This is a genomic window from Oceanisphaera sediminis (genome assembly GCF_039539745.1).
In the GTDB taxonomy this organism is placed as follows: domain Bacteria; phylum Pseudomonadota; class Gammaproteobacteria; order Enterobacterales; family Aeromonadaceae; genus Oceanimonas; species Oceanimonas sediminis.
In genome coordinates this window covers 149996-261310 of record NZ_BAABDS010000010.1, presented here as the reverse complement: position 1 = coordinate 261310, position 111315 = coordinate 149996, and the positions used below count along the sequence as shown (strand labels likewise).

125 protein-coding genes and 5 tRNA genes (1 of these 130 running past the window's edge) are annotated in these 111315 nt (G+C 56.8%); 55 read left to right on the top strand and 75 right to left on the bottom strand.

Going from position 1 to position 111315, the window contains the following annotated elements; translation table 11 throughout:
• Together ABD827_RS05105 and ABD827_RS05100 are read left to right on the top strand one after the other, a co-directional pair.
• Positions 1 to 51, top strand: partial view of a fumarylacetoacetate hydrolase family protein gene (locus ABD827_RS05105; RefSeq protein ID WP_298722729.1) — the 3' portion only. The gene continues 612 nt to the left of window position 1, outside the view; the window shows 51 of its 663 coding nt (coding positions 613–663); its start codon lies beyond the left edge, outside the window; its stop codon occupies positions 49 to 51.
• Between the two features lie 4 nt (positions 52 to 55).
• Positions 56 to 490, top strand: a complete 435-nt coding sequence (locus ABD827_RS05100) for a YcgN family cysteine cluster protein (protein ID WP_344962945.1) — start codon at positions 56 to 58, stop codon at positions 488 to 490.
• A 336-nt stretch (positions 491 to 826) separates the two neighbouring features.
• Here ABD827_RS05100 and dsbB read toward each other — a convergent pair whose 3' ends face one another.
• Positions 827 to 1348, bottom strand: coding sequence for a disulfide bond formation protein DsbB (gene dsbB / locus ABD827_RS05095; RefSeq protein ID WP_344962943.1), 522 nt, complete (start codon positions 1346 to 1348; stop codon positions 827 to 829).
• 122 nt (positions 1349 to 1470) lie between these two features.
• Here dsbB and fadR point away from each other — a divergent pair, with 122 nt between their 5' ends.
• Entirely contained in the window at positions 1471 to 2184 is a 714-nt protein-coding gene (gene fadR, locus ABD827_RS05090) for a fatty acid metabolism transcriptional regulator FadR (RefSeq protein WP_298722720.1), read from the top strand.
• A gap of 59 nt (positions 2185 to 2243) precedes the next feature.
• Here fadR and ABD827_RS05085 read toward each other — a convergent pair whose 3' ends face one another.
• From ABD827_RS05085 to ABD827_RS05075, 3 genes are read right to left on the bottom strand one after another with little or no spacing between them, the layout of a single operon-like run.
• Positions 2244 to 3779, bottom strand: a complete 1536-nt coding sequence (locus ABD827_RS05085) for a SpoVR family protein (RefSeq protein WP_344962941.1) — start codon at positions 3777 to 3779, stop codon at positions 2244 to 2246.
• A 7-nt stretch (positions 3780 to 3786) separates the two neighbouring features.
• Positions 3787 to 5055 carry a YeaH/YhbH family protein gene (locus ABD827_RS05080; protein WP_298722715.1) on the bottom strand — a complete coding sequence of 423 codons (1269 nt, stop codon included), beginning with the start codon at positions 5053 to 5055 and terminating at the stop codon, positions 3787 to 3789.
• Between the two features lie 22 nt (positions 5056 to 5077).
• The gene (locus ABD827_RS05075) at positions 5078 to 7000 is read right to left on the bottom strand and encodes a PrkA family serine protein kinase (RefSeq protein WP_298722713.1); all 1923 of its coding nucleotides are present in this window, start codon (positions 6998 to 7000) and stop codon (positions 5078 to 5080) included.
• A 679-nt stretch (positions 7001 to 7679) separates the two neighbouring features.
• On the opposite strand from ABD827_RS05075, the gene ABD827_RS05070 reads away from it, so the two are divergent.
• From ABD827_RS05070 to ABD827_RS05035, 8 genes are all read left to right on the top strand, one after another.
• A complete protein-coding gene (locus ABD827_RS05070; RefSeq protein WP_298722711.1) occupies positions 7680 to 8273 on the top strand; it encodes an FMN-dependent NADH-azoreductase in 594 nt (197 codons plus the stop codon).
• Between the two features lie 256 nt (positions 8274 to 8529).
• A complete protein-coding gene (locus tag ABD827_RS05065) occupies positions 8530 to 9456 on the top strand; it encodes a LysR substrate-binding domain-containing protein (RefSeq protein WP_344962938.1) in 927 nt (308 codons plus the stop codon).
• 110 nt (positions 9457 to 9566) lie between these two features.
• On the top strand, positions 9567 to 10337 hold the full coding sequence (locus tag ABD827_RS05060) for an ABC transporter substrate-binding protein (protein ID WP_344963013.1): 771 nt from the start codon (positions 9567 to 9569) through the stop codon (positions 10335 to 10337).
• 32 nt (positions 10338 to 10369) lie between these two features.
• Positions 10370 to 11473: an NAD(P)/FAD-dependent oxidoreductase gene (locus tag ABD827_RS05055; protein ID WP_344962936.1), complete on the top strand. Its 1104-nt coding sequence runs from the start codon at positions 10370 to 10372 to the stop codon at positions 11471 to 11473.
• A gap of 3 nt (positions 11474 to 11476) precedes the next feature.
• On the top strand, positions 11477 to 11794 hold the full coding sequence (locus ABD827_RS05050; protein WP_344962934.1) for a (2Fe-2S)-binding protein: 318 nt from the start codon (positions 11477 to 11479) through the stop codon (positions 11792 to 11794).
• The gene (locus tag ABD827_RS05045; protein ID WP_344962932.1) at positions 11781 to 13184 is read left to right on the top strand and encodes an FAD/NAD(P)-dependent oxidoreductase; all 1404 of its coding nucleotides are present in this window, start codon (positions 11781 to 11783) and stop codon (positions 13182 to 13184) included. The genes ABD827_RS05050 and ABD827_RS05045 overlap by 14 nt, the downstream gene beginning before the upstream one ends.
• Positions 13185 to 13301: 117 nt before the next feature.
• Positions 13302 to 14492: a PcfJ domain-containing protein gene (locus tag ABD827_RS05040; RefSeq protein ID WP_344962930.1), complete on the top strand. Its 1191-nt coding sequence runs from the start codon at positions 13302 to 13304 to the stop codon at positions 14490 to 14492.
• Positions 14493 to 14570: 78 nt separating this feature from the next.
• Positions 14571 to 15488 (top strand): metallophosphoesterase, encoded by a 918-nt coding sequence (locus ABD827_RS05035; protein ID WP_344962928.1) that lies wholly within the window; start codon positions 14571 to 14573, stop codon positions 15486 to 15488.
• 359 nt (positions 15489 to 15847) lie between these two features.
• Here ABD827_RS05035 and ABD827_RS05030 read toward each other — a convergent pair.
• From ABD827_RS05030 to ABD827_RS05010, 5 genes are all read right to left on the bottom strand, one after another.
• Positions 15848 to 15924, bottom strand: a tRNA-Val gene (locus ABD827_RS05030).
• A 47-nt stretch (positions 15925 to 15971) separates the two neighbouring features.
• Positions 15972 to 16048: transfer RNA gene (locus tag ABD827_RS05025), tRNA-Val, on the bottom strand.
• 47 nt (positions 16049 to 16095) lie between these two features.
• Positions 16096 to 16172 (bottom strand) — tRNA-Val (locus ABD827_RS05020).
• Between the two features lie 91 nt (positions 16173 to 16263).
• Positions 16264 to 17298, bottom strand: coding sequence for a DUF3080 family protein (locus ABD827_RS05015; RefSeq protein WP_344962926.1), 1035 nt, complete (start codon positions 17296 to 17298; stop codon positions 16264 to 16266).
• Positions 17243 to 18631, bottom strand: a complete 1389-nt coding sequence (locus tag ABD827_RS05010) for an MATE family efflux transporter (protein ID WP_425567965.1) — start codon at positions 18629 to 18631, stop codon at positions 17243 to 17245. Before ABD827_RS05010 ends, ABD827_RS05015 begins: the two co-directional genes overlap by 56 nt.
• Positions 18632 to 18791: 160 nt before the next feature.
• Here ABD827_RS05010 and ABD827_RS05005 point away from each other — a divergent pair, with 160 nt between their 5' ends.
• A complete protein-coding gene (locus ABD827_RS05005) occupies positions 18792 to 19397 on the top strand; it encodes a riboflavin synthase subunit alpha (RefSeq protein ID WP_344962924.1) in 606 nt (201 codons plus the stop codon).
• A gap of 44 nt (positions 19398 to 19441) precedes the next feature.
• Here the strand turns inward: ABD827_RS05005 and ABD827_RS05000 are convergent, their stop codons facing one another.
• The 3 genes from ABD827_RS05000 to ABD827_RS04990 are packed head-to-tail and all read right to left on the bottom strand — an operon-like array spanning position 19442 to position 21291.
• On the bottom strand, positions 19442 to 19645 hold the full coding sequence (locus ABD827_RS05000) for a CPXCG motif-containing cysteine-rich protein (RefSeq protein ID WP_298722677.1): 204 nt from the start codon (positions 19643 to 19645) through the stop codon (positions 19442 to 19444).
• Positions 19646 to 19672: 27 nt separating this feature from the next.
• Entirely contained in the window at positions 19673 to 20419 is a 747-nt protein-coding gene (locus tag ABD827_RS04995; protein WP_344962922.1) for a pteridine reductase, read from the bottom strand.
• Between the two features lie 8 nt (positions 20420 to 20427).
• Positions 20428 to 21291: a fructosamine kinase family protein gene (locus ABD827_RS04990; protein WP_344962920.1), complete on the bottom strand. Its 864-nt coding sequence runs from the start codon at positions 21289 to 21291 to the stop codon at positions 20428 to 20430.
• Between the two features lie 335 nt (positions 21292 to 21626).
• Between ABD827_RS04990 and thrS the strand changes: the two genes are divergently transcribed.
• The 10 genes from thrS (at position 21627) to ABD827_RS04940 (ending at position 30998) form a co-directional block, all read left to right on the top strand.
• Positions 21627 to 23561, top strand: coding sequence for a threonine--tRNA ligase (gene thrS, locus ABD827_RS04985; RefSeq protein ID WP_344962918.1), 1935 nt, complete (start codon positions 21627 to 21629; stop codon positions 23559 to 23561).
• Complete coding sequence (gene infC, locus ABD827_RS04980; protein ID WP_298722689.1) at positions 23558 to 24100, top strand: translation initiation factor IF-3; 543 nt, start codon at positions 23558 to 23560, stop codon at positions 24098 to 24100. The genes thrS and infC overlap by 4 nt, the downstream gene beginning before the upstream one ends.
• Before the next feature lie 75 nt (positions 24101 to 24175).
• Positions 24176 to 24370, top strand: a complete 195-nt coding sequence (rpmI, locus tag ABD827_RS04975) for a 50S ribosomal protein L35 (RefSeq protein WP_298722666.1) — start codon at positions 24176 to 24178, stop codon at positions 24368 to 24370.
• Positions 24371 to 24384: 14 nt separating this feature from the next.
• The gene (gene rplT, locus ABD827_RS04970) at positions 24385 to 24741 is read left to right on the top strand and encodes a 50S ribosomal protein L20 (RefSeq protein WP_071474079.1); all 357 of its coding nucleotides are present in this window, start codon (positions 24385 to 24387) and stop codon (positions 24739 to 24741) included.
• Between the two features lie 155 nt (positions 24742 to 24896).
• Positions 24897 to 25880: a phenylalanine--tRNA ligase subunit alpha gene (pheS, locus tag ABD827_RS04965; RefSeq protein WP_298722662.1), complete on the top strand. Its 984-nt coding sequence runs from the start codon at positions 24897 to 24899 to the stop codon at positions 25878 to 25880.
• A gap of 15 nt (positions 25881 to 25895) precedes the next feature.
• Positions 25896 to 28283 (top strand): phenylalanine--tRNA ligase subunit beta, encoded by a 2388-nt coding sequence (pheT, locus tag ABD827_RS04960; RefSeq protein WP_344962914.1) that lies wholly within the window; start codon positions 25896 to 25898, stop codon positions 28281 to 28283.
• A 1-nt stretch (position 28284) separates the two neighbouring features.
• Entirely contained in the window at positions 28285 to 28590 is a 306-nt protein-coding gene (locus ABD827_RS04955; RefSeq protein ID WP_298722653.1) for an integration host factor subunit alpha, read from the top strand.
• A gap of 120 nt (positions 28591 to 28710) precedes the next feature.
• Positions 28711 to 29427 carry a Sir2 family NAD+-dependent deacetylase gene (cobB, locus tag ABD827_RS04950; protein ID WP_344962912.1) on the top strand — a complete coding sequence of 239 codons (717 nt, stop codon included), beginning with the start codon at positions 28711 to 28713 and terminating at the stop codon, positions 29425 to 29427.
• A 207-nt stretch (positions 29428 to 29634) separates the two neighbouring features.
• Positions 29635 to 30390, top strand: a complete 756-nt coding sequence (locus tag ABD827_RS04945) for a DUF2189 domain-containing protein (protein ID WP_344962910.1) — start codon at positions 29635 to 29637, stop codon at positions 30388 to 30390.
• Positions 30387 to 30998, top strand: coding sequence for a DUF2987 domain-containing protein (locus tag ABD827_RS04940; protein WP_344962908.1), 612 nt, complete (start codon positions 30387 to 30389; stop codon positions 30996 to 30998). The genes ABD827_RS04945 and ABD827_RS04940 overlap by 4 nt, the downstream gene beginning before the upstream one ends.
• 243 nt (positions 30999 to 31241) lie before the next feature.
• Here the strand turns inward: ABD827_RS04940 and ttcA are convergent, their stop codons facing one another.
• The 11 genes from ttcA to ccoN all read right to left on the bottom strand — a co-directional run bounded on the left by ttcA (position 31242) and on the right by ccoN (position 41141).
• Positions 31242 to 32210: a tRNA 2-thiocytidine(32) synthetase TtcA gene (gene ttcA, locus ABD827_RS04935; protein WP_298722643.1), complete on the bottom strand. Its 969-nt coding sequence runs from the start codon at positions 32208 to 32210 to the stop codon at positions 31242 to 31244.
• A 71-nt stretch (positions 32211 to 32281) separates the two neighbouring features.
• The gene (gene uspE, locus ABD827_RS04930) at positions 32282 to 33193 is read right to left on the bottom strand and encodes a universal stress protein UspE (RefSeq protein WP_344962905.1); all 912 of its coding nucleotides are present in this window, start codon (positions 33191 to 33193) and stop codon (positions 32282 to 32284) included.
• Between the two features lie 27 nt (positions 33194 to 33220).
• Positions 33221 to 33967 (bottom strand): fumarate/nitrate reduction transcriptional regulator Fnr, encoded by a 747-nt coding sequence (fnr, locus tag ABD827_RS04925; protein WP_344962903.1) that lies wholly within the window; start codon positions 33965 to 33967, stop codon positions 33221 to 33223.
• Between the two features lie 61 nt (positions 33968 to 34028).
• On the bottom strand, positions 34029 to 34712 hold the full coding sequence (locus tag ABD827_RS04920; RefSeq protein ID WP_344962901.1) for a sulfite exporter TauE/SafE family protein: 684 nt from the start codon (positions 34710 to 34712) through the stop codon (positions 34029 to 34031).
• Complete coding sequence (ccoS, locus tag ABD827_RS04915; protein WP_344963009.1) at positions 34696 to 34932, bottom strand: cbb3-type cytochrome oxidase assembly protein CcoS; 237 nt, start codon at positions 34930 to 34932, stop codon at positions 34696 to 34698. The genes ABD827_RS04920 and ccoS overlap by 17 nt, the downstream gene beginning before the upstream one ends.
• Positions 34933 to 34937: 5 nt before the next feature.
• A complete protein-coding gene (locus tag ABD827_RS04910; protein ID WP_344962900.1) occupies positions 34938 to 37307 on the bottom strand; it encodes a heavy metal translocating P-type ATPase in 2370 nt (789 codons plus the stop codon).
• Positions 37308 to 37309: 2 nt separating this feature from the next.
• Positions 37310 to 37795 (bottom strand): FixH family protein, encoded by a 486-nt coding sequence (locus ABD827_RS04905; protein ID WP_344962898.1) that lies wholly within the window; start codon positions 37793 to 37795, stop codon positions 37310 to 37312.
• A gap of 89 nt (positions 37796 to 37884) precedes the next feature.
• On the bottom strand, positions 37885 to 38859 hold the full coding sequence (gene ccoP, locus ABD827_RS04900) for a cytochrome-c oxidase, cbb3-type subunit III (RefSeq protein WP_298722625.1): 975 nt from the start codon (positions 38857 to 38859) through the stop codon (positions 37885 to 37887).
• Positions 38856 to 39074 (bottom strand): cbb3-type cytochrome oxidase subunit 3, encoded by a 219-nt coding sequence (locus tag ABD827_RS04895; RefSeq protein WP_298722622.1) that lies wholly within the window; start codon positions 39072 to 39074, stop codon positions 38856 to 38858. Before ABD827_RS04895 ends, ccoP begins: the two co-directional genes overlap by 4 nt.
• 12 nt (positions 39075 to 39086) lie before the next feature.
• On the bottom strand, positions 39087 to 39704 hold the full coding sequence (gene ccoO, locus ABD827_RS04890) for a cytochrome-c oxidase, cbb3-type subunit II (protein ID WP_298722619.1): 618 nt from the start codon (positions 39702 to 39704) through the stop codon (positions 39087 to 39089).
• Between the two features lie 12 nt (positions 39705 to 39716).
• Entirely contained in the window at positions 39717 to 41141 is a 1425-nt protein-coding gene (gene ccoN / locus ABD827_RS04885; RefSeq protein WP_298722617.1) for a cytochrome-c oxidase, cbb3-type subunit I, read from the bottom strand.
• A gap of 308 nt (positions 41142 to 41449) precedes the next feature.
• Here ccoN and ABD827_RS04880 point away from each other — a divergent pair, with 308 nt between their 5' ends.
• Entirely contained in the window at positions 41450 to 41920 is a 471-nt protein-coding gene (locus ABD827_RS04880) for a hypothetical protein (RefSeq protein WP_344962896.1), read from the top strand.
• A 9-nt stretch (positions 41921 to 41929) separates the two neighbouring features.
• Here the strand turns inward: ABD827_RS04880 and ABD827_RS04875 are convergent, their stop codons facing one another.
• Positions 41930 to 42712 carry a dienelactone hydrolase family protein gene (locus ABD827_RS04875; RefSeq protein ID WP_344962894.1) on the bottom strand — a complete coding sequence of 261 codons (783 nt, stop codon included), beginning with the start codon at positions 42710 to 42712 and terminating at the stop codon, positions 41930 to 41932.
• Between the two features lie 157 nt (positions 42713 to 42869).
• On the opposite strand from ABD827_RS04875, the gene ABD827_RS04870 reads away from it, so the two are divergent.
• Entirely contained in the window at positions 42870 to 44156 is a 1287-nt protein-coding gene (locus ABD827_RS04870; RefSeq protein WP_344962893.1) for a tyrosine-type recombinase/integrase, read from the top strand.
• 276 nt (positions 44157 to 44432) lie between these two features.
• Here the strand turns inward: ABD827_RS04870 and ABD827_RS04865 are convergent, their stop codons facing one another.
• A complete protein-coding gene (locus ABD827_RS04865) occupies positions 44433 to 44771 on the bottom strand; it encodes a hypothetical protein (RefSeq protein ID WP_344962891.1) in 339 nt (112 codons plus the stop codon).
• A 340-nt stretch (positions 44772 to 45111) separates the two neighbouring features.
• Between ABD827_RS04865 and ABD827_RS04860 the strand changes: the two genes are divergently transcribed.
• On the top strand, positions 45112 to 46035 hold the full coding sequence (locus ABD827_RS04860) for an Abi family protein (protein ID WP_344962890.1): 924 nt from the start codon (positions 45112 to 45114) through the stop codon (positions 46033 to 46035).
• A gap of 680 nt (positions 46036 to 46715) precedes the next feature.
• Here the strand turns inward: ABD827_RS04860 and ABD827_RS04855 are convergent.
• Positions 46716 to 47927, bottom strand: coding sequence for an MFS transporter (locus ABD827_RS04855; RefSeq protein WP_344962888.1), 1212 nt, complete (start codon positions 47925 to 47927; stop codon positions 46716 to 46718).
• A gap of 274 nt (positions 47928 to 48201) precedes the next feature.
• Between ABD827_RS04855 and ABD827_RS04850 the strand changes: the two genes are divergently transcribed.
• On the top strand, positions 48202 to 48675 hold the full coding sequence (locus ABD827_RS04850) for a hypothetical protein (RefSeq protein WP_344962887.1): 474 nt from the start codon (positions 48202 to 48204) through the stop codon (positions 48673 to 48675).
• Positions 48676 to 48682: 7 nt separating this feature from the next.
• Positions 48683 to 49048, top strand: coding sequence for a M48 family metallopeptidase (locus tag ABD827_RS04845; protein ID WP_344962886.1), 366 nt, complete (start codon positions 48683 to 48685; stop codon positions 49046 to 49048).
• Positions 49049 to 49358: 310 nt separating this feature from the next.
• Here the strand turns inward: ABD827_RS04845 and ABD827_RS04840 are convergent, their stop codons facing one another.
• Both ABD827_RS04840 and ABD827_RS04835 read right to left on the bottom strand, forming a co-directional pair.
• Positions 49359 to 49562, bottom strand: a complete 204-nt coding sequence (locus ABD827_RS04840) for a cold-shock protein (protein ID WP_298722597.1) — start codon at positions 49560 to 49562, stop codon at positions 49359 to 49361.
• 166 nt (positions 49563 to 49728) lie between these two features.
• Positions 49729 to 51447: a diguanylate cyclase domain-containing protein gene (locus ABD827_RS04835; protein WP_344962884.1), complete on the bottom strand. Its 1719-nt coding sequence runs from the start codon at positions 51445 to 51447 to the stop codon at positions 49729 to 49731.
• 106 nt (positions 51448 to 51553) lie between these two features.
• Between ABD827_RS04835 and ABD827_RS04830 the strand changes: the two genes are divergently transcribed.
• From ABD827_RS04830 to ABD827_RS04815, 4 genes are all read left to right on the top strand, one after another.
• The gene (locus tag ABD827_RS04830) at positions 51554 to 51841 is read left to right on the top strand and encodes an MTH1187 family thiamine-binding protein (RefSeq protein WP_344962881.1); all 288 of its coding nucleotides are present in this window, start codon (positions 51554 to 51556) and stop codon (positions 51839 to 51841) included.
• Between the two features lie 248 nt (positions 51842 to 52089).
• On the top strand, positions 52090 to 53325 hold the full coding sequence (locus tag ABD827_RS04825) for a DEAD/DEAH box helicase (protein ID WP_344962879.1): 1236 nt from the start codon (positions 52090 to 52092) through the stop codon (positions 53323 to 53325).
• 27 nt (positions 53326 to 53352) lie between these two features.
• Positions 53353 to 54144: a PhnD/SsuA/transferrin family substrate-binding protein gene (locus tag ABD827_RS04820; protein WP_344962877.1), complete on the top strand. Its 792-nt coding sequence runs from the start codon at positions 53353 to 53355 to the stop codon at positions 54142 to 54144.
• 134 nt (positions 54145 to 54278) lie between these two features.
• Positions 54279 to 55226, top strand: a complete 948-nt coding sequence (locus tag ABD827_RS04815) for a class I SAM-dependent methyltransferase (protein ID WP_344962874.1) — start codon at positions 54279 to 54281, stop codon at positions 55224 to 55226.
• An 8-nt stretch (positions 55227 to 55234) separates the two neighbouring features.
• On the opposite strand, the gene ABD827_RS04810 is transcribed toward ABD827_RS04815, so the two are convergent.
• The 3 genes from ABD827_RS04810 to ABD827_RS04800 all read right to left on the bottom strand — a co-directional run bounded on the left by ABD827_RS04810 (position 55235) and on the right by ABD827_RS04800 (position 59671).
• On the bottom strand, positions 55235 to 57316 hold the full coding sequence (locus ABD827_RS04810) for a sensor domain-containing diguanylate cyclase (protein WP_344962872.1): 2082 nt from the start codon (positions 57314 to 57316) through the stop codon (positions 55235 to 55237).
• Between the two features lie 34 nt (positions 57317 to 57350).
• Complete coding sequence (locus tag ABD827_RS04805) at positions 57351 to 57941, bottom strand: biliverdin-producing heme oxygenase (RefSeq protein WP_344962869.1); 591 nt, start codon at positions 57939 to 57941, stop codon at positions 57351 to 57353.
• Positions 57942 to 58114: 173 nt separating this feature from the next.
• The gene (locus ABD827_RS04800) at positions 58115 to 59671 is read right to left on the bottom strand and encodes a methyl-accepting chemotaxis protein (RefSeq protein WP_344962867.1); all 1557 of its coding nucleotides are present in this window, start codon (positions 59669 to 59671) and stop codon (positions 58115 to 58117) included.
• Between the two features lie 344 nt (positions 59672 to 60015).
• Here ABD827_RS04800 and ABD827_RS04795 point away from each other — a divergent pair, with 344 nt between their 5' ends.
• The 3 genes from ABD827_RS04795 (at position 60016) to fabA (ending at position 63539) form a co-directional block, all read left to right on the top strand.
• Positions 60016 to 60747 carry a hypothetical protein gene (locus tag ABD827_RS04795; protein ID WP_298722581.1) on the top strand — a complete coding sequence of 244 codons (732 nt, stop codon included), beginning with the start codon at positions 60016 to 60018 and terminating at the stop codon, positions 60745 to 60747.
• 201 nt (positions 60748 to 60948) lie between these two features.
• Positions 60949 to 62904 (top strand): Lon protease family protein, encoded by a 1956-nt coding sequence (locus ABD827_RS04790; protein ID WP_344962863.1) that lies wholly within the window; start codon positions 60949 to 60951, stop codon positions 62902 to 62904.
• Positions 62905 to 63008: 104 nt separating this feature from the next.
• Positions 63009 to 63539, top strand: coding sequence for a 3-hydroxyacyl-[acyl-carrier-protein] dehydratase FabA (fabA, locus tag ABD827_RS04785; protein WP_344962861.1), 531 nt, complete (start codon positions 63009 to 63011; stop codon positions 63537 to 63539).
• Positions 63540 to 63605: 66 nt separating this feature from the next.
• On the opposite strand, the gene rmf is transcribed toward fabA, so the two are convergent.
• The 15 genes from rmf to ABD827_RS04710 all read right to left on the bottom strand — a co-directional run bounded on the left by rmf (position 63606) and on the right by ABD827_RS04710 (position 80935).
• The gene (rmf, locus tag ABD827_RS04780; protein ID WP_071474110.1) at positions 63606 to 63782 is read right to left on the bottom strand and encodes a ribosome modulation factor; all 177 of its coding nucleotides are present in this window, start codon (positions 63780 to 63782) and stop codon (positions 63606 to 63608) included.
• A 626-nt stretch (positions 63783 to 64408) separates the two neighbouring features.
• Complete coding sequence (gene uup / locus ABD827_RS04775; RefSeq protein ID WP_344962857.1) at positions 64409 to 66322, bottom strand: ATP-binding cassette ATPase Uup; 1914 nt, start codon at positions 66320 to 66322, stop codon at positions 64409 to 64411.
• Positions 66319 to 66552 (bottom strand): glutaredoxin family protein, encoded by a 234-nt coding sequence (locus ABD827_RS04770; RefSeq protein ID WP_298722562.1) that lies wholly within the window; start codon positions 66550 to 66552, stop codon positions 66319 to 66321. Before ABD827_RS04770 ends, uup begins: the two co-directional genes overlap by 4 nt.
• Complete coding sequence (rlmKL, locus tag ABD827_RS04765) at positions 66552 to 68651, bottom strand: bifunctional 23S rRNA (guanine(2069)-N(7))-methyltransferase RlmK/23S rRNA (guanine(2445)-N(2))-methyltransferase RlmL (RefSeq protein ID WP_344962855.1); 2100 nt, start codon at positions 68649 to 68651, stop codon at positions 66552 to 66554. The genes ABD827_RS04770 and rlmKL overlap by 1 nt, the downstream gene beginning before the upstream one ends.
• A gap of 361 nt (positions 68652 to 69012) precedes the next feature.
• Positions 69013 to 69291, bottom strand: coding sequence for a hypothetical protein (locus tag ABD827_RS04760; RefSeq protein ID WP_344962853.1), 279 nt, complete (start codon positions 69289 to 69291; stop codon positions 69013 to 69015).
• Entirely contained in the window at positions 69288 to 69602 is a 315-nt protein-coding gene (locus tag ABD827_RS04755) for a hypothetical protein (protein WP_344962851.1), read from the bottom strand. Before ABD827_RS04755 ends, ABD827_RS04760 begins: the two co-directional genes overlap by 4 nt.
• Positions 69599 to 71332, bottom strand: coding sequence for a phage head spike fiber domain-containing protein (locus ABD827_RS04750; protein WP_344962849.1), 1734 nt, complete (start codon positions 71330 to 71332; stop codon positions 69599 to 69601). Before ABD827_RS04750 ends, ABD827_RS04755 begins: the two co-directional genes overlap by 4 nt.
• Positions 71333 to 71374: 42 nt before the next feature.
• Positions 71375 to 71674, bottom strand: coding sequence for a DUF4376 domain-containing protein (locus ABD827_RS04745; protein WP_344962847.1), 300 nt, complete (start codon positions 71672 to 71674; stop codon positions 71375 to 71377).
• Positions 71649 to 71999: a hypothetical protein gene (locus ABD827_RS04740; RefSeq protein ID WP_344962845.1), complete on the bottom strand. Its 351-nt coding sequence runs from the start codon at positions 71997 to 71999 to the stop codon at positions 71649 to 71651. Before ABD827_RS04740 ends, ABD827_RS04745 begins: the two co-directional genes overlap by 26 nt.
• Before the next feature lie 8 nt (positions 72000 to 72007).
• Positions 72008 to 75577 carry a TipJ family phage tail tip protein gene (locus tag ABD827_RS04735; protein WP_344962843.1) on the bottom strand — a complete coding sequence of 1190 codons (3570 nt, stop codon included), beginning with the start codon at positions 75575 to 75577 and terminating at the stop codon, positions 72008 to 72010.
• Between the two features lie 12 nt (positions 75578 to 75589).
• The gene (locus ABD827_RS04730; RefSeq protein WP_344962841.1) at positions 75590 to 76144 is read right to left on the bottom strand and encodes a tail assembly protein; all 555 of its coding nucleotides are present in this window, start codon (positions 76142 to 76144) and stop codon (positions 75590 to 75592) included.
• The gene (locus ABD827_RS04725) at positions 76081 to 76821 is read right to left on the bottom strand and encodes a C40 family peptidase (protein ID WP_344962839.1); all 741 of its coding nucleotides are present in this window, start codon (positions 76819 to 76821) and stop codon (positions 76081 to 76083) included. The genes ABD827_RS04730 and ABD827_RS04725 overlap by 64 nt, the downstream gene beginning before the upstream one ends.
• 3 nt (positions 76822 to 76824) lie before the next feature.
• Positions 76825 to 77532, bottom strand: a complete 708-nt coding sequence (locus ABD827_RS04720) for a phage minor tail protein L (protein WP_344962837.1) — start codon at positions 77530 to 77532, stop codon at positions 76825 to 76827.
• Positions 77529 to 77855, bottom strand: a complete 327-nt coding sequence (locus ABD827_RS04715; protein WP_344962835.1) for a phage tail protein — start codon at positions 77853 to 77855, stop codon at positions 77529 to 77531. Before ABD827_RS04715 ends, ABD827_RS04720 begins: the two co-directional genes overlap by 4 nt.
• The gene (locus ABD827_RS04710; protein WP_344962833.1) at positions 77855 to 80935 is read right to left on the bottom strand and encodes a hypothetical protein; all 3081 of its coding nucleotides are present in this window, start codon (positions 80933 to 80935) and stop codon (positions 77855 to 77857) included. The genes ABD827_RS04715 and ABD827_RS04710 overlap by 1 nt, the downstream gene beginning before the upstream one ends.
• A 114-nt stretch (positions 80936 to 81049) precedes the next feature.
• Between ABD827_RS04710 and ABD827_RS04705 the strand changes: the two genes are divergently transcribed.
• Together ABD827_RS04705 and ABD827_RS04700 are read left to right on the top strand one after the other, a co-directional pair.
• Positions 81050 to 81397, top strand: a complete 348-nt coding sequence (locus ABD827_RS04705) for a type II toxin-antitoxin system RelE/ParE family toxin (RefSeq protein ID WP_344962831.1) — start codon at positions 81050 to 81052, stop codon at positions 81395 to 81397.
• 11 nt (positions 81398 to 81408) lie between these two features.
• Positions 81409 to 81711: a helix-turn-helix domain-containing protein gene (locus tag ABD827_RS04700; RefSeq protein ID WP_344962829.1), complete on the top strand. Its 303-nt coding sequence runs from the start codon at positions 81409 to 81411 to the stop codon at positions 81709 to 81711.
• A 32-nt stretch (positions 81712 to 81743) separates the two neighbouring features.
• Here ABD827_RS04700 and ABD827_RS04695 read toward each other — a convergent pair whose 3' ends face one another.
• From ABD827_RS04695 to ABD827_RS04560, 28 genes are all read right to left on the bottom strand, one after another.
• The gene (locus ABD827_RS04695) at positions 81744 to 82115 is read right to left on the bottom strand and encodes a DUF1799 domain-containing protein (protein ID WP_344962827.1); all 372 of its coding nucleotides are present in this window, start codon (positions 82113 to 82115) and stop codon (positions 81744 to 81746) included.
• On the bottom strand, positions 82085 to 82426 hold the full coding sequence (locus ABD827_RS04690) for a hypothetical protein (protein WP_344962826.1): 342 nt from the start codon (positions 82424 to 82426) through the stop codon (positions 82085 to 82087). The genes ABD827_RS04695 and ABD827_RS04690 overlap by 31 nt, the downstream gene beginning before the upstream one ends.
• A 9-nt stretch (positions 82427 to 82435) precedes the next feature.
• Positions 82436 to 83368 (bottom strand): phage tail tube protein, encoded by a 933-nt coding sequence (locus ABD827_RS04685; protein WP_344962823.1) that lies wholly within the window; start codon positions 83366 to 83368, stop codon positions 82436 to 82438.
• Positions 83331 to 83492 (bottom strand): hypothetical protein, encoded by a 162-nt coding sequence (locus tag ABD827_RS04680; RefSeq protein ID WP_344962821.1) that lies wholly within the window; start codon positions 83490 to 83492, stop codon positions 83331 to 83333. The genes ABD827_RS04685 and ABD827_RS04680 overlap by 38 nt, the downstream gene beginning before the upstream one ends.
• A 27-nt stretch (positions 83493 to 83519) precedes the next feature.
• Positions 83520 to 83921, bottom strand: coding sequence for a hypothetical protein (locus ABD827_RS04675; protein WP_344962819.1), 402 nt, complete (start codon positions 83919 to 83921; stop codon positions 83520 to 83522).
• Between the two features lie 8 nt (positions 83922 to 83929).
• Positions 83930 to 84508, bottom strand: a complete 579-nt coding sequence (locus ABD827_RS04670) for a phage tail protein (protein ID WP_344962817.1) — start codon at positions 84506 to 84508, stop codon at positions 83930 to 83932.
• Positions 84505 to 84819: a hypothetical protein gene (locus ABD827_RS04665; RefSeq protein ID WP_344962815.1), complete on the bottom strand. Its 315-nt coding sequence runs from the start codon at positions 84817 to 84819 to the stop codon at positions 84505 to 84507. The genes ABD827_RS04670 and ABD827_RS04665 overlap by 4 nt, the downstream gene beginning before the upstream one ends.
• A gap of 39 nt (positions 84820 to 84858) precedes the next feature.
• The gene (locus ABD827_RS04660) at positions 84859 to 85173 is read right to left on the bottom strand and encodes a capsid cement protein (protein WP_344962813.1); all 315 of its coding nucleotides are present in this window, start codon (positions 85171 to 85173) and stop codon (positions 84859 to 84861) included.
• Between the two features lie 58 nt (positions 85174 to 85231).
• A complete protein-coding gene (locus ABD827_RS04655; protein ID WP_344962811.1) occupies positions 85232 to 87304 on the bottom strand; it encodes a ClpP-like prohead protease/major capsid protein fusion protein in 2073 nt (690 codons plus the stop codon).
• Complete coding sequence (locus ABD827_RS04650) at positions 87264 to 88787, bottom strand: phage portal protein (RefSeq protein ID WP_344962809.1); 1524 nt, start codon at positions 88785 to 88787, stop codon at positions 87264 to 87266. The genes ABD827_RS04655 and ABD827_RS04650 overlap by 41 nt, the downstream gene beginning before the upstream one ends.
• Positions 88784 to 88999 carry a hypothetical protein gene (locus tag ABD827_RS04645; RefSeq protein ID WP_344962807.1) on the bottom strand — a complete coding sequence of 72 codons (216 nt, stop codon included), beginning with the start codon at positions 88997 to 88999 and terminating at the stop codon, positions 88784 to 88786. The genes ABD827_RS04650 and ABD827_RS04645 overlap by 4 nt, the downstream gene beginning before the upstream one ends.
• Positions 88996 to 90945, bottom strand: a complete 1950-nt coding sequence (locus tag ABD827_RS04640) for a phage terminase large subunit family protein (RefSeq protein ID WP_344962804.1) — start codon at positions 90943 to 90945, stop codon at positions 88996 to 88998. Before ABD827_RS04640 ends, ABD827_RS04645 begins: the two co-directional genes overlap by 4 nt.
• Positions 90920 to 91462, bottom strand: coding sequence for a terminase small subunit (locus ABD827_RS04635; RefSeq protein WP_344962802.1), 543 nt, complete (start codon positions 91460 to 91462; stop codon positions 90920 to 90922). Before ABD827_RS04635 ends, ABD827_RS04640 begins: the two co-directional genes overlap by 26 nt.
• Positions 91463 to 91533: 71 nt before the next feature.
• Positions 91534 to 92049: a lysis system i-spanin subunit Rz gene (locus tag ABD827_RS04630; protein WP_344962799.1), complete on the bottom strand. Its 516-nt coding sequence runs from the start codon at positions 92047 to 92049 to the stop codon at positions 91534 to 91536.
• Positions 92046 to 92438, bottom strand: coding sequence for a M15 family metallopeptidase (locus ABD827_RS04625; RefSeq protein WP_344962797.1), 393 nt, complete (start codon positions 92436 to 92438; stop codon positions 92046 to 92048). Before ABD827_RS04625 ends, ABD827_RS04630 begins: the two co-directional genes overlap by 4 nt.
• Positions 92438 to 92734: a phage holin family protein gene (locus tag ABD827_RS04620; RefSeq protein WP_344962795.1), complete on the bottom strand. Its 297-nt coding sequence runs from the start codon at positions 92732 to 92734 to the stop codon at positions 92438 to 92440. The genes ABD827_RS04625 and ABD827_RS04620 overlap by 1 nt, the downstream gene beginning before the upstream one ends.
• Positions 92727 to 93065 carry a putative holin gene (locus ABD827_RS04615; RefSeq protein ID WP_344962792.1) on the bottom strand — a complete coding sequence of 113 codons (339 nt, stop codon included), beginning with the start codon at positions 93063 to 93065 and terminating at the stop codon, positions 92727 to 92729. Before ABD827_RS04615 ends, ABD827_RS04620 begins: the two co-directional genes overlap by 8 nt.
• Positions 93066 to 93268: 203 nt before the next feature.
• Positions 93269 to 93916 carry an antitermination protein Q gene (locus tag ABD827_RS04610; protein ID WP_344962790.1) on the bottom strand — a complete coding sequence of 216 codons (648 nt, stop codon included), beginning with the start codon at positions 93914 to 93916 and terminating at the stop codon, positions 93269 to 93271.
• A 35-nt stretch (positions 93917 to 93951) separates the two neighbouring features.
• Positions 93952 to 94302 carry a RusA family crossover junction endodeoxyribonuclease gene (locus ABD827_RS04605; RefSeq protein ID WP_344962788.1) on the bottom strand — a complete coding sequence of 117 codons (351 nt, stop codon included), beginning with the start codon at positions 94300 to 94302 and terminating at the stop codon, positions 93952 to 93954.
• Positions 94299 to 95321, bottom strand: a complete 1023-nt coding sequence (locus ABD827_RS04600) for a DUF968 domain-containing protein (RefSeq protein WP_344962786.1) — start codon at positions 95319 to 95321, stop codon at positions 94299 to 94301. Before ABD827_RS04600 ends, ABD827_RS04605 begins: the two co-directional genes overlap by 4 nt.
• Positions 95314 to 95592, bottom strand: coding sequence for a hypothetical protein (locus tag ABD827_RS04595; RefSeq protein ID WP_344962784.1), 279 nt, complete (start codon positions 95590 to 95592; stop codon positions 95314 to 95316). Before ABD827_RS04595 ends, ABD827_RS04600 begins: the two co-directional genes overlap by 8 nt.
• A 234-nt stretch (positions 95593 to 95826) precedes the next feature.
• Positions 95827 to 96564 (bottom strand): BRO family protein, encoded by a 738-nt coding sequence (locus ABD827_RS04590; RefSeq protein WP_344962782.1) that lies wholly within the window; start codon positions 96562 to 96564, stop codon positions 95827 to 95829.
• Positions 96561 to 96800, bottom strand: coding sequence for a type IV toxin-antitoxin system AbiEi family antitoxin domain-containing protein (locus ABD827_RS04585; protein ID WP_344962779.1), 240 nt, complete (start codon positions 96798 to 96800; stop codon positions 96561 to 96563). The genes ABD827_RS04590 and ABD827_RS04585 overlap by 4 nt, the downstream gene beginning before the upstream one ends.
• Positions 96801 to 96896: 96 nt before the next feature.
• Positions 96897 to 97388: a hypothetical protein gene (locus ABD827_RS04580; RefSeq protein ID WP_344962776.1), complete on the bottom strand. Its 492-nt coding sequence runs from the start codon at positions 97386 to 97388 to the stop codon at positions 96897 to 96899.
• Between the two features lie 11 nt (positions 97389 to 97399).
• Entirely contained in the window at positions 97400 to 98431 is a 1032-nt protein-coding gene (locus tag ABD827_RS04575) for a conserved phage C-terminal domain-containing protein (RefSeq protein ID WP_344962774.1), read from the bottom strand.
• Positions 98428 to 98625, bottom strand: a complete 198-nt coding sequence (locus ABD827_RS04570; RefSeq protein WP_344962772.1) for a hypothetical protein — start codon at positions 98623 to 98625, stop codon at positions 98428 to 98430. Before ABD827_RS04570 ends, ABD827_RS04575 begins: the two co-directional genes overlap by 4 nt.
• 78 nt (positions 98626 to 98703) lie before the next feature.
• Positions 98704 to 99288 (bottom strand): hypothetical protein, encoded by a 585-nt coding sequence (locus ABD827_RS04565; protein ID WP_344962770.1) that lies wholly within the window; start codon positions 99286 to 99288, stop codon positions 98704 to 98706.
• Positions 99289 to 99324: 36 nt separating this feature from the next.
• Positions 99325 to 99543, bottom strand: coding sequence for a Cro/CI family transcriptional regulator (locus ABD827_RS04560; protein ID WP_344962768.1), 219 nt, complete (start codon positions 99541 to 99543; stop codon positions 99325 to 99327).
• A 76-nt stretch (positions 99544 to 99619) separates the two neighbouring features.
• Here ABD827_RS04560 and ABD827_RS04555 point away from each other — a divergent pair, with 76 nt between their 5' ends.
• From ABD827_RS04555 to ABD827_RS04530, 6 genes are all read left to right on the top strand, one after another.
• Positions 99620 to 100243 (top strand): LexA family protein, encoded by a 624-nt coding sequence (locus tag ABD827_RS04555; protein WP_344962766.1) that lies wholly within the window; start codon positions 99620 to 99622, stop codon positions 100241 to 100243.
• Positions 100244 to 100252: 9 nt separating this feature from the next.
• A complete protein-coding gene (locus tag ABD827_RS04550; RefSeq protein WP_344962764.1) occupies positions 100253 to 100999 on the top strand; it encodes a HipA family kinase in 747 nt (248 codons plus the stop codon).
• The gene (locus tag ABD827_RS04545; protein WP_344962762.1) at positions 100996 to 101817 is read left to right on the top strand and encodes a DUF3037 domain-containing protein; all 822 of its coding nucleotides are present in this window, start codon (positions 100996 to 100998) and stop codon (positions 101815 to 101817) included. Before ABD827_RS04550 ends, ABD827_RS04545 begins: the two co-directional genes overlap by 4 nt.
• Before the next feature lie 121 nt (positions 101818 to 101938).
• Positions 101939 to 102571 carry a type VI secretion system-associated protein TagO gene (locus tag ABD827_RS04540; protein WP_344962760.1) on the top strand — a complete coding sequence of 211 codons (633 nt, stop codon included), beginning with the start codon at positions 101939 to 101941 and terminating at the stop codon, positions 102569 to 102571.
• Positions 102572 to 103074: 503 nt separating this feature from the next.
• The gene (locus ABD827_RS04535) at positions 103075 to 103521 is read left to right on the top strand and encodes a tellurite resistance TerB family protein (protein WP_344962758.1); all 447 of its coding nucleotides are present in this window, start codon (positions 103075 to 103077) and stop codon (positions 103519 to 103521) included.
• Positions 103518 to 103676: a hypothetical protein gene (locus ABD827_RS04530; protein ID WP_344962756.1), complete on the top strand. Its 159-nt coding sequence runs from the start codon at positions 103518 to 103520 to the stop codon at positions 103674 to 103676. Before ABD827_RS04535 ends, ABD827_RS04530 begins: the two co-directional genes overlap by 4 nt.
• A 307-nt stretch (positions 103677 to 103983) precedes the next feature.
• On the opposite strand, the gene ABD827_RS04525 is transcribed toward ABD827_RS04530, so the two are convergent.
• Positions 103984 to 104511, bottom strand: a complete 528-nt coding sequence (locus tag ABD827_RS04525; RefSeq protein ID WP_344962754.1) for a hypothetical protein — start codon at positions 104509 to 104511, stop codon at positions 103984 to 103986.
• Positions 104512 to 104880: 369 nt separating this feature from the next.
• Here ABD827_RS04525 and ABD827_RS04520 point away from each other — a divergent pair, with 369 nt between their 5' ends.
• The 13 genes from ABD827_RS04520 (at position 104881) to ABD827_RS04460 (ending at position 111297) form a co-directional block, all read left to right on the top strand.
• Positions 104881 to 106008 (top strand): phage N-6-adenine-methyltransferase, encoded by a 1128-nt coding sequence (locus tag ABD827_RS04520; RefSeq protein WP_344962752.1) that lies wholly within the window; start codon positions 104881 to 104883, stop codon positions 106006 to 106008.
• A gap of 288 nt (positions 106009 to 106296) precedes the next feature.
• Complete coding sequence (locus ABD827_RS04515; protein WP_344962749.1) at positions 106297 to 106467, top strand: hypothetical protein; 171 nt, start codon at positions 106297 to 106299, stop codon at positions 106465 to 106467.
• The gene (locus ABD827_RS04510; protein WP_344962747.1) at positions 106464 to 106841 is read left to right on the top strand and encodes a hypothetical protein; all 378 of its coding nucleotides are present in this window, start codon (positions 106464 to 106466) and stop codon (positions 106839 to 106841) included. Before ABD827_RS04515 ends, ABD827_RS04510 begins: the two co-directional genes overlap by 4 nt.
• 22 nt (positions 106842 to 106863) lie before the next feature.
• On the top strand, positions 106864 to 107031 hold the full coding sequence (locus ABD827_RS04505; protein ID WP_344962745.1) for a hypothetical protein: 168 nt from the start codon (positions 106864 to 106866) through the stop codon (positions 107029 to 107031).
• A gap of 10 nt (positions 107032 to 107041) precedes the next feature.
• Entirely contained in the window at positions 107042 to 107572 is a 531-nt protein-coding gene (ssb, locus tag ABD827_RS04500; protein ID WP_344962743.1) for a single-stranded DNA-binding protein, read from the top strand.
• Positions 107573 to 107580: 8 nt separating this feature from the next.
• Positions 107581 to 107751, top strand: a complete 171-nt coding sequence (locus tag ABD827_RS04495) for a hypothetical protein (RefSeq protein WP_344962741.1) — start codon at positions 107581 to 107583, stop codon at positions 107749 to 107751.
• Entirely contained in the window at positions 107748 to 108185 is a 438-nt protein-coding gene (locus ABD827_RS04490; RefSeq protein ID WP_344962739.1) for a hypothetical protein, read from the top strand. Before ABD827_RS04495 ends, ABD827_RS04490 begins: the two co-directional genes overlap by 4 nt.
• Positions 108182 to 108913: a hypothetical protein gene (locus ABD827_RS04485; RefSeq protein ID WP_344962737.1), complete on the top strand. Its 732-nt coding sequence runs from the start codon at positions 108182 to 108184 to the stop codon at positions 108911 to 108913. The genes ABD827_RS04490 and ABD827_RS04485 overlap by 4 nt, the downstream gene beginning before the upstream one ends.
• Positions 108901 to 109218, top strand: coding sequence for a DUF4406 domain-containing protein (locus ABD827_RS04480; protein ID WP_344962735.1), 318 nt, complete (start codon positions 108901 to 108903; stop codon positions 109216 to 109218). Before ABD827_RS04485 ends, ABD827_RS04480 begins: the two co-directional genes overlap by 13 nt.
• A gap of 80 nt (positions 109219 to 109298) precedes the next feature.
• Positions 109299 to 109613, top strand: coding sequence for a hypothetical protein (locus tag ABD827_RS04475; protein WP_344962733.1), 315 nt, complete (start codon positions 109299 to 109301; stop codon positions 109611 to 109613).
• A 7-nt stretch (positions 109614 to 109620) separates the two neighbouring features.
• Positions 109621 to 110919 (top strand): tyrosine-type recombinase/integrase, encoded by a 1299-nt coding sequence (locus tag ABD827_RS04470; RefSeq protein ID WP_344962731.1) that lies wholly within the window; start codon positions 109621 to 109623, stop codon positions 110917 to 110919.
• 171 nt (positions 110920 to 111090) lie between these two features.
• A tRNA-Met gene (locus tag ABD827_RS04465) sits at positions 111091 to 111167 on the top strand.
• 53 nt (positions 111168 to 111220) lie between these two features.
• A tRNA-Met gene (locus tag ABD827_RS04460) sits at positions 111221 to 111297 on the top strand.
• The last annotated feature ends 18 nt before the right edge of the window (positions 111298 to 111315 follow it).

Genomic DNA, 111315 nt, shown 5'->3' with positions numbered 1-111315 from the left:
GATATGCAACTGGACGGTCAGTACCGATTCAGTGCCAAAGTAGCAGGATAAATTTATGCAGGCCGATTTCTGGTATACCAAGTCTCTGGAGGAGATGTCCGACGGGGAATGGGAAGCCTTGTGCGACGGCTGCGGCAAATGTTGCCTCAACAAGCTGATTGATGAAGACACCGACGAGCTGGTGCATACCAATGTGGCTTGCGAGCTGTTGAACACGCACAGCTGTGCCTGTAGCGATTATGCCAATCGCTTCGCCAAGGTGCCGGATTGTCTGAAGATTACCCGGGACAAACTGGACGATTATTTCTGGCTACCGTCCACCTGTGCCTACCGTTTGCTGGCAGAAGGCCAGTCGTTGCCGTCCTGGCACCCATTGCGCACCGGCTCCAAGAGCGCCATGCACAAGGCCGGCCAGTCGGTACGCGGCAAGGTGGTGCCGGAGTCCAAGGCCGGAAACTGGGAAGACCACATCATTACCTGGGCCAGTTAACAACGAGCTTTAAGCGCTAATACTAATCTATTAAGTATCTGATCATATTGAGGCTTGCGGTACCAGAGGTAACACAGCCGCCTCCCACGACACGCCATAAACCCATCCCTGGGGGCTCGGAAATGCCGTCCTTGGCATTTCACGGTCGTGGGAGGCCGCCTCTGTTGCCTCTTTCGGAGCTCCGAGTTACCTGCAGACGGCGCCGACTGACGACTCTGCAGTATCAAGGAGGATAAAGGGAGCTGCTCAGCCGACCCTCCGCGCCAAGGATGGCGCGGCGGAGCCTACATGGAGGTATTCACGGCGTGTCGGAGGAGCTGACCCTTTATCCGACCTTTACAGAGCAGCCAAATCACGCCTCACGCCGGCTATCCGAATAATGATAAATAACACCGCCAGTGCGGCCAGCAGGGCGAAAATACCCATCAGCCACTGGGGCATGCTCAAGCCCAGCCAGGCCCAGGAAGCATCGGCACAGTCTCCCGTGGGATGAAACAGGGCCGGCCACCAGCGATCCAGCGCCAGCCAGCCCGGAAACTCGGCGAAACTGGAGCACTGGTTGAAGGGAGAAGGGTTGAGTTGATAACCCACATGGACTTTTGCCAGCCAGAATCCCTTGGCTGCCGCCGCCAGCCAGGCCACCAGGGCAACCCCGCTTACCCATCCATTGCGTGGCGCCAGCCAGCCGAGTATGCCTGCCAGTATCACCCCGGCCAGCGCGGCCCTTTGATAGACACACATCACACAGGGATACAGTTCCTGCACATACTGGAAAAACAGCGCCGTCAGCAATAACGCGGTGGCGGTAAAGGTCAGCAGACCCCAGGCAAGTCGGGTGCGTGAAAAAGCGTACAGCATCGATTCCTCATGGCGTTCGGGGTGGGGACGGTTGGCTGGGTTGGGCTTGTGACAAACTGGTCAGCTCTGTTATTATCGACCATTAATCCTGCCTGCCATAACAAATTTAACAGAGTGGTTTCATGGTCATCAAGGCACAAAGCCCAGCTAATTTTGCAGAACAATATATCATAGAATCCATCTGGAACAGTCACTTTCCCCCAGGCTCCATCCTGCCCGCCGAGCGGGAATTATCGGAGTTGATAGGAGTGACTCGCACCACCCTGCGTGAGGTGCTGCAACGGCTGGCGCGCGACGGTTGGCTGACCATACAGCACGGTAAGCCAACCCGGGTAAATAACTTCTGGGAAACGTCGAGTCTCAACATACTGGAAACCCTGGCTCGCCTCGATGAAGACAAGATGCCTGAATTGATTGACCATCTGTTGTCTGCCCGCACACATATCAGCAGCATTTTCATTCGTGGTGCGGTAAAAAATGATCCCGAACGGGTGATGGCCGTCATCGCCGAGCTGGAACAGCTGGCCGATGAGGCAGAGGCCTTTGCCGCCTATGATTATGAACTGCATCATCAGCTGGCCTTTGCTTCCGGCAATCCTATCTATGCCCTGATTCTTAATGGTTTCAAGGGATTGTACTGTCGGGTGGGGCGCCACTATTTTTCACAACCGGCGGCACGCCGGCTGGCGGCGGAATATTATCGCGCGCTTTCCGGGCTAGCAGCCAGCGGCAACCTTGATGAGGTGGCCGAGCTGGTACGGGATTATGGTAAGAATTCGGGTCGGTTGTGGCTGGATATGCGTGAGCATTTACCGGATACCCTGGCACAACACTGATAGGCACGCATCGATAGAGACAGCACCGCTAAAAAACGCCTCCTTTCGGAGGCGTTTTTTTATTCGGTGAGTGGTCGTTCCGGGCAGCGGCCTATGATGCTGGCGCTACCGTCCGCTTCTTCCTGCTCGAGTACCACATTAAAGCCCCACAGACGATGCACGTGTTTCAGCACCTGGTGATGCGAATCTGCCAGTGGAATACGGTTATGCGGTACGTGGCGCAGAGTGAGAGAGCGATCGCCCTTTACTTCCACGTTATGGACCTGAATGTTGGGCTCGAGGTTGGACAGATTATACTGATTTGACAGGGTCTGACGCAGCTGGCGATAGCCCTGTTCATCATGTATGGCCGAAATTTCCAGATAATTACGGGTATCGTCATCGGCCACCGCGAACAGATGGAGATCGCGCATCACCTTGGGTGACAAAAACTGGCTGATAAAGCTCTCGTCCTTGAAGTTCTCCATGGCAAAGTGCAGGGTCTTTACCCACTCGGATCCGGCGATATCCGGAAACCAGGCCCGGTCTTCGTCGGTGGGGTGCTCGCAGATACGGCGCAAGTCCTGAAACATGGCAAAGCCCAGGGCATAGGGGTTGATGCCGGAATAATATTTGCTGTTATAAGACGGCTGATAGATGACGTTGGTATGGTTGTGCAGTACTTCCATGATGAAGCGGTCGGTCACCAGCCCCTCGTCGTACATATGTTGAGTGATGGTGTAGTGCCAGAAGGTCGCCCAGCCTTCGTTCATCACCTGAGTCTGCTTCTGGGGATAGAAATACTGGCTTATCTTGCGCACGATGCGCACGATTTCCCGCTGCCAGGGCTCGAGCAGGGGGGCGTGTTTCTCGATAAAGTACAGAATGTTTTCTTCCGGCTCTTCGGGATAACGGCGTTTCTTTTCCTGCTTGGCATCGTCCATTCGGGGTAGGGTTTTCCACAGCTCGTTGACCTGGGTTTGCAGATAGGCTTCGCGCGCCTTCTGCCGCCGGCGTTCTTCGGCCAGAGACAGTTTCTGTGGCCGTTTGTATCTGTCCACCCCGTAGTTCATCAGTGCATGACAGCTGTCGAGGATGGACTCGACCTCGGCAACACCATATTTCTCTTCGCATTCGGTAATGTAATGTTTCGAGAACAGCAGATAGTCGATAATGGACTCGGCGTCGGTCCAGGTCGTGAACAGGTAGTTGTTCTTGAAGAAAGAGTTATGACCATAGCAGGCATGGGCGATGACCAGAGCCTGCATCGGCATGGTGTTCTCTTCCATCAGATAGGCGATACAAGGGTTGGAGTTGATGACGATTTCATAGGCCAGGCCCATCTGACCACGCTTGTAATGCTGTTCGGTCTGAATGAATTTTTTACCGTAGGACCAGTGATGATAACCAATGGGCATGCCGATGCTGGAGTAGGCGTCCATCATCTGCTCACCGGTGATGATCTCTATCTGGTTGGGATAGGTGCTCAGGCCATAATTCTCGGCAATACGGGCTATTTCCTTGTGATAGTCCTCGAGTAGCTCAAAACTCCAGTCGGGGCCGTCACTGAGCGGATGAATAGTGGTCATTGCTTCAGAGGTGGTTGTTTTAGACATAGTTACCTCATGCCGCTTGTTTCTTGAACAGTTCCCTGAATACGGGATAAATGTCTTCTACCGCACGTATATGCTCCATGGCAAAGTTGGGGAACTGACGGGCGATGGACTCGTATTCGTGCCAGAGTGTCTGGTGTGCCCGGTTGGTGATTTCTATGTAGGCGTAGTAACGCACAAAAGACATGATGTCCTCTTGCAGCAACTGTTTGCATAGCGGAGAGTCATCGGCCCAGTTATCACCATCGGATGCCTGTGCCGCATAGATGTTCCATTGATCCGGAGGATAGCGGGCCGCCATGACTTCTTTCATCAGCTGCAGGGCGCTGGAGACAATGGTGCCCCCGGTTTCCTGAGAGTAGAAAAACTCCTGTTCGTCCACTTCCTTGGCCTGGGTATGGTGGCGAATAAATACCACCTCCACATTTTTATAGGTACGGGTCAGGAACAGATAGAGCAACAGATAAAAGCGTTTGGCCATGTCCTTGGTGGCCTGATCCATGGAGCCCGAGACATCCATCAGGCAAAACATGACCGCCTGAGTCGAAGGAATGGGGCGCTGTACAAAGTTGTTGAAGCGCAGATCGAAGGTGTCGATAAAGGGCACCGCCGCGATGCGCCGTTTAAGCTCGACGATCTGTGCCTCTATATCCTGTATGCGAGCATAGTTTTCGGCTGGATGCTTGCCGAGTTCAAGCAGCTCCTGTTCCAGTTCGGCGACGGTTTTCTTCTTGCCTACCTGCAGCGCCATGCGCCGAGCCAGAGACTGGCGCAGAGATCGTACTATGTTGATGTTGGCCGGCACCCCGTCTGCGGTGTAGCCGGCGCGGAAGGTTTTCATTTCGCTTATCTTGTTGAGCTTGTTTTTTTCCAGGTTCGGCAGCTCGAGACCATCGAACAGCAAGTCCAGATATTCTTCCTTGGAGATCTGGAAGACGAAATCGTCTTCGCCTTCGCCCTGATTACTGGCATCGCCCTGGCCGCTGCCGCCACTACCACCACCGGCAGGGCGATCGACCCGGTCGCCGGTGACAAACTGATCATTGCCCGGGTGCACCTGATCCCGGTGACCGCCCTTGCCCTGATGAAACACCGGCTCGGATATATCCCGGGTAGGAATGGAAACACTTTCCCCCTGATCGATATCCTGAATGCTGCGTTTGAGTACCGCGTCCGACACCGCTTTTTTCAGTTGTTGTTGGTAGCGGCGGATAAAGCGCTGCCGGTTAACAGCGCTTTTGTTGCGGCCATTTAGTCGTCTATCGATAAAATGCGCCATAGTTCCCCCAACGCTTATCTTGTTAAGTTGACTTGCGTACCCGCAGGTACCATTCAGACAGCAGTCGCACCTGTTTGCGGGTATAGCCTTTTTCCATCATCCGGGCGACAAAGTCGTCGTGCTTTTTCTGCTCGTCGGCACTGGTCTTGGAATTGAAGGAAATGACCGGCAGCAACTCTTCGGTGTTGGAGAACATTTTCTTCTCGATAACGGTTCTGAGCTTCTCGTAACTGGTCCAGTTGGGATTTTTACCGGCATTGTTGGCCCGGGCCCGCAGCACGAAGTTGACGATTTCGTTGCGAAAATCCTTGGGGTTGCTGATGCCGGCGGGCTTCTCTATCTTTTCCAGTTCCGCATTAAGCGCCGAACGGTCAAACAGCTGGCCGGTTTCCGGATCCCGGTACTCCTGATCCTGAATCCAGAAGTCGGCGTAAATGACGTAACGGTCGAAGATGTTCTGACCGTATTCGGAGTAGGACTCCAGATAGGCGGTTTGAATCTCCTTGCCGATAAACTCCACGTACTTGGGGATCAGATAACCCTTGATGAACTCCAGGTAACGGTCGTGCACTTCCTGGGGAAACTGTTCCCGCTCTATCTGCTGTTCCAGTACATAGAACAGGTGTACCGGGTTGGCGGCGACTTCGGCGTGGTCGAAGTTGAACACCCGCGACAGTATCTTGAAGGCGAAACGGGTCGAGAGACCGTTCATGCCTTCGTCTACCCCGGCGTAGTCCCGATACTCCTGATACGACTTGGCCTTGGGATCCGTGTCTTTCAGGCTTTCGCCATCATAGACGCGCATCTTGGAATACAGGCTGGAGTTTTCGGGCTCTTTCAGACGTGACAGCACGGTGAACTGACCCAGGGTCTCCAGGGTGCCGGGAGCACACTTGGCGTGAGACAGCTCACTGTTGGCAAGCAGCTTCTGATAGATATCCACCTCTTCGGTGACCCGCAGGCAGTAAGGCACCTTGACGATATACACCCGATCGAGAAAGGCCTCGTTATTTCTGTTGTGTTTGAAGTGCTGCCATTCGGACTCGTTGGAGTGAGCCAGAATAATGCCTTCGAAGGGCAGGGCAGAGAGTCCCTCGGTACCGTTATAGTTACCTTCCTGGGTGGCGGTCAGCAGTGGGTGCAGCACCTTGATGGGCGCCTTGAACATCTCCACGAATTCCATCATGCCCTGGTTGGCCTTACAGAGGGCGCCGGAGTAGGAGTAGGCGTCGGCATCATCCTGGGCATAATGCTCCAGTTTGCGGATGTCGACCTTGCCGACCAGAGATGAAATGTCCTGGTTGTTGTCATCACCCGGCTCGGTTTTGGCGACCGCAATCTGGTCGAGCACCGAAGGATAGACCTTTTCTACCTTGAAGCGGGAGATGTCACCGCCGTATTCATGCAGCCGTTTCACCGCCCAGGGCGACATAATGGGCCGCAGATAGCGGCGTGGAATGCCGTATTCCTGCTCCAGCATGGGGCCGTCTTCTGCGGCATCGAACAGGCAGAAAGGATGGTCGTTGACCGGAGAGCCCTTGAGCCGATAGATAGGCACCTTCTGCATCAGTCCCTTGAGGCACTCGGCCAGCGATGACTTACCGCCGCCCACCGGCCCCAGCAGATACAGTATCTGTTTCTTTTCTTCCAGCCCCTGAGCGGCGTGCTTCAGATAGGAAACAATCTGCTCAATGCTTTCTTCCATGCCGTAAAATTCGGCGAAAGCCGGGTAGCGGGCAATCACCCGGTTAGAGAAGAGCCGGCTGAATCTTGGCACCTGAGCGGTGTCGATCATTTCCGGCTCGCCGATGGCCATTAGCAGGCGCTCGGAGGCCGAAGCGTAACAGGCCTTGTCTTCCCGACACATGTCCAGGAATTCCAGCAGGCCGTATTCCTCTTCTTTTGCCTTCTCGTAGCGCGATTGGTAATGCTCGAATATTCCCATGGTTTATCCCCCATAAATACCGGCTCTGACGTTCACCACATAAGAAAGAGCCTTGCGCACACATATTTCATTCCCTTGATGAAAGGTTAGTCAGTATTTTCTTATTACGCATGTGTAACGTCCAGAAATGTCGAAGATTTTGTGATGCCCACCGTGTTGAACGGGGCCTGGAGCAAGGTCGCTTTTGTCAGAAAATAGAGAGACTTCAATTCATACCCGATTGAATCTATCTGTGAGGCACTTACAAGCTTACCTTTACGTAATCGTCTGACTTGTGTTTGTTTGCTGTGCAATTGCGGGTATTATCATTTTTTACGTTGACTTCACATTTTTGTCCGGTTAGATTGAACACGCATTAAGGCTTGGTTATTTGCTTCACTACAAGTGAGCATCTTGTCAGGTGTTATGTGTAGCTCTGTTTAAGCACGTTTCCGTTTGTTTGACCCTCGCTTGCGAGGGTTTTCTTTTTTCTGAACATCTGTAGCCTCACCCTCATTACGTTTACGTAACTTGTCGCGCGCTCTTTTCTTTCATTCAAAAAAATTGATAGTCTTGTGCGTTAATTTCCGATTTCTCTCCCGTCTCGCCTGCCTTACAGTAACGACACAGCCTGCATGCGCGCTGCGTTGTGATGGCAATTAGCTGATACTTCATGAATTTATTACACGGAAGGGTTCGTATGACGACGACATTGGTACTGAAATCCAGCATTTTGGGTGAATACTCGCAATCATCAAAATTGATTGATTATATGGTTGAACGCATGGGCAACGAGGGTACTCTGTTACGTGATCTGGCCGCAGAGCCGCTGCCGATGCTGGACGGTGCTGGCGCCTCGGCACTGCGTGGCGGAGCCCCCCTGAATGAACAGCAACAGGCAGTGCTGGCGCTGTCGGATCGGTTGGTGGAGGAACTGAAGAGGGCCGATACCCTGGTGATTGCCGCTCCCATGTATAACTTTCATATTCCGGTTCAGCTCAAGGCCTGGATTGACCTTATCTGTCGTGCGGGGGTGACCTTTCGTTATACCGAGCAGGGGCCCCAAGGGCTGCTTACCGGCAAAAAGGCGGTGGTGGTGACCACCAGCGGTGGCAGACATAAAGACAGTCCTCATGATATGGTCACGCCTTATCTGCGCACCGTGCTGGGCTTTATCGGTATCGATGAGGTCGAGTTCGTTTATGCAGAGGCCCAGGGCATGGGAGAAGAAGCGCAGCAAGCCGGTTTGAAGCATGCGCGGAACCAGCTGGACGCCTTGGTAGCAACCGTCTGAGCATGGTCGGAAAGCGGTCGCTTACCAACCGGGCTGTGCGTAATGATTGCTAACCTTGTTGATTAATATCGAAGTTGATTAATATCGAATCGACCAGAAAGGGACTGCCATGGCAGTCCCTTTTTCATACCACCATTAGTTGGCGAAAAGAGGATGTCACCTCGGTTATCTGCCTGTTGTGCGCAGTGTGTTTTGGTTCTGTTGACCGGCTTCAACATGAGCGGGCAGGTGATAGTGACGAAGAGGAAAGGATTCGATGATAAAGTTTCAGCAGCTAAACGCCTTTAAAGCCGTCTATGAGCTTGGCACCATGATGGCGGCATCGGCTCATATTCATGTTACCCAGCCTGCCATCAGCCGGTTGGTGGCAAGCCTTGAGCATCAGCTCGGCTTTGCCCTGTTTCAGCGCATACGGGGTCGACTGGTACCCACCGACAAGGGCACGGCCTTCTATCTGGAGGTGAGCAAGGCATTCTCGGCGCTGGAACATCTAGAGCACAGTGCGCGAGACATTGCCGAGCAGCATCATGGCAGCCTGCACATTACGGCCTTTCCCATGCTGTCCAACAGCTTTTTGCCGGCGATTCTGGGGCGATTGATGCGGGAAACCCCCGGGCTCAAGGCATCGCTGAAGAGCTATCGGTCGGAAGAGGTGCTCAGGCGTACCGAGATCCAGTCTTGTGATCTGGGGTTTGCCGATACGGAGATCACCAGTCCCAGTGTAACGGCCATTCCGGTGTGGGGGGATTGTGTCTGCATTGTGCCTGCCGGCAGCGAACTGGCGGCGATGCCCAGCCTGACGCCGGCGGATTTGTCCGGCATGCCTTTTATCCGCTATGAAAACAGCGATTCGACCCAGCAGGCACTGGATCGGGCGCTTGCGCAGGCCGGTATACACAGTCTGGATGTGGTTGAGGTCTCTTTCGCCTCGGTTGCGGCGTCTCTGGTGGCCGAAGGGCTTGGTGTGGCGGTGGTTGATCCCTTCACCGCCCGGCATGCGCAGCAGTGCGGGTTGAACATCGTCATCCGCGAGTTTCGTCCCTGTATTCCCTATCGGTTCCAGATCCTCTACCCCGCCTTTCGCCCGAACTCCGATCTGGCTCGTGCCTTTGTCGACTCCCTGTTCAGCCAGGCAGAAGCCGTTGGGATCAGCCTGCGTCATGAGAAGAACGGCAGCCTATAACACGGGAACATACCCAGGGCGGCAAACGGCATTGGTGTTCGGTGGCCGGCGCACTATAAGTTGAACTCCGACAAGCGTCTGTTACCGATGACAAGGAGTTCACGATGAAAATGAAGATGATTGCCCTGGCTGCGGCCACCACCATGCTGACCATAGGGCCGGTTGCCGCCAAGGAATGGAAACAGGTACGGATTGCGGTAGAGGGCGCCTATCCTCCTTATAGCTGGACCACCACGGAAGGGGAGCTGAAAGGGTTTGATATCGACATGGCCAACGCCCTTTGCGAACAGATGCAGGTGAAATGCACTCTGGTTACGCAGGAGTGGGACGGCATGATCCCCTCGCTGCTGGCGCGCAAGTTCGATGCCATCGTCGCCTCCATGTCGATTACCGAGGAGCGCAGGCTCAAGGTCGACTTTACCGACAAGTATTATCAGATATCTTCCCGCTTCGTGGCGAAAAAAGGCACCGAGTTCAACTTCGAACCGGACGGTCTGAAAGGAAAGTCGGTCGGTGTACAGGGCTCCAGCACCCATGAAAAATACGTCGCCGATAATTTTGAGGGCGTGGATATCAAGCGTTACGGCTCTCCGGAAAACGCCTTTCTGGATCTGATTTCCGGTCGTGTCGATCTGGTGTTCAACAACATTCCCGCCATCGAAAGCGGTTTGCTGGAGAAGCAAAACGGCGACGACTTCGACTTTACCGGCCCCCTCATTACCGACAAAAAATGGTTCGGCGAGGGGGTGGGCATCGCCGTTCGCAAACGCGATGACGAGTTGCGCGAAAAATTCAATGGCGCCATCAAGGCCATCCGCAGCAAGGGTATCTATCAGCAGATCCAGGACAAGTACTTCGAATTCGATATCTATGGTGGCTGAAATAAGGGCGGCTGAATCAAGGGTGGCTAAGCATGAAAGATAGCCGGGTAGTCGTTATCGGCGGGGGCATGGTGGGCGCGGCGCTGGGCTATGGTCTGGCCCGAGAGGGCATAGAGACGCTGATGCTGGATGAAGGAGACCAGGGGTTGCGTGCGGCCCGGGGTAACTTCGGGCTGCTGTGGGTACAGGGCAAGGGGGCCGACTTTCCGGCCTATGCTCGCTGGACTCTGGAGTCCTGCCGGCTGTGGCCGGACTTTGCCGCCGAGCTGATCGAGCTGACCGGCATCGATGTTCACTTTCGCCAGCGCGGCGGCATTCATTACTGCCTGGATGAGCCGGAGCTGGAAGCCTATCGCCTCGAGCTGGCGCAACAAGCCGCCGTCAGTGGTACAGACTTCGAATATCAGTTTCTCAATGCCCGACAGCTGGCCAGGCTGGAACCCCATATCGACGCCAATATTCCCGGTGCCTGCTACTCGCCCAACGACGGTCATGTTAACCCGCTGTTTCTGCTGCGCGCCCTGCATGCGGGTTTTCTGGCCCGGGGCGGCCATTACCGACCGCGTCATCATGTACTGAGCATAGAGACAGCGCAGGATGGCTTTGTACTGCATACGGATCAGGGCCCGATACGGGCCGAACAGCTGGTGCTGGCGGCGGGGCTCGACAATTGCCGACTGGCGCCCATGGTCGGCTTGTCGCAACCCCTGACTCCCCAGCGTGGCCAGTTGTTGATCACCGAACGTCTGCCCAGGCTGCTGAATTATCCGTCCATCTATCTGCGCCAGACCGGGGAGGGCTCTATCCAGATCGGCGATTCATCCGAGCAGGTGGGTCTGGATGACGGCAATACCCCGGCTGTCATGGCCCAGCTGGCCCGGCGGGCCATTTCGCTGCTGCCCGCCTTGCGCCACCGGCGTATCGTACGCGGCTGGGGGGCGCTCAGGGTGATGAGTCCGGATGGTTATCCGGTGTATGAGCAAAGCCGGACACCGGGCCCCCGGGTTCATGCCTTCAGCTCGCACAGCGGTGTGACCCTGGCGGCGGCACATGCCCTGACGCTGGCGCCGATGCTGCTGGAACCCGCTTTGAGCCCGGAACTGGATGCCTTCACTCCCCAACGATTCAAGGACTAAGTCATGTTCAAGGATGTCAGTCAGCAACCGCGCCCCTTGCTGACCTTTTATGTCGATGAGCAACCCCGGCAGGTTCCCTCCGGCTATACGGTGGCCGCCGCCTTGCTGGCGCTGGGGTACAAGGCCAATCGGGCCAGCCCGGTTTCCGGCAGTCCGCGTGGTCCTTATTGCATGATGGGGGTCTGTTTCGAGTGTCTGGTGGAGATAGACGGTATTCCGAACCGACAGGGGTGTCTGACCGAGGTACGGCCGGAGATGCACATTCGCTTGCCTCTGCAGAAAGAGCAGGGTGTGTGGGAGGAGGGTGATGATGGATGCTGATCTGGCCATTGTGGGGGCCGGACCCGCGGGCATGGCGGCGGCCATCGAGGCGCAACGTCTGGGCCTGACGTCGGTGCTGCTGGATGAACAACCCCGGGTCGGCGGACAGATTTACCGCAACATAGGCCGGCCCTCGCTGGCCGACCCAGGTATTCTGGGGCCCGACTATGATGCGGGTCGCTCCCTGGCCGACGCCTTTGCCGACAGCGGCTGTCGTTATTTGCCGAACACCCAGGTGTGGCAAATCGAGAGTGACGCCCGGGTGTATTACAGTCACCAAGGTCGGGCCGCCTCGCTACAGGCGCGCCAGGTGATGATCGCCAACGGCGCTCAGGAGCGTCCCTTTCCCATTCCCGGATGGACCCTGCCTGGGGTGATGACCGCCGGGGCGGCGCAAATTCTGCTGAAAAGCCCGGGACTGGCCGCCGACGGTGCCGTTTTTGCCGGCTGTGGGCCCTTGCTCTATCTGGTGGTATGGCAATATCTGCAGGCCGGAATCAAGGTAAAGGCGTTGCTGGATACCACGCCGGCCGCCAATTATCGCCGGGCCCTTGGCGCCCTCGACGGCGCCCTGCACGGGGCGGGCTACCTGTGGAAGGGACTGACACTGCTGCGGGACATTCGCGCCGCCGGCATCCCCTTCGTGCGTGGAGTCACCGAGCTTGCCGCCCACGATGAAGACGGGGTGCTGAGCCGGGTGACCTATCGGGCCGGCGGACGGCAACATCAGCTCGATACCGAACAGCTGTTTCTGCATCAGGGAGTGGTACCCAATGTGAACCTGGCCATGGCCAGTGGCTGCGAGCACCACTGGCATGAGCCGCAACTGTGCTGGCAGCCGCTACTGGATGCCTGGGGGCAGAGCTCACAGCCGCATATCCGTATTATCGGCGATGGCGGAGGCATAGGCGGTGCCGTGGCGGCGGCGCTGAAAGGACGGCTGGCGGTACAGCAGTTGGCCCATACTCTGGGACGGCAAACACAGGCCGATCGAGATCATCATGCCCGCAGTTTGCGCCGCCAGCTACGTCGGGAAACGGCCTTTCGCCGATTTATCGACCTGCTCTACAGACCTTCAGATGCCTTGCGCCTGCCCGCACAGGATGAGGTGCTGGGGTGTCGCTGCGAGGAGGTAAGCCTGGGTGACATTCGCCGCGCCGTCAGCCAGGGTTGCATGGGGCCCAATCAGCTGAAGAGTTTTACCCGTTGTGGCATGGGACCCTGCCAGGGGCGTCAGTGCGGGCTGATTGTTTCGGAGCTGATGGCCAGGTTACAGGGGCAGGAAGTCGAGCAAGGGGGCTATTATCGCCTGCGTGCCCCGGTCAAGCCCCTGACCCTGGACGAACTGTCCAGCCTGGATCTGCCTCCGGAACCGGTTTTGCGAGAGTAAATCAGTCACGGCCTTTGTCGATGGTAGTCAATCGGGTATTCTTTATCTGTGCTGGACCATATTTTATCGCCAGCCATGTTCAGGATGAGCGACAGGCTTGATTGACGGAGAAGGCGTATGTGGCTGGACGCAAAGCAGATGGAATATACCCCCGAGGGGCATTTTGTAGTGCAGTTATCCGAACCGATAGCGGCGCATTTTCGCTATCGCTCCTGGGCGCAAGGCCTTGGCTGTGAACGAAGGGAGCAGGGGCGCTGGCAGCCCGAAGACGGTGATTTTGGTATTTCCCTGCTCGATGCCGCGGCCCTGGCCGGTGCCGACAGCCCGCTGGGACGGTTCGTTGGCGACATTCCGGCCCCGGTGCGGGAGGTCGTACAGCCCTACTATTACCAACAGACCCGGTTGCTGCAATGGCTGGCGCGAAGCCGGAATGCCCGTGAGCTGTTTTCGCACTCACCCAATTTGTGCTGGTTGCTGATGGTCGGTAGCGGTGAGGAGGAATGGCCGAACGCCAGGGTGGATGAGTTGCTGAGTCAGCCGCGCCGACAGATCCTCAAGGCCCTGACCGGTAGTGGCAGCAAGGCCATTGTCAAGCTGTTGGGCAGGGTACGGCTGGGCAAGGCCGATCTGAAAGAATACCGTCTGCTTTGCCAGGCGCTGGCCCAGCCAGAACGGTTGCTGCCCCTGACGACATGGGCCGAGATTCCGGTCAACCTCTTGCTGGTGGCCACCGACTTCCCGCAACTGCTCCAGGGCCGCCTGATCAGACCGCTGGTGTTGACGAAGGAGCTGACCCCGGAAGCGATGAGGGCGAGGATCCGTCGGTATGGCCGATGCTGGCAGGATGCGCTCAATGTGGCCCGGCTGCTGGGCATGACCGACGCCCAAATTGCATTGGAGCGTTGCGAAGACCCGCAAGCGCTCAAGGCACTGCACGACCGCTGGACCGATCGCCTGAATCGGCAACGTTTAATTGCGGTGCACGGAAAAGTGGAGTTTCCACCGCCGCCGGTCCCCGGCAATACGCATATTCATCCGATTCTGACGATGGAAGATTTGCAGGAAGAAGGACGGCTGATGCACCACTGCGTGGCCAGTTATGTCCACAACATCATAAAGGGTGAATGCTATATCTACCGGATAATGCAGCCTCAGCGGGCGACCATAGAAGTGGCGTTTCAAAACGGAGAGCCGGTAATACGTCAGGTGGCGTTGGCGCGCAACCAGAAACCGGACGAGCAGACCCGAGCCGCCATTCATCACTGGCTGCACCCGGACGAGCGCGCCCACATGAGATTGATTGGCTGAGATATCGCCGCCGGCATCTTGAGAATGCTTAACTTATGCCAACATACAAGTGTTGTAATAAAACCGAAAAGGACAACCATGTACGATATTGTCGGTGATATTCACGGCCATGCCACCAAGCTGGAAGCCCTGCTCACCAAAATGGGTTATCGGCAAGGTGAATACGGCTGGCGCCATCCCGCACGAAAAGTCATTTTTCTCGGGGACTTTATCGACCGTGGCCCTGAGCAATGCAAAACCGTGGCGATTGCCCGCGCCATGGTGAAGAGCGGCCAGGCGTTGGCGGTGATGGGCAACCATGAATTCAACGCCGTGGCTTATGCCACGCCGGATCAAGACGGGCAGTTCCTGAGACCTCACACCAGGAAAAATTTCGAGCAACATCAACTCTACCTCGAACAGGTAGAAAAGGGCAGCGAGCTGCACCGGGAACACATCGCCTGGTTTAAAAGCCTGCCGTTATATCTGGATTTGCCGGAATTCAGGGTGGTGCATGCCTGTTGGCATCCCGGGCAATTACACAAGATAGCGCCGTATATTGATGAACGGCTGCGGATTCGGGAGCATGCCTGGCCGGTGCTGACCCGACCGGGTGAAGCCGGGTTTGAAGCGCTGGAGACCCTGTTAAAGGGGGTGGAAATTCCCTTGCCCCGGGGGCATGCATTTTTTGACAAGGATCGGAGCCCGCGCCGTCATATCCGTAGCCGATGGTGGAACCGGGAGGCAGTCACCTACCGGGATCTGGCCATGGTGCCGGAAGAGGCTATCGCTCATATACCCCACACACCTGTGCCTGCCGACATATTACCGGGCTACGATGGTCACAAACCGGTCTTTGTAGGGCATTACTGGCTGACCGGCATACCGGCTCCGCTTAACGAGCATATCGCCTGTGTGGACTACAGCGTTGCTGCCGAAGACGGTGGCAAGCTTTGTGCCTATCGCTGGAGTGGGGAGCAGACCCTGAGCGCCGAACGCTTTTGCTGGGTGGAGTGAATGACATGGCAGATTAGCAGTATAAAAAAATTATGCCAACATACATGTTTGACCATAATAAAAAAACTCACTCAACAGCCGCATTATTCCTGCCTTGATAACCAGGTAATACCAATCGGACTAAAGATGGAGTCAATATCCGATAACAATGTGGTGTTTTAAGCACGGTCATACCGGTACAGAATCTTCGTCATGCTGAACTGGATTCAGTATCAGCATGACGGACCCGGTATCTTTCTGCAGAGATATCCTGACAACAGATCAGTTGGTTTTACAGATAGGTATGAATATCGCCGAAAGAGAGGGCAGGGGTCTTAAACGAAAAAAGCGCACTCATTAGAGTGCGCTTTTTCGGAATCTGGTGCGTCCTAGTGGATTCGAACCACCGACCCCTACCATGTCAAGGTAGTGCTCTAACCAGCTGAGCTAAGGACGCAGAGTGTTGATGTTAACGTGTTGTCTCACGATGTAACCACAATGAAGTGGTGCGTCCTAGTGGATTCGAACCACCGACCCCTACCATGTCAAGGTAGTGCTCTAACCAGCTGAGCTAAGGACGCAGAGTGTTGATGTTAACGTGTTGTCTCACGGTGTAGCCACAATGAAGTGGTGCGTCCTAGTGGATTCGAACCACCGACCCCTACCATGTCAAGGTAGTGCTCTAACCAACTGAGCTAAGGACGCATACTGTCTTGAAGCGAGCGGTATACTAGCCAAGGGCCGTGGGCGGGGCAAGCCTTTTTTCTTATTGAACAAGCGGATGAGGAACTATTGCTCAAGTCGGTGAAATATCGCACCGTTCAAGAAAGCGCTGCCATAGCCGGGCGTGCTCCAGGGTCAGGGTTCGATAGCGACGATAGATTTCGCTGTTCAGTCCGTCACCAAACTGGGTGCGATACATCGTCATCTGCGTTTGCCTGCCCGAAGGCGGATCCAGTGTGCTTTGCAGCAAGGGAGCCAGCTGTGCAAACTGTCGGTCAATTTGGCCGAAATAACGCTGAATAACGTCGATATAATAGCGTTGCATGGCATTGCGCAACCGTTCGGCTCGGACTTTGCCGCCTCGCCGGCAGTCAAATTGTTCCAGTTGTCGCAGAAAAGCCAGGCTCTGCTCGAGGTAGTGAGCGGCGCTGTGCAGGGAATAAAACAGTCGACCGAGATAGTCATTGCGATAAAGCCCACTCAGCGCCTGGTTTAACTCCTTTGGGGTCAGCATCATCACGCTGGACTGACCTTTGGCCTGTAACTGCAGCCGCTCGAACAGGCTGAAGGCATTGACCGTTTCCTGGTAGCCATCTTGCTGTTCAAAGGCCAGAGTTCGCAGGCGAGGGGTGAGAGCCGCGCGAATATCCGGCTCCGCCACCATCATGTTCCAGTGATAACCGGGTAACAAGGGTGACTTTTGGGCGGCTATCTGGTGCAGCCAGTCGGTTAATTCCGCATCCTCGGTATTGGCCAGACAACGTTGCAGGCCTTGTTGAAACTGCAGATGATAAAGCAGCTGAACGGCGGCGGTCTGGCTCTTGCCGACCGGGCTGTTGTGTTCACCGACCAGCGTCAGCAAGCCGCACTGGCCCAGCTTGAGGGCGTCAAGCAGCCCGGTGCTGATCCTGGGCTGCTGTTGTTGTAACTCCCGCTGAGGGGGTAACGGCGGCAAGGCCGACGCCTGACTCAAGGTGGGCTCTTCCACCTCCAGTACATGGGCAACCCGCTTCAGATAAGTCTGAAAGTGCTCTTCCAGTTCATTGGCCGGGCTACAGGCCGTCAACCAGAGGCAAGCCAGCGCGATGACGATGTTCGACCCGTACATAAATAACCCGTAGTCTCCATATCAGCATGAGTGCCGCTACCGACAAGCCTATCAGAAAACCAACCCAGAAACCGTGTGGCCCCATCGCCGGCACCAGCCAGTCGGTCAGGCCCAGCACCATGCCCGCCGGCAGGCCGCATAGCCAATAGGCCACAAAAGTTATGTAAAAAATGGTCTGGGTATCCTTGTAGCCACGCAGGGCGGCGGCAGCAATTACCTGGGCCGAGTCGGAAATCTGATAAAAAGAGGCCAGCAACAACAAGCTGGCGGCAAGATCCAGCACGGCAGTGTTGTCGGTATAGAGGGCACCAATCCAGTGGCGGCCCCATACGGTCATCAAGGCAGTCAGTATCGCCACGAGACAACCAAATACGATACCGGCAATGCTGATCATTCTGGCCTGCTCTGCCTTGTTTTCACCCAGGCTATGACCCACGCGGATGGTCATGGCCATTCCCAGACTCAGGGGAATCATGAAAATCATGCTGGAGAAGTTGATGGCAATTTGATGGCCGGCCACCACCTCGGAGCCGAACGGTGCCAACAATAACGCCACCACGGTGAACAGCGTCACTTCGCAAAAAATGGCCATGGCGATGGGAAATCCCAGGCGAAACAGGCGACCAATCCGGGGCCAGTCGGGGGAACTCAAGCGCGTAAAGACGTTAAACGAGTGCAACAGGGGAGAGCGGCGGGTATAGATGACCATGGCCACCAGCATGGCCCAGAATACCAGCGCCGAGGCATAACCACAGCCTACGCCGCCCAGGGCCGGCATGCCCAGTTTGCCGTGAATCAGGATATAATTGGCCGGCACGTTAATCGCCAGGCCGATAAAGCCGATGACCATGGTGGGCAGAGTATGCGACAGCCCCTCGCTGAAGTTACGCAATACCTGATACAGCGCATAGGCGGGCATGCCCCACAGAATGCCGTGCAGGTAACCGGTGGTTTTTTCGGCCAGCAGTGGCTCCACATCCATCCAGTGCAGGGCTTGAGGCGAATAATACAGGGCCAGCATGGCCGGTATTGTTACCAATATGGTCAGCCAGAACCCCTGATGCACGGCCCCGGCGACCTCACCATGACGACGAGCGCCATTTAATTGCGATATAATGGGCGTCAACGCCATGATCACGCCCTGTACCTGCAGGATCAGCGGCAGCCAGAAACTGGTGGCTACCGCCACCGCGGCCAGATCGGTGGCACTGACCTGACCGGCCATCAGGGTATCGACAAAGCTCATCGTCGTTTGCGCGACCTGCGCCACCATGATGGGACCGCACAGTCGTAACAAACGGGGAATTTCGGCAATATAAGGCTTTATGGCCATGGTGTTCTCGCTTGCTGTAAGAGGATTAGGCTGTCGAAAGCGGGGTTCGCCAACCGATAAAGAGTGGAAAGTAGATGGAATATCGACAATGCCTGGGAATATAACCTTGATGAAGGCATATTCCCACTATCTTCAACTGACGATTTAGCTGGAAAAAACCATGTTTACCGGAATAGTACAAGGGCAGGGCACACTGCTTGATATCATAGAAAAACAGGACTTTCGCACCCACCTTGTTCAACTGCCACCGACCATGCTCGCGGGCCTGGAGCTCGGTGCCTCTGTGGCTCACAACGGTTGTTGTCTGACGGCAACCGCCATTGATGGTGACCGCATTGCGTTTGATTTAATGCAGGAAACCCTGCGGGTGACCAATCTGGGTCGGTTAACGGTTGGTGATAGCGTCAACCTGGAACGAGCGGCACGTTTTGGTGACGAGATAGGCGGCCATGCCATGTCCGGCCACATCATGGCACAGAGTGAGCTGTTGGAGCGGCTCGTGACACCAACCAATACCACCTTGTGGTTTGCGCTGCCGGCCTCCCTTGCCAAATACGTTTTTACCAAGGGGTATATCGGCATCGACGGTATCAGCCTGACATTGGGAGAAGTGCGAGCAGACCGCTTTGCGGTGCATTTGATACCGGAAACCCTGGCGCGTACCAATCTGGGCCATATCGAGCCGGGCTGGTTGATTAATATAGAGATTGATCCGCAAACCCAGGCGATTGTGGATACGGTAGAGCGGGTGATGGCAACGCGTTAACATTATTATGCCAACATACAATGCGTTGCATTTACAAAACACGGTCAGAAATACTGCTCATCATCGGCATCAACGCTAAGCTCAACGTTATCGCTTAATTCATTACGTTTAACAACAATGTGCATGGCGTTACAACACGCCATGCAGTCTTCGTAGTAATCCTGATCGCCTTCGGACGCATCAACCACGATGCGAGTATGATGACCACAGTGAGGGCAGAGGATGTTTTGCTCAAAATAGTCTCGCATCGGGTGTTTCCTTATGTCGGTTTCAATTCAGGCTTCGGCTAACCCTCGGCTGGAACGTCCGCCATCGAGGGCGATAATCTGCCCGGTCAGGTAACGCGGTCCCGCCAATAGAAAGGCGACCGTCTCGGCAATTTCGCTCGGCTCACCCAGTCGAGCCATCGGAATGGATGCCAATACTTGCTGTTTCTGTTGCTCGGTCAAGGCATGAGCCGGCCAGATAATGGCCCCGGGTGCGATGCCGTTGACCCGAATCAAGGGAGCCAGCTCTTCCGCCAGTCCCCGAGTCAGAGTGGCGAGGGCATTTTTCGCCATGGTGTATAACAGATGATCTTTCAGCCCTTTTTCTGCATGAATATCCACCATATTAATGATAGAGCCCCGGCTGTCTCTTAATGCCGGTACCAATGCCTGACTCAAAAAGTAAGGGGCGGCCGCATTGGTAGCCGACAAATCCAGCCATTGTGCCGGTGTACCTTCACCGAAAGGGGTGGGATAAAAGCTGGAGGCATTGTTGATCAAACCATCGAGGCGGCCGAAGCAGTTCAAGGCTCGGTCGGCCATGGCGCTCAATTCATCGAGTCGGGTCAAGTCCTGGCATAACAGACAAACGCTGTCTGGGCGTTTACTGTTCAGTTCCTGCATCAGGGCGGTGGCCAGCGCCTCACTACGGTGATAATGCAGCACCAGTCGATATCCCTGCTGATGCAAATGGCGGCTTATTTCGGCACCAATGCGTTTGGCGGCACCGGTGATCAACACCACAGGTTGCGGCATAGCGTCTCCTAACTGGCAATAATACGATACAGGCTCTCTTTGGCCTGAGCGAGATATGGCTCGCCGAAATGATTAACATGGTTAAGCAAATGGTAGAGATTGTAAATATCTCGCCGCTCCCTGTAACCCGCTTCCAGCGGCCAGACTCTATTGTAGCCTTGATAAAAGACCTGAGGGAACTGGCCAAACAGCTCTGTCATGGCAATATCGGTTTCTCGGTCACCAAAATAGCTTGCCGGATCAAACACCACCCCCACGTGATCGCAAAAGGCGACATTGCCCCGCCAGAGATCGCCATGCAGCAGTGAAGCCCGGGGCTGGTGATGGATAAGATGCAACTTGATGCCGCCGATGATTTCTTCAATGGCTCCCAGCCGGATATTTTTCTCTTCCAGCAACTTCAACTGCCAACCGATGCGTTGCTCGGCAAAGAACATGGCCCATTTTTTATGCCAGCTATTGGGTTGTACCGACAAACCGAGAAAGTTGTCTTCATCCCAACCGTACATCGGCTGATGCTGGCTCTGATGCAGCTGAGCCAACTGACGGCCGAACATATACCAGTCTTCTTCCTCCGCATCACCGAAAGACAGGTATTCCAGCACCAGAAAACTGGTGGCGGCGGTGGTACCACTGCAAATAGGCCGAGGAATGGTCACCGTCTGGCTGCGTCGTAAATGGTCCAGGCCGTTCCACTCGCCCCGAAACATATCCACCCGTTCCTTGTCGTTCAGCTTGACGAAATAACTGTGCCGGCCGTCCGAAATCCGGAACGCCTGATGAATATCGCCACCGGAGAGCGGCTTTTTCTCGCAAATGATAAAATCTTTGCCGGTTGCTTCTGCAATCTGATGCGCGATCACCTGCCACATAATACCTCCGCCGGGGCTGGGTTTGCCCACAGTATAGGCCAGGACCCAGGCACCCAAGTCCACCGGGATAAAAATCCAGGCCGAACAGTAAGTGAAGGTCATCACACGGGGCGGGACAGCGTAATAATGGTGCGGTCATGGCAGAAAAAGAGCAATTCTGCTAAGGTCTGTGGCTTTCAACCTGTGCCGCCGGGCTGTGTTCGCATCCCCGGGCGCGCCGGACTGGCAGAGTACGCCAGATGGTTGATGCAGTCGTGAAGCTTTTCATTAAATAGGTTCATTTTCATACACTACATGTGCGCTTTGGTAGGGTGCACCACTGTTAAGGACATTTCATGCCGACAATTACTCTTCCCGATGGCAGCCAACGCCATTTCGAACAAGCCGTTTCCGTACTCGAGGTGGCCCAGGATATCGGCCCCGGCCTGGCCAAGGCCTGTATCGCCGGGCGTATCGACGGTCAGTTGGTAGACGCCTGTGAGCTGATAACCAACGACGCCAAACTGGCCATCATTACCGCCAAGGATCAGGATGGTCTGGATATTCTCCGTCATTCCTGTGCCCACCTGCTGGGTCATGCCATCAAGCAGCTGTGGCCGCAGACCAAGATGGCGATAGGTCCGGTGATCGACAACGGCTTTTATTACGACGTCGACCTCGACCACGTATTGACCGAAGAAGACATCGAGAAGCTCGAAGCCCGCATGCTGCAACTGGCCAAGACCGAGTATGCCGTCATCAAGAAAAAGGTCAGCTGGCAGGAAGCGCGTGACACCTTTGCCGCGCGACATGAACCTTACAAGATTGAAATTCTTGAGCAGAATGTCAGTCAGGACGACAGACCCGGCCTCTATCACCACGACGAATATGTCGACATGTGTCGTGGTCCTCACGTGCCCAACATGCGCTTTTGCCAGCACTTCAAACTGCAGAAGGTCTCCGGTGCCTACTGGCGCGGCGACGCCAAGAACAAGATGCTGCAACGCATCTACGGTACCGCCTGGGCCGACAAGAAGGCACTCAAGGGTTATCTGTTGCAGCTGGAAGAGGCCGCCAAGCGGGATCACCGTAAAATAGGCAAGCAGCTCGATCTCTATCACATGCAGGAAGAAGCGCCGGGCATGGTGTTCTGGCACAACGACGGCTGGACCATCTTCCGCGAGCTGGAACAGTTTGTACGCGACAAGCTGCGTGAATATCAGTACGAAGAAGTGAAGGGTCCCTTCATGATGGATCGGGTGCTGTGGGAAAAATCCGGCCACTGGGACAAGTACGCGGATCATATGTTCACGACCCATTCCGAAAGCCGGGACTATGCCATCAAGCCGATGAACTGCCCGGGTCACGTGCAGATCTTCAATCAGGGCCTGAAGTCCTACCGCGATTTACCGCTACGCATGGCCGAATTTGGCTGCTGCCATCGTAACGAGCCGAGCGGCGCCCTGCACGGCCTGATGCGGGTGCGGGGCTTTACCCAGGACGACGCGCATATCTTCTGTACCGAAGCGCAAATTCAGCAGGAGGTGTCCGCCTGTATTCAGATGGTCTACGACACTTACGAAACCTTCGGTTTCAGCAACATCGCGGTCAAGCTCTCGACCCGTCCCGAACAGCGTATCGGCAGTGACGAAGTCTGGGATCAGGCCGAACTGGCGTTGGAGCAGGCGCTCAAGGCCGCCGGTATCGACTATGATCTGCAACCGGGCGAGGGGGCTTTCTACGGCCCGAAAATCGAATTTACCCTGCATGACTGTCTTAACCGGGCCTGGCAGTGTGGTACCGTTCAGCTCGATTTCGCCCTGCCGGGTCGACTCGGTGCCAGCTATGTGGGCGAAGACAACGAACGTCACGTGCCGGTGATGATTCATCGTGCTATCCTAGGGTCAATCGAGCGCTTTATCGGTATTCTGATTGAAGAGTACGCCGGTCTGTTCCCGACCTGGCTGGCTCCCAATCAGGTAGTGGTGCTCAATATTACCGATAATCAGGCCGATTACGCTCTCAATCTGGCTAACAGCCTGAATAATGTTGGCATTCGGGCCAAAGCGGACTTGAGAAATGAGAAAATAGGCTTTAAAATCCGCGAGCATACCCTGAAGCGGGTACCTTTCATGCTGGTTTGCGGCGACAAAGAAGTCGAAGCCGGCAAAGTAGCGGTTCGTACCCGGAAAGGACAGGATCTCGGCGTATTCAACGTAGAAGAGCTGACCTCGCTGATACAGCAGGAAATCCATACTCGCGGTAAGAAAACAGTGGAGGATAGGTTATAAAAGGCGCTAAAAGAGGGAGCAAACCAGCTCCTCGCAATCGACTGAATGAAGAAATCCGACTGCCAGAAGTTCGATTAGTCGGCCTGGAAGGCGAACCCATGGGTGTGGTCTCCATTGCTGAGGCTCTCGAAACTGCAGCCACTGCAGGTGTAGACCTGGTGGAAATCAGTCCCAATGCCGAGCCGCCCGTCTGCCGCCTGATGGACTACGGCAAGTTCCTCTACGAGAAGAGCAAGGCGACCAAGGAACAAAAGAAAAAGCAGAAACAAATCCAGGTCAAGGAAATCAAATTCCGACCCGGTACCGATGATGGCGACTACCAGGTAAAACTACGCAACCTGGTTCGCTTTTTAGAAGAGGGCAACAAAGCCAAGGTCACGCTGCGTTTTCGCGGTCGTGAAATGGCGCACCAAGAGCTCGGTTTCGATTTGCTCAACCGTATCAAAACGGATCTGGACGAATTGGCCGTGGTCGAGGCCTTTCCCAAGCTGGAAGGGCGTCAGGCCGTCATGGTGCTTGCCCCGAAGAAAAAACAGTAAGGTTTTACAAGTAGCCGGGTAATGGTTATCCGGCTCGCCTTGTCTGTTTGTTGTTATTAACAATGCGGAGTTGTTATGCCGAAGATGAAGTCAAACAAAGGCGCTGCAAAGCGCTTTAAGAAAACAGCGAGTGGCTTTAAGCGCAAGCAAGCCCACCTGCGTCACATCCTCACCAAGAAAAGCACCAAGCGTAAGCGTCAGCTGCGCGGTAAGTGTCTGGTAGCGGCGTCTGACGTTGCCCAGATCAAATCCATGTTGCCGACTGCTTAAGAGGATAGTGAATAATGCCAAGAGTTAAACGTGGTGTGACTGCACGCGCTCGTCACAAGAAAGTACTGAAACAGGCCAAAGGTTATTACGGTGCTCGTTCACGCGTCTATCGCGTAGCGGTACAGGCAGTAACCAAAGCCGGTCAATATGCTTACCGTGACCGTCGTCAGAAAAAACGTCAGTTCCGTCAGCTGTGGATTGCCCGTATCAACGCGGCAAGCCGTCAGAACGGTCTGTCATACAGCCGCTTCATCAATGGCCTGAAAAAAGCCTCTGTTGAAATCGATCGCAAGATCCTGGCTGACATCGCCGTACACGACAAGACCACCTTCACCGCTTTGGTTGCCAAAGCAAAAGAAGCCCTGGTTTAAGTCGCTTAGACGATAAATAAAAAAGGAGGCTCCGGCCTCCTTTTTTGTTGCTCCTTGCCAGGCTCAGAGGTGGCAGGAACGAGACATATCCTTTATTATCAAGACCTTTCAAATTATTCAGTGTCTGCATCAAGCGGGCAAGTAACGAGGAATACATGGATCAGCTGGAAGACGTGATCGTCAAAGCACAGGCGGAGATCCAGGCTGCCGCCAACGCCGCCGAACTGGATGACATCCGGGTACACTATCTGGGTAAAAAGGGCTTCTTTACCGAGCAGTCCAAGGCCCTGGGCAAGCTGTCTGCCGAAGAGCGCCCCGCTGCCGGCCAGATTATCAACCAGGCCAAACAGGCCGTCAGCAACGCCATCAACACCAAGCGTGAAGCGCTGCAGCTGGCCGAGTTGAACCAGAAGCTGGCCAGTGAAACCCTGGACATTACCCTGCCGGGCCGCCGTCAGTCTGCCGGTGGTCTTCATCCGGTCAGCCGCACCATCAAGCGTATCGAGTCATTTTTCGGCGAACTGGGCTTTCAGGTGGCCGAAGGGCCGGAAATCGAAGACGATTTCCACAATTTCGATGCCCTGAACATTCCGGCGCATCATCCGGCCCGCGCCGATCACGACACCTTCTACTTCAACCCCAAGCTGATGCTGCGCACCCAGACTTCCGGCGTGCAAATCCGCACCATGGAACAGCAACAGCCGCCGATCCGCATCATCTCACCGGGTCGCGTCTATCGTAACGATTACGATCAGACCCACACCCCTATGTTCCATCAGGTGGAAGGCTTGCTGGTCGACGAAAACGTCAGCTTTACCCAGCTGAAAGGGGTGCTGCACGATTTTCTGAACAACTTTTTCGAAGAAGACCTGCAAATCCGCTTCCGGCCCTCCTATTTCCCGTTCACCGAGCCCAGCGCCGAAGTGGATGTGATGGGCAAGAACGGCAAATGGCTGGAAGTGCTGGGCTGCGGCATGGTGCATCCCAATGTACTGCGTTCGGTGGGTATCGATCCCGAGCGTTACAGCGGCTTCGCCTTCGGCATGGGGGTCGAGCGTCTCACCATGCTGCGTTATGGCGTGAACGACTTGCGCGCCTTCTTCGAAAATGATCTGCGTTTTCTCAAGCAATTCCGGTAAGCGGCAGGAGCAATAATGAAATTTTCAAAATCATGGCTGGATGAATGGGTCAACACCGGCCTCAACGCCGAGGCTCTTGCCGAGCAAATTACCATGGCCGGGCTGGAAGTGGATGGCATAGAGCCGGTTGCCGGCGACTTCAGCCAGGTAATAGTGGGTGAAGTGGTTGAATGTGGCCAGCACCCGGATGCGGACAAGCTGCGGGTGACCAAAATCAACGTCGGCGGTGACGAGCTGCTCGACATCGTCTGCGGCGCGCCCAACTGTCGCCAGGGCCTGAAAGTGGCGGTGGCGGTGGTCGGTGCCGTGCTGCCCGGTGACTTCAAGATCAAGAAAGCCAAGCTGCGCGGCCAACCGTCGCACGGCATGCTGTGCTCTTACGGCGAGCTGGGCATCGAGCTGGACTCCAGCGGCATCATCGAATTGCCGGCCGACGCCCCTGTGGGTACTCCGGTGCGTGAATATCTGTCCCTGAACGATGTCACCATCGAAGTGGATCTGACCCCCAACCGCGCCGACTGCCTGAGCATGGCCGGTCTGGCTCGGGAAGTGGGCGTACTCAACCGGCAGGATGTGAACTGGCCCGAGATCCCGGCGGTCACCGCCACCATCGATGACCAGGTCAGTATCGAACTGAACGCCCCGGCGGCCTGCCCTCGTTACCTCGGTCGCGTGGTCAAGAATATCGATGTCAAGGCCAGCACCCCCATGTGGATGCAGGAAAAACTGCGCCGCAGCGGCATTCGCAGCATAGATCCGGTGGTAGACATCACCAACTTCGTGCTGCTGGAGTGGGGCCAGCCGATGCATGCCTTCGACCTGGCGACCCTTAACGGTGCCGTTAGCGTACGCATGGCAGAGCAGGACGAAAAACTGACCCTGCTCGACGGCAACACCGTCAGCCTGAACAGCGACACCCTGGTGATTGCCGACCAACAGCAGGCGATTGCCATGGCCGGCATCTTCGGCGGTGAAGCCACCGGCGTGACCGAGACCACTCGCGATGTGCTGCTGGAATGCGCCTTCTTCAGCCCGCTGGCCATTACCGGCCGTGCACGCAGCTATGGCCTGCATACCGACTCATCCCACCGTTTCGAACGTGGCGTCGACTACCGGCTGCAGCACAAGGTCATGGAGCGGGCGACTGCGCTGTTACTGGAAATCTGTGGCGGGGAAGCCGGTCCCGTGGTGGAAGCCGCGGCCGAGTCGGAACTGCCCCGGGCCAATACCGTGACCCTGCGACATGCCAGGCTGAATCGCCTGATTGGTATCGACATCGACGCCGCCCAGGTAACCGACATGCTGGCTCGTCTGGGCCTGGATGTCACCACTACCGCCGATGGCTGGCAGGTGGTGGTACCGAGCTATCGTTTCGACATCGGCATCGAAGAAGATCTGGTGGAAGAAGTGGCCCGCATCTACGGCTACAACAATATTCCCGATGTGGCCCCGGTGGCCGGCCTGACCATGTCTCGCCATCAGGAAGCCAGACTGCCCCTGAACCGACTGAAAGATGCGCTGGTCGACCTGGGTTATCAGGAAGCCATTACCTACAGCTTCGTGGATCCCGCTCAGCAGCAGCATCTGTTCCCGGGCGTCGACACCATGATATTGCCCAACCCCATCGCCGCCGACATGTCCGCCATGCGGGTCTCGCTGTGGACCGGGCTGATCCAGGCGGCGGTTTACAACCAGAACCGTCAGCAATCACGGCTGCGTCTGTTTGAGCAGGGCCTGACCTTTGTGCCGGACCAGCACGCAGAAAACGCCGTGCGTCAGACGCCGGTGCTGGCCGGTCTCTTGCTGGGCCCGGTGGTCGACGAGCACTGGGACATGGCCGGCAAGGGCGTGGACTTCTTCGACCTCAAGGGCGATGTCGAAAGCCTGTTGGCCCTGAGTGCCAATGAGTCTAGCTTCTCCTTTGCCCGTACCGATACCGGTGCCCTGCACCCGGGCCAGTCGGCGGCATTGCTGCAACAGGGCCGTCAGGTCGGTCTGCTCGGCGCCGTGCACCCCAGTCTGCTGCGCAAGCTGGGTCTGAAGTCACAAGCCTATGTATTTGAAGTCGAACTTTCGGCACTCACCGGACGCCGGGTGCCGGAAGCGGTAGAGGTCTCTCGCTTCCCCGCCAACCGCCGTGATTTGGCGCTGGTGGTTGATCAATCGGTAGCCGCCGGCGATATCCTTGATTTAGTTAGGAAAGTTGGCGGAGATCAATTGGTTGGATTAAACTTGTTTGATGTATACCAAGGGCAGGGCATTGCCGACGACAAGAAGAGCCTGGCGCTCAGCTTGGTGTTGCAGGATACCCACAGGACTTTGGAAGAAAAGGAAATTGCCGATACCGTGGCGCGAATTGTCTCGGCACTTTCCGACGAGTTTAGTGCTTCCTTGAGGGATTGATATGGCGTTAACCAAGGCCGACATAGCAGAGCATCTGTTCACCGAACTTGGCATGACCAAGCGTGATGCCAAAGACATGGTGGAGGCGTTTTTCGAAGAGATTCGCGCTGCTCTGGAACAAGGTGAACAGGTCAAGATTTCCGGTTTCGGCAACTTCGAGTTGCGCAACAAGGGTGAGCGTCCCGGACGCAATCCCAAAACCGGAGAAGACATTCCCATATCGGCCCGGCGGGTAGTGACCTTTCGGCCCGGCCAGAAGCTCAAGGCCAGGGTAGAAACCGTACCACAGCTCGACGATTCAGAATAAGAACCAAGCCAGGCCGAGAGCCTGGCTTTTTTGTCTCTGCTGCCGAATTTTAGACTAAGGCCGCATTGGCCGACGGGAGCTTATGCTGTTAGCCTAGGCACAGGATCATCAAGCGAAGGTATGCGGACAGTGCGCAAAGGCAATATCGTTATTCTCACCGGTGCCGGCATCTCGGCCGAGTCGGGCATCAGAACCTTCAGAGCCAGTGACGGCCTGTGGGAAGAACATCACATCGAGGATGTCGCTACTCCCGAAGGCTACCAGCGTGATCCCGAGCTGGTGCATCGTTTTTACAATGCCCGCAGAACGCTGTTGCAGACCGTTAATCCCAATGCCGCTCATTTTGCCCTGGCCAGATTGGAAGCCGAATGGCCGGGACAAGTTACCGTGGTCACCCAGAATATCGATGACCTGCACGAAAGAGCCGGCAGCAACACCGTATTGCACATGCATGGCGAGTTGCTCAAGGCCCGTTGCCCACACTCCAATCAGACCATCGACTGGACGGGGCCGTTACACACCACGGATCTATGCCACTGCTGCCAGTTTCCCGAGCCGCTGCGACCACATGTGGTGTGGTTTGGCGAAATGCCGCTGTTGCTGGATCGCATTTACCATGCCCTGAGCGAGGCCAGTCTGTTTATCGCCATCGGCACCTCCGGCAATGTTTATCCCGCCGCCGGTCTGGTGCATGAAGCGGCGATGCATAACGCCCACACCATAGAGATCAATCTGGAGCCCAGTCAGGTCAACAATCATTTTGACGAGCACCGCTACGGGCCGGCTACCCGGAAAGTGGCCGACTATGTGGACGAACTGCTCGGTGCCCAAAAGTAGCCAGGGTAGATTCTCCCCCGGAGAAGACCTGTTGGGCACCTAACCCGGCCTGATGGGAATGATCACAAAAATCAGCAACATAAAAATCCCGCGTTCAGCGGGATTTTTATGTTTAGCGGATTCCCCATTTTTAATAATGGCTTGGCGCTACTGCCTCGGCCTGCTTACTTCGTTATAATGGCACCACTTCAAGTAAGAGACCGCATTATGAACCAACCACGATTTGCCCGGCTGCAACAATCGCTGGAGCAGGGCTTTACGCTGACTCCCAAGGCTATTTTTCAGGAGGCCTGGCAGCGTATTCAGGGCGCCAAGATGCCGATACTGCTGGCCACCGTCGGTGTGGTCGGCTGCTGGCTGCTGTTGAACCAGTTACTGGTAACGGTAAGCGGCGAGGGCGAAGAAACCTCATGGAGCCTTAGCCTGCTGGGCTTGCTGATTTCGATGATCATGGCGCCGATGAGTGGTGGCCTGGACATGATGGGGGTGCACAGATCCGTAGACAGACCCATACGCCCGAATCAGATCTTCGACTACTTCCGCTATCTGTTGCCCCTGGCCCTGGCCAGTATGATCATGGGTATTATCAGCAGCCTGTTTCTGCCTCTGGGGCAGAGCCTGGGACTGCCGCCCATGCTGTCGATGCTGCCCACGCTGATCCTGAGCGTGGCGCTGATGTTCACCTTTCCGTTGATCCTGGAAAAGGGCCTGAGTCCGGTACAGGCCATTACCACCTCGCTGCGGCTGTTTGCCCGCCAGTGGCTGGTGCTGCTGTCTATCCATTTGATGATGATGTTACTGTTCATGGGCGCGGTATTGACCTTCGGCATCGGTCTGGTCTGGGTTGCTCCTCTGTATATCGTGGTGAAAGGCATTCTCTACCGGGAAGTCTGTGGCGTTGAAGGGTTACCGGATAGCCAGGCTCCTTCTTTTCATACCCCCAAGGATCGTTTTGACGCATGAAGTTCTCTTTTATCATTACCGCGCTGGCCCTGACTGCCACCATTATCACGACGACGGCGCAGGCGACACCGTTGAGCCTCGGTTACAGCGGGTTTTACAAATACATGGCCAAGGTAGAAAAGGCCAAGGTGGAGTACGCCGAGCTCGGTTTTTATCTGAGTCGCGCCGACGGGCAGGGGCTCTGTAACATAGAAACCGGCATGGTTCGGGTGGACGACACCCTCAAGAGTGAGGTTAAGGTACTTCCCCACGGCCAGTTTGTACTGCCCTACGACAAGCAACTGGATCTGGACAAGGCGCTGGTTGAACTCGAAGTCACCGATACCGCACAGTGTGATATCTCCATTCAGATTCAGGCCAACCTGGCCGGCGGCGAGGTGTCCATGGCACAACTGCGCCAGGTAGAAGATGAAATGTATCGTCTGCTGCAGAAGATGGCCGGTTGGCCGGGAAGATACTTTGTGCCGGAACTGCAGGGCATCAAGCTGCATCCGGCCGAGCCGGGGCAACGCCTGAACGGCCTGGAACAGCAACAGTTGAACAAGGCCGAACTGGCTGGCGAGCGCAGCCAGTCCTTGCCGGCAGTGCGGGTCACGCCCTGGTTTTAAACCGTGAGTAGCAGAAGGTGAGGGGGGCTCAGGTCGTTGTAGTGGTCCAACTCACTGGTTACAAAAAGACATGCAGTAGCAGGTTAATCCGGCTTTTACATTATGGCGACATAAGTATCTGCACGCTAAAATATAGCCTCGGTAAAATAAGAGACCTGGCAGGATAAAATCCTGCTCTTACCGTTCAGCATCACCAATAAAAAAGGCGCCGTAGCGCCTTTTTTGTTACTTCATATTACATCGTTATTTCACTTCGATGATATCGAGCCGCTCGCCCGGTGCCGACGCGGTGTCTTCCTCGTCTGCATCGATAAAACGCGGCGCCACCTCCGGCTTGTCGAAACCAATGTCGCCGCCGTCGATCACGCCCGAATCGCTGTTGATGCTCTTGAAGTCGAACTGCTGATGATCCAAAAGATGAGAAGGCACCAGATTCTGCAGCGAACGGAACATGCTTTCGATACGGCCGGGGAAACGTTTGTCCCAATCCTGCAGCATGTTCTTGATGGCCTGGCGTTGCAGATTTTCCTGCGAGCCACACAGATTACAGGGAATGATCGGGAATGCTTTTGCCTCGGCAAAGCGCACCAGATCTTTTTCTTTACAGTAAGCCAACGGGCGGATCACCACATGCTTGCCGTTATCGCTGACCAGCTTGGGCGGCATCGACTTCATGGTGCCGCCATAGAACATGTTCAGCAACAGGGTTTCGAGAATGTCGTCTCGGTGATGGCCAAGCGCAATTTTGGTGGCCCCCAGCTCGGTGGCGGTGCGATACAGAATACCCCGGCGCAGCCGGGAGCACAGCGAGCAGGTGGTTTTGCCTTCCGGCACCTTGTCCATCACGATGGAGTAGGTGTCTTCTTCCACTATTCTGTATTCCACCCCCAGTTCATCCAGGTAGGCGGGCAGCACATGCTCGGGAAAGCCCGGTTGTTTCTGATCCAGGTTCACCGCGATAATGTCGAAATGGATCGGCGCATGGGCTTTCATGTTGAGCAGAATATCGAGCATGGCATAACTGTCCTTGCCACCGGACAGACACACCATGACCCGATCACCGTCTTCAATCATGTTGAAATCGGCAATGGCTTCGCCCACATTTCGGCGCAGTCGCTTGTACAGCTTGTTGAAGTTGTATACCTGCTTGGCAGTTTGAACTGACTCTGTGTGAGCCGCATTGATTGGTTCGGAAGTGGCTTGTTCGGTCATGGTAACCCCGGCAAAAAAACTGGGGCTATTATAGTGACTGGCGCCTCAAGGGCAAGGCACCAGTCGCCAGATCAGGCATCGGGCCGCAGCACCAGTACGTCACAACTGAGTTTGTCGATCACATGCTCGGCGGTATTGCCGAGCAAAGCGGCAGACAGGCCGGTGCGTCCCACCGATCCCAGAATCACCAGGCTGGCGTTAGTCTCGTCGGCACAGTCCGGAATAACCTCTTCTGCCAGTCCTTCTTCCAGGTGCAAGGCACTGGCTTCCAGATCGAAGCGCACCGCATACTCATACAGAGCACGTTCATGGTGTTTCTTCACCGCGGCATTATAAACCTGAGGATCGAAGTCGGGCAGTTCCAGCGCCATGTTGGTCGGGGTTATCGGGTAGGCGTTGACCAGATGCAGGCTTGCCGACAGCAACTCGGCTACTTGCGCACTGACGCCGATAATCTTGTTGTTCAGTGCTTCCTGATCCTTATCGTCGCTACAGCAGTTGACGGCCGCCAGCACATTGCCGCCCATGGGCCAGTCTCGTTCCTTGACCAGCAATACCGGGCAGGGGCACTTGCGCAACAGATGCCAGTCGGTGGGGGTAAAAATAAAGGACTGGATCATGGCGTGCTTGTGGGTGCTCTTCACTACCAGATCGTGCTGGCCATCCTGCACCTGCTGAATAATGGCTTCAAAGGGGCGGCTGTGCCATACCACCTTGATATCAAAATTAATCTTGCTGTCTTCATAGGGAGTAAGCAGGGTTTTCAGCCACTCTTCCCGGCCCTGAACCACTCCCTCACGCATTTCGTCCCGCTCGGTGCTGGACAGCATCGAGGTCATTTCATAGGAAAAGTCGTAGATGGGCAAAAACAGGGTAATGCCGGCCTGCTCCTGCAGGGCGGCAACAGACACGGCGCGATGCAGGGCCGGCTGGTTTTCTGCCACCGGATCCATGACCACCAGAATGTGTTGATACTTGATCATAAAGCGTCCCTTTCATGAAAGTAAGAATCAGGTCGGAGTGGGGGCGCCAGCCAGCAGGGCCAACGCCGGTAGATCCAGAATACGAATATATTTACCGTCCACCTCGATGAGGTTGTTTTTCTGAAAACGGCCAAGCAGACGACTGACGGTTTCGACCGTCAGCCCCAGATAATTACCGATATCGCCCCGGGTCATGGTGAGACGAAACTCACGGGCAGAAAAGCCGCGCTGGGAAAAGCGGCTCGACAGACCATGCAGAAAAGCGGCCAGTCGTTCTTCGGCGGTTTTCTTGGACAGCAGCAGTATCATCTGCTGATCGCCGTTGATTTCGTTGCTCATCAACCGCATGATTTGCTGCCGCAAGCGGGGCAACTTGCCCGACAGGTCGTCCAGCACCTCATAGGGGATTTCGCAGACCATGGAGGTTTCAAGCGCCTGGGCAAAAGAGGGGTGACTGCCGGTATTGATGGCGTCGAAGCCGATAAGATCGCCGGCCAGATGAAAGCCAGTGATCTGCTCATCACCCTGTTCGGTAATGGTATAGGACTTGATGGAGCCGGCACGGATGGCATAAAGCGCCTTCAGCTCTTCCCCGGCCTTGAACAATTCCTGGCTTTTCTGAATCGGCTTCTTGCGTTCTATGATGTTGTCCAGCTCGTCCAGCTCATCGGAATTGAGCCCGAGCGGTATGCACAACTGGCTGATGCTGCAATCCTGGCAGTGGATGGCACAACTGCTCGCGGCAGTTTTAATTGTTTTTGTCTGATTTCCCATAGCTCAATACTTTAGTGGTATCAATACGTAATCATAGCATTAATAATCGGGGCATAATAGTTTAGTAAAACAGCGAAAAAGCCTGATAAAGCGTGAATAAACCATAAGAAATCAACAAGATACCAGAAGCCTGGCGAAAGCCGGGATGATTGAGCCAATGGCGCAACTGGCCGGCCAGGCCGCCTAATGCCAGCAGGGTGGGCAGGGTGCCGATGCCAAACAGCGCCATCACCCGGGCGCCTTCCAGCGCGCCGCCAGCCACCGCACTCCAGGTGAGTGCCGAATAAACCAGACCACAGGGTAGCCAGCCCCAGATCATGCCGAAGGGCAGGGCCGCCAGCGGATGCCTGAATGGCACAAAGCGTCCGGCCAGCGGTTTGAGGTGGCGCCAGAGGCCATTGCCGAGTTTTTCCAGCCGCAACAACACAAACCACCAGCGTGCCAGATACAGGCCAAGCAATATGGTCATCACCCCGGCCAGCACGCGAAGCAATACCAGCCCCTGCTTGCCCAGGCTGACGTCCGCCAGACTGGCGAACACGCCGCCGACCAGGGCGCCGGCCAGGCTGTAACTGACGATGCGCCCGGCGTTGTAGCTAAGCAGGTACAGCCAATTCCAGCGGCGCTGGCTGGCAGGAATGGCCATGGAAAAGGCCGCCGCCACACCGCCGCACATGGCAATGCAATGACCGGCGCCCAACAGACCGATCAACAAGGCCGCCCAGGCATCAAGCTGAGTGGTCATGCGGATCCTTCTGTTGATTCGCGTGCGGTGGTGTTTGTTGATCCTGTGGTTGGTTACCTTGCGCCTGACGATGGGCGGTGTCGTCATCATCAAACAGGATATTGCTGCCATGGCGATCCAGATCTTCAAACTGGTCGCTTTTTACCGACCAGAAAAACACCGCGATAGCGATGGCGACAAACACCATGGCGATGGGGATCATCAGGTACCAGACTTCGATATCGTTCATAAGCGTGACAGTCTCAGTGAATTGGTCATCACAATCAGCGAGCTGGCCGACATGCCGACCATGGCAAACCAGGGCGACACCTGGCCCATGGCCGCCAGCGGCAGCACCACCAGGTTATAACCCAGCGCCCAGCTGAAGTTTTGTTTGATCACTCGCCGGCAGCGAGCGGAAATATGACGGGCAATCAGAATGCGCCGCAGATCGTCCGACAGCAGCAGGGCATCGGCACTGTTTTTGGCGATATCGGTGCCGCCGGCCATGGCAAACGACACATGTGCCCCGGCCAGTACCGGCGCATCATTGATGCCATCACCGACCATCAGGCAGATATCACCGGCCTGGTCGCAGCGGCGCAGATAGGCCAGCTTGTCATCGGGGCTGGCATGTTTGACCAGCTTGTCGACCCCAAGCCGCTTGGCGACCTGCTCAGCCTGACCGGAGCTGTCGCCGGTCAGAATGGTGGTCGCAATGCCGTGCGCCCGGCATTCATCAATCAAGGCACCGGCTTCTTCACGCAGCGGGTCGGTCAGCTCGAAACGTGCCACCAGCCCCTGCTCATTGGCCAGATAGACGCAGAGTTCGGCATCCTGATTCTCCGGTGCCAGCCAGGCACCACTGCCCAAACGCCAGCGAGTACCGTTTATATGGCCACAGATACCGCGGCCGACCCGGTTTTCCCGCTCGGTCACCATCAACGCCTGATCCCGAAATGGAGCAAAGGCTCGGGCAATGGGATGCTCCGACTGGGCTTCCAGCGCGGCGGCCAGCGCCAGCACCTGCGCTTCGTTCAGCTCGGCGAGCAGGGTTACAGAGGTCACGGCGACCTCGCCCCGGGTCAGGGTGCCGGTTTTATCGAACACCATTCGGTTGACCTTGGGCAGAGTATCCAGCACGTGGGAACGGCGCACCAGTACGCCCGAACGACTCAGCCGTGACGTCGCCACGGTCAAGGCGGTGGGGGTTGCCAGCGACAAGGCACAGGGACAGGTCGCCACCAGCACCGACAACATGACCCAGAACGCCTTGTCGGCATCGAGCTGCAGCCAGACCAGATAGGTGGCCAGGGTGACCAGTAGCAGGGCCGCGACAAAATAGCGCGACAGCTGATCGGCAATCAGCGCCACCTTGGGCTTTTCCGCCAGGGCGTCGTCCTGGGCGCGCAGAATTTCCGATACCCGGGCCTCGTCCAGCGAGCGCAATACGCGCAGCCGCAACGGCGACTCCACGTTGGTGGTGCCGGCAAAGACCGTATCGCCCTGATGCCGGGTTACCGGCAGGTGCTCACCGGTCAGCATCGACTCATTCACGCTGGTACTGCCGCCGAGTATTTCGGCATCGGCCGGAATCTGGCTGCCCGGGGCCACCAGCACAATCTGGCCCGGCTGCAGGGTTTTGGCGGCGACTTCCTGCTCGCCGTTTTCGGTTTCTACCCGGGCCAGCATGGGCACCAGCAAGGTGAGGTTGGCGGTGGTTTCCGAGGCCCGGCGTTTGGCGCGTATTTCCAGAAAACGGCCGGTCAGCAACAGAAAGGCGAACATGGACACACATTCGTAATAGACATCACCGGTCTGGGTTACGGTGGCATAGACGGAGGCGACAAAGGCAAATACCATCGCCAGCGACACCGGCAAGTCCATGTTCAGCGCCCGGTTTTTAAGGCCACGCCAGGCATTGCGATAAAAGGGCAGGGCGGAATAGCTCATCACCGGAATCGACAGCCACAGGCTTATCCAGCGAAAGTATTCGACCAAATCGGCGTCGGTGCCCGGAAACAGATCTTCATACAGCGCCAATGCCACCATCATGACCTGCATGCTGGCGATGCCTGCCACGCCCATGCGCAACAGATACGATTTTACTTCCCGGTTGTAGGCCTGCTCCTGCTGATGGGGCTGAAAAGGCCGCGCCTGATAGCCGATATCGGCAAAGGCGGCCAACAACTGGCTCAGGGGCACCTGTTCATCATGCCAGCGCAAGCGGGCCCGCTCTGTGGTGGTATTAACCTGAATCAGCGCCACCCCCGGCACCCGTGCCAGATGGCGTTCTATCAGCCAGGCACAGGCGGCACAACTCAGGCCCGAGATGGAGAGCTGTACTTCTTTGAGATTGTCTTTATTGCTGACGAAGTCTTGCTGTATTTCGGTCAGATCATAATGCTGCAGCTGTTTCAGCTCGTCGGGGACCGCATCGGCTTTGGGGGCGAGGGCGGAACGGTGCTGATAATAGCTGCCCAGACCGCATTCGATAATGGTGTCGGCCACCGCCAGGCAGCCGGGACAGCAGAAATGATGATTGACCCCTTCCAGCGCCAGTTGATGGGTACTGCCGGTGGGAATGGCCTCACCGCAGTGAAAGCAGCCGTCCACACTCAGCTCCCGGCGCGAATGAGCAGCCGATTGGCGATCGGCAGAACGATGCGTTTTTGCATGCGCCAGTGGCCATCGAAGGCCTCAATCTGCAGATTCCACTTTCCTTTTATCAAGGGTTGCTCCAGTCGCGCACGATAGACACCATTCGCATCGCTGGTCATCAGCAACTGTTGATCCTGCTCGGCCAGGGTAGGGTGAGTGAAGTTCACTCTCACCGCCTCACCGTTATTATGCCGGCCTTCCATCTTGAGGATCAGCTCATCATTCTGATAGCGCAGCTCGGCTATCAGCTTCAGCTCGGCGGCCTTTTTCAGCTCACTGATGTCCTTGTTGATGGCCCGGCCTTTTTTGTAGTAGTCATCGACCACCATGCTGTCGGCCCCGGAGCTGGCCAGGTGAAAGGTATAAAGGCTGGCCGCCACCGCACACAGCGGCAATACGATAAGAAACCAGGGCCAGAACTGCTGATACCAGGGACGTTGCATAACCAATTCCTACGACAAAAAAAGCGGTGACTAATATAACAAAAAAAAGCCCCGACCAGCGGGGCTTTTTCACCAAAGCCCGGTGGGCCTTATTTACTGTTGTTCAGACTGTAAACATATGCGGAAAGCAGATGAACCTTGTCTTCGCCCAGAATGTCTTTCCAGGCAGGCATGACGCCGGCACGGCCGTTGCGCACGCTGTCTGCTACCGCGGCGCGAGAGCCACCATAGAGCCAGATACCATCGGTCAGGTTGGGCGCACCCACGGCCTGATTACCCTTGCCGTCCATACCATGACAGGCGGCACACATGGCAAAGCGGGCTTCACCTTTCTGTGCTTCTACCGGGTCAACCTTGCGGCCGGACAGGCTCAGTACATAGGAGGTCACTTCACGCACGCCGTCTTCGCCGAGGCTGGCACCCCAGGCCGGCATGGCTGCTTTACGGCCATGGAGCAGGGTTGCTTTGATTTGCTCGGGCGAACCGCCATACAGCCAGTCGGCATCGGTCAGGTTGGGGAAGCCGCGAGCACCGCGAGCATCCGAGCCATGACACTGGGCACAGTTCTGCAAAAACAGACGCTGGCCCACCTTGGTGGCATCTTCGTCCATGGCGATGTCGGCAATGGCACGATAGGTATTACCGTCGGCTTCATAGGTCAGCTCACGGAACTTGGCGCCAAACACCTCATCGGCCTTGACCATTTCCCGCTCGTACTGCACTAGCTTGCCTTCTTCACGCGCTTCGGTTGAAGCGGCGCGATATTCTTCCAGCGAACGTACGTCCTGGTTGGAACTCTGCCAGCCCAGCAGGCCCTTGAAGTTACCCAGACCCGGATACAACGCCAGATAGAACAGCGCGAACACCGACATGAACACGAACAGATACGACCACCACTTGGGCAGCGGGTTGTTCAGTTCGGTAATGCCGTCATAGGTATGGCCGGTAGGTGCACCTTCTTCCATCCCCATTTTGTCGCGAGAACACCAGACCAACAGGGCCAGACAACCAAAAATGGTCCCCAGGCTGATGATGGTGACAAACACACTCAGAAAAGTACTCATTTTTTATTAGCTCCTGCGCGATCCTGCTCAGTCCCCGAAGGCGTTCCGCTCGCCTGGTTTTCATCATCAAAAATAGAGTTGGCTATTGCATCGAACTTGTCTTTGCGTCGCTTACCGTAGGCCCACCAGACCAGGCCAATAAACATCACCATCAATACCAAAGTCTGATAACTGATCAGCGTTGGCTTGAGCGCTTCCAGGGTACTGAAATCCATAATCGACTCCGGTTATTTAAGGGCGTGGCCCAAAGACTGCAGATAAGCGATGATGGCATCCATTTCGGTTTTGCCCTTCACCGCCGCCTCGGCACCGGCAATATCGGCGTCGGTATAGGGAACACCGAAGCTGTCCCGGAACAGAGCCAGTTTGGCCGCCGTATCCTTGCCGTCCAGCGTGTTCTCTTCCAACCAGGGGAAGGCAGGCATGTTTGACTCGGGCACCACGTTACGCGGATTGAGCAGATGCACACGGTGCCACTCGTCGGAGTAACGACCGCCTACGCGCGCCAGATCCGGACCGGTACGCTTGGAACCCCACAGAAAGGGGTGCTCCCACACGCTTTCACCGGCCACGGAATAGTTACCATAGCGTTCGGTTTCGGCACGGAAGGGACGGATCATCTGGCTGTGACACACATGACATCCGTCACGGATGTAGATATCACGGCCTTCCATTTCCAGCGCGGTATAAGGGCGCAGGCCCTCAACCGGTTCATTGGTCTGCTGCTGAAAAAACAGCGGCACAATTTCTACCAGGCCACCGAAGCTGATGGCAATAATCGTGAATATCACCAACCAGGTGGTATTGGTTTCAACCAACTCGTGACGATTGTTTGGGTTCTTCATTCACAAGTCTCCTTATGCCGGTTGGGGAATGGCTTGCAATGAACCTTTCGGTGCATTGATGGTGCGATAGGCGTTATAGGCCATCAGCAGCATACCGGTCACGAAGAAGCAGCCGCCAAGGAAACGCACGAAGTAGAACGGATACGAGGCTTGCAGACTTTCTACAAAGCTGTAGGTCAGGGTGCCGTCGTCGTTCACTGCACGCCACATCAGACCCTGCATTACACCGCTGATCCACATGGACACGATGTACAGCACGGTACCGATGGTCGCCAGCCAGAAATGCGTATTGATGAGCTTGTTGCTGTACATACGCTCCTGACCGAACAGGTTGGGGATCAGGTGATACACGGCACCAATAGATACCATGGCAACCCAGCCCAGCGCACCGGAGTGCACGTGACCTACGGTCCAGTCGGTGTAGTGAGACAGGGCGTTAACGGTTTTGATCGCCATCATGGGGCCTTCGAAGGTGGACATGCCGTAGAACGACAGCGACACGATCAAGAAGCGCAGAATGGGGTCATAACGCAGTTTGTGCCAGGCACCGGACAAGGTCATGATGCCGTTGATCATGCCGCCCCATGAAGGAACAAACAGGATCAGTGACATGACCATACCCAGAGACTGAGCCCAGTCGGGCAGGGCAGTGTAATGCAGGTGGTGAGAGCCGGCCCAGATATACAGGGTGATCAGTGCCCAGAAGTGCACGATGGACAAGCGGTAGGAATATACCGGACGACCCGCCTGCTTGGGTACAAAGTAGTACATCATGCCCAGGAAGCCGGCCGTCAGCAGGAAGCCAACCGCGTTATGGCCGTACCACCACTGAATCATGGCATCGGCAGCACCGGCATACATGGAGTAGGACTTCATGCCCGTCAGCGGAATCGCCATGCTGTTGACGATATGCAGTACGGCTACGGTCAGAATGAAACCACCGTAGAACCAGTTAGCCACATAGATGTGGGAAGTCGCACGCTTGTACAGGGTTCCGAAGAACACGATAGCGTAAGCCACCCACACCACGGCAATGGCGATATCGATTGGCCATTCCAGTTCGGCATACTCTTTGGAGGAGGTATAACCCTGAGGCAGGGTGATAACCGCCGCCAGAATGATAGCCTGCCAGCCCCAGAACACGAACGAGGCCAGCGAACCGCCAAACAGGCGAGTCTGACAGGTACGCTGCACGACATAGAAGGAGGTTGCCATCAAGGCACTGACACCAAACGCAAAGATAACCGCGTTGGTGTGTAGTGGACGCAACCGGCTATAGGTTAGCCAAGGTGTTTCGAAGTTGAGGGCAGGCCAGATCAGCTGTGCCGCAATGAGCACACCCAACGACATACCGACGATACCCCAGACTACGGTCATCACCGTAAACTGGCGAACTACAGTGTAATTGTAGTTTGGTTGATTATTAGTTTGATTCATCGTTATAGTTCCGCTTCCACTGCTGTTATTCAGGTTTGCGCTCACCCAGGGTGATCACGTAGGAAGGATTGAAGACAACCGTTTTTCATTTCGGCATCAGGTACCTGAACGGCTTCGTTAACATGATGCTAACAAAGCAAATCGGGAATACTGAATACACAGGGCGATGATAAATGAGTGGCTGCAAAAATAACAGTATAAACAGTAATATGATTACCACTTAACCAACCCCATAACGCATAAAAAAACTACCTTGATCAAGATCAAAGATGGGAGTCAATTGTGTGCGATACAGGAACTGAATTGGCATGAGAGATCGACTGACAGGCCCCAAACTGGTGCAAATACTGCTGGTATTGGGGATTTTATCGAGTGCATTCTGGCTTCGAACCTACTTTAACGACGATGACGGCACCGCATTAGAGAAAGGTAATGCTGATTTTTGTGATATATCTCACAAAAAGTGCCGGGTTGAGTTGCAGGATTTGTGGGCCGAAGCACAGTTGCAGGCCGATCAATTGCAACCGGAAGCCCCGTTTCAGCTTGAAGTGACCCTGTCCGATCCCGACGTCAAGGTCACCCGCAGCCGTCTGGAGGGAGAAAGTATGTACATGGGCACGCTACCGGCGCTGGTCAGCGAAAGCACGCCGGGTCACTGGCAGGGACAAGCTCTGGTAGGAGCCTGTACCGAGCGCAGCATGGTGTGGGCCTGGGTACTGGATGTCGAACAAAATGGCGAATCACGCCAGCTCAAGTTCCTGTTTGAAGTCGAACGCTGAACACCTCCATTACTCAAACGTCTCTTGCAGAAACGTCTGCAACTGGCTCCATGAGTCCAGATCGGCCGCCTGATCATAGCCCACCGGCATCTTGAACTCGGCCGGCACCCGATCGGCGTCCGGGTTGGTAAAGGCGTGCAGGGCACCAGGATAATTCACCAGCAGATAATCGGCGCCGGCCGTTTCCATTTCCTGTTGAAAGGCGGCGACCTGATCGGCGGGAACCAGCGGATCCGCGGCACCATTGAACACCGCAATACGCGTCTTGCTATCCGCGGGCAGGGGGGTGGTCTTGGGTGTCAGGGAACCATGAAAACTGGCCACCGCCGCCAGAGGCGCGCCATTACGCGCCATGTGCAATACCACGCCACCGCCATAACAGTAACCAATGGCGGCAATGGGACTACCGGCCACCAGCGGATGCCGGGCCAGTTGTTCGCGGGCTGCGTTGAAACGACGCTCGGCCAGGGGGAGGGAAGCCAATGATGCCTTGGCGAATTCACCGGCCTCGGCAGGGTGTGAGGCTTCTTTGCCGTCACCGTACATGTCCAGTGCCAGGGCAACATAGCCGAGTTCGGCCAGCATCTCGGCACGACCACGAATATAGTCATTCAATCCCCACCATTCATGCACCACCAGCACGCCGGGCCGCGGGGAGGTCTGGCTGTCATCAAATGCCAGATAGCCCTTGAATTCCTGACCATCGACCCGGTAACTCACCGATTCACTAACCACCGCCGCCTGAGTCGAAAACCCCAGTAGCGCGGCCACCATCAAGCCGTATCTGTTCATAATGTCTGTCCGGGTTGTGACTGAGGCATAAGCATAGAACAAGTGATGGTTGGCATGGAGAGAGTGACTAATGCCGATAACTGTATTTATCGGCATTAGTCTTTATGAATACGTTACACTGTGCATCCATACAGCCTATCTCGGAACAATCAGCCCTATGAATGCCCCCGTATTACCGCTGTTTGATGCCCCCCAGTATCTCGAAGAGGGCAACAGCGTCGTTAACCAGCATATTGCCGATATCACCCTGAATGCGGTACCCGATGCCGCCTTTATTTATGAGCATGCCATGGATTGGCTGCTGGAAAGCCGCTTCAACGAGAATAATTACAAGACCTACCGCAGCGAGCTGACCACCTTTTTACACTGGTGCTTCGACGTCGAGCAGGTTTCGCCCATCGAATTGAACCGTCGGGGCATCAACCGTTACGTGGAGTATTGCCTGGCGCCCCCGACGGCATTGATTGCCTACCGTAACGTGGCCCAGTTTGTACTGAACAAGGACTGGGGCGAACGCCAGCCCAACCTGCAGTGGCGGCCATTCCTGGGTAAAAAAGTTGATGGCATCGAGCAGCCATACCGGTTGAGCGACAAGGCGCTGAAAACCAAGATGGCCATCCTGTCTTCCTTCTATGGCTATCTGATCAACGAAGAAGTCACCGAGCGCAACCCGGCCGTGATGTGGATGCGTCACAGCCGCTTCGGCTCCAGCCCCGTGGTGGTGGCGGGCCTGGGTGACGAAGACGAAGTGCGGGTATTCAGCGATCTGCAATGGTCCTATGTGATGAGTACCGCGCGTCTGCTGGCAGAACAAACGCCCGAGCGGCACCAGCGTACCCTGTTTTTGATCTCCCTGATGTACGGCTGCTACCTGCGTATCTCGGAAGTCGCGGCAAGGCCCGGTTTTTCGCCGGTGATGAGCCAGTTTCGCCGCGACGGCCACAGCGGGATCTGGAGCTTTCATATTCCGGTCAGCAAAGGCGGCAAAAAACGCACCGTGGCCGTATCCCGCGAACTGCTCGAAGCGCTGCAGTGTTATCGCCGTTATCTCAAGCTGTCACCCTTGCCGGCACCCAATGACGCCACGCCGTTGTTTGTGCGCCACAGGGCCGCCGGTCGGGGGCGGGATCAGGGCCTGCTTAACGCCAACCTCGGCATACGCCAACTGCGCGACCTGCTCAACGAACTGATGGCCGCCGCCGCCGATGCCGCCGCCGAAGACGGTTTTGAGCAGGACGCCAGTGAAATGCGTAGCCTGACCGTACACAGTATTCGCCACACCGGCATTACCCACGACATCAACTACAACGGCCGACCCTTGTCTCATGTACAGGCCGATGCCGGTCACGACAGCATAGACACCACCTCGCAGTATCTGCACACCGGCAAGGTGGAACGCCATGAAAGCGCCGCCGGTAAGCGGCTGGACAGGCTTGATACATGAACGAAGACGCCGGGCCCTGAAGCGGCCCTTTCCCGGCATAATCATAACTTCGCATAATGTATATTATGTTAAATATGATATCCGAGAACCCGATGTACAGCATGTGTGTGTGGGTTTCAGCTAACAGTGAGATTTTTACAAACCCGTGAGATCCACCATCCAGTCACCTGCCCCAAAGCTGCTGCGCAGGATTGCCGGTGCCAGATATGAAAAACGGGCCACCAGTTGTTCCGGCGGCCCGTCAGCGCAATGACATGTGCAGTGTCATATCCGGTTTCAGTACCGACTGCGTACCCGACCTGTTTGATAGTATGTCGATACCAGCTCGATGAAACCCCGAAAGTCTTCATTCTCCAGCAAGATCCGGTTGGTCGACTGCCAGTCCACATCATCACGGGCTTTGGCTGGCAGTATCATTTCACTTTCGCTCGGATTCTCCGGATTAAGCAAAATACCCCCGATACCGTGCAATGCCGACAGCATCCTCGGTTCTTGCTCAACGTTTTGATCAGATAATGCACGTGGCCACCAGATCCATGCCTGTTGCTCTGGTCGTTCTGTTTCGGCTGACAACATCATCAGTGCCGGACAGCCGGTATTCAGCCATACATTCATTCACTGCGGCTCCGATGATTAGGTTTTGGCCAGACCCATCTCGGCGGTTATGGCGCCAGATGCTCATCACCGTCTAAGGCCATGCTCATGTAGCTGGCTGAAGTTGGTTTCTCTTTTATTAGCACTCAACTGCTAGACCCAGGCCCTTCGGGCCCTGGCATGTTATACAGATACTCTCTATTTACCATAACGCAGTACTACCCGCGATCACCCGCCCCTGTACTTGACTTGCCCAACGACAAAAACGATACTAGGGACAACACAACCGCCACGCTTAGTACCCCTTGGGGCAACGCGCAACCTTGGCGGTTTTTTTATGCCTGTGATCCGGGAGTGCCGCATGCCCAAGCCTTATCTGAAACCTGCCCTGACGTTTGACCAACAACTGGCCAAGCTGAGGCTGCGAGGCATGCAGATCGCTGATGAGCAAGCTGCCATCGATGCCCTCTCCTCGATCAGCTACTACCGATTAAGTGCTTACTGGTACCCGTTTCGCCAACGTGATGCTCATAACCATTTCACCAGCACTCTTCGTCCTGGCACCTGCTTTGAACAAGTGGTTCAGCTCTACGAATTTGATCGCCATTTACGTCTGCTGTTGCTCGATGGTATCGAACGTGTCGAAGTGGCCATCCGTACTCAGCTGACTTATCACCTGGGACATGCCTACGGCGCCTTCGCCCATACCGACGCCCGCCATTTTCATCACAAGTTTGATCATCGCAAATGGCTGAACCAGCTGGAGGCGGAAACAATGCGCTCATCAGATGAGTTCATCCGTCATTATCAAGCCAGTTACGAAGGCTTTCCTCAGGTTCCGATCTGGATGCTGACCGAAGTGATGAGCCTGGGTAGCCTCTCGTTATGCTACAAAGGATTGAAAAATGATCACAAAGCCGGCGTGGAAGACAAAAAGGCCATCAGTCAGCATTTCAATCTGCATCATAAACGCCTGACCGACTGGTTACATACTCTGACTTATGTCCGCAATGTCTGCGCCCATCATAGCCGCCTGTGGAACCGAGAACTGGCCATTCGGCCCGATAAGGTCAAGGATGAAGAATGGCTTCCTCCCATCACCCCGCGCAATAATCGCGTCTTTTATATCCTGCTGATGATTCGCCATCTGTTGCGTGCACATCAACACGGCGATCACTGGGCTAATCAAGTCAACCAACTGCTGGCGCCGATTGCCGCCACTCCCGAATACCGTATTGCCATGGGCCTACCGGAGCACTGGCAAACCCACCCTATCTGGCAATGAGATAACGCCAGCACCACACTTTGAAGCGATGGCCATGCACTGACATGATTTTATGGTTGGTGATATTATTTAAAAAACCTAATAAACGTCCCCGACCTGAGCGGGTTAACGGGTTAACGGGTTAACGGGTTAACGGGTTAATTTTGACAATGGGTTAATCTCAGTATTAACTGTAAAAATCACGGCGAATCTCATATTTAGCTGTAAACGATCTCATTTTTAATTGTAAATTACTCCTAAGCAATTGACTTTATTGACGTATCAATCTCATTTTAAATTTAAACCCACAGTTTGTGTGTGGGTTTGAGCTAAAAGTGAGATTTTTACAAACCCGTGAGATCCACCATCCAGTCACCTGCCCCTGAGGCGCAAGACCATTATCGCCATTTGATGGATACCAACTCAGCAAAGGCCAAGCCTTGGATTTACATCAATCCCCTGCCCTTGGGTTCACTGGCAGCAGTTAGCAAACAAGTCCTTTGGGTACCTAATGCCATTCACAATCCATGTTTGACGAGACTTATCCCATGAATCGCAAGTTCGCCATTGAGAACGCACCCTAGTCAGGGCGACGGGATCGGGAAGGTAAACGTCGGATAGAAACTTTTACCTTCGCGTTCCAACGCCAACCTATTTTAAGATTCTTGATATTTGGCATAACAGTAAGCACTTGCTTACTGTTATGCCGATTTTAGCTCTTCGGGCAAGGCAATACAACGAGTGACAATGTGGGCAATAATAACACAGCATAGTCCGACAGTGATCAGCGTAAATGAGTAACCCATAAATTCGGTCAGCACACCGAATAACAAACCACCCAATGCACCACCGCCAACATTAATCGCTCCCCACAGGCTCATAACCCGGCCTCTAAATCCACTTGCCACTGAAACCTGAATAAGTGATTGAGTGCCTACAGCACAAACTGTGGCACAAAAACTTAAGCCCCCCACAATTAGCAACCCTAGTTCAAAACTATTGGTATAACTGAACAGCACCAACAATAAACCTGAAGAAATCGCCCCCAGACGCATCGCCGGAAATAAGCGCTCGGCACTAAAGAATGACAGCAGTAAACCCGCAATAATCGCACCTATCCCCGCTGCTGAATTAAGCCAGGCTAAGGCTTCCACCCCCCTATCGTAGAGTACCTCAACCGCTGCGGGCAAAATTTCCAGCAAGCCCCGACCTAACATCGCCGAAGCCGCAATCAGCATTAATAAGCGAAGGATCAGAGCTGAACTCAGGGCGTAATAAAATCCGGCCTTTATATCCATGAAAAAGGTCAATTGCTGTGCCTTTGACACTCGCTGGCAGTTATCGAGTTTCAATAATAATAATACAATAGTTAGTGGTACATAACAGGTAGCAACTACCGTCAGTGCGGTAGCATTGCCCTGATATTTAATTAGCAGCCCTGCAATAACCGGCCCAATAAAACGTGAAGTATTGTATAAAATTGCATTAATGGCCACGGCCTTAGGCATGTTTTCGGCACTGACCAATTCTGGTACTAAAGACAGCCGTATCGACTGATAGGCACTATTGGCGACGCCGATCCCAAGAGCAAACAACAACAGCATCAGCGCATTCACTAACTGTTGCCACACCAACCAGGCTAATAACAGCGATAACAGCCCAAGTAAAATACTGGTTACGACGGCCGCCTGACGACGGTTAATACGATCCACCATTGCTCCAAACAATGGCCCGACCAAAATAGTCGGAAAAAACATTAAAAAGGCCAGCATTCCCAACCAGCTTTCTGAATGAGTCAGATCCCACATCATCCAGCCCAGTGTCATGCGTTGAATCCAAAGACCCTGAGTAGAAAAGATACTGCCACACAAATAGGTCAGATAATTATGTTCAGTAAAAATAGAGCGCTGCACTGTCTGTTACCACCCTCATGAAAAACCGGGCATCATACAGCAAAATCAACCGGCGCCATATCACAGTAATTCCGAGTAAAGGCAAAGAATACGGTCAATCCAGCAGCTATGCTGGCAAGTAGCGTTATGTGACAAATAAACTTATCAAAAAATAAAAAATACTCATAACAAAAAAAACGCAACAACTTTACACGACTCGGCACTTCCAGTAGCATACCGGCATTAAACTGTCGTTAAAAACAGTTAACCCAACAGAATCAAGGTCACAACCCTCATGTCAGATAATATCAATGTCATCACTCAGCAAATTGAAGAAAAATTTAATGATATCGAGCACCAAATTTTTTCTGGCGATATGTTCTCGCAATGGCGAGGCTCATTTGAAGTAAAAAAAGTTTACGTAAAGAAAGAAAACGCCGACATTAAGTGCGATCTCGACATCAGGTTAAAGCACTGGCCTGAAGGTGTTTCAGTTAAAGTTTACAAACACAAGGCGCTGGCGGTTCTGGCCTATGTTAAGGATCAACAGCTGTGCCAGGAGCACCTGAACACCGAGCCGGTACCTTGTAAGTTCTGGAAGGATGCCTTTTATTTCTCACATATTGCAGATTTGGATCAAGGCCGCTATATCCTGTTAGAAGGCAATGAGATGGCTGATCAAGATACCAGTACTTGCTTGAGCAAGCTAAAAATTCATATCGAAGAAATTAATAACATTTTGGGAGCTGATACAACTGACCTCAGTTAAGTAACTATTGAAGCCTTTTTCTATCTGTTTCATATCCTTACCGCTTAAGGTACGCGAGCAAAACCCCGACAAGGTACAGACTTTGCTGAATGACTGGTACCGGCACAAGGCCCGGGATGTATTTGCCCGCAGGCTGGACGCCATGCTAGATCAGGCATTATGGGTAACGGGCCGCCCGCCTATTCGTATTCTTACCATGCAAACCCAGTGGGGAAGCTGCTCCCCTCTGGGCCGCCTGACCCTGAACCCGCACCTGGTAAAAAGCCCCCGCGATTGCATCGACTACGTGATACTGCACGAGCTTTGCCATATCGCCGAGCACAACCACGGCGAGCGTTTCTACCGGCTGCTGAAACAGGTAATGCCCCATTAGGAAGCCGTTAAAACCAGACTGGATGGCATAGTCGGCAGTATCATGGTGTAGACCTTCGACCGTTGCGATGTTTCAGATACGAGAGGTTTTATTGATACAACTATGCATGTTGGCATAAGATGATGTTAATGGATGGCTTACATTATCTGGCGCCAGCTACAGCTTCTTCTATGCTGATAAGTCGCCAGTGGAACGACCTGCAAACAACTCGGTGCTCGAAAAGAGGCAAAACTGCCTGATCCGGCATGGCTTTAAACACAAAAAAACCCGCCGAAGCGGGTTTTTTAGGTCTTGAATTACCGAAGGGTAATTACAGAGCCTGAATCTGTGAAGCCTGAGGACCCTTGGCACCTTCGGTAGCGGTGTAGGATACTGCCTGGCCTTCTGCCAGAGTCTTAAAGCCGCTGCCGACGATTTCGGAGAAATGCGCGAACAAATCCTTGCCGCCATCAGCAGGAGTAATAAAACCAAAACCTTTTGCTTCGTTGAACCACTTAACGGTACCGTTAGCCATTTTTTCTTACCTTTATTTAGTGAGAGCTTATGCTCGAAAAATGCAACAAATATCAAAGAAAGGAAGTTTGGTGACTGTAGTGCCGTAAGGAACAAACAATATACAAAGGCCGCGCTAACTTGAAACTCTATGCTGGAGCGCACTCTACGCGGACCAAGGGGTGACGTCAAATACTATCGTGCTGATTTATGATGCCGCCCTCCCCGCCACGCCCGTTGCGATCGGATTCGGTTACAAGCGGTTTCTTGGCCTGATACATGGATTCATCGGCGTGTCGTAACAGGCTATCGGCATTGGTGCCATTCTGGGGATACAGACTGACACCCAGGCTGCCACTGATGCACACCTGCTGGCCAACGACGGTAAACGGTTGTTGCAACGTCTCCAGTATGCGATCGGCAATCATGTCGATATCACCGACATGATCAATATTCTCCAGCACAATCACGAACTCGTCCCCGCCGAACCGGGCTACCGTGTCTTCTTCACGCATACAATACAACAGCCGTTTGGCCACCATTTGCAGCAAGAGATCGCCGGCGGCATGCCCCAGCGTGTCATTGACTGATTTAAAACCGTCCAGATCAATAAACAGCACCGCCATCGAAGCTCCAGTACGTCTTGTGTGGCTCAGCGCATGTTCCAGCCGGTCCATCAGCAGGGCACGCGCCGGCAAGCCGGTCAGTGCATCGTGGTGGGCCCGTTCGAGTTGCTCCCGGGTTTCTTCGGTTTTCCATTTCCAAAGCACCAGCCCCAGTATCAGGATAATGAGCAGGGTAATGATGAAAAAAACGATCAATGCCCGTTTTTCCTGCTCGACGGTTCGCCCTCCTCCCAGCCATTTCTCATGCAATTGCTGAAAGGTTCCATTACGCCGCAGTATGCTCATACCCTCGTTAATCTGCGCCAGCAATGCCCGGTTACCTTTGGTCACCGCAAAGCTGTAGGCATGGGCAGAGCCAACCGAGCCGGTAATCACCATGTTGGTCAGTTTATGCTGCTGAATTTGATACAGCGCGATGCTTTGCAAGGTCAGCATGGCATCGTGATGGCCCGCCGAAAGCTGCGTTAAGCCGGTTTTTATATCTGCCACCGTGACCAGGTTACGCTGACCGGCCAGTAGATGGCGATGGGCAAAGCCCCCTTTTATGGCAACGACCTCCTTGTTCTGCAAATCTTCGAGGCGATAGATCTCGGAGTTATCGTCTCTGACGATCATCACCACAGGCGAGAGATGATGTGGTTTGGCAAAATCAAACAGGGCGTCACGTTCCGGTGACGAAATAATGGTGGCCATATCGACCTCACCCGTCTGTAGCTGTTGCAGTACCTGCGCCAGCGGCATGGCCCTAAATTCCACTGCAAAGTTCATGGTATCGGCAATGTCACGCATGAGGTCAATATTAAAGCCGATGGCCCGATTGGTAATGCTGTTTGCTTCGAATGGAAGTGACTGCTGATTGAGTGCATAAACAAATACCGGTCGTTCCGTCGGCTGTGCTGCCGTCGTACCGCTCAATAACAACAGTAACAGTACAAGTTGCTGTCCATGAGATATAAGACCCAGTAGTCCTGACATAACCGAACGCTTCCGGCCGAATCCGTATTTTGCCACTAGCACCGCTCCCAAGGCGTGGTCATCGCGCTTGATTGTGTTGTTTTTTATTTTTTTGTGCGTGTAACCAAAGAGCACAAAATTGTTGGACAGGGATTCTATCCTAATTACGCTTTTATTGTTGTTACCAAGCATTAAAAATATTGCATTTTGACTCATCCAATTCATATCACATCGCATGTTGCCATTATATGCTTTATGAGCAAATGTGTATGTTGGCATAATTATTATGTTTTCGTTACTCGTTGCGCCGGTGCCTTGGCTCATCATATGTGGCCACTATAAAACGGCAGACTGGTCCTTGTGCCATCGAAGTGCCGGGGTTGAAGATAAGCGTCATCAGCAACCAACGAGGACAATAGGGATGTATGTACTGATGGATATCATGGTATCGCCCGGCGGCGTGGGCACCTCGGTGTCACCTTATGTGGCCATGTGCCAGAAAATTTTTGAACAGGCAGGCCTCACCCACAGCATGCATGGCTACGGCACCAATGTAGAAGGCGAATGGGAAGAGGTAATGGCGGCGGTAAAACGCTGTCACGAGGATCTTCATGCCGCCGGCGCGGTGCGTATTACCAGCCACATGAAGCTCGGTACCCGAATAGACAGAGCACAGACCATGGCGGACAAGGTAACCAGCGTGCAGAACAAGCTGGCGTGATGTGAACGGCAAGCAACGATTTCGCTTCGCCTTTTTCTGAGCTCATACAGGGAGGTTAATGCCGAATTGGCCTCCCTGCCCCTCCATTTCGCCATATATCAGCATTTTATGCTGCATGGTCTGCCATTATCCCGGGGCCATACTCGGCCATGCAGGTTTTTGTGCTACTCCACACCTTAAATCACGGCCGTTTACTTGTCCGCTTTCGCTGTTTAGACTCTCGCTCCTCTCTCTCTGTTGGTATTGCCATGACCTTTTCCGAGCTAAAGCTCCATCCTGACCTGCTGGCCGCCTTGCCGAGCCAGTATCAGCGGCCAACCCGTATTCAGCAGCTGACTATTCCGGTGATCCTGGCCAAACAGGATGTGCTCGCGCTGGCCCAGACCGGCAGTGGCAAAACCCTCGCCTTTGGTTTGCCCCTATTACAGAAAATACAGTTACAGCAATTGCAGCAAGATCTGACACCACCCCAGGCGTTGATACTGGTACCCACGCGCGAGCTGGCAACGCAAATCGGCACCGTTTTACAGCCGCTTGCTCAGGCCATGCACATCGGCACAGTGACGCTGTGTGGTGGCGTGGCACAGGAACAACAACTGGCAGCGCTGGCCACCGGCCCGCAACTGCTGGTAGCCACGCCCGGTCGCCTGCTGGACTTGCTGGAACAACAACTGCTTAGCCCGGATGCCATCACACAACTGGTGCTGGACGAAGCCGACCGCCTGCTGGAAATGGGCTTCTGGCCGGACATTCAGAAAATATTGGCCAAACTGCCTGCAAAGCGGCAAACGCTGCTGTTTTCGGCCACCCTGCCCGCCGAGCTGGAGAATATCGCCAGCCATTTGCTCACTGACCCCGCTCGACTCGAAGCCCACGCCGGTAATAGCCTGGTCACGGCAATGGAAGAGCGTTGTTATCTGGTCAACAAGGGCAGCAAGGCGCAGGCGCTGATTGCCCTGCTCAAACAGCATGACTGGTCGCAGGTACTGGTGTTCATCAATGCGCGCGACAGCGCCGATGCCCTGGCCAAGAAGCTGAACAAGGCCGGTATTCAGGCCGCGGCGCTGCACGGCGATAAGGAACAACGGGTGCGGGAACAAACCCTGGCCGCGTTTAAAGACGGCCGCTTGCGGGTGCTGGTGGCAACCGATCTGCTGGCCCGGGGTATCGATGTCACCGCGTTGCCGGTGGTCTTCAACCTGGACCTGCCCACCAGCGCCCCCGTCTATGTACATCGAGTAGGCCGTACCGCCCGCGCCGGTCGCAGTGGCCTGGCCATCTCGTTGGCGTGCCACGCCGAGGCTGAAGCACTGGCGGCGATACGTACGCTGACCGGATCCGAGTTGCCGCTGCAGGCACTGGACGGCTTCCCGGTCACGGATCAGGCCGCCAGTAGCGAGCGCAAGCGTCCGCCCCGAGACAAACAGGCCAATCGCCGCAGCGCCGGCAAGCGCAGCATCAAGCAGTTCAAATCGTCACGTTGAATCTTCGATATACAAGGAAACCATCACGTGCGACTGATCGCGAGTTTACCCTGGTATGATTTGCCGGCGTTGCGGCCACGGCTGGATGCGTTCTGGTCCGTATTGAGCCACGAGTTGAACAACGAGCGCCAGCCTGTGCATACCGACCCGGTGCCGTTGCCGGGCAGACTGAATCGTCACACTCCGCTCATCGAACAGTGGAGCCACCCGGGTTTGCTGCTCAGTCAATGTTGCGGGCCGGACCTGTTTACCCCTCAGGCACGGGAGCTGGTGCCCATCGCCCGCCCGGTATTCGGCGATCTCGACTGTACTCCGGGGCAGTATTTCAGCTATATCGTCAGCGCCAGCCATAAACCGTTCAGGCGGCATGACCTTCACCGCCCGAGCCGCTTCGTCATCAATTCCGCCAGTTCCCGCTCCGGCTGTGCCGCCCTGTTTGAATGGACAACGGCCAACGGAATAGACTGCGATCAGGTCATGATCAGCGGCAGCCATGCAAGCAGCCTGGAATATCTGCGTAACGGTCGCGCCGATGTGGCGGCGATCGATGCCCACAGCTGGCCCTTGCTGGACAGTCGCGGCATCACCATCATCGACAACAGCACAGAGGCGCCCACTCCACCTTTTGTGATGCATCGGCGCAGCCCGGTGACCCCCGAGCTGATGCAGGCGGCGTTGAGCAGTGCCATCCAACAGGCAGGTAACGGCATCAATATCGAGGCGGTGCTCGGCGCCAGCCGCCAGACCTATCGGCCCATTCCTTCGTCCTGGCACATTCATCTGCCCGTTGGCGCCAGCCCCTGTTGTGCCCTGACATAGGCAGAATAATACCCATCCCAGTGTTGCCTCTTCTGGAACACCGAGTTGTCCGCAGGCAATGCTAACAGGCGGCGGTGGCCTAATCAGGAAGCGGCCGCTAGAATAGCGCCCCTGTTTCGCCAGCCGAGAACCCCATGGATACCCACGCCCTGCCCGTTTTTTATCGCCAACTGTGTGCCGCCTTCGAGCAGGCCCAAGATGAACACCCCGATGAGATTCGGCGGCTGTTTCATGGCCGGGGCCGCTGCTGGCCGGGGCTGGAGCAGCTCACCGCCGACTGGCTGGATGGGCAGTTGCTGGTGTCCTTGTTCAAGGAGCCAACAAGCGAGTTTCTGACCGAGCTTAACACCCTGCTGCACAGTCTGACCGAGCAGGACGCCTGGCAACAGAGCGGTGCCCGCGCCTTGTTACTACAACACCGCAGCCGGGAAGGCGCACCGGTAGAGGTAATATGGGGAACGCTGGAGCCACGCCCCCGAGTGCGCGAGCAGGGCCTGCACTATCAGCTGGAGCTTGGGCGTAATCAGAATCACGGGCTGTTTCTCGATATGCGGCTCGGGCGCCGCTGGGTGCGGCAACAGGCGCGGGGCAAGCGAATACTGAATCTGTTTGCCTATACCTGCGGCTTTTCGGTGGCGGCCATCGAAGGCGGCGCCGAGCAGGTGGTCAATCTGGACATGGCCCGGGCGGCGCTGAGTCGGGGCCGGGACAATCACCGGCTCAACCGGCACGATCTGGGCAAGGTGGCCTTTCTCGGTCATGAGCTGTTCAAGTCCTGGGGCAAGGTGCGCAAACTGGGACCCTATGATCTGATCATCATAGATCCGCCGTCATTCCAGAAGGGCAGCTTTGCCCTGACCCAGGACTACCACAAGATACTGCGCCGCCTGCCCGAGCTGCTGGCCGAAAATGGTCAGGTGCTGGCCTGTGTCAACGATCCGAATGTGCCCAGCCGGTTTCTGATCGATAACATGGCCGAGCAGGCGCCAGCCTTGCACTTTGTCGAGCGGCTGGACAACCCGCCCGAGTTTGCCGACATAGACCCGGAGGCCGGACTCAAGGCGCTGGTGTTTGGACGCTGAAGCGGCAGCTACGGGATGCTCCCTTGGTCATCTTCGACCATGACCCGATTTCGTCCCCCCTGCTTGGCGGCATACATGGCCGTGTCGGCCCGCTCCACCAGGCTCTTGCGGTCGTCTCCGGGGCGCCATTGACTGACCCCCAGGCTGATGGTCACCCGACCCGCGGCGCCGAAGTCGGTTGCACCGACCGCTCGTCTGATCCGTTCGGCCAGCGCTTTTCCGTCATCCAGGCCACAACCTGATGCCAGAATCACAAACTCCTCCCCTCCCCAGCGCCCCAGACAGTCATTGTCTCTCAGCGTCCTGGTGATGACCTCTGCCAGGGTAGCCAGTACCGCATCGCCGGCCTCGTGCCCGTGCCGATCATTGATGCGCTTGAAAAAGTCCACATCCAGCATCAGCAACGCCAATGGCTGCCCCAGACGTACCGCCAGACCGATATCGGTCTCAATCGCCTGTTCGATACGATAACGATTCCAGACCCGGGTGAGTGCATCCGTGGTGGCGATCCCTTCCAGGCGCCGGTTGACCTGAGTCAGTCGGTTATTGAGATCACTGATAGCCTTGACCAGAATCGCCACGGTGACATCTTCGCCGATATCCAGTGCCGCCCGTTGCTCCCGCGGTAACCAGGGATCGCTTTGCTCGTGCACCTCCTCTACCCAGGTTTCAAAGGAGCGCTGCGGTGACAGAATCCGCTGACCATCTTCCATCTGCGACATGGCCTCCAACCGCCCGGCCCAGCGATAGCTTTTCAGTCGTTCGGCGCGGAACAACAACAACCAGTCTCGCTGTTTCGCATCCACGGGGAGAGGTACTGCCAACAAGCCGGCATATTCCGGCCGTCCGCATACGTCACTCAGCGGCGTCGAGGCCAGATGCTGACTGCACCATACCCCGCTTCCCTGATGATGCGCATTCAGCCAGGCTCCCACTCTCGACAATTCGTCTTTTGGCGGCACCTGACCCGAGCTGCATATCCGCCCGTTATGGATCAGCGCCACCCCGCCGGCATTGAACACGTCCAGCCATTCTTTGCTCCGGTGCTGCAACAGCTCCCCGGGTTCCTGAAACCCTGTCTGAGCCTCACCCAAGAGCTCGCGACATTCCTGAACCCGTCGCAGGTACGCCGTTTCATCCCGGGACTTGAGCAGAAACAGCCGCTGGGTCGTCATCTGCACCAGGGTGTAAACCGCGTCACGCACCAGTGGCGACAAAGACGTCGGCACCAGGCCATGACAGGCAAGCAGCCCCCAGAGGCCGCTGTCACCCTGAATAGCCACAGACAATGCCGCCTGTACGCCCATGTTGCACATATAGTCCAGATGCCTGGGCGACACCGCCCGCAGCACGCCCGGAGACAAGTCCAGCGGCTCCGGGTGCTCGGGATCCACCGCCGGCACCAGCGGCACCGCCGCCACGGTGGCATCGGGAATGCTGCGCACCGGGTTGATCAGATAAAGGCCGCGCACCTGTGGCGGTATATCGCTGGCCGGAAACGAATGGCCAAGGTAGCCGGACGCCTGTTCACTGCGGCTTTCGGCAACCACGGTACCGTGCCAGTCGGCATCAAACCGGTACACCATGACTCTGTCATGACCAGTCAGTGAGCGAACTGCCTCTACCAGCAACTGCAGCAGTGTATCCTCAGTCTCGGCACCGGCGATTCGAGTCAGCCATTCATTCACCGCCGGCAGCAAACGCTGCTCTGTCATACCGCCTACCCGCTCCAGCTCTATCAGTACCCGCTGGCGGTGACGATAGGCGATGATCCGGAAACGACAACGACAGCCATTAATCTGTCGGTGGATAGTCAGGGTGCCGGGCAGTCGCTCCCTTTGCTGCAGCTCCTGCCGCAGCCGATTGATCAACCTGGCGCCGAGTAGCTGCGAGGGCGTTGCCTGCAAGGCTTGCGATACACCGATCCCCAACACCTGTTCGATATTGGCGCTAATCTGCACAATAACCGCGAGTTCATGATCAAGACTCAGCAGGCAACCGGCAGGCTGAATCGCGCCGGGGGCATGTACCGCTTCACGGTTGCACTGCGCCTGTAGCGCAGTCAGTTCAGGAGTTATCTTGGGAGGCACGGTATCATTTCCAGTTAAAGGGATATCTTCAGCATCAGGCACAACCGAGACTCGCTGCTGCCTGATATTCATCGAGACCTGACAGGAACAATTGAAACGCGGCATCGGCTGCCGTCATCGCAGCCGGCTGCTCGGCAGCGGGACAATGCCGTTCGGCAAACGGCCAGAAGGCACTCCAGCTCTCCGCTTCCTCTGCAATGGAAAAATAACCACTCGGCACCCGGTCGCCCAGGCTGCGATGAACGTTGCGGGCGATAACCCGGCTGCCCAGCCGTGCTCCTTCCAGTACATACAGTAACCCGATGAGCTGCCCGGGACGACAAACCGTTAGCATTGGCGTTTTATCGATGATTGGCAACGGCTGATTCATGGCGGTCAGATCATCTGTCAGCGCCGGGGCTCGGGGCTGCAGCGGATAGTCCAGCTGCAGATGGTGCAAGCCGCGGGCGATGGCTTCTTCCAGCCGGCACTGAGCGGAATAGAGCGCCAGCAATGCCTGTAGGTAATCTTCGCTTGTCAGCCCGGAGCTGACAAGCGGACGTAACACCGAATGGCTGTCCAGACGATGATGAGCATCGCGGGTGGCCTGTCTGAGACAGGTACCCAGTGCACTGGTCACTTTCATGATACCTCTTGGAAATCATTAACACGCATCATCAAGGCGAATGATATGAGCGGAGATTATCGAGGAAAAGAACAGGTTTTTACATACAGGCACGCCAAAAAGAAACAGGCTTCGCACGGTGAACCCGCCGAAGCCTGTCTGTCGCTCATCAACAGGAGTGGCTGTGCCGCCCCTTAGGCCGGTTTGAATCGGGTGACCAGCTCCTGTAGCTCACCCGAGATTGACTTCAGGTAGGTAATGGATTGCGAGGCATTAACGGCACTGCCGGCACTGGAGTCGGCCAGGCCGGAGATATTGACCACCTGGCGATTGATGTCTTCCGACACATGGGCCTGCTCTTCTACCGCCGCCGCCATCTGGGTCGACATATCGGCAATATTGCCGACCGCATCCGAAATACCGTTCAGCATGACACCGCTTTCGATGACCCGCTCCAGTCCCAGTTCGGCATTGCTGGCCCCGTGATTGGCGATATGCACCGCATTGTCGGCCCGCGTCGTCAGCTCCTTGATAATGGCGTAGATTTCCCGGGTGGACTCCTGGGTACGTTTGGCCAGATTTCGCACCTCTTCCGCCACCACCGCAAAGCCACGCCCCTGCTCACCGGCTCTGGCCGCTTCAATGGCCGCATTCAGCGCCAGTAGGTTGGTTTGATCGGCAATCTGCTCAATCATCTGGGCTGCGCTGGCAATGTTGGCGGTCTGCTCCGACACCGCAGATACCGAATGACTGATTTCCGCTACCGTATCACGCAGTGTTTCTATCGACTTCTTGGTGACCTCGGCCAGGCCGGTGCCCTTGTTGACCAGCTCATTGGCCATCTCGGCCGACGCGGCGGTTTCATTGACATGGCGAGACACTTCGGCAATGGTCGAGGTCATTTCATTCATCGCCGTGGCCACCTGCAGGGTCTCCGCCTGTTGGCGTTCTATTTCCGAGCTGGTCACCTGAGTCAGTTCAAGACCGGTGTCGGTCTCGCGGGCGACATTGGTTGCGGCATTTTCAATGCGGGTGATCACGGTACCCAGGTGTGATGTCTGACTGAGAATGGCAACTTTCAACCGGCCGGTTTCCATGTTGTCATCGGTATAACTTTGTACCGCCAGATCATGTGAAAAGGCATTTTTCAACAGCGCATTCAATGACGCGACCGTGGACTTTCTGGCCAGTGTTACCCAACCGGCATAACCGAGCACACCGGCCAACAGCCACCCATGCGCCAGCATGGTATGACCATATAGCAGCAGTCCGGCCCAGCTTGTCAGCGCCAGCAGCAGAAACAGGTTTTCTGATGCGATATTCAGTCGAGGGGTGATTCGTTTATTATTTCGCATGTTGGCATAAAGTCGCTCGGCCCGGGCAACGTCCTCTTTGCGGGGCCGGGAGCGCACCGACTCGTAGCCGATGATGTGGCCATTGTGGGTCATCGGGGTCACATAGGCATCTACCCAGTAATAGTCCCCATTCTTGCACCGGTTCTTGACCAGCCCCATCCAGGGTTTACCGGCCAACAGATGCGTCCACATCATCTCAAAGGCCTGTACCGGCATGTCAGGGTGCCGCACTATGTTGTGGGGCTGCCCCAGCAACTCATCCCTTGCAAAGCCGCTCATCGCCACAAAGGCATCGTTGCATTCGATGATGTTGCCGTTTTTGTCGGTCACGGTAATCAGCTTTTCACCGTTGGTAAACACTTTCTCTCTGTCGGTGACGGGGAGATTTTTTCTCATATATCACTACCTTACTCAAAAAGCAGAGGTGAATGATCAGCATGAACACAACTGAATGACAGCCTCAGCTTGCGGCATGACAGCGCTCATACAGGGTCATAAACCTACAATAAAGATACTACAGGCAGGATAAAATCACGGAGGTACACTTGGCGATCCATCTGTCCAGAAGCTTGTTCCATACGGCTTGTTATATCGGCGTAAAAATGCAATAAAAACAGCCGGACTAACAACGAGGTCATATCGACAGTAAAGTCGATATACTTGAGCATTATCACAGTTTTACCACAAAAAATCAGCAGCCTCGGTTATGATCCGGACAACAAACGGCAACAAGAGACACCATGGATATCATTATCTCGGCCAGTAATGCCCTGACCAAATGGATGCAACTGACCTTGCCTCGGCAGCCCAGTCCCGATGGCAAACGCATCGGTACCCAACCGCTGAGCACCGGCTTTGCACAGGTCGCCTGGCAATGCCATGTGCTGGAGCACGGCAACAAGCGCGGGGCTCGCTACCATACGGTGATCGCGGTAGAAGCCTATAGCCGCTATGCCATTCTGCTGCCTTTTACCAGGCCGCCAACCCAGGTCGAGCTGGAAAAGGTGCTGCTGGAACGCTGGGGCAACGAGGCCTTGCACCTGGCGCTGAACAGCGGGGCCATCAACGACGACGAGCTGCCCCTGATGGCAGATTGTTTTGCCGGTCAGGCCTGTCACACCCGCTGGGTCAACAACACCGATCTCAGTATCAACGGCCATATCGCCGATGCGGGGCAATGGGTGCAACAGACCCTGGCACACGAGGGCATGGAATACCTGGACGACAATCACTGTTATGGCCTGGGCATGCACATCAACCAGCTGTACAAAACCGTAGGGGGCCAACGCACCAAGGCGTTTCGGCCCATGATACGCTTGCTGGACGATGCCCTGTTTCGTTTTGGCTCGGGCCTGGCGGCAACCAGCTACCCCGACACCCGGGTGGGTGACTTTCCCTGCCCGTATCCGGATCAGCCGGTGTGCAATAACGTGGTGGAGCTGGCACCATACCGCCGCCGACGGGCCCGCTGAGCAAAACAGGCGGCTCCGAGTCCTTTATCGCTGCCCGGAGCGCCGTGGCGTATCATCCCATCAATGATTAAATTACCGGCAATTACGCCGGAAAACGGCCATGAAAACGCGCTTTTTAGCGCATATTCACCATAGCGCTGTCGACCCCGGGCGTGGCTGCAGTATACTGACGGCAATTTACCAATGTTGATGAGTTTTTGAGTGCAGCCACTGAGTCACGTCGAACTGAACCCCGTCTTTACACTACCCGAACTCTCCACCCTGAACGATGTGCCCTCGCGGCCGTTCAGCGCGCTGCAGGCCCGGGTAGATTCCGCCTTCGCCACCCTGTCGGAACTGAACGCGGTCAATCCGGTGCTGTTACTCAACGGATTTCCGGGTACCGATTATGAAGAGCTGGTGCAGGATCTGGTCAGAAAGCATGCCAAGCATGCAGACCTGTTTGACCTCTGCTACGCTGAAAACCTGAATCATCCTCAAAAACCCATCTGGTTACGGTTGAAAGCTGGCACCGGCCTCGAGTTCTGTGAACTGGTCGGCCAGTTGCTGGAACTGTCGTCCCGCCACCTGGAAGCCGAGCACGTGGTGCAGCGGATCCTGAAAAAGCAGGGCAACGACGAAAAAGTTGCCGACTATCTGTCATTGCTGTCGCAGCATGTGGCCGCCGGTCAGGGCTTTAGCCACCCCGTATTGATCAACCTGATGGTGCACCGGCACGACAATACCATCCCCATTGTTTATGCCCGTCAGTTCACCCCCGAGCAGCTGTTTGGTGCCATTCACTTTCAAACCGAGCAGGGATCTGTGTTCAGTCACCATCATCTGCTGGAGCCCGGCCTGATCCATCAGGCCAACGGCGGTTACCTGATAGTACCGATTGAAGAGTTGCTCGATCAGCCCAACCTCTGGTTTCGGCTCAAGCATGCCCTCGCCGCCCGTCAGGTAGAATGGAGTCGGGCGGCAGAAATGACATCGTTCTACTTTCAGCCCGAGCCGCCGCCACTGGATATTCATCTGATCCTGGTTGGCGATCGACTGTCGGTGGCCGAGCTTTACCTGCTCGACCGGGAGCTCGATACCCTGGCGTTTTTGCGGGCCGACATTATTCCCGAATGGGATGTACGCGATGATCTCCCCTCTTACCTCGGCTTTCTGTCTCACCTGCGCCAGAAACACCAGCTGCTGGACATGGACACCGGCGCCATACTGCGTCTTTGCGGCTATGGATGCCGGCTGACCGAACACCAGCACCGGTTATCTCTGGTCGAATCCCAGCTGGTGGCCATGATGCAATTGTCGGACGTCATCGCCCGGCGCGAGCAGAGCGAACTGATTACCGAAGCCCATGTGGTGCTGGCTCAGCAAGAGCAGGATCACCGCCTGAGCTTTCTGGTGGAGCAGTCGGATCTGGGCGTGCGTGACGGCCAGTACCTGCTGCAGACCAGCGGCAAGATCGTTGGCCAAATCAATGGCCTGTCGGTCATTCAGATCACCGGCCACCCGTACGACTTCGGCGAGCCGGTACGACTCACCGCCACCGTGCACCTGGGCGATGGCGACGTGGTGGATATAGAGCGCAAGGCCGATCTGGCCGGTCATATTCATGCCAAGGCGATGATGATCATCCATGGCTATCTGGCCAACCTGTTCGGGGCCGAGCATCCTTCCCCCCTGTCCGCCAATCTGGTGTTCGAGCAGTCTTATCACGAGATAGACGGCGACAGCGCCTCGCTCACCGGCCTGTGTGCCCTGCTCTCGGCCCTGGCCAAAGAGCCGATTTATCAGCACTTTGCAGTAACCGGCGCCGTGGATCAGTTTGGTCATGTGCAACCGGTGGGCGGAGTAAACGAGAAAATAGAAGGCTTCTTCCGGCTGTGCAAGATTCAGGGGCTCACCGGACAGCAGGGTGTCTTGCTGCCGGCCAGCAATCGGCTGCAGCTCAACCTGTCGGATGAGGTCAGTGCTGCCATCGAAGCCGGCCAGTTTCATATTTACCCCGTCGCCCATGTCGAGCAGGCCATCGAGCTGCTCACCGGCAGCGTGGCCGGCGATGTCGAGCAACCGGATACGCTGTTCGGCCGCATTCGTGACCGCCTCGATGAACTGAACGGCCATACTGTGGAAACCGGCTTTTTACGGCGCCTGTTCCGACGCTGAAGTAATCAGACTGAAGTGATCGGACTTGTCTGGCGAACAACTGTTCGCTAAAGTGGCGCCAATTTGCAATCCAGGCCTTGGCCTGAACAAAACGGAATAGTGAAATGTCTTCACAAAAAGAACTGGGTAAACATTCCTTTACCAGAGAAGAATTGCTGGCCTGTAGCCAGGGTGAATTATTCGGCCCGGGCAACAGCCAGTTGCCGGCCCCCAACATGCTGATGATGGATCGCATCATGCGCATCAACGACGATGCCGGCGAACACGGCAAGGGCGAGATCATCGCCGAGCTGGATATCAATCCGGATCTGTGGTTCTTCGATTGCCACTTCCCCGGTGACCCGGTCATGCCCGGTTGTCTGGGTCTGGATGCCATGTGGCAGCTGGTCGGTTTCTTCCTGGGCTGGAAAGGCGGCCCCGGCAAGGGCCGTGCTTTGGGTGTGGGTGAAGTGAAGTTCACCGGTCAGATCCTGCCGACCGCCAAGAAAGTCACCTATAAAATCACCCTCAAGCGGGTGATCTGGCGCAAGCTGGTCATGGGCATCGCCGATGGTATCGTTGAAGTCGACGGCCGCGTGATCTATGAAGCAAAAGATCTGAAAGTCGGTCTCTTTACCGATACGTCCAGCTTCTGATAGAGAAGAGTGAAAATATTAAGGCCCCGACATGTCGGGGCCTTTTTTGTTGAAACGGTAATATCTTTATTTTATGAAGAGGCCCGAGCCCTTGTCTTCCATGGCATCTCGCCAACCCCCCAGCCAGTGTCCCTTGGCATCGAAATCATTATAGGGGCATTGCTCTTTTGCTCGACCACTGACGCCAGCCTGATAACCGCGGGTACGTGCTCTTTCCAGACGGTCACGTTTTTGTCTCTTCATAGGTATAACCCTCGTATAATCAACAAAAAGTGCACGGCAGCGTTACCACCGCCGCCTCTTATCAATAAGGGAATTAGGGCCCGAGATCAAGGCTAATTTTTAACCAAAAGCGTGACTTCTGGATTAACGACTGATATTTATGACATTTTTATTAATATCGAAGATGTCGAAATGTGAACTGGTTCACTCTGATCATATCCAAGCTGCGTGGCTTCCTCCTGAACACCGAGTTATACCAATCCCAGTAATAATCTGGTCATCTTTTAGATCTCGGTTCCAGAGGCAATAGAGCCGCCTCCCTCGACACGCTACGAGTACATCCATGTAAGCTCGGAAATGCCGTCCCTGGCATTTCACGGTCGTGGGAGGCGTTCTCTGTTGCCTCTTCTGGAACACCGAGTTGCCCGCAGGCCGTGATAACAGGCGACGCAGGAGCATCAAGGAGGGCAAAGGGATCTGCTCAGCCGACCATCACATGACAGGACGTCATGTGCTGAGCGTCACAAGGATGTGCTCGAAGCGGGTCGGCGGAGCGGACCCTTTGTCCGGGATTGATTCAGAAATTAAATAGCAAAATGCCCGCATCGGCGGGCATCTTGAAAGTAAAAAAGCGTGACGTCGGCGGCTTAGCCGGCGGACATGGCTTCCAGCTCTTCCCATCGGGCGAAGGCCACTTCCAGCTCGGCTTCGGCATCGGCCAGTTGCTGCAGGGTCGACTGGGTCTGCGCTTCGGGCTGGCCGAAAAAGTCCGGCCCATTGACCGTTTGCTGCAATGACGCTATCTGCTGCTCCAGCTGTTCCAGCTGCAACGGCAAACCATTCAGCTCTTGCTGCAGTTTATACGACAGCTTCTTGCCCGGCCTGGGTTTGTTCTCAGCCTTGTTGTCGGACTTGGCTGCCGGCTTGGCGGCTTTTTCTTTCGCTACCGCCACCTCGGTCTGATAGGACAACTGATGCTGCATGTCCTGATAGCCACCGACAAACTCGCTGACCTTGCCCTCGCCTTCAAACAACCAGCAATGGGTGGCGGTGTTGTCGATAAAGTCCCGATCGTGACTGACCAGCAGCAGGGTGCCTTTGTAATCGGCGAGCAACTCTTCGAGCAGCTCCAGGGTTTCGACGTCCAGATCGTTGGTCGGCTCATCGAGCACCAGCAGGTTGCTGGGCTTGAGGAACAGCCGCGCCAACAGCAGACGGTTTTTCTCGCCGCCCGACAGCGCTTTTACCGGGGTACGGGCGCGCTTGGGCTCGAACAGAAAATCCTGCAGGTAGCCGAGCACGTGCCGGCTGCGACCATTGACTTCCACTTCCTGCTTGCCTTCGGCCAGGTTGTCCATCACGGTGCGCTCGGGATCCAGCTGTTCCCGGTACTGATCGAAATAGGCCACGTCCAGCTTGGTGCCACACTTGAGGGTGCCATGCTGAGCTTGCAGTTTGCCCAACAGCAACTTGATCAGGGTACTCTTGCCGCAACCGTTGGGGCCCACCAGGGCAATTTTGTCGCCGCGCTGCACCAGGGTGGAAAAGTTCTTGAGCAACGGTTTGCCTTCGTAGGCAAAATCGATGTTCTCGGCCTCGAACACGATTTTGCCGGAACGACGCACATCGTCCAGGGTCACGCTGACCTTGCCGACGCTTTCACGACGCTGACTGCGCTCATTACGTAATGCCTTGAGGGCACGAACCCGACCTTCGTTACGGGTGCGGCGCGCCTTGACACCCTGGCGGATCCAGGCTTCTTCCTGCGCCAGGCGCTTGTCGAACAGCGCATTCTGCTCGGCTTCTACCCGCAGCGCTTCTTCCTTGCTGACCAGGTAGTCGTCGTAGTTGCCGGGCCAGCTGGACAGCAGGCCGCGATCCAGATCCACGATGCGGGTGGCCATCTTGCGAATAAAGGCACGATCGTGGCTGACGAAGACGATGGCACCCCTGAAGTCCACCAGAAAGCTTTCCAGCCAGGCAATGGCGTCGATATCCAGGTGGTTGGTCGGTTCGTCCAGCAGCAGAATATCCGGATCGTTGGTGAGTGCGCGGGCCAGAGCCACCTTGCGCAACCAGCCGCCCGACAGGTCGTTCAGCCGGGTATCGCCGTTCAGGCCGAGCAGGGTCAGGCTCTGATTGATACGGGTGTCAAACTGCCAGCCATTGGCATGCTCTACCTGCTCTTGCAGCCGCATCAGCTCATTCATGGCTTTTTCCGAGGTGTCGTGACACACCAGATCCAGCTGATGATGATACTTGGCCAGCAAGGCCCCCATCTCGGCCAAACCACCGGCCACATAGTCGAACACGGTTTGATCGTCGGCGACCTTGGGGGGATCCTGCTCGAGTCGGGCGATATTGATGTTCTGCTGCAGCTGACGACGGCCGTCGTCCAGCTGCAGTTCGCCGGCAATCACCTTCATCAGGGTCGACTTGCCGGCACCGTTACGGCCCACGATACAGACCCGTTCTCCGGCCAGTATATTGAATTCCAGCCCGTCCAGTAACGGGGCATCACCAAACGCCAACTGGGCGTTTTGCAGGGTTAACAAACTCATGAAGTCACTCGGTTAAAGGCAATAATATCGGCGGCGCTAAAGGGCCAGTCCAGCTCGGCGCCATCTTGTCGGCGCAAAACCGGAATCCGTACCGCGTAAGCGGCCAGCCATTGCTCATTGTTGATAATATCTTGTTGCTCTGTGTCACCAGCCAGGCCGCACTGCTCAAGCAATGCCCAGGCCTGTTCGCACAGGTGGCAACCATCGGTAGAAAACAGCGTCAGGCTCATCATCGGCTCCGGCGAATTTCCCAGCAGTTATGAATGTGCGGATTACGGGCGAAGTCTTTCGGCAGGCTGGCCTTGGTAATGTCTTTGGCCACCAGGCCCAATTCTTCCAGCCCGACCATGTCCATTTTGAAATGACGCTTGTTGTTGGAAAAAATCAGCAGGCCATCCGGACGCAGTCGATTACTCAGCAACCGCAGCAATTCGATATGGTCACGCTGCACGTCGAAGGCATCTTCCATTCGCTTGGAATTGGAGAAGGTCGGCGGATCGACGAAGATCAGGTCGTAATCGTCACCCGGCTTGCTCAACCAGTTCAGGCAGTCGGCCTGCACAAACTGGTGGCGACGACCGGTCAGACCGTTGAGCTGCATGTTGCGCTCGGCCCAGCCCAGATAGGTTCTGGACATGTCGACGGTGGTGGTGGATTTGGCGCCGCCCAGCCCCGCATGTACGGAGGCGGTGCCGGTATAGGCAAACAGATTGAGAAAATCCTTGCCCCTGGCCAGTTCGCCCAATTGTTTGCGGATGGGCCTGTGATCCAGAAACAGGCCGGTGTCGAGATAATCGTACAGGTTGACCAACAGGCGGGCGTTGTGCTCCTGCACTTCCAGCCACTGATCGCGACGATCCAGCTTTTCATACTGTTCCCTGCCCTGCTGGCGCGAACGGACTTTCAGTATCACCTTGCTGCCCTGTACGCCGGTAACCGCCATGGTCGCCTGCACCAGATCGTAGAAACGACCACGGGCCTTGTACTCGGGAATAGTTTTCGGTGCCGCGTATTCCTGAATGACGATATAGTCCTGATAACGGTCGATGGCGGCGTTGTATTCCGGCAAGTCCGCATCATAGAGTCGGTAGCAGTCAATCTGCTCGTTACGGGCCCATTTCTCCAGCGCCTTGATGTTCTTGGCCAGGCGGTTGGCAAAGTCTTCCGCCAGCGGGCGTGCTGCCCGGGCATCTTCGGCGATGTTATAATTACGCAGCTCACAGGCCAGGGCGCCGTTGAACAGCTTGTAGATTTTTTCGTGGCGCAGACGCAGGCAGCTGAGTAGCTCGGGCGAGCTGGAAATCAGACTGACGTGCCAGCCCTTGAACTGATCGCGCAGGGTATCACCCAGTTGCTGATGCAAGCCTAATAGAGAAGGAAACTCGCTCAAGCGTTCACCGTAAGGCGGGTTGGAGATCAACCAGCCGGGCTCGGCGGCGGGGTTGACCAGGGTGTTGACGCTGCCCTGGGCAAAACGGATAAGCCCGGCGACGCCGGCAGACTCGGCATTTTCCTGGGCGAAGGCCAGTACCCGCTTGTCCTGATCGAAACCATAAAGCTGCGTGTTGGCCTGCTTCATACCCCGGGTAGCACGTACCGTGGCCTCGGCGCTGATCTCCTGCCACAGGGCGCGATCGTGGCCGCTCCAGGCCATAAAGCCGAAGCGCACCCGCAACAGGCCCGGCGCCTGATCGGCCGCCATCAAGGCCGCTTCTATTAATAAGGTACCGGAACCACACATGGGATCGACCAGCGGGGTACTGATATCCCAGCCACTGCGCAGCAAAATGGCCGCGGCCAGGTTTTCCTTCAAGGGGGCTTCACCCGCCTGCTGGCGGTAGCCCCGTTGGTGCAGCGCCGGGCCGGACAAGTCCAGGGTAATGCTGAGCTGATTACGCTTGAGGTGCGCCAGAATACGAATGTCCGGCGTGCGCTTGTCCACGTTCGGCCGCTCGCCCCAGCGCTTGGTCAGCCGGTCGACGATGGCGTCCTTGATCTTGAGCGCCCCGTACTGGGTATTGGTGATGGCATCATTACCGCCGGAAAAGTCGACGGCAAAGGTCTGCCCTGGTTGAATATGCTGCTCCCACTCGATATTGGCCGCGCCCAGATAAAGGTCCATATCATCACGCATGGTGAAGTCGGCCAGTTGCAGCATGATACGCGACGCCAGTCGGGACCACATGCAGGCACGGTAAGCGGTGGCCAGTTCACCCTTGAAGGCCACACCGGCCACGGTTTCCTGAAGCGAGGTGGCGCCCAGGTTTTTCAGTTCTTCGGTGAGTAAGGATTCCAGGCCCTTGGGGCAGGTAGCAAAAAACGGCAGCATAGTCAGGCTTTTCAAATAAAAGAGGGCAGCATTATACCTGATTATGGAACGAGAAATAACAGAAGCTAACAGAGGCGCTCGGGGCGCGGGTTGCGGGGTGTTTTTTGTTGGGTGTAAGGGTGAGCATCTAACAAAGCGCGCCGATTTTTGACCCCTATGTGACCCCCAATGCAGGTGGGCAGGTTTAGCTGGGGCGCGAGGGATTTTAAATCCCCCTTGGTTTTCGGTATTGGCACGGGCTGGCGGGAGTTTCGGGGAATATGATTGGCGGGTAAGTAGCTGTTTTGCGGTGTTGCGAGGCGGGGTTATTCCCCGAGATTTGAGAGAAGAAGCCCGGCCATGTGCCGGCTTTTTTTTGTTTTTACGCCAGCCAGAAAATGACCAGGCACAAGGCCAGTCCGGCGACGGACGGCAGCAGCAGGTCGTTGACCAGGCCGTCCCGGTGCCAGGATTCCGGCAGAAAACCGGCACACCAGGGCATGCGGCTGCGGTTGGCTTTGTGGGCGGTGAGCCAGCGGTATTCTGCCTGGGCATGTTCGCGCCCGGCCCAAAACGCGGTCATGGCCAGTGCAGCCTGCCATTGCCAGTTAAATAAAAAAGCCGCCAGTACGGCGGCCAGGGTGATGATGGTGTGGCTCATGCAAACACCACCATCGGCGTGACCGGGTTAACCACTACACCGGCTGCGGTAAGGGTGTCGACCACCGACTGATGCCGGGTGCGCAAATTGGCGTGACATCCCGGCACTAATTCGGTCTCGGGATACTCATTACCGTCCCCGTCGGTGAGCATGACCCCGTTTGGCCGACGCAGATCGGACAGCCAGAACAGGTGGTGATCTGGGCTGTCGCCCAAGATCTGGTTGTCTTCATCCAGCGGCCGCAGCTGTGCCAGGGCGTCATGCAAGGTCTGCCGTTCGGCAGCATGAAGGTAAACGGTTAAATAGCTCATTGCGGGCCCCCCAGTGCGGCCATCTGTTCTGAAGTTAGGGTGCGGTGATAAACCCGTAACGCCTTCACCGAGCCGTCCATGGCATAGCCACTTGAGGAGTATCGGCCCAGGTGAATGTCTCCGCTGCGGGGGTACAGCATAGCTCCTGGGTCGGAATCTCCCAGCCACACCCCATCAGCGTACGCGCGAACAATGGACCCATCATAGGCTATCCCCAGTCGTCGCATACCCGGCGTCTCTAGGCCTGTAGGAAAGATTGATACGTGCGCGTTGTTAACCGACCCCGCGTAGAGTGCCCCGGTCTGGCTCAAGGCGAGACGTAAGCACCCCTCAGGGTGTGTGAGAGACCCTACTGTCAGCATATATATTAAATTAAAGGAGGTACCTAACGGCAAACTGTAATCCAGTACGAGGGTAAAGGGGCGGCCAGGGGCAGGCATGTTGTTGACGATCGGGATGCGAAGGGAGTCTGGCGAACGCAACACACCACTGGTATCCTCCGTTTTGATGTAGGGGCTCAAGCCTTTAGTTACCACCAGCCCGGTAAGCTGCACACCCGACCCGAGCGGCAAATTTAATCCCATGGAAAACAGGATCCAGTTGGCAGTAGCACCTGTCGTGCATTCCGCCCAGGCCGTACACCAAAACCAGTCATCATCGAGAGGAACCAGGGTTGCTGTGCCTTTGTTGGTGGAACTAAGGTTCACCGCCGTGAACGTACTCAGGTTAAACTCAAACGCCTGCCCGTCAAAGCCGTTGCCGACAGGAAATCCCAGTTGAAAGGTATCCTTTTCTGCAGCCTTAACAAATACACCCACTTGGTAGACCTGACTGTCCTCGGTAGTAAACGATGGCAGATAAATATAACTGGTCCCCTCAGTACCATCCCCCTCAATTTTCCAGCCGAGTTTGTTGTTTAGCGTCGTAATGGCGCCCAGTGATGCAAGGGTGCTACGGGCAGACTTCCACGAAACATTATTCAGATCTTCAGACCATTTCGTCACTGCCAGTGCGGCGTTATAGATGTCCACACCTTGGGATGAGATACCTGCTTCGTCTACCCCCTGAGTCGTCAGTTGTCCAAACTTGTTAATACTTTCGGCACCAGAAGTGCGGCTAAAGTCAGCGCTCTTGCTCGGCAGGTTAACCATCACCGACCCGTCTTGAGCGGCGCTCACGTCGATCTGGTCATGGGTGCCGTAGCCGCGCTCGATGCGCAGGCTGTCGTTAAATGGGATGAAGACATCGGGCTGGGGCAGCCTTGCGGTGGCGATGGCCTCGGCCACGGTGCTGAGGCCGCTGATTTCGCTGGTCTGGTCGCGCAGCGACTGGGTGTTGTCACGCAATGCCTCGGTGGCAGCCCGGGTCGCTTCGGCCTCGGTGGCCGCGGTTTCGGCGCGATCTCGGGCGGCCAGCACTTCATCGGCCAGGGGATTTCCCGGGCTGGCGGCGCTGGCAGCCAGCAGCAGTTCGTTGAGCGTAGACGCCGTGGTGTCGACGCTGATGTGCACGGTGCCGATAGTTTCTGGCCGAGTGTTACCCTGGCGCACCGTTACCCGGTGGCTACCCTGCTGCAGGGTCACGCTGTAGCTGCCGTCACTGCCGGTAAGAATGAGGCCGGTGGTGCCCTGCAGCACGTTGCTGGCGGTGGCCACGGCGTAAAACTTGATCTCGGTGTTGGCCAGCACGGCGCCGCCCGGTGTTTTGAGAATGCCGGAAACGGTGATCATAAAACCTCGATATGAAAAGGCCCGCACTGGGCGGGCATGGGGTTAGTCTTTCTGCCGCCAGCAATGGCGCTGCAGATGCTCGCAGTGCTTGGGCACCATCTGGGCTAGCTGCAGGAACTGGGTCCGGCTGAGCGGCACCATGTCGTTAGCCTGATTGCGCCACTCTACGCTGGTGATGCTGGGGTCGAGCAGCAGCCACAAGGCGCGGTTGGCGATGTCGGCACGACTGGCGGCATCGATTTGCCAGTGATGACCACCCCACTCCATGCCGGCGGTGAAGGCCTGGTCCCGCTCCTGATTGGCCCGGGCATGGCGCTCAGGCGAGCAGTGGCGTATTTTCAATGTTGAACTCCTTGCGCAGATAACGGGGCCCGGCATCCACCAGGATCACGTAGGTACCGGGGGCGTCGAACTCGAATTCCGGCTGTTCGGTGCAGTGGTACTCCACCCCCTCGATGGTGACCGTGCAGGGTATTGGTAGAGCCTCAAGGGTGTAATCGGCCTTCGGCTGTGGGGTGGCGGCGTCGTCAATCCAGTGGGTGTCGTCACGCACGTCGTCATCCACCCAGGCGGCCAGCTCGCCCTCCTGCAGCTGGGCCGCCACCACAAACAGCGGCGCGTCCACCAGGCGGGTGATTTCCCCGCTGGCGAGATAGAGTGCAAACATGGAGTCTCCTAGCGTTTGAGCACAATGGCGTAGAGGGTGCGGTAGCCCACCGCCACCGAGGCGTAGCTGTCCACCCGGCGCACCCGCAGGGTAATGGTTGCCGAGCCGGAGATGTTGGTGATGCGGGCGCCGCTCAGCATTTGCATGCCGTCGTCGATGTAGGCGTTTAGGTTCTCTGCCTGCAACAGACTGGAGCCGTTGCGCAACAACTGGTAATCGACGATGCCACCACCCGCACCGACCGAGTCACTTTTACTGACCCGGCAACTGAAGCCGATCAGCACATCCACCGGATAACCCATGCTGGGGATCACCAGCGTCTGCACCGTGGCCCAGCTGCCGGCGTTGCTCAGGGTGATGTTGTCCTGGGTGTAAATGCCGATGGGCACACTGATGGCATTGCCGGCGACGGTCAGGGTCTCCACCGAAGCGTTGCCCAGCACGGCGCTGGCGGCGGTGATAGCCCCCACTTTCATGTGCTCACCGTCGAGCGTGCGGAACTTGAGGTGCTCGCCCTCCAGGGTGTCGGCCTTGATGTGCTCGCCCAGTATGGTGCGGGCCACGAAGCGATCACCCCGAATGGTACCGAGGGCAATCATATCGCCGTCGATAAACAATGTTGGTGTTACCCAGGCCGTGCCGTCAAACATGCGCGAGCTGCTGGCGGTGATCACCCCACCGGCGTCGGTAGCATACAAGGTCAGCACCGTGTCATTGCCGGGCTGCATGCTGAACGCCGAAGTGAACAGCGCCGTGGTCAGCGCATCATCGGCGGAAAACTCGCCGGTGGCGGTTTTGAGCCGAAAAATACCGCCGTCGCCGTTGCGCAGGTCGCCCTTGCTGCCCACGGCGGTGCCGTCCAGCAGCCGCAGCTCGCCTTTTACCACCAGGGTCTTTTTGGTGTTGTCCCAGTACAGGTTGCGCTCGAGCGTGTCCGGGTCGGTAAACGACACAAAATCCGCCAGAAAATCCACAGCGCTGGCTTCGCTGCCGGCTGTAACGGTAATGCCACTCACCTTGCCCTGGGCGTTCACTACCAGAGCGGCCCGGTCATTGAGCAGCACCAGACCGCTACTGTTCTCATCCACCAGAGCTTGCAGTTCCGTTGCCCAATCCAGCTTGGGGATCTCGGGCCCAATCAGCTGCAGTATGTCCTCAGGCTGGAGCAGGGTTTTACTGCTGCCAACGGTCATGCCGCTGCGGCCGATGGCGTTAACCGCCACCACGCCATACCAGTAATTAGTGTCCGGCTTGAGCCCTTGCTGATCGAGGATGAATCCTCGGCCCAACAGATTGGTTTGCGCCGTCACCTCCGCCTGGCTGGTGCCGTGGTAGAACTCGTAACTGGTGCCCAGGCTATTGGCCGGGCCGGTGAATTCCGGGCGAATCGTGATGCTGAAGTTAGTGGCGGTAAAACTAAGCGAGTCCGGCGCGCGGGGCGGTGCCACGGTAAACGTCAGGTCCGTCGCCGGCCCTAGCTGCCCCTGGCCGTTCTTGGCCCGAATCTCGGCGGTATAACTGCCCTGAGTCACACCTCTGACGTAATACTCGGTGCTTTCTACCGTCGTACGCTCTGTGACGCGACCATTCAGCATTATTTTTATGTCGAACAGGATGCCCGCCAGCACTCGGGGTGTGTCCCAGGTCAGCCGCACCTGGGCGTTATCAGACTCCGGCAGCAGGTCTGCCTGCAGGTGCTCCACCGGTGGCAGCTTGCCGCCAATCAGGGTGTTGCTCGGCGGCTCGAATGCCAGGCCGTTTTCGATGATCTGGTGTTTTTCCGGTACGTGCTGCAGGGCGCTGATGGCATAGGTGCCCTGCTCGCGGTTTTCGCTGATGCCCACTACCCGCCACTTGCGCGGCGTCAGGCTGGCGGCACTGATGTTGAAGGTGTCCAGCGGTTGCAGGCCCAGTGGGTCATCCCCCAGCACCAGAGTGTCGGTGGCCCCCTCGGTCGGGCTAAACACCTGCAGTTGCTGTAATTGACTGTTGTGATCCAGATAGTGAAACCAGTTGACCTGGCCGGCCGTCAGGGTAATCGGCGCGTCCAGGGTAACCACGTTCTCGGCCACCGCCAGCACGCGGCCACCCAGCCGGGTGCCCGCATACTGATTGTCGATCACGTCAATAATGTCGCCCGGTAGGCATACCAATCCTTCGCGCCCAACCTCAAACGCCACTTGCTGACGCTCCAACTTCTCGGTGACCAGCATCCACTGACCGACTCGGCGCGCCTGGCCCCGCGAGGTACAGCCGAACGCCGTGGCTTTAAACAGATTCAGGCCGTAGCGGGCAATCAGCTCGTCGTCCTGTACGTATTCCGTCTGCTTTTCCCAGCCGTTGTCTTTATCCAGGTACTCGACCTGCACTGCCGTGTGGCGCGATTTGCGGGCGCTGGACTGGTAGCGAAACTGGCCGTCGATCACATTGCTGTTGTTGAACTGCCACACGCTGTCTTGCGGGCGGTCTTGATTTACACCCAGCTGCAGGCCATCCCACACCGGCATGCCGCGAAAAACCGAGGCCAAATCATTGATCACCTGGTAGGCCTGTCGCTGATCGGCAATAAACAGGTTGCAGGTAAAGCGCGGCTCCTGGCCGCCCCAGCCGTCATCCACCAGCTGATCGCAATACTGGGCAACTTCGTACAGTCGCCACTTGTCCGGCGCAAATCCGGCCATCGCTCTGCCCATGCCGTAGCGGGTATTGGTCAGCAAGTCGTACAGTATCCACGCCGGGTTATCGGTCCATTCCGGTTTGAAGCTGCCGTCCCAAATGCCGCTGTAAGTGCGCGCGTTCGGGTCGTAATTGCTGGGCACCTGAATGATGAGCCCGTACAGGTGATAGTTGCGCCGAGGGATGCTCTGGAACTGATCTGAATCGAAGCGCAGACCTACCAGCGCCGAATTGGGATAGGTCAGTTTGGCATCGATAATTTCGGTGTAGCTGTGCCACTGGGTTTGGTTCTGCAGGCTGTCCGAGGTGGAATCCGGCGTCACCCTCACCACCCGCACATTCCACGGCCGCACGGTTGAGGGCGGGCCGACGACGTGGGACTCGGTATATGGCGACTTGGTTTTGCCCGAGATGACCACCTGCTTTGCCAGCGTCCAGGCGCCATCGGATCCCGTCTCGATCCGCAGCTCCACCGCGCTACCCTCGCGGTCGCTGTGTTCATTCCTGTAGATCAGCGCCGACACACCAATGGTCACCCGCACCCGGTTAACGTCCGGGTTGGTGATGGTTCTGACCAATGGCGTGCTTTGCTTGACCTCGGCGCTGACCGCTACCTCGGTTTCCAGCGCCGACTGCTCAGGCAGTATATCCTGCACCTGATGCCCGGCTCGCCACGCAATATCGACGCCGCTGAAGTTGGCGCTGGCGTCGGCATTTAGCACCGGCGTGTCATTCAGATACACCGACTCCAGGCCGTCAACCGGACCCAGAATCGGCCCCTCACAAATCAAATCCACGATCTGTGCCCGCTGGCGGGATTTGAGCGTATCCGGCTGCTCTACCGGTGTGCGCGCGCTACCGCCGCCACCTCCGCCGCCGCCTTTTCCGCCGCCACCACCCATGCTATCTCTCCTTTATTCGCTGTAAAGCCCCTGGCTTATCACCAGGGAGCCGGTATAAATTTCGCCGTAGGCCAGCGGTACCGGTCGGCCCTGTGGCAACATGTTGGAGACGTTGGAAAACGAGGTGTTGCGGGATGATTCCGCCTCGTTACCCTTGTTGTTATCCATCATCTGCGGGGTTTGGGTCAGCATCATGGCCGCACCACCCACCATCAGGGTTACGCCCAAACCGGTCAGCCACAACTGACCGGTTACAAGCCCGGCGACCACCAGTACGGCACCGGCGACCACGCCAAAAATACCCCAGCCACTCTTTGCGCCGGATGCCACCGGCACGATATGAATCACCTCGTCCGGCCCGGCTGCCTGACTCATGCCCTGCTGCAACTGGTCTGCTTGCAGATAACCTTTACCCACCCGCACCCGGTAATGATGGGGCGTCATGGCCTGGCGAAAACCGGGCAGCTGCGAGCACAGCGCGCGGAATATTTCCCCCACCGTGCTTACATCGAAAACGAACTCGCGGCCAAATCGTTTGAGATCGCCGTAAAGTCGCACTGTTGCCATTGTTTGTGCCTCCAAATGCTGTGGGTCTGGCGCTGCCAGTACCCGGAATACAAATCACGTTTACTGAGCCGGTTAACCGGATGATGCAGCAGGTAGCCGTCACCCAGGTAAATGGCGCCATGACAGGCCTTGGTGCCGCCAAGGCAAATCAGCACCACGTCCCCCAGTTGAGGTGGGGCCGCTGGCCCCACCCGCACAAAGCCTTCGCGCCGAATGTTATCCAGATACAGATCATCTCCGGCGCTCCACCAGTCATCGGTGCGCGGATAGTCGGTCAGCTCCAGGCCGCTCAGGTGGTAAGCGTCGCGGATCAGCGTGTAACAATCGGTTCTGCCGTGCTCAAACTGACGCTCAAGCAGTGGCGCCACATTGCGAAACCGGCGTATCTCGTCATTCACCGCCAGCCACCATGGCAGCCCGGTGTTACGCTGGCCGACGCGGTCGGCAATCGACAGCGCGGCGGGGCCAGTTGGGTGACTGTGCACCACGGCGATGATGTCGCCGGCCAGTTCGGCCTTGATCCAATCGGCCGGATCAATTTCAAAGGTGTCGGTCATCACCGAGATATTGTCGGCCGGGTAATAGCGCTCACCCTCGGCGGTGGCCACCACCAGGCCGCAACACTCGGCCGGCGCCACCGCTTGCGCGTGCGCCAGTATTTGTTGCTCTAACGCCATGAATTACCCCAACTTGTTGGCGGTAGGAAAGCCGCCGAACGGCAGCGGCGCATTGGCGCCCCAGCGTAATTTGCAGCTAGCCAGCCTCTTGCCGCAACGATCTTGTGCCGGGTCGCTGGTGGTCTGATCCTTAGCGTCGGCCACCGGCCCGCCGGTGTAGCCGCAGTCGGACTCTCGATACACCCAGGAGCACGAGTTGGTCAACGCCACCCGCGCCGGGATCAGCAGGGTGTCGGTTTCGCTGGGCAGGGCCAGCTCAAACACGGCGATATCGGCGATAAGGTCGGTCAGGCGCTCCACCAGGTAACGGGCCACCATCAACTCGCGGCTGGGATCGGCGGTGGGGTTGCCGTTGAGAAAATTCACCGCGTCCAGCGCCTTGGCCTCTACCAGACGGCGAGTGACCAAAGCCCCGGCCAAATCCTCGTAGTCTTCACACAACCCGGTCACCAGGCCGGTGATGTTGGCCAGCACCAGCTTGGGCCGGTTGCTCGGCCCCTGACCGCTCCAATCAAAGCCGTCACCCTGGCAGGGATAAGCCTGATACAGCTCGCCCTGCCAGGTGATTGACTGACCCCGCTCGTTGACCTCGTTGCAGAAGCGATACACGTCGCCGCCCATGCTCGTTAAATCCACTTCCCACAACTCAACCTCGGCGCCCTGCACTACATTGCGCAGGTCGATGAGCTGGCTTGCTGATAAATCTCTCATGCGGGTACCTCTTCAAACACACAACTCAAGGTGCGCCAGTTGGTTTTTAACGGGCCAGCCCATTGCCGGCACACCACGGTAATTTCCCGGTAGGTATCCGGGGCCAGCCAGCGGAACGCGTCCACCCCGCCGTGGGCCTCAAGAAACTCATCAATGGCGTCGATGTCGGCACGCCGGTCGGAAAACTCCAGGCTGTAACGTCGCAGCATGTGATTCAGCCCACCGGGTTGGCGCTGCTCGTAGCCATCGCCAAAACGCACTGCTTTCACCCTGGGCTGCAGCGATGGTTCGCAGCTGCTGGGCTCAAACTCAAAAAGATCCATCAATAACCTCTGCTCAACTGGCCGCCAGGCCGCATAGCTTCGCCGATGGCCTCATGGGCCGCCTGCTTGGCGGTGCGGTAAAAGCCGGCCAGGGTTTGCGGATCGGCCTTGGCGTTGGCATCGATATGAAAATTCTGCTCAATGCGCACCGACTGCTCACCACCACGACCACTGTTGCCCTGTTTGTTCTCCCGCTCCAGAAACTGGGTCAGGTCACGGTTAAGGGCGGCGCCGGTAACGCGTTCGCCTTTTTGCAGGTTCCAGGTGCCCTCGTTGGGCACGTAGTCCAGGCCGTCGTGGGCCTGACCCACCGGCATGGCCACGCTGCTGATGGTGGATACGATGCTGGCGGTGGCCGCCGCCACGCTGGCCATGGCGCCGATGTTGGCAGGGAACGGAATAGCCGCCGCCTGGGCGATACCGGTTTGAATGGCCATGATGGAGCGAGCGATGGAAAAGGCTTTTTCGGCGGCAAACATCACCTTGTAGATGCCGGATTGCTTACCGGCAAAGGTGCCCGCTATGCTGGCCAGGCTGCCGAAGGTCGACTCGGCCCCGGCCAGCTTGGCCTGGTTGATTTGCTGGTCGGCCGCCATTTCCTGTTCGGTACGTCGATCCCTGAGCGCGGCGATCTGCTCGTCGTACAGCTCGGCGTTTTCGAGCTCCATTTCACGATAGTTCTGGTAGTCGGCGATGCGCTGGTCGTAGGCGGCCAGCATCTTCTCCTTTTCCTGCTCGATGCGGTTGGCTTCACCAAAGGCGCCGCCAAACTGCGGATCCAGGCCGCCCACCGACGGCAATCCCTGAAAGGTCTGGTCGGTAATGCTTTGGTCCACACCGCGCTGAATAAGCGCGCCGCGGGGACCTTCCAGCCCCTGAGCATCCCGCTGCAATGTGGCCAGCTCACCCAGACCACCGCTGGTGTATTTTGACCAGCGCTGGTCTTCCAGTTCCTGCAGCCGACGGGCGGCTTCTTCGGCAATGGCCACCTTGCCGAATTCGTAATCCCGGGCGCTAAGCAGGCCCTGGTCGTAGTAGGATTTGGTCTGGGTCAGGCTGTCGGTGCGCCAGTTGGCCACCTGCTGCTGCTCATCGGCGTTGAGGCGTTCCAGCTGTTGCAGGTATTGCTGGGCCTGCTCGCGCTGGTTGGCCAGTTTTTTGGCGGCGGCATCATCCGTTTTTCCCGGCGGCAGGGTGGTGCTTGGTTTGTTGCCGTCAGTCCAGTTATCGGGAATGCCGTCTTCAAACACCGCCTTCATGGTGGCCTGAGTGGTCTGTAGCTTGGCGTTCAGCGCTTCCAGCTTCGCCGTTTCCTGGCTGATGATGCTGTTGGCATCGTTACGGCCACTGGGGTCGAGTGAGCTCAGGTTTCGCTTCCAACTCTCGATAACTCGCTCGGACTCGGCCACCTCTGCGCGAGTCTGCGCCATCTCGTAATTCAGCTTCTCCAGTGTGACCCGGCGCTCGATATCGCTGAGCTCGCGAAAGGACCCGGCCAGACCATCAATTTTTCGTTTCAGTTCATCGGCATTCACGCCGGTTTCGCGTGAGCGCTGCGCAAAATAGTACAGCGCACCGGCCGCGACCATGGCCACACCCACCGGACCACCCAGCAGCGCCATGCCCGTAGACAGAGCGCGGGTGGTGGTGGTCATGGCCACCTGGGCGACGCTGGCCGCACGAGTGGCAACGGTAGACGATACGATGGCCGCATCGGCAATTTTGGATGACCGGGCTAAATCCAGCTTGGCGGCACTCAGCGCCCGGGTGCTGCCGGTGGTGGTGGTCTCGGCGGCGGCCAGGGTGCGCTCGGCGGCGGCCTGCTGGGCGGTCAGCGCGGCCTCGGTGCGGCGAATTTCCGCCAGCCGGGTCAGCGACATCTGCCGCCCCTTGGCGCTGATTTGCGCCTGCAGCCGCTGGGTTTCCAGCGCCCGTTCGGCGGCCATCTGTTGCTGGGTCAGCTGGATCAATCGCAACCGCTCGGCAGCCTCGGCCTGGGCCTGTTGCGCCCGTTGCACCGCAATGCGCGCCGAGGTAACGGCGGCGGTCTGCTCACCGGCGGCGCGGCGGGCGGTTTGGGCGGCAGCCTGCTGTTCCTGGGCGATGCGCTGGGCGGTTTGGGCGGTGGCGGCCCGCTCGGCGGCCATGCCTTGCAGGGTGGCGGCGGTTTTGCTGGCAATGCCGCCGGCCAGGCGCCCCGCATACAGGGTGGCCAGGGCACCACCAACGGTGGTCAGGTTATCCATTACCTCGGCGGCGCCACCGGCTTCGGTTATCCAGTCGCGCAGCCCGGCCACGCTCTCGTTCAGGCCCGGGCCCAGGTCGGCGATCAGGGCGTTGGTCAGGCCCTGGGTGGTGGCAGACAGGGTTTTCATCGCCTGGTCGGCGGCCACTATGCTGGCGATGTCGCCATCGTCCAGCGCCACGCCCATGTTGCGGGCCTCGGCGCTGAATTGTTTCAGCAGCTCGCCGTTGTTTTCCAGCAGCGGCAGCAGGCGGCTGGCGTCATCGGCCAGCGATTCCAGGAAGTTGACCTTGACCGACTGGTCCGGCAGCTGCTCCATGGCCTCGACCATCTTCAGAATTTGCTGTTCCGGAGAAAGTGCCCGCAGCTCCTGCATGTTGATTTTCAGGTTTTCGATCAGATCCTTGGCTTCACCACCTTCGTTCGCCAGGTAATCACCGATCTTGTCGCTGGCGTCCTTGAAGATGTCGCCCATTTTCTCGGCGGAGAGGTTCACCTGTTCACCCGCGTACTGCCACTCCATCAGGGTGCCGGTGGACACCTTGAGGGTGCGCGACAGTATCTCGGCATCGGCTACCAGTCGCGCCTGGCCCTGCAGCGCCCCCACCGCAAACACCCCAGACAGCGCCGCCGCCGCCGTGCGGGCGGTGTTGGTCAGGGTGGCCAGCCCGGCATCGCTGCGCTGCGTGCTGGCGGTATAGTCTTTGCTGGTGTTGGCCGAGGTTTTGACTGTACGGTTAAGCCGCCCCAGTGCATCTTCGGTGCTCTTGATGGCGCGCACGCCACCACCGGCATCGCCGGTGATCACCAGGCCGGTGGTAAAGGTTTTTGCCATGGAACACTCCGAATGTCAGGCATAAAAAACCGCCCGTAGGCGGCCATCTAAGCTTGTATCAATTTTCTTGCCGCCGTAATATAGACTACAATCTATAAAACGAAGGGCCGCCACATGTGGAACGTGGAAACCACCGATCTGTTTGATGAGTGGCTTGATGCGCAAGATAACGCCACCCAAGAAAAAGTACTGGCCGGGATGCTCGCGCTGCAAAAGGGCGGGCCCAGTATCGGGCGCCCCTTAGTTGACTCGGTGTATGGTTCAGCCCATTCAAATATGAAAGAGCTGCGTATTCAGCATCAGGGCGATCCATTAAGAGCTTTTTTCGCGTTCGACCCCAACCGCACCGCCATGGTGTTGTGCGCGGGCAATAAAGTGGGTGATGAAAAGCGATTTTATAAAAGAATGATACCGATTGCAGATGAGGCATACGCCAAGCATCTGGCAACACTAACACGCTAAGGAGACGTCAAATGGCACGCAACTTGAACGACATACTGGCCTCCCGTCCCACCAAAAGCCGAGCCAACATAGAAAAGATGGCCGACGAAATGCTGCTCGAAGTGCACATTCAGGCTATTCGAGAGGCGCTAACCTTGTCGCAACTGCAAATGGCTAACGCCATGGGCATCAGTCAACCGTCTGTTGCTGCTTTAGAGCGCCGCGGGGCAGACATGAAGCTGTCCAGCATGAAGCGCTATGTTGAAGCTGCGGGCGGTAAAATGCGCATTGACATAGAGTTGCCCACAGGCCAGCACATCGGGTTTAGCCTGTAAGCTCCAATAAGTTAACCCCGCACTGGTCGGGGTTATTTTTTATTCAGTACCTCCAGCGCGCCCGACTCAATCTGCCGCACCTGTTGCAGTCGCTCGCGGCGGTGGCCCTGCTCAATGCCCAGCATGTCCATGGTGGCGGCCAGGGCGGCGGCATCCAGCCCCTGGTAGAAGGCGCCGCCCATGCCAGCGACGATGCGCCACTGGCTGGAGCAGGCGGCGAACAACTCGAACGCCTCTATGTGCTCGGCCCACAGTTCGGTTTTTTCCGGTTCGGTGTGCCGGGCATCCAGCTGAATGCCTAGCACGGCTAAATCCGCGTCCAGCTCGTTTTTGCCCCCCTGCCCGCCCTCGGCCCAGGTGCGGCCGAGGGCGATCAGTTTTTTGCGGCGGCCTCGGCGCGGCACTGCTGGGCGCTGAACCAGCTGTTGATGAGCGGGATACGCACATAGGTCATCTGCAGCAGCTTCCGGGCCAGCTCGGGGCTGAACGCCACCGGCTGGCCCTGTTCGTCGCTGAGGTCGCCGATGTTGATCAGGTCTTCGGTCAACTGCTCGTCGGTCACCTCGCCCTTGTGGATGGCGGCGATGCGGGTTTGCGCGTCGTCATAGCCATACAACTTCCAGGTGGCATGGATGCGGCTTTTTTCCGGCTCGCCCGGCACCTGAATATCCACTGGCACCGTAATCTCGGGCACGTTTTTAATTACAAAAGCCATGATGTTTCCTTATTTAAACGTGATAGTCAGTTCGTCGTCGCCGACGTCGGGGATCAGGCGCAGGTCCAGGGCGTAATGCACTATGCCGTCGCTGTCGGAGCGGCTGATGGTCGACAGTTGGGTCTTGGGTGCGGCCAGCTGCACTATGTTGCCGACGGTGGTGCCGTGGGTCAGACCGATAGCGCCCAGGGTGACGGTTTCGTGTGATTCCAGCGCCTGAAAGTAGTTCTTTGTCGCCAGGTCGGGCGCTTCCACTTCTACGCTGCCGGTGGCCACGCGATCGGTGATCTGCACGTTTTCGCAACCAATCAGGTGGCGATGGCCGACCGTGTTGCCCAGGTTGATGCTGAGCGACTGACCGCAACCGGCGTGACCGTGCACGGTAAACTCGGTGGTATTGCCCTTGTTGACCGGGATCTCGTCGACTATGTTGGTCAGGGTTTGCGCCAGGGGGCCCGCGTGCACCACGGGCCGCTGGTACAGGCCGGTAAGCGTAAACTGCATGGTGGGCATTTCTTTGGCGGTAAGGCTGAGCTCTACCGTGCCACGGCAACCCGGTACCTGCTGCAACTGACCGTCTTCCACAAACCAGACGGTGAACGACTCATGGTCGTCGGTGGCGGGCTGGTAGGCCACCGAGGTGCCGACCGATACGGTCTCGGCCAGGCCGCAGGCGCGCAGCAGCAGACCAAAGTTGGGGGCGGTGCCGGCGGCGCCGGAGCCGGCCAGCGGTACGGTGGCGGTAACGGTGGCGAACGGGGCCACGTTCACCTCGGCCTGGGCGCCAAACTGCTCGCGCAGCCGGGTGCGCTCTACCCGGTCACCTTCATACGGCGAACTGTCCAGTTCGGACACTGTCATCAGGGTGGCGGTCGAGATTAACGGTGATACGCCATAGCTGGACTCAGCGGCGACCAGCAGCGCTTTTTTGCGTGTTTTCATCGGTGTTTACCTTCTTGGTTTGGGCCGCCGGGGCCGCATGTTCGGGGGTTAGCTTATGACCGGAACGCTGCTTCAGTTCGCGCTCGCCGTTTTCGTTGATTTGATAACTGCCACCAGATGCCATGAGGCCTCCCGTCTTTAAATTGTGTCGTTACGGTGTGGTGCGGCGATGGCTGTCGACGGTCCAGAATTCCTGCCACCAGATTAGGTTGCCGCGAATGTCATCGACCTTGCCGCCCATGTAGGCGGCGGGGTCATGCCGCTCGCTGAACTGATGGCCAAACAACGCATCGGCGACGTTCTGGCGCACGGTGCGAAAAACGGCGCGGGGGCAGACAATCCAGAGGCCATAGACCAGGCTCACCGGCTGCACCGGCCGCAGGGTTGCGACCGGGCCGCGAATGCGTTCTTCGGCCAGGTACGGCATCACCGCCGGGCACTGTTCGTCAAACCGGTCGAGCGGCGCCGCGAACCAGGCCTCGTCGATGGTTGGAATGTCCGGGCATTGCTGCGCCAGGTGTGCGAGCAACGGCTCGATCACGTCATGGTCCATGTTGGCCTCTACTTTTTGCCGAGGATGTATTCCAGCCGGCCGCTGAACTCTTTGGGCAGCTCGCGACGAACCAGCTCCTGTGCCTGGTCTATGGTGGCGGGGTGCGCCACCATGCCGGGAATGCTGGGGCCGTACTGAATGCGCGGATCCGAGCGGTTATCGGCCGCGTCAGCCCGGCGCAATATGTGCCCCTTGGCGTGCCAGCCGCCTTTAACCAGCTTGCGACCGGCATCTTTACGCACCCGCAGGGTGACCCCTTTGCGCTTGGTCTTGAACGGTTTGCCCCGGCTGCTGGTGGCCAGCACCCGCACCACTTTTGGCCGGGGTGCAAACTGAGCCAACGGCAGCTTTTTACCGGTGTACAGCAGGGCGCGACTGGCGTCCCGTTCCACCCGCTTGATCTTGAGGTGCTGTTTGACCTGGTTGGCCGACACCGCATAGGTGCCGCGCAAGTCGCGACTGATAAAGGTCGCCGCCTTACGCGTAGTCGCATCCAGCGCCCAGATCAGGGCCTTGTTAACGTCTTTTTGATCAAACTGCTGGCGGAGCTTCTGCAGCATGCGAATGTCGTATTTAACGCCGATCATGTGACGTACAGCTGACGCATGTGGCCGTCATCCTTCAGGGTTTGCTGCACCGTCCAGCTGCGCTCTGCGGTGATGATGCGATCCCCCTGGCGCGATGCCCCGCCGAGCAGGCCGGACTGAATGCTGACCGTGGTCACCAGCTGCGCCACGCCCTGATCCGGCCCCGAGCCGTCGAACAGCTCAACGTCCCGATCCAGTATGTAGGGCGCGTCGGTCGCGTTGGCGGCCGTGCCCTGGTACTGGCACAGGCCGTCGTTGACCGTGGCCATGATCGCCTCATCCATCCGGCTGGTGATGTTACTCCAGCTCATGTCGCCACCTTTGAAAAAGTGGGGCCAGCGGCCCCGTGGTTAGTTGCTCAGTCGCAGATCCGCATAACCGCCGGCTTCGTCGGTAACCAGCTTACCGGCGGCTACTGCCGAGGCGGTGGCGGCAGCTACCAGCTTGTCGGTAAGCCAGCCCACCGCGACACCCGTTTTAAGGCCCGCGGTACAGGGCACAGACCAAACGCCATCGGTGCAAGCTGAAAAGGGGTCACCTGCTGCGGCATCCGCCAGGGACACCACCACCAGATCGTTGATGACGACCACGCCGCCACTAACCACGCCGCCAGCGGGGGCGATCAGCACGATGGTGCCGCCATCTTGTACATAGTTTTTCGCCATGATGTTTCTCTCTAAATAACAAAGCGGCCGAGTTGGCCGCTTTAAATGGGGGGGGTGATTAAACGCCGGTTGAACGAGCCAGACCGCGATAATCCAGCGGCGCCACACCGGCATCGATGCGCACCTTGGTGGCGATACCATCACTGGTAAAGCCCTGCTGCTGTTCGATGTACGGGGTATCGATACCGTTGAGGTAGGCAACCTCGATGGTGTCGGAGCCCGCCTTGGCCGCCAGGTACCATTGCTTGTTGGTACCGGCGTCACCGTCCAGTCGCGGCTCGGCAATCACCTCGGCAAAGTTGCGCAGCGGGTTTTCAATGCCGCTGTTTGTTTCTGCCCCCGGCACGGAGGCAGAACCAATGATCTGCTTGGCCTTGGACTCCAGGCTGACCGGCGTCAGCACGTAGGCCGGGCGAATGTTCAACGAACGCGCCTTGCCGCCTTCGGTCATGGTGCGCTGGGTGCGCATCATGGCGCGCGCCGCGTCCAGCGACTCGATGCTCAAGGCACCGGTGGTGGTGTTCTTGTGATCCGCATGGAACAGCGCTTTGCCGTCACTCAGCTTGGGGTTGTCCATCAGCACCGCATACACCAGGTCGCCGATGGTGGCCTTGGCCGCCATGCCCATCTTCATGGGAATGTCGATCAGCGCACCCAGATCATCGTTGATGATGGCCTGACGGGTAATGCCGAACAGCTCGCCGTAGGTGGCCAGCTGGATTTGCTCGCCGGTATCGCCGACGGTGATGTGCTTGTACTCGGCCCCTTCACGCACCTGGCGCAGTGACGGAAACTCGCCCATGCCCACGCGCTTGGAGGTTTTGAAGTCGCTCAACTGGCCGCGCTTGGTCCACAGCTGGAAGGTTTCTTCCGCTTCTTCCCAGCCCTGCAGCAAGGCCTTGTGCGCCACGTCCAGCAGAATGTTGCCAAAGTCGGAGCTGGTGTGGGTAAACGACATGCCGACCATTTGCATCGGGTTATAGCTGGCAACGCCCACACCGCGATCAGCCAGGGATGCTCGGGCCAGCTCTCGCAGCGTCATGTGGTTGTAGTTGTTGTCCGCTTCGGCGTTGGCGAAGCCGGCACGGGCCATAATGGATGCGGCGATGCTGTCACCCACAATATTGCCGTTGCCGGCGTGAATGTGGGCGCCATTGGCCGGCGTGCTGGGCGTGGTGTCTCTGCCCATGGCTTCCAGCAGGCTGGCCCGCGCCTGTGCGGGCGTGGTGTCCAGATTACCCAGGCAGGTGGCCATCAAGTCCAGGTGGCGATTGCCCGCCAGCGCGAACAGGTCGCGGATCTCGGCTTGTCGGCCTTGCTCTTGCGCCTTGAACTGAGCCTGCAGGTCGGCGGCGCTGGGTGGCGCCGTTACCGGCGCCGACTGTTGAGCGACCGGCGCTGGGGTTGGAGCAGGCGCAGCAGGAACAACAGGTGCCGCGGCGTTGGGTGTTGCTGGCGGTTGACCGCCTTCGGCGCGAGCGCCCATCAGGGATTGCAATGCCTTTGGCATGTTCAGTTCCTCAGTTCTATGAGTAAGTAAAGCCGCCGCCTTCAAGGGGGCGATAACGTGATCAACAAAACCCTGCTCTTTGGCTTCTGCACCGTTTAACCAGGTATCCGGCTTGAGCATGGCTTTGATTTCTTCTTCCGACTTGCCGGTCTTGCCGGTGTAAGCCTTGAGCAGCATGGCTTCGTTACGGTCCAAAAACTCGGCGTAATCACGCAGGTCGTCGGCATCGCCTACGCTGCCACCCCACGGTTTGTGAATCATCAGCCAGGCGTTCTCTGGCATGTGCAGGGTGCCATTGGGTAAGCACGCCAACACACTGCCCATGCTGGCGGCCATGCCATCCACATAAATATCAATCTTGGCGCTCAGGCCCGACAGAATGTTGAAGATGGCAAAACCGTCCATCACATCACCGCCCGGGGTGTGCAGACGGATAGCAATGTTCTTGGCTTCAAACAGGCCGCTTGCTTTGGCGTCGTTAATAAACTGCTGAGCAGATACATCCCAGCCAATCACGCCGTAAATGGTGATTTCTAGCGGGTGGCTGTCGGTCGCTGCATAAATCTGGTACCAGCGTTCATCACTTGCTGCGACTGCGTGAGCCGCTGCTTTCGGGCTCATCAGAGCTGGGGGCTTCATTGGGTTCATGTGGTCCTCTGTCGTTGGCTGGATCCGAGTCGGTGGTAATGCCGTGCTGACGGTTAAACTCTTTATCCGCCGTGCGCTGGCGACGAACTTCATCCGGATTGCGGCCCCGCGCTCGTATCCATTCGCTTTCACTGGCGGCGCCGCCGCGTATTTGTTCGCGCCACGCCTTGGACTCTTTGGCGGGGTCAATCCAGGGCATCACCGGCGCCAGATACAGGGCGTTAAACAGGCTGTTACGGTCCACTTCTGGCGGTATGGTTATCTGGCCAGAAGCAATCGCCATTTCTAACCAGGTGCGATACACAGGCCGGGACCATTGGGCAATAAACGCATCCTGCAGCACGGCATACCCTTCAAAGCCTTCAACCAGCTCTTGGCGCTGGGCGCTGTAGGTGCCGTCATAGTCGCGCGCCACGCTAGAGTAACCGGCACGGGTGCCTGCTGACACGCTGCGCAATTGCCCTTCGCGCCAGATGTTGAGCGCGACGTTGGGCCGGTTGCTTTGAATGCTGCCCACCTCTTCACCGGCGCGCAGATCGTCAAAGGTCATGCCCGGGGCAATGGGGAATTCGCGTGGAGTCGAGTCAGTGCCATCCGACGGGGACGTGTACATATCCGCCGCCCCCTTGCGAATAAAGAACGCCAGGGCGGCCGAAATACGCGCGGCCACCCGCTCGGACTCTTCCACGTCTTTCAGATCGGCCAGACGGGTGATCACCCCATGCAGCAGGCTCACGCCACGCAACTGGTGCAAGCGGCGCACCAGCGCCAAATGCAGCATGCTGTCTGCCGGCACCTCTTTGGTCTTGTGTCGGATACCCATTTCGCCAGGGTGATCGAGCAATACTTGGTAGCCCTTCGCCCGGCCCCAGGTGTCAATGCGGATGCCTTGGCGTACCTTTTTAGCCAGGTCGTTCAGCTCCAGCGGCACAAAATCGGCCTCGAGCAGTTCGATGGCAAACGGGGTGCTGGTCAGGTGCTGATAGCCAGGCACGGTGCCTTTCACCTGCTGGCCAAACACTTCGCCGTCGCGCAGCCAGGACCGAGCCACCAAGCGCTCCATCTCGGGGCGACTCAGGCGGCCGGTGACCTCGGGGCGCAATGACCACTCGGCCCACGCCTTGCGAATGTTGCTGGCCAGTTCTTCGTGAATGTCGCCGGTCATACTCATGGGCTGCGGCTCTATCTGAATGCCGCGCGCGCCGACGATGCGCTCTTCCATCTTGTCGAGCAGGCCGATCACAATGTCGTGGTTTTCATCCAACCAGCGGGCTTGTTCGCGCAAGCTGCGGCCGGCGGCAAACACCGCCTGGTTGCCCGAACGCTGCTCTCGCTCTGCCTTATGAGTACGTGATTTTTTAGCGGCCTCGTAGACATTAGCTGTATATATCTTCTTCGCTCGGCTCGCCGCCCAGCCAGGCGATACCGCTGTGATGAGCCTTTCGATTATCTTCATAAAAATTTCGCCAGACTGTATTGCGGTCGATTACGGGCACGAGGGTTTAGCGCCGCCAGCCTGGTTTCCACCTCGTGGCGGCCTTTGCGGATTTCGCTGAGGCTTTCGCGGCTGATCTGGCGGTTGCCCCACGTTACAGACTTGCCGGACAGCAGGTCGGCTTCGGCTTGTATGTATTTAGCAAGCAGCGATCTTAATTCAGCTTCATTCATAGCCATCCGCCTCGATTGGTGTTGCCCATCCAGCTGCTAGCCGCCTTGTTAGTCGGCGGTGGCTGCTGGGCGGGTTTAATGGGTTTAGGTTCTGGTTCTAACGTGGGTCGCGGCTGATTGAGGTTCCAACCAAAGTGTTGCTGGCCAATGCGACACGCCGCCAGTGAGTAAACCGCGCAGTCGGTCGGTTCGTTACGGGCATGGGAGGGGTTAACCCACCGGTACACCCGCTTTCCCTTCACGAAGTCGACTTTCTTCACTTCGCAGGTCAGGCCTTTGAAGTAATCATCGTCGGCCCACTCGGCTATCGGGTGATGTCGGTAGCCGGGGTTATTGCCATCCAGGCTGCTGGGTACGGTAACCAGCCGGCCATAGATCACGTCTTTGGCGTTGTCCGTACCCACTTCGGTTAAATACACGCCCTTGCGGGTGCGCTTGCGTGGGAAGTTGGCAATCGGTTTACCGTAAATACTGGCGCCTTTAATGGGGATCCACTGCATGGGCCGCGGCTTGCAAAAGGTATACACCTCATCGGTATAATGGCCACCGGAGTCAATGCAGGCGATTTTGATATCCATCAGCTGGCCATCGGCTCGGGTATATTGCTGAGTGAGTTGCTCACGCAGCTTATCCCACAGCAATTGTTTGCCCGGATCTCCATAAAGCCGGAAGTAATGCAGCACCCAGCTTTCTTCGCCCGTGCTCCAGCCGGTGATTTCGCCTTCTATGCGGTCATCCTGCACGTCGACGCCCGCGCTCAAATACAGAGCGGGTAATGGCACCTCGGCGGTATAGACTTCACGCCGCGCTGCGACCTGCTCCCACTCCAGTTTGGTGCCTTCGGTATCGTCGAAGGTTTCACCCAGCGTGGTGTTGGTAAAGGTCTTGAGCTTGCCGCGGTCGTCCTTGGCCTTATAAAAATCCACCGCCACCCGGCCCCAGGTCGTGAACGGGCTGTATGCGGTCCAGATATGAAAGGTAACGCTGTCCGGTGTATCGGTCGGCTGGCCTTTATCATCAAACCAGTCGATACCGTCTTTGGTAGTCAGGCCGGTGTTATCACAAATCCACACCCCTGCTACTTGAACCAGATCCGATTGCTCAATGGCACAACCGTTATGCTCGCAGCAGTAATAGGCAGTTTTGGGGTTGCCTTTTTCCCACTTCATGCCAAAAGCACAATCCGCCCCACCCCACTTAAGGAACTGGAACTCACCACAGTGTGGGCACGGCACATGAAACCGCAGAAAGTGCGGTGACTCACTGGCCGCGCGCTCGATTTGGCAGTGGCCCTTGGTCTTTGGCGTACTGCCTCGAATCGACTTGGGGAAGGTTGAGCCTTCAATTCGCTTGTCACCCAGAAACGTGGGCGAGCCTTCTTTCTCGATGTCTTCATCGAATGACGACAGCTCGTCATACATCACGTAATCGAACGACTTTTCACGGTAGGCCCGCGCCGCCTTACCACCCATCACCCATAAGCCGCGACCATTCGAGAAGCGCTTAATGCCCAGGGTGTTATCGCGATGGCGCTTGCCAGACCAGGGGGCAATAGCCAACAGAGGTGGCACGTCGCGGATCGTCGGCTCAACGTGCGTTTTCATGAAATTGTCGGCATCAGAATCGGTTGGCAGGTAGATGCCACCGTTACGTTTCTTATGCTCGATCAAGTAGGCCGTGACGCCCAGTAGCACCTTGCTGTAACCAACCCGGGCCGACTTGATGAAGTTCACTTCACGCAGGTCGTCGTTACCCATGGCGTTGACGATAGCCACCTGAAACGGCAGGCTTTCCCAGCGCCCTTCCTGGTAGCTTGATTCTTTGGGTAAGTAGTAGTGCTCGTTAAGCCACTCGTTCGGCGTGACCGGCTCCGGCCGGTGCAGTGCAGTTAACCCAACCGCCACTGCTCGCCGCAGTGAATCAATCTGTGCGGTTGAGATAGTCATCAAGTAACTCCGGGATCATGGCGTCAAGTCCGGCTGCAATGTTCCGGGCTTTAGCAATCTCCCTGGTCAGGTACTCAATGTGTTTTGTTTCCAGCTCCGGAAAACGCCGACGAATATTCAGCGGCACAGTATCTAATCGACTGGCCACCGATGACGCGATTTTAGACAAGACGAACGTGGCAAATTCAGCTTCAACGACTTGCTGGCGTTCCTTTTCGTTGGTCAATTCCTGAGCGTCGGCGCGCGCTTTGGTCAAACGCCAGGTTTGATATTCAATTTCACTTTCGTCGCGATCTTCTGGTAGCTCAGGTTGTTGTTTGCCCCGCTCATTATCGAGCCGATTATCAACCACTGAACGGGCATCGAAATAAACAGAATTGCCGATTTTAGATATCGGCTTAACGCCCCATTTATCAAAGGCTTGCACACTGATTCCACAGCTTGCCGCCATTTGCTTTTTGTTCAACCAATGCGGCTCTGGTTGAGCCTTTTCCGGATGCTTGTTTTGTCCAAACATAAACAACAACCACCCCTCAGAAAATTTTCATAAATAGCCAGAGACCGCGCCTCCACGACCCCGTAAGGGGGCTACCCCTCGGGAGTACCTTTATAGTTTGAGGTAGAGAGTGTTCTCAGTATGTCCTGGCACGCCGCCAGCTTGGCGGTGTCGCTGGTCACTCCGGCTCGGAGATTGAAATAAGCGCGTCGAGCAGCTGGGGCGAGTTCGACGGTGGCGCCATCACCCAGGCCGGTATCGTCGGCGGTGCCGGACACTGCAGGGCAATGGGTGGGCCGCTTGGTGAGGATGTGCAACCGGCGAGCGCCAGCATCGACAGCAGCACGCAGCTCACCGTTCTTTGCCTGTGCATCATTCAGCTCCTGTGTGTATTGGGCATCCAGTGCAGCCAGTTGGGCCTGCAAACTCTCGGCGTGCCGGGTCACTCGTTCCATATCGAGAGCAGAGGCAGCGGCCATATCGAGCAACACCTCGGCATGGCCACGGCGCACATCAGCCAGCTCGGTTTTCAGATTGGTATGGGACACCGCCAATATCATGAAAGACGCCGTCATGGCGATGGCGACGTAAGGCGCCAGGCGCATCATGCGCCATACCCGCGCGGCAGTTGGAAGTGAGGCCCATCCTTGAGGGTGGACCAGTCGCCGCCCCACTCAATGGGGATCCCTAGTTCGCTGGAGGCCATCTTCATGGCATCGGCAATCTTGTGATACAGCGGCCAGTCCCAGCGTACCTCGCCCACCCACGCCGCCAGATCAACCGCATGGGCATAGCCATCGGCCTGAGGCAGGTGAAGACTGTTCAGGGTTTGGCTTGCGCCCTTCTTCACCAGTTGCCGTTGCCGCTCTGGTGTGCGCACTCCCTCAGTGACCATGAAGTCGACAAAGGTCAGGCTTAACGCCTTATGCACTACCGCCGCCAGATCCGGGTGAACGCCCTGCAGGTTCTGCTCGCTACGCTTGCTTAACCGAAACATCAGCCCCTCCGCATGTCCTTTCCGCTAAATAAAATCAGGGCTAAATTGCCCCTGGCTCGTATCAACCCAACCGCCAGCACCGCCTGCATCACGACTAACGGCCAAGCCGATGGTTGAACAGCAAAATCGCCAGCGAGTATCTGCACCACCGCAGTAACGCAAGACATCATCACCAACGTTGCCAATACAGAAACGTCACGCCGAAACCTTGCGCCGTTGCGCTCGTAGGTGAACAACCGAAAAAAAATCACCAAGCACAGTGCGAATACTGCGTACGTGAGCAGATAGCTAACCATCCTTCTGCCCTCCAGTGGTTGCTCGCTTGGCCTTAATGGCGGCAAGCGTCACTGTCACCACGCCAGATGAAGCAACAAACGCTGCAGGGCCTGGCATATCCAGAGGGCCAATGCCTAACACCTCTACAGTGGCCAGCATGGGAGCTGAGATATAACCCATCACAACTGAAACGAAGGTCAGCGCCATCCGTGTCCATATGGATATTTCTGCGCTCGCAACGAAATAGATGATGCCCCCGCACAATGCACCAATGGCCGCCTCACCGTTTACCAGCAAGCCTGCCCCGATGACTGCAGCCGCAACCAGTGATCCGCTTGAAGGCTCAGCCATCGTTACTCCTGTAAAGCGGTAGAAATGAAAAAGCCCGCACAATGGCGGGCTTAGAAACGAAAAAACCCCGGCGGGTGCCGAGGTTCTGAATTGTTCGCGGGGAGCGTCATAAAGCTATTTACCCCACTATGGGTGCCAATCTATGCCATTTTCAGACAATGTACAAGTGTACAGGCTGTTTATTTATACATACATCCCATCCATCACGCCGCCTCTCTCCGGGTCAGCTTCACATACCCAGCTTCGGCGCGATCTTCTTGCGTGTAGCACCAGGCCAGCAAACTGTCGTACACCGGGCGCCAGTGGCGGTAATAGGTGTGCTCGGCCAGTTCCGGCGCCAGCGTGACGATGGCACGGTATACGCGGGATGCCGGCACCGGGCGCAAACCGGTTCCCCGGCAGCGTTCGCAGGGGCGGGTCAGCTCGTCCGGCTTGGCATCCTTCGGCGCCCGGGCGATCAGCTCGGCATCGGCGATGCGGCCGGTACCACCACAGCGGCACTTTGCACCTGGGGTGTCTGCGGTGCGGCAATACTCCAGCACCGCCAGCCTGGCCAAGCTTTGCGCTATCACCGCATGCTTGCGATCCCTGCCCTTGCTTACGACCTTGATCGCCAACACCTGGGCCTCGGTCGCGGCCGCCTTTACGGCGCGTTTGAACTCGCCGCTGTCCTTGGCGTACTTGGCATACATCAGCGCCAGCCCGGCGCCCTCCTTGCTTTGCAGGTAACCGAGTGCGGTCAGAATGTCGGTGCGGGTCAGGCCGCTGGTGGCCGTGCTGCTCACCGACTGCATGGCGGCGGCGTCGGGTGATTTGGGATCATTCATGGTCAGGGCGTATTGCAGGCGCATCAGGTTGTATCTCCGCGATCTTGTTATTGATTCAATTATTCTTCGTATGAGATAGCCACCAACAGGCGGCCACCTTTGCAGACTTCGCCGCGCTCTATCAGTAGGCGGTCTATCTGCGAATCATCCAGCCACACCCCGGCGTGGGTCAGTGCGTCCAGTGGTGCTTTCAGCATGTTGTCCAGGTCACGCTGTCGGCGGTCTGGCGGATAGGCCACAATATCGACCCGAACCCGGCCAGACAGCTGCTTACCTGCCCGCGCCAGCAGGCACACATCCGCCACCAGCTTTCGATAGCGCCGACCCGGCGCGCACAGCACGGTGCGTCCGTTCACATTGCGCCACATCTGGTTCATCGACGGTGGCCACGGCAATTCCAAACTGATCATCCAAACACCCCCAATCCTGCTGCCTTGTTCAATGTCGCCATTACGTGCGCCAGCTGCGAACCGTGCGCCTGTTCCCAGCGCTGCCAGCCGCCGTCGTGCAGCTTCATGTGCTCGTCGTGGCATAACGGAAACGTCATCAGGTCGTGGGTCTTCATCGCCATACCCGAGTGGCCATTGCCGATCATATGATGCGCCTCTACCGCCTCCGTGCTGCCGGTCACCACACAGGGCTGGCTGCGTACGAACTTCAAATAGGCCTCGCTCTGCCAGCGAGTCAGCTTGGGTCGAGCCATAAAGCTGGCCGGCGGCTCGGCGTCCACCTCAAACTTGATCGGCTTAACCATTTTGCTGAGGTCAGCAATATGGTCCCGGGCGTCATATCGGGCATCGGTATCCTTCCAGCCGTGCGCCGTGTGCCGATCGGTAATCGTGGCCTTGCGCCCCAATGCCGTCAGCGCCAGCGACTCGGGTAACAGGGCATGTACCCCATGAGCAGAGGCCCACCATGCCAGCTCGGCAGCCGACACCTCACCACCACGGGCCCGCCCTACAAACTCCGCCACCCGACTCATACCAAAGGCCGCCAGCCGGCGCACCACCACCGCCTCTACGTTCGGCAGCGGTTCCGCACGGTGCGCATTGTCATGATGCCAGCACAGCGATACCGGATACCGGCCCGATGACCAGGTAAAGCCGCCAATGCAGTCATCGCCGTGAATGACGCATCGATCGGCGCGACCCTGCCACTGGGTAAAGGCACTGGCGCCACCCAACGCCTGATACACCTTGTCTTGCAGCATAAAGGCCAGCACCAGTTGCCCCGGCAATCGGCTTGCCTCGCCCTGGTGCTCAACCAGCCCGGGAGCCACCACCGCCAGCTCGTCAGGTACCGGCGCCAGCAATACTGGCTGTTTATCCAGTAGTAAGCGAAATGCCTGCAAGGTGGCCGCTTCGGCCCGAAACATCAACAGCCCAAGCTCGTCGGAGAATACCGGATTGGCGATCAGCGCCTTACTCATGGCTGCCTGCCTTGCCCGCTCGGGCTTCCAGTACCAGCTTCAACGCCTCATGGCTCACTGAACCGTGCAGATCCTTACCCTCTTGTGCTACCGCCCGGGCGACCAGTGCGCTCAGGCTGGTAATGCCACCTGACTCAAAATGCTTGCGCAACAACAGCGCCCGCTCCCGACTGCGCCGCAGCGCCAGCTGTTCCCGGGTTTGCCGGGCCATCATGCTGGCCTTCGCCTTCTTTGCCTTCCAGTTCGCTCGACTCGTGTTTTTGGTGATCACGTTGTGCTCTCTTCTTTTTGTTGCGGTCAGGGTCGCGGTAGTGATTAAGCCAGTACCTGGCCCGCGCCTTCCGTGCTTCGTTCATGTTGTTCAGCTCGGCCGCAATGCTGTTCCTGCTGGCCTGGGCCGTTCTTACCTGGTGAATGCGTAACGCCGCCCACTTGGCCAAGTCCTGATCTGCCGCTTCGGCCTTGGTCTGGTTCGGGCAGGCCACATTGATGAAGGGCTTACCGGTCACGCGCCCATCACCTCGGTGGCGTAACGCTGCGCCAGCCAGCCCACACCCCGGGCCGTTACCTTGGTCTGCATCCACGAATGACCGTGGGCCTCGCCGGTTTTCAGCGCGAACAAGCCCTTGTCGATAAACTCCTGCTTGGGTACCAGGGCGCCACCACAGCGATACAGCACCTTGTCCGACTCCAGCAGACGCGAGAACTTGATCGGGCCGTAGTTCAGCATCTTCGCCACGTTGCTGATGTTCTGCAGGCCGGAGGCATCCACATACCGATCAACAAACGCCACCTTCGGCGTGGCAGCGGCAATCACCTGCTCGGCCTGCGCCAGTTTTGCCGCGCTTTCCTTGATCACCGAGTCGGCCACCTGCAACGCCTTGGCCATAATCAACGCCGGATCCGTGTCGTGCTCTTGCCCGGCAACATAACCACCGTGCTTGCGAACGCTGGGCAATACGGTACCCACCACCCATTCTTCAAACCGTTCGGCGCTCGGCAGCTTGGAGCGCATGATCAAGCGGTAAAGGTCACGTTCCGGAATCACCGTCATGCTCTGCATGCCACCCGTCGTAAGGACGCCCTGAATCGAGGCCCCCTTGCAATGCTCCGCAATGGCGTTGCGGGGCTTGGCATAACCCAGCGCCTCGGCCACATCTTTGGCCACAAACCACGGCTCGCCGTTCTGCTCAATCACCCGCACCGGGCTGTTACCAAAACTGAATCCCATTAACTCGCTCATGCCACCCTCCCCGCCTTGCCAAACAACACCAGCCGCTCAAGCTCGCGTTTGATTTTTCGGTTCATCGCCCGATACACGCCCTTCTCAATCACAATCAACTGGCCGCTATGTACCAGCTGGCCAATGGCGCCACTGACCGAGGTGTGCGGAATATCCAGCTCGTCTCGCACATCCTGCGGCGTGAACTGCTTACGCTGCTCGGCATACGCCAAAATCCGTTCACCGTTGCTCTTCATGCTCACCCCCATCAACACCCACACCGGACAGCGCCAGCACACCGTAAATCACCACCACCAGCACCAGGGCCAGTGCTATCCATGCCTGTACACCAATCACCATTCACCTCCCGATATCTCCACACCCTGGGCCCGCTTCTCGGCGGTTAACTGCCGGGCTGCCTGATCTACCGCTTCCGGCGTAGTTGGCTTGCCGTCCTGATAGAGCTGGCTTTCGGCACACAGGCGAATAGCAGCGGGGCTGATGCGGCTGGTCGCCGGTGCGCGCTGGCTACCCTGTTGGCCGCCCTGCAGCTGCTGGCAACGATTGGCCAACTGAATCGGAGTGGGCATAAAATCACGGCCACTTTCCAACTCGGCCTGCAATGCGGTGCGGATCAACGCCGGGGTAAAGCCCTTGCCGCTCAGCTGGCGGGCGTAAACCTGCGCCGCACCCTGCAGGTTCTGCTCGATGCGATTGGCCCCGTTCGGCCAGTTGAAAATCATCTCGGGCAGCAGTTCGCCAGTCATGAACAACACCAGCGATTGCATGGCCTGGCCTTCCGTCGATAACGCGCCAGTAGGGCGCAGTTGAGCTACTTGATTCATTGCCGCCTCCATTAAAACTGGGTGTTGTCGTCGTAAGCCGGGCCGTGCTCAGCCTGGTAGGCCCGAGACTGCGCCTGTGCCTGGGCAACCTGGCTGCCGGCCTGCTTGCGCTCAAAGCCTTCCCACTGGCCATTGATGCAACGGGGTCGACCAATGTCATTCCAGCGCTTGGCGGCCATCAGGTAGCCGTTGAACTTGTCGGTACCGAACAGGGTGGCGGGTCGCAGGTACTGGGCCATCTCCGGGTTCTCACCCCAGTGCTCACTCTTGAAGTCGACCACCAAGCGCAGGTCATCCACGGTAAAGCCTTCGCTCAGGCGGCCGTTGATCGGTTTCTTGCTGGTCGGTTTTTTCTGGTAGCGGCTGCCGGTGGTCTGGTTCATGTGGTCAATCACCACATCAGCGCCAGCTGGCTCGCTTTCACAATGCGGTCCTGTTTCGCCAGAAACCGGACAAGAGTTAGTAACTGGATCTTTAACTTGTTTAATTGTTTTATTGTTTAGATCTTCGGCGTGCAATTCGGCGTGATAATCCGCGCCTAATTCGGCAGCGTCACCCGCTGGGACCAGTGCTGGTGCGGGTTTTAAATCGGCGTCGAAACCTGCTGAATAGGTTTCTGTAATTCCGCGCTGATAGTCGTCGTAGTTGGTCAGAGTGACCAGGCTATAACCACGGGCACCGCGCTTGGTGAACAGGTTGACCATTCCCTCACGCTCAAAGTATTCCAGCGAACGGCGGGCGCTGTCTTCGCTGACACCACAGGCCAGCGCCAGCTGCCGAGCAGAGGTCACCACCTGGCCGCGCTTGCGCTTCAGCACGTTGCGGTTGAAGGTCACCTCGGTTGCCTCAAAGCCGGCTTCCATCAGCAGGTGAATCCACACGCAAAACCGCTCCGGCTGCTGCTTGAACGGGGCGTCTTGTACACTGCGGTACAGCAACACAAACCCGCTTCGCTTGTTCTCTGCCACTTTATGCCCTCGTTCTGCTGCTGTAGGTGCCGCTGCTGCGGGCATATCAGCGCGTAATGCCACTACGTTGCTCATTCTGCACCCCCGTCACGACGTGCTGCCATGCGGGCATTGCGGGCCCGGTACTCTTGCGCCAGCAACGGCATCAGGCTCTTGCGAGCAGTGCCCACCACCGCCGCCACATCGGCAAACAGCATTCGGCGGCCGTGGTTCTGCGTTAACCACTGGCTGCCTTGCGCTTGTTGGGGTTTTTGCTTAGAATTTTGCATATCAAACGCCTCATTTGTTTGGTTGTTGATAAAGCCCGCTCTGCTCTCCAAAGCCGCGGGCTTTTTCATGCCGGTTGTTTACGCCGGAACGTCACTACCGATGGATGCCATCGCCACTTGCAGTGATTCAATGGCCTCTTGCAGTTCGCGCTTGGCATCCAGTTGCTCCTGGCGGGTGGGCTGACTTGGCAGCTGCAGCAAGGCACTTACCGCCTCGCCACCCTCTTTGGCTGCCACCGACGCCGCCGCAATGCGATCGACGCGCTGGTTCATCATCCCCGGCATCACGAACAGGCCGCCGGTGTGGCCGAACAGCTCGTTGATAAAGCCGGCGCGCACCGTGCTGGGCATGGCGCCAGCCACCAGCCGAACCAAGTCGAACCAGACCGGCCCGCTCATTTGGTGCTCAGCCTTAAACCAGCGGCGCAGCTTTTGCGCATCCATCCGCATCTGATTTTCAAGGTCGGCGTTCTGCGACCATTCAATGTCCAGCACCGCTTCCCAGTGGTGGGCATCGGCATACTCACGTACCGTGCGCATGGCGGCACGAAAGGTGGTGTGGTCTTCTCGTTGCCAGTGGTTCAGCCAGTCTTCAAAAATGGCCGCCGTGCTGCGAGGCCGATACTGGGGTTTCGTGTGGCTCTTTTGTTTTGCTGTCATCATGGCCTCAGGTTGAGTGGATAGAGTTTTCAACGGCTGCTACTTTTCTTTATCAGCAGGGAGTTCGCCGCGAAGAACCATGAGTTCAATTTGGGCTGCTCGATACTCGGGTATCTCATGCTCATCCCATTGGTAGATCGCCTCTTTGGTGATCCCCAGCATCTGTGCAGCCAGTGCAATTTGTCGCTTTGGGTCGCTTGAGAACTTGCTCAGCGCGTCTGCCTTTTTCATTGCTATGGCCTCAAATTTAATAAGCATACTTATCTTAAATTACAAAGCATACTTATGGCAACCGAATATAAGCTAGCTTATATTTTTTAGTGAGGGGTTCTGCATGGAAACGGCTGGGGAGAGGGTGAAGAAGCTCCGCAAAGAGGCGGGCTTAACGCAAGCAGAGCTCGCCAAAAGGATTGGAGTTAAGGCCCCAGCTGTTACTCAATGGGAAACCGGAAAAACCAGCCTAAGCGGCGAAAACCTGCTGAAAGTGGCCAAGGTACTTAACGTATCTCCTGACTACATTCTTCACGGCGGTAAGGATGGGCGGAGTAATATCAGCTCAGGCCCTGAGATAAAGGGCCGTTATCCACTGATCAGCTGGGTGGCTGCCGGCGCCTGGTGCGACATTACCGAGATTCACCCGGCCGATGCCGTGCTTTACCCCTGCCCGGTGTCTTGCAGCGACCGCACCTTCGTGTTGCGGGTGCAGGGCATCAGCATGGAACCGTTGTTTCGCGATGGTGACCTCATCTTCATCGACCCCGCCGCCGACGTTCGCCACGGCAGCTATGTAGTGGCCCGGCTGGACGACCACAACGAGGCCACCTTCAAGAAGCTGATCATCGAGGGCGGGCAGAAGTACCTCAAGCCGGTCAATCCCAACTGGCCCGAACAGATCATCGCCATCAACGGCAACTGCACCATCGTCGGCCCCGTGGTGTTCTCCGGCCGAGTGTTTTAACGGGTGACCATGAGCTACATCCAGATCAAGGAAATCATCGAACAGGCAAACGCCGGCTACACCCAACCCTATCTATGCCAAGGGGAGGATGAGGTTACCTACATCGTTAAAAGCCGGGAAAGCTTGCCGGCGGAAGAGCTGGTTTACGAATGGGTAAGCGCCGGCCTGGCGAGAGCGTTTGGGTTGCCCTGTCCCAAACCGGTGATCATGGAAGGTTTCGGTGGCCTGTGGCCGTTTTACAGCAATTATGGCTGGCATTTTGACTATGATTATTCCTTTGCCACGCCACTGGTGCTTGGCGCAATGGACATGAACTACGCCCAATCGCTGGAGCTGGAAAAAGACTTCCAGCGAGACCTGTTCATCTTTGATTACTGGATACAAAATGGCGACAGGATGCTGTCCAGGCACGGCGGAAACGTCAACCTGCTTTACGATAATGCCCAGAAAAAACCGGTGGTTATCGACCACAACCAGGCGTTTGCCCCTGGTTTCGATCCAAATGATTTTTCCCGCAGTCATGTTTTTGGCTATGATAACCGACCGGATTTCAGGATTGACCTGGTAGATCAATGCCAGCTTGGCCAGCGGCTGGATGCGGCCCTGGGCAGTCTCAATACAATTGTCGCCAGCATGCCGGAAGAGTGGCATGATGAAGCCAACAACCGGTTGGGCCGCGACGTTATCGATGATCATATTCGCCCTATACTGGAGAAATGCAACAAGCCAGATTTCTGGCAGGATGTGGAGCCATGACTTACCCAAGCCTATACAGCATTGTGCGGTTCAAGCCCTACCGCGAAACTGACGAGTTCGCCAACATTGGCGTGGTACTCTGCTGCCCGTCCGCCGGCTATTTTGGGTTCATGATCAACAACCGCAGCTTTGGCCGCATCAACCACTTCTTTGAGCATCTTGAATTGCCGGTGCTGCGCGAAGCCGTTCGTTATGTGACCAAAGAACTTGAGCGAGTGCAGGACCTGGCTCATTCATTGAGCGCCGACGCCATGAAAAACCTATTTGCCGAGGTCACCAAAAACCGCGAAGGCATCATGCTGTTTGGTGCGGCACGCCCTATCATGCTGCGGGGGGATCTGGATGAGGAGCTCAAGGCGCTGTATGAGCATCATGTAGGCCATAGTTTCGCCCAGAAGACCGCCCCCCAGGTATTGTTGGAGCGGCAAATGCGACAGACACTGGTGGAACATAAACTTGCCAAGTATTACAAAGGTGACACGCTGACCGATGGCTTGGTGGAAGCGAAGATCCCATTTGTGAGCAAGGGCAAGCAAGGGGTCCTTGGCGCCATCAAACCTCTCAACTTGCAACACGACTCGCCCACCAAGATTATTGAAGAGGGCGACAAGTGGTTTGGTAAGCTGCGTCGGCTGGTAGAGCATGGTGTTCTGGATGCAAGCAGGGTCTTGTTACCCCTGGCCATGCCAGACAACAATGCAAAGCTGACCAATGCCGCCAAGCTGGTGGCTAAAGAGTTTGAGAAAGAGCGCATGGTTGCTATTAACGTCAGTGATGAAGATCAACTGTTAAGCTTTGCCCGCAGCCACTCTGGGTGACTGCAAGAGATACCGGAAAGTGATAACCAAAAGCCCGCCCAGTGCGGGCTTTTTTATGCCCGCAATTAGCAAAACTATGGCAAGATTCGATGTTAAGTAACTGATAAAAAAGGAGAGCGCGGTGTCAAAGGAAGGTGAGAAGTGGGTTGGATTGATTTGGGTTGTTGTGTTCGCTGTTGCGTTTGGGGTTATCTGGGGTCTGGTTGAAAATAAACCAAACAACAGTGCTGCAAGCGTGGCGCCCAAAGCCGATCAGCTAAAGGTAAAGGTGTCCGAAACAAAAGAAGAAGCAGCTCCACCTGTGCCAGCTAAACCGGCAAGCAACTGGCTTAAACAGCAAGGCGTTTCTGATGTGGACGACTCCCCTTACGTGGTTTTGTCTACGCTCTCGGATGAGCGGCCAAAAGATAGATACGGCAGAACAACCTGGCCTTCGTTGGTAATTCGATGTCTTGAAAACACAACCGCTATATACGTTGACTGGGAGCGCTACCTGGGCATCGGTGACACCCGGGTCACATACCGAATTGACGACAATAAGGCTGTAACTCGGTCGTGGAACATATCTACCGACAATCAGTCTGTCGGCTTATGGCGAGGGGGGCAAAGTATACCGGTCATCAAGAAGATGATTGGATCCCAAAAACTGCTTGTGCGCGTCACTCCTTATGGTGACAACGCCTACACTGTCACGTTCTATACGGCAGGGTTAAAGGAGGATCTTGCTCAACTTAGAAAAGCCTGCCACTGGTAATGCAAGATCACCAAAAGCAATTGAGATTAAGCCCGCTCAGTGCGGGCTTTTTTTGTGCCCGTGATTTATCGACCCACACCAAAAATAAGCATTCTTATAAAATCAACTTGACCCAAAAGATAAGCATGCTTATATTATCGAGCAAGCCAACACGGCACCGCTCTTTAACACCACTGGACCACGCGAGGCAGTCGCCATACCCGGGCAGCAATGTTCGGACCCCACCCCGGTTAGCCGGGATTGGGAATAACTGCCAAAGACCCGAGCGGGAATGGGCCGCGTAGGGCAAGCCCGCTTTCGAGCGGGCAACGGCAAGGGTTTTCCGTGGCAGGGCGATAACTGCTGGGATAAGCAATGAGAAGGTGCCTTAAGGACCGAGGCTGTTCGTAGTGTTGGTACGCCGTACGCTACTAAGCCCGATGACATATCGGAGCCCGGCACCCAATGAAAGCCTTTGACCGTTGCATTGCAACTCTCATCAATGACCACAGAAGGTAACCTCAATGCTTAGCAAACTGTTTGGTAAGAAAACGGCGCAGGCCAAGGCCGAAGTGCAGAAGTTCAATAACCGCGACCTGATGGAAGCGATTGTCGGCGGCAGCCTGCTGATTGCCTACGCCGATGGCGAACTGGAAGACGCCGAACTGGCCAACCTGGAAGCGCAGATTCAGGCCAACCCGTCACTGGATCACTTCGGCCCGGAAATCGGCAAGACCATCAACCGCTTTACCGCCATGTTCGACGCCGGATTCCGCATCGGCAAGATGAAGGTGCTGCGCGAAATCGCCGACATCAAGAACACCCCGCAAGAAGCGGAAGAAGTCTTCGTCACCATGATCACCATCGCCGAAGCGGATGGCGAGATTGAACCCGCCGAACTGGAAATCCTGAAGGAAGTAGGCCGGGTGCTGGGCGTCAGCCTCAAAGAGTACGGCCTGGACGCAGCATGAATCCCGCCTTTCGCAACCTGATGATGATCATCCTGCTGTTGGCCATCGTCTTCATCGACTTCACCAGCCGGCTGTTATCGGTAGGTGTAGATCTGCTGCTGGTTGTCGCCCTGGCCGTCATCATTTGGCCGAAGATTAAGCCAGGCGGCGCGTAATACAGGCCCGGGTAAGCCGGGCCCAACGGCAAGGGTTCCGGGTAAATTGTTATGCAACATTTTCACCTGGTGAAGCCCAGAGCCCTTGGCCGTTGCAACAATGGAGGATGTATGGACGAGAACAGCAAACCAGATACCTGGCAGCTTGAGAAAGGCGAGCGGGTAACCACCCCAGGCGAGCAGCGCCAGCCGCTAACCGAAGAACGGGTGCGCGAGATAGTGCGGGAAGAGATAAAGGCCGCCACCGAAGGCGACCCTATCAAAATTCAACAGTGCGCTGATGCTGCCACGCAGGCAGTTTCAGAATTTATTGCTCAGGCAAGCTTTCGCCCGGGAACAGGAAAGCCTGCAGCGCCCCCAGAACTTGCTCCGCCTCATCAGCAGGGCGACCGCGATAATAGAACGTTAGCTTCAATCGCTGCGCGCCATCCGCATCCCGATTTCGATGTTGGTACCAATCAGTTTCCCAGGTTACGTAACGCGCCAGCCGCTCCCGATCAAGACCGCGAGACGCCATCCAGTCCGCAAAGCTGTCGGGAAGATGACTGAGTCCGGAATGCTCAATGCGGCCAAAATGACGGGTAGCAAATTCAACATAGCCATGCCCGCCATCATCGAGATTTTCATAGTCACAACCAAGGGTCAGGTAAGGGCTGTTCGGTGAATTCATCCGTAACACAAAAGCTTTTAGTGCATCTGATTTTTCGAGCTCGGTAACTTCTGCAATCCGCTCCGGCTCGTGCACCAGGTCAATGCCGCCATTGTTGGTGCGGCCATCTTCATAATCAGACCTGTAAGGAAAAACTCGAAAGCTGTCATTTGCTGTTTCTGTCATCGATTTATCTCCGTGTATTGGTTTCGTTTGCAACCCAACCATATCACGGCGCTGGCCCGGCGTAATGGGCACCCATCGGCAAAGGTCATCCACTTATTCAACTTGTGACAGGGTGCGGATGGGAAACCGGATGGCCCTTGGCCGATGTGTAAACGTCAATGTAACCCTGAGTGTTTTAGCCCGCCCCGTGCGGGTTCTTTTTTGACGTAACCACTCCCCCTATTTTCTCTAACCCCAGTCGGCGGTGGGGCTAATAACACCGACAACCGGGCGCTGCCAGCTCCTCGCCTCTCGACGGCTAAAAAATGGCGGCGTGACCGGCTGACCTGCGGGGAAAGGCCCGCACCCCATTCACATCAGGACGACCCCATGACCTACCACGACAAACTCCAGGCCATGAAGGCCGACCCGGATATCAAGCTGCGCGACATCGGCGACGAGTGGCGCACCCCGGACAACCTCTACTGGGGCATATTCCAACTGTTCGGGCCCTTCGTTCTCGACCTGTTCACCGACGGCGATAACGCCAAGTGCAGCCGGTTCTATACCGCCCAGGACAACTCGCTCACCCAGCCATGGGCCGAACACCTGAACGGTGGTACCGCATTCGCCAACCCGCCCTACTCCCGCAGCAGCTACGACGAGAACAGCCAGCCCACTACCGGCATGCGCCACATCGTAGCCAAAGCCATGGCCGAGCGGGAACAAGGTGCCCGGGTTGTTTTCCTGATTAAAGCAGCACCATCAGAAAGCTGGTGGCCAGAGCATGCGGATCACGTCTGCTGGATAAAGGGCCGGGTCGGATTCGACCTGCTGTTATGGGCGCAGCACCTCAAGGGCAGTAGCGCCGGCTTTGGCCAGGCGGTGGCGGTCTTCGACAAGCACTGGCGCGGCGAACGTGAACGATACATAGAGCGGGACGTTCTGGTCAGCCAGGGCCAGCAGCTGATGGATGCCATCGAACTGCGGGCACAACAGCTGGCCGTGGCAATGACCGGCCCAGTATCACCGGAGTCTGCCCCGCAATCATCGGAGCAGGTGCCGTTATCACCGGAGATCGAGCCAGTATCATCGGAGTTGCCCGCACCAGCGCAGGTAGAACCGGAGCCGAAAACCAATTTCACCCCCGACGATCTGTATCACCTGTATCTCAACGGCGAACTGAAAGCCGACCACTTCCCCACCTTTCTCACCGCCCTGGTGGTGATATTCGGTGAGCGTGACCGCTACTACCTGCGCCAACTGCGTGGCGCCCTGGTAGCCGAGGCCAACGCCAACACCCCGGCCGGGGACGATGGCGTGAATGTCGGCCTGAGCAAGCACCAGCTGTCCTTCATCAATGCCGTGGGCTGGAGCCTGCCGTTTTACGGCATTACCGCCCCGGCCAGACAGGTGGCCGCCATCGCCCAGTTGATCGCCGAAGATGCGCTCAGGGCCACCACCATCAGCGATGTGCTGACCCGTTTTCGTAATGAAGCAGAAGAGGCCCTCGCCTGATGTTCGCACCACTCAAGTATCAAATTAAAGGAAAGACGGGATGGATAGTAATGAACGATATATGAGGTGCGAGCGAAGAAAATCCATTCAACAGCAGCCTGTTACTAGTGGCGCTCAATTTTATAAACGGTGCTTCGATTGTGGAAAGTTCGTACCCAAAAGCATGTGGGTACCGAAAAGCCATCCGACACGTGAGGGCGCGATGTGCCTGGGCTGCCTGAGCGGATATGACGGGCCAGAATACCACTAACGCAATAGATGGCCGATTTTTTTGCGAGGAAAGACGGAATGAGCAACGCAAACCACAGCGACTGGTACGTCGCCCTGATAACACTGGGCGGAAACGTGGTGACTGGTGGCCTCACCAAGTCGGCCGCGCTTGAACAGCAAAAGCGGTACGAGCAGGCCGGTAAGCGGGCTATCGTGACAGAGAGCTTTCAGGAGGCACATGGGTTATGACCGGCAATAGCAGAGAGGCAGCCCGGCAAGCAAAAGCAGTAGCTAAAGCCGAGAAGGCGGGGATCAAAGCGGCAGCCGCATCCAGGAAGGCGGCAGAGGCACTTCGCGCTTGGTATAGCGCCGCCTCGGATGCTGGCCACCTTCACCCGAATCAGCGCGAGGGCCGCGATGGCCGACTGAACCTGGCGCGTGAACTGGACGATCTGGCGGGCCATACCGAGCATATTGCCGAAATGAAGCAATGGCGGGCTGAGAACGAAGCCCAGCGCAGGCTAGAGGCCACCGCCGAGTGGCAAGCCAAACGTCAAGCCGAGCTTGAGGCCGCGAGCGAAGCTATCCGCCGAGCTGAATGTGAAGACGGGCAGTTAGCCTAATTTTTTACGAGGAAAGAACGGAATGACGAAGCACGATTTTGATTTTGACACTTGGTTTGAAAGCCTCGTCGCTTTTGTGATGGACGAAACCGGCGTCGAGTTCAAAGACCGGGACAGCGTTCGGGGCGACTACGATGCAGGCCGCAACCTGGCCGATGTGGCCGCTGAGATTGCGGCTGAGTACGAGTGAGGGAAAGACAATGGCAAACCGCGGCATCAACAAAGTCATTCTCATTGGTCACCTGGGTCAGGATCCGGAAGTGCGCTATCTGCCCAACGGAAACGCTGTGGCCACGGTTACCCTGGCCACCAGCGAGACCTGGAAGGACAAGCAAACCGGTCAGCAAAAAGAACGCACCGAATGGCACCGCGTGGTGTTCTTCGGCAAGCTCGCCGAAATCGTCGGCCAGTACCTGCGCAAAGGTTCACAGGTGTATGTGGAAGGTCGTTTGCAGACGCGCAAGTGGCAAGATCAAAGCGGCCAAGACCGTTACACCACCGAAATCGTGGTCGACATGGGCGGCACCATGCAGATGCTGGGCGGCAAACCCCAAGGGCAAGGCCAGCAAGCGCCAGCTCAGGGCAGCCAACAGCAAGGCGGACAGCAACAAAGTGGCCAGCAGCGCCAGCCCGCCCCACCCCAGTACAACGAACCGCCAGCAGACTTTGACGACGACATACCCTTCGCGCCGCTCGGCCTGCAATACCCAGCCCTGCTGCTGGCCATGTAAGGAACCCCATGATCAAGCAATGGATAAGAACCCGGCGCTGTGGCTGCGGCAACTGCCGGCACCACAAAGAAAGCGAGCCGGGCTGGAACGAATGCCCCGATCGGCACAAGCCGAGTTACGACGATAACGCCGTCTGGTTATGGCGGCGGGACTACAGCGGAGAGGAAGAGCAAGCATGAACAACATCACCAGAGAAGGTATTGCCGCAGAACTGAGCGGTATTGAATACCCAGTCCGTATCAATCAGGCCCTCAGTGACGCACTTAACGCCGCTGGTCTGGTAGTGGTCTTCGGCGCCAGCGATGATCTGATGGAGTTTAGGGGCGCAATTTATGACGAGCTTTGCGTTTACGACGGTGGCACCGCCTATGTCGATCGCCTGGGGTTGCTACCGGAACGTGAGAACATCGATGACGATAGCGATCTGCAGGCCTACTTCACCCGGAAACCAAAAGCAGTGCCCATCGAGGCGTTGTGGTGCAAAGAGGATGGATACAGCTGGACCTACGACACCACCATCCCACACGCCAGCTTTGAGGTAGTTGACGATGGTTACCCCTACTGCAGAGGAATAGTGTTTGCCCTGGTCGATGTGCCGGAGGTGACGCTATGACCACACCGGACAAACAAAAAACTGACTGGCCGGACGAAAAGCACATCAATATCGTAGGCCAGAACGGCGACACGCTGGAAAGTGAAGGCAAAGTGCTGATGAGTTCATTGATGCTGCTGGCCGATATTCGTCAGGCCATCGGCGACCCCCACGGCAAGCTGACGCAGGATGAATTGGTTTCAGAGATTAAGCGGTTGAAACTGGAACGCGACGAACTCCATCGTGATTACCATCAGGTGGGTACAGCTTACGAGAAAGTGAACAAAGAGCGGGATGAATACCGCGGCCACCTTGCCCAAATCTGCGAAATGCTGGGCGAAATACAGAGCTGTGGCGCTCCCGACATTGGCGCTGCCTGGGAAGGCGTTAATGCCATGCGGGAATATAGTGACAAGCTAAAACTACAAATGGAGGTGGTTAAGCGTCAGCGCAACGAGCTTAGTGCCCAAAATGAAAGCCTCAAAGCCGCCCTTATTGATTTTGCTGAAATCGTGGACATGCTGGACGATCACACTCACCCCAATATCGAGTGTGACGCAATAGCATGCAGCATGCGTGAAGCTGCAAATGCCAACCCAGCCGCCTGCCTGGCCGAGATAAAGGCGCAGGCGATTGAAAGCGTCATCCCCACACTACAACGCAGAGAGGGCGGCACTCTACTGATCGGCGCGAATGATCTGCAGAGCATTGCCAACCGCATCCGCCAGGAGGCCCAGTGCAACAACTAAAAATCTACATCGCCGGCCCCATGTCCGGTATCAGCAACGACAACCGCGAAGCGTTTAACCAGAAGGCCGCCCTGCTGCGCCAGCAAGGCCACTGTGTACTGAACCCGGCTACCCTGCCGCCCGGTCTGGAACAGCGCGAATATATGGATATTTGCTACGCCATGATCCGCGCCGCCAATACCCTGCACATGCTGCCTGGGTGGCAGAACAGCGCCGGCGCCACCGCTGAATATCATTGCGCGGTAAAGCTCGGGCTACCCATCACCTTTGAACAAAACGAGTTACATGAAGAAGTCACATATTGAAGGCCTGGCGCTACTGTTGATCATCGGTGCCACCCTCGTCGCCCTTGCCGGGTACATCTGATCGCCGCACGGAGAACGCAATGCCGAACACCATCGGTCGGTTGATGGCCGACCATCTTCATCAGACCCAGACAGCCCTCGAAGATCTGAAGCGACTGCTGGCAAGAGTGGATGCTCTTGAGCAGCAACTGACCCAACTGAAACAGTCCGACGGCGATCAGGGCTGGATGACCATCAAGAAGGCCGCGCCCCTGGTGGGGATGAGCAACACCGCCCTGGCGCAACGCTTTCGCCGCGGCGTCTATCCTGAAGGTGTGGTCTGGTCGATGGAAAACAACCGTTACCTGGTCAACCTGCGCGCCCTTCGCGACCACATGGCGCGCGGGCAACACTGAGAGCCGCATGATGAAACTCACCACCAAAGCCGCCCGCCTGCTGGATGCCACTCCGGGCGTTCACCTGCATCACGGCCGGTTGCGCCTGGCGCTCAAGGTGCCGGGCCGCACGGCGCCGGTGCGCAAGTCGCTGGGCCTGCTGCCGACCGAGGCCAATATTCTCTATGCCGGCAACAAGCTGTCCGCGATGAAGATCGACGTGCAAACCGGCAACTTCAACAGCGACGAGGCCGCCTTCTGGCACAAGCACTTCCCCAACGACCCCCGGCACAACATCGTCAACCGCACCCTGCGCGATTACTTTGACCAGTATCGAGAGTCGCGGAAGTTCGATCTGGCTCATGCCAGCCTGCGGGGGCTTGAATCCGTGGTATCACTGCTGGAGCCGCACCGGCTGTTGGATAGAGATCTGCGTGATATCAACCACCGGGATTTGGAGCGGGTGCGGAATGCCGCCTTGACCACACGCAAGTCATCCACCGTCCAGCTCTACTTCACTCAGCTGCGGGCCGTGATAGACGAGGCGATCAAGGACGGCTATCTGGAGCACTCCCCCTTCGTGCGCTTGCGCAAGCTGCGCCAGTCGAGCATGGAAAGCGACCCGACCGATGCGGTCGAACCGTTCACCCAGGCCGAACTGGGCAGATTGCTGGCCGCCTGCAAGTCGGAGAATGCCCGCCAGATGATCGGCTTTCTGTTCTGGACGGGGATGAGACCGGGAGAGATGAAGGCGCTGGCCTGGGAAGACGTGGATCTGGACGCGGGAACGGCGCGGGTCAACTATAACCTGAGCCGGGCCGGTTACATCAAGCCACCGAAAACCAAAGCCGGCATTCGCACCATCGATCTGTTACCGGCTGCCGTCACCATACTGCGGCGCCAGCGGGAACTAACCTACATGCTGCCGGAGCGGCGGGATGAAGTTCGACTACTGCACAACAAGTCTCGGATCGAGCTTCGGCGCCGGGTATTTCTGAACCCGGACAACCAGCCACACCACAACCCGGAACTGTTCACCTCGCACAAGTCGTGGACAGCCTTACTGCGTCGCGCCAAGCTGACCCACCGCGAGCCCTACCAGCTGCGCCACAGCTACGCATCCATGATGTTGATGATAGGTGCGCACCCGGCCTACATGGCCAAACAGATGGGACACAAAGACTGGGGCATGATCCGCATGATCTACGCCAAATGGGTAGCCGACGAGAATCCGAACTACCGGGACGAACTGGCGAGAAAACTGGAGAATCTTGACCCCCATGTGACCCCCAGTGTAACAATGGAAAGGGAAGCCATTGGAAAGTAAGTGATAAAAGGGCCAAAACCGCATTATACCTGAACCGCCGCCGGTCTGTAAGAATTGCCGCTTATTGCACGCAATATCGGCAGGTTGCGGCATTATTCAGCAGACAAAACAAAGTTCTGGCAACGCCCTTGCATTCGGTGATGTGGATCACTAGTATACGCAGCCTGAGGACGCGGGATGGAGCAGTCTGGTAGCTCGTCGGGCTCATAACCCGAAGGTCGTCGGTTCAAATCCGGCTCCCGCAACCAACTCAGAAAGCAGTACCGTAATACCAGAAGTAGTAAAAAGCGTAAGTCATGGACGCGGGATGGAGCAGTCTGGTAGCTCGTCGGGCTCATAACCCGAAGGTCGTCGGTTCAAATCCGGCTCCCGCAACCAACTTAAGCAAGCAGTACC

Coding starts and splice junctions, on each gene's coding strand:
- ABD827_RS05100 (WP_344962945.1), top strand. CDS start 56: ATGCAGGCCGATTTCTGGTATACCAAGTCTCTGGAGGAGATGTCCGAC.
- dsbB (WP_344962943.1), bottom strand. CDS start 1,348: ATGCTGTACGCTTTTTCACGCACCCGACTTGCCTGGGGTCTGCTGACC.
- fadR (WP_298722720.1), top strand. CDS start 1,471: ATGGTCATCAAGGCACAAAGCCCAGCTAATTTTGCAGAACAATATATC.
- ABD827_RS05085 (WP_344962941.1), bottom strand. CDS start 3,779: ATGTCTAAAACAACCACCTCTGAAGCAATGACCACTATTCATCCGCTC.
- ABD827_RS05080 (WP_298722715.1), bottom strand. CDS start 5,055: ATGGCGCATTTTATCGATAGACGACTAAATGGCCGCAACAAAAGCGCT.
- ABD827_RS05075 (WP_298722713.1), bottom strand. CDS start 7,000: ATGGGAATATTCGAGCATTACCAATCGCGCTACGAGAAGGCAAAAGAA.
- ABD827_RS05070 (WP_298722711.1), top strand. CDS start 7,680: ATGACGACGACATTGGTACTGAAATCCAGCATTTTGGGTGAATACTCG.
- ABD827_RS05065 (WP_344962938.1), top strand. CDS start 8,530: ATGATAAAGTTTCAGCAGCTAAACGCCTTTAAAGCCGTCTATGAGCTT.
- ABD827_RS05060 (WP_344963013.1), top strand. CDS start 9,567: ATGAAGATGATTGCCCTGGCTGCGGCCACCACCATGCTGACCATAGGG.
- ABD827_RS05055 (WP_344962936.1), top strand. CDS start 10,370: ATGAAAGATAGCCGGGTAGTCGTTATCGGCGGGGGCATGGTGGGCGCG.
- ABD827_RS05050 (WP_344962934.1), top strand. CDS start 11,477: ATGTTCAAGGATGTCAGTCAGCAACCGCGCCCCTTGCTGACCTTTTAT.
- ABD827_RS05045 (WP_344962932.1), top strand. CDS start 11,781: ATGATGGATGCTGATCTGGCCATTGTGGGGGCCGGACCCGCGGGCATG.
- ABD827_RS05040 (WP_344962930.1), top strand. CDS start 13,302: ATGTGGCTGGACGCAAAGCAGATGGAATATACCCCCGAGGGGCATTTT.
- ABD827_RS05035 (WP_344962928.1), top strand. CDS start 14,571: ATGTACGATATTGTCGGTGATATTCACGGCCATGCCACCAAGCTGGAA.
- ABD827_RS05015 (WP_344962926.1), bottom strand. CDS start 17,298: ATGTACGGGTCGAACATCGTCATCGCGCTGGCTTGCCTCTGGTTGACG.
- ABD827_RS05010 (WP_425567965.1), bottom strand. CDS start 18,631: ATGGCCATAAAGCCTTATATTGCCGAAATTCCCCGTTTGTTACGACTG.
- ABD827_RS05005 (WP_344962924.1), top strand. CDS start 18,792: ATGTTTACCGGAATAGTACAAGGGCAGGGCACACTGCTTGATATCATA.
- ABD827_RS05000 (WP_298722677.1), bottom strand. CDS start 19,645: ATGCGAGACTATTTTGAGCAAAACATCCTCTGCCCTCACTGTGGTCAT.
- ABD827_RS04995 (WP_344962922.1), bottom strand. CDS start 20,419: ATGCCGCAACCTGTGGTGTTGATCACCGGTGCCGCCAAACGCATTGGT.
- ABD827_RS04990 (WP_344962920.1), bottom strand. CDS start 21,291: ATGTGGCAGGTGATCGCGCATCAGATTGCAGAAGCAACCGGCAAAGAT.
- thrS (WP_344962918.1), top strand. CDS start 21,627: ATGCCGACAATTACTCTTCCCGATGGCAGCCAACGCCATTTCGAACAA.
- rpmI (WP_298722666.1), top strand. CDS start 24,176: ATGCCGAAGATGAAGTCAAACAAAGGCGCTGCAAAGCGCTTTAAGAAA.
- rplT (WP_071474079.1), top strand. CDS start 24,385: ATGCCAAGAGTTAAACGTGGTGTGACTGCACGCGCTCGTCACAAGAAA.
- pheS (WP_298722662.1), top strand. CDS start 24,897: ATGGATCAGCTGGAAGACGTGATCGTCAAAGCACAGGCGGAGATCCAG.
- pheT (WP_344962914.1), top strand. CDS start 25,896: ATGAAATTTTCAAAATCATGGCTGGATGAATGGGTCAACACCGGCCTC.
- ABD827_RS04955 (WP_298722653.1), top strand. CDS start 28,285: ATGGCGTTAACCAAGGCCGACATAGCAGAGCATCTGTTCACCGAACTT.
- cobB (WP_344962912.1), top strand. CDS start 28,711: ATGCGGACAGTGCGCAAAGGCAATATCGTTATTCTCACCGGTGCCGGC.
- ABD827_RS04945 (WP_344962910.1), top strand. CDS start 29,635: ATGAACCAACCACGATTTGCCCGGCTGCAACAATCGCTGGAGCAGGGC.
- ABD827_RS04940 (WP_344962908.1), top strand. CDS start 30,387: ATGAAGTTCTCTTTTATCATTACCGCGCTGGCCCTGACTGCCACCATT.
- ttcA (WP_298722643.1), bottom strand. CDS start 32,210: ATGACCGAACAAGCCACTTCCGAACCAATCAATGCGGCTCACACAGAG.
- uspE (WP_344962905.1), bottom strand. CDS start 33,193: ATGATCAAGTATCAACACATTCTGGTGGTCATGGATCCGGTGGCAGAA.
- fnr (WP_344962903.1), bottom strand. CDS start 33,967: ATGGGAAATCAGACAAAAACAATTAAAACTGCCGCGAGCAGTTGTGCC.
- ABD827_RS04920 (WP_344962901.1), bottom strand. CDS start 34,712: ATGACCACTCAGCTTGATGCCTGGGCGGCCTTGTTGATCGGTCTGTTG.
- ABD827_RS04905 (WP_344962898.1), bottom strand. CDS start 37,795: ATGCAACGTCCCTGGTATCAGCAGTTCTGGCCCTGGTTTCTTATCGTA.
- ccoP (WP_298722625.1), bottom strand. CDS start 38,859: ATGAGTACTTTTCTGAGTGTGTTTGTCACCATCATCAGCCTGGGGACC.
- ABD827_RS04895 (WP_298722622.1), bottom strand. CDS start 39,074: ATGGATTTCAGTACCCTGGAAGCGCTCAAGCCAACGCTGATCAGTTAT.
- ccoO (WP_298722619.1), bottom strand. CDS start 39,704: ATGAAGAACCCAAACAATCGTCACGAGTTGGTTGAAACCAATACCACC.
- ccoN (WP_298722617.1), bottom strand. CDS start 41,141: ATGAATCAAACTAATAATCAACCAAACTACAATTACACTGTAGTTCGC.
- ABD827_RS04880 (WP_344962896.1), top strand. CDS start 41,450: ATGAGAGATCGACTGACAGGCCCCAAACTGGTGCAAATACTGCTGGTA.
- ABD827_RS04875 (WP_344962894.1), bottom strand. CDS start 42,712: ATGAACAGATACGGCTTGATGGTGGCCGCGCTACTGGGGTTTTCGACT.
- ABD827_RS04870 (WP_344962893.1), top strand. CDS start 42,870: ATGAATGCCCCCGTATTACCGCTGTTTGATGCCCCCCAGTATCTCGAA.
- ABD827_RS04865 (WP_344962891.1), bottom strand. CDS start 44,771: ATGAATGTATGGCTGAATACCGGCTGTCCGGCACTGATGATGTTGTCA.
- ABD827_RS04860 (WP_344962890.1), top strand. CDS start 45,112: ATGCCCAAGCCTTATCTGAAACCTGCCCTGACGTTTGACCAACAACTG.
- ABD827_RS04850 (WP_344962887.1), top strand. CDS start 48,202: ATGTCAGATAATATCAATGTCATCACTCAGCAAATTGAAGAAAAATTT.
- ABD827_RS04840 (WP_298722597.1), bottom strand. CDS start 49,562: ATGGCTAACGGTACCGTTAAGTGGTTCAACGAAGCAAAAGGTTTTGGT.
- ABD827_RS04835 (WP_344962884.1), bottom strand. CDS start 51,447: ATGATGAGCCAAGGCACCGGCGCAACGAGTAACGAAAACATAATAATT.
- ABD827_RS04830 (WP_344962881.1), top strand. CDS start 51,554: ATGGATATCATGGTATCGCCCGGCGGCGTGGGCACCTCGGTGTCACCT.
- ABD827_RS04825 (WP_344962879.1), top strand. CDS start 52,090: ATGACCTTTTCCGAGCTAAAGCTCCATCCTGACCTGCTGGCCGCCTTG.
- ABD827_RS04815 (WP_344962874.1), top strand. CDS start 54,279: ATGGATACCCACGCCCTGCCCGTTTTTTATCGCCAACTGTGTGCCGCC.
- ABD827_RS04805 (WP_344962869.1), bottom strand. CDS start 57,941: ATGAAAGTGACCAGTGCACTGGGTACCTGTCTCAGACAGGCCACCCGC.
- ABD827_RS04800 (WP_344962867.1), bottom strand. CDS start 59,671: ATGAGAAAAAATCTCCCCGTCACCGACAGAGAGAAAGTGTTTACCAAC.
- ABD827_RS04795 (WP_298722581.1), top strand. CDS start 60,016: ATGGATATCATTATCTCGGCCAGTAATGCCCTGACCAAATGGATGCAA.
- fabA (WP_344962861.1), top strand. CDS start 63,009: ATGTCTTCACAAAAAGAACTGGGTAAACATTCCTTTACCAGAGAAGAA.
- rmf (WP_071474110.1), bottom strand. CDS start 63,782: ATGAAGAGACAAAAACGTGACCGTCTGGAAAGAGCACGTACCCGCGGT.
- uup (WP_344962857.1), bottom strand. CDS start 66,322: ATGAGTTTGTTAACCCTGCAAAACGCCCAGTTGGCGTTTGGTGATGCC.
- ABD827_RS04770 (WP_298722562.1), bottom strand. CDS start 66,552: ATGAGCCTGACGCTGTTTTCTACCGATGGTTGCCACCTGTGCGAACAG.
- rlmKL (WP_344962855.1), bottom strand. CDS start 68,651: ATGCTGCCGTTTTTTGCTACCTGCCCCAAGGGCCTGGAATCCTTACTC.
- ABD827_RS04760 (WP_344962853.1), bottom strand. CDS start 69,291: ATGAGCCACACCATCATCACCCTGGCCGCCGTACTGGCGGCTTTTTTA.
- ABD827_RS04755 (WP_344962851.1), bottom strand. CDS start 69,602: ATGAGCTATTTAACCGTTTACCTTCATGCTGCCGAACGGCAGACCTTG.
- ABD827_RS04750 (WP_344962849.1), bottom strand. CDS start 71,332: ATGATCACCGTTTCCGGCATTCTCAAAACACCGGGCGGCGCCGTGCTG.
- ABD827_RS04740 (WP_344962845.1), bottom strand. CDS start 71,999: ATGTTTGCACTCTATCTCGCCAGCGGGGAAATCACCCGCCTGGTGGAC.
- ABD827_RS04735 (WP_344962843.1), bottom strand. CDS start 75,577: ATGGGTGGTGGCGGCGGAAAAGGCGGCGGCGGAGGTGGCGGCGGTAGC.
- ABD827_RS04730 (WP_344962841.1), bottom strand. CDS start 76,144: ATGGCAACAGTGCGACTTTACGGCGATCTCAAACGATTTGGCCGCGAG.
- ABD827_RS04725 (WP_344962839.1), bottom strand. CDS start 76,821: ATGGCGTTAGAGCAACAAATACTGGCGCACGCGCAAGCGGTGGCGCCG.
- ABD827_RS04720 (WP_344962837.1), bottom strand. CDS start 77,532: ATGAGAGATTTATCAGCAAGCCAGCTCATCGACCTGCGCAATGTAGTG.
- ABD827_RS04715 (WP_344962835.1), bottom strand. CDS start 77,855: ATGGATCTTTTTGAGTTTGAGCCCAGCAGCTGCGAACCATCGCTGCAG.
- ABD827_RS04710 (WP_344962833.1), bottom strand. CDS start 80,935: ATGGCAAAAACCTTTACCACCGGCCTGGTGATCACCGGCGATGCCGGT.
- ABD827_RS04705 (WP_344962831.1), top strand. CDS start 81,050: ATGTGGAACGTGGAAACCACCGATCTGTTTGATGAGTGGCTTGATGCG.
- ABD827_RS04700 (WP_344962829.1), top strand. CDS start 81,409: ATGGCACGCAACTTGAACGACATACTGGCCTCCCGTCCCACCAAAAGC.
- ABD827_RS04690 (WP_344962826.1), bottom strand. CDS start 82,426: ATGGCTTTTGTAATTAAAAACGTGCCCGAGATTACGGTGCCAGTGGAT.
- ABD827_RS04685 (WP_344962823.1), bottom strand. CDS start 83,368: ATGAAAACACGCAAAAAAGCGCTGCTGGTCGCCGCTGAGTCCAGCTAT.
- ABD827_RS04680 (WP_344962821.1), bottom strand. CDS start 83,492: ATGGCATCTGGTGGCAGTTATCAAATCAACGAAAACGGCGAGCGCGAA.
- ABD827_RS04675 (WP_344962819.1), bottom strand. CDS start 83,921: ATGGACCATGACGTGATCGAGCCGTTGCTCGCACACCTGGCGCAGCAA.
- ABD827_RS04670 (WP_344962817.1), bottom strand. CDS start 84,508: ATGATCGGCGTTAAATACGACATTCGCATGCTGCAGAAGCTCCGCCAG.
- ABD827_RS04665 (WP_344962815.1), bottom strand. CDS start 84,819: ATGAGCTGGAGTAACATCACCAGCCGGATGGATGAGGCGATCATGGCC.
- ABD827_RS04660 (WP_344962813.1), bottom strand. CDS start 85,173: ATGGCGAAAAACTATGTACAAGATGGCGGCACCATCGTGCTGATCGCC.
- ABD827_RS04655 (WP_344962811.1), bottom strand. CDS start 87,304: ATGAGCCCGAAAGCAGCGGCTCACGCAGTCGCAGCAAGTGATGAACGC.
- ABD827_RS04650 (WP_344962809.1), bottom strand. CDS start 88,787: ATGAAGATAATCGAAAGGCTCATCACAGCGGTATCGCCTGGCTGGGCG.
- ABD827_RS04645 (WP_344962807.1), bottom strand. CDS start 88,999: ATGAATGAAGCTGAATTAAGATCGCTGCTTGCTAAATACATACAAGCC.
- ABD827_RS04640 (WP_344962804.1), bottom strand. CDS start 90,945: ATGACTATCTCAACCGCACAGATTGATTCACTGCGGCGAGCAGTGGCG.
- ABD827_RS04635 (WP_344962802.1), bottom strand. CDS start 91,462: ATGTTTGGACAAAACAAGCATCCGGAAAAGGCTCAACCAGAGCCGCAT.
- ABD827_RS04630 (WP_344962799.1), bottom strand. CDS start 92,049: ATGATGCGCCTGGCGCCTTACGTCGCCATCGCCATGACGGCGTCTTTC.
- ABD827_RS04625 (WP_344962797.1), bottom strand. CDS start 92,438: ATGTTTCGGTTAAGCAAGCGTAGCGAGCAGAACCTGCAGGGCGTTCAC.
- ABD827_RS04620 (WP_344962795.1), bottom strand. CDS start 92,734: ATGGTTAGCTATCTGCTCACGTACGCAGTATTCGCACTGTGCTTGGTG.
- ABD827_RS04615 (WP_344962792.1), bottom strand. CDS start 93,065: ATGGCTGAGCCTTCAAGCGGATCACTGGTTGCGGCTGCAGTCATCGGG.
- ABD827_RS04610 (WP_344962790.1), bottom strand. CDS start 93,916: ATGCGCCTGCAATACGCCCTGACCATGAATGATCCCAAATCACCCGAC.
- ABD827_RS04605 (WP_344962788.1), bottom strand. CDS start 94,302: ATGATCAGTTTGGAATTGCCGTGGCCACCGTCGATGAACCAGATGTGG.
- ABD827_RS04600 (WP_344962786.1), bottom strand. CDS start 95,321: ATGAGTAAGGCGCTGATCGCCAATCCGGTATTCTCCGACGAGCTTGGG.
- ABD827_RS04590 (WP_344962782.1), bottom strand. CDS start 96,564: ATGAGCGAGTTAATGGGATTCAGTTTTGGTAACAGCCCGGTGCGGGTG.
- ABD827_RS04585 (WP_344962779.1), bottom strand. CDS start 96,800: ATGAAGAGCAACGGTGAACGGATTTTGGCGTATGCCGAGCAGCGTAAG.
- ABD827_RS04580 (WP_344962776.1), bottom strand. CDS start 97,388: ATGAATCAAGTAGCTCAACTGCGCCCTACTGGCGCGTTATCGACGGAA.
- ABD827_RS04575 (WP_344962774.1), bottom strand. CDS start 98,431: ATGAGCAACGTAGTGGCATTACGCGCTGATATGCCCGCAGCAGCGGCA.
- ABD827_RS04570 (WP_344962772.1), bottom strand. CDS start 98,625: ATGCAAAATTCTAAGCAAAAACCCCAACAAGCGCAAGGCAGCCAGTGG.
- ABD827_RS04565 (WP_344962770.1), bottom strand. CDS start 99,288: ATGATGACAGCAAAACAAAAGAGCCACACGAAACCCCAGTATCGGCCT.
- ABD827_RS04560 (WP_344962768.1), bottom strand. CDS start 99,543: ATGCTTATTAAATTTGAGGCCATAGCAATGAAAAAGGCAGACGCGCTG.
- ABD827_RS04555 (WP_344962766.1), top strand. CDS start 99,620: ATGGAAACGGCTGGGGAGAGGGTGAAGAAGCTCCGCAAAGAGGCGGGC.
- ABD827_RS04550 (WP_344962764.1), top strand. CDS start 100,253: ATGAGCTACATCCAGATCAAGGAAATCATCGAACAGGCAAACGCCGGC.
- ABD827_RS04545 (WP_344962762.1), top strand. CDS start 100,996: ATGACTTACCCAAGCCTATACAGCATTGTGCGGTTCAAGCCCTACCGC.
- ABD827_RS04535 (WP_344962758.1), top strand. CDS start 103,075: ATGCTTAGCAAACTGTTTGGTAAGAAAACGGCGCAGGCCAAGGCCGAA.
- ABD827_RS04530 (WP_344962756.1), top strand. CDS start 103,518: ATGAATCCCGCCTTTCGCAACCTGATGATGATCATCCTGCTGTTGGCC.
- ABD827_RS04525 (WP_344962754.1), bottom strand. CDS start 104,511: ATGACAGAAACAGCAAATGACAGCTTTCGAGTTTTTCCTTACAGGTCT.
- ABD827_RS04520 (WP_344962752.1), top strand. CDS start 104,881: ATGACCTACCACGACAAACTCCAGGCCATGAAGGCCGACCCGGATATC.
- ABD827_RS04515 (WP_344962749.1), top strand. CDS start 106,297: ATGAGCAACGCAAACCACAGCGACTGGTACGTCGCCCTGATAACACTG.
- ABD827_RS04510 (WP_344962747.1), top strand. CDS start 106,464: ATGACCGGCAATAGCAGAGAGGCAGCCCGGCAAGCAAAAGCAGTAGCT.
- ABD827_RS04505 (WP_344962745.1), top strand. CDS start 106,864: ATGACGAAGCACGATTTTGATTTTGACACTTGGTTTGAAAGCCTCGTC.
- ssb (WP_344962743.1), top strand. CDS start 107,042: ATGGCAAACCGCGGCATCAACAAAGTCATTCTCATTGGTCACCTGGGT.
- ABD827_RS04495 (WP_344962741.1), top strand. CDS start 107,581: ATGATCAAGCAATGGATAAGAACCCGGCGCTGTGGCTGCGGCAACTGC.
- ABD827_RS04490 (WP_344962739.1), top strand. CDS start 107,748: ATGAACAACATCACCAGAGAAGGTATTGCCGCAGAACTGAGCGGTATT.
- ABD827_RS04485 (WP_344962737.1), top strand. CDS start 108,182: ATGACCACACCGGACAAACAAAAAACTGACTGGCCGGACGAAAAGCAC.
- ABD827_RS04475 (WP_344962733.1), top strand. CDS start 109,299: ATGCCGAACACCATCGGTCGGTTGATGGCCGACCATCTTCATCAGACC.
- ABD827_RS04470 (WP_344962731.1), top strand. CDS start 109,621: ATGATGAAACTCACCACCAAAGCCGCCCGCCTGCTGGATGCCACTCCG.